A 115,343-nucleotide genomic window follows, 5' to 3' on the forward strand; every position below is an offset into this window, starting at 1 on the left:
ATATAAAACGGCTTTGCCACTTGAATGAGGCTGTAACGATTATGGATAGTCTGCGGAAATGGTTTGCCGCGTTAAGTTTGCTCTACCCCGTTCGTGTTGTTGAAGTGAGCTGATAAGGTTTCTCTTCGGCAGAGTTCTGAAAAATTTTAATTATCTGCTTGCAAAATGTATAATTTATAAATTATACAAAGTAGAGTCATGTAGATCTGAATGTGGACGCAGACGAACATATTATGCCAGCATAGCTGAAGAAAAAGGAAAAGATTCATATATGGAATTCAAGAGCTTGAACGATGCGGCCTATTCGGAAATCCGAGCAAAAATATTGCAGGGGGAATATGAACTCGGCAGCCGGATACGCGAAGATGTCCTGGCCGAACAGATCTCGATAAGTCGCACTCCGGTCAGGGAAGCAATAAACCGCCTTGTTGCAGACGGGATAATCATCAAAAAGCCACAGCGAGGTCTGTATCTTATCGATCCGGACCCTGAGCAGATTGAAGAACATATTGAGATCAGACTGTCTCTGGAGAAACTCGCTGTTAAAAAATGTATCGAACTGCTGACAGATGAGAACCTCGCAGCGATAAATGACTCACTACGAGCGTTTGAAAAAGAGCTTGAGCGAAAAGATTACACTGCGTGTAACGAGCTTGATGGCGAGTTTCATATGCTGATAGCACGATTGTCTGGAAATAGTCGTCTGGTAAACTTACTCGATGAATTTTCGGCCTTCTTCCAGTTGATCAGGAAAGAGGAGAAGAAGCATAATCCGGAAGAGAAGAACAGCATCACCCTCTCTGAACACCGGCAAATTGCTGAGGCTATCAACAACAGAAATGTCACTGCGGCCCAAAAGGCAATCGAAGGCAACATTCAAACGATGCGCCACACTTTGCTTAAAAGCACCTAGTGGTTTGGTGAAAAATTGAGGGGAATTCTTCCAAAAGGGCAATCGTGGATAAGCTCTAGATATTCCCCTGAATAACAATAAATCACTACTGATTGATTGTGCTATGCAACGCGCAGCCACTGATAGTTGTCGATATGAATAATTTATAAATTATAAAATGTTAAAAATGTGACGCCTTTTCAGACCGGAGAAGAGCGCGACAGGAGGTGAGTGAACTTGTTCATGCTGATTGCCACATTCCCTGAATCTGCTGAAAAGTACATAAAGGGATGGGATAAAAGGCCAGATTTTCGTATCTGGTGCTGGTGTAGATCGACAATGTAATTGAATGTGTGAGGAGTGTTATGCCGAGATTTAATGCGAATTTGTCAATGATGTTTCAGGAGGTTGAATTTCCGGATCGTTTCGAAGCAGCCGCCAAAGCTGGCTTCAAAGGTGTGGAATATCTTTTCCCCTACGATTTTGAAGCGGAGCAACTGGTCGAGTTGCTGCAAAAAAATAATCTTGAACAGGTGTTGCACAATCTGCCTGCAGGAGACTGGGCAAAAGGTGAGCGTGGCATAGCCATATTCCCTGATCGAATAGGTGAGTTCCAGGACGGTGTCGGTACAGCCATTGAATATGCCAAAGCTTTGGGAAATAAGAACGTCAACATGCTGGTTGGAATAGCGCCGGATGATGTCAGCAACGATGTTTTGACGAGCACCCTGATCGAAAATGCCACTTTCGCGGCAGGGGAACTGGCAAAAAATAATATCGGCCTCTTTTTAGAGCCGGTCAATACCAGGGATATTCCGGGCTTCTTCCTCTGTAGAACACAGCAGTGTCTTGATGTGATAGCAGCCACCGGATCAAACAACATCAAACTGCAATACGATATCTACCATATGCAGGTCATGGAGGGGAATCTCGCGCCCACTCTGGAGAAGAATCTGGGCAGTATAGGGCATATCCAGCTGGCTGATAATCCCGGCCGTCACGAACCGGGCACAGGTGAGATCAATTATCCATTTCTCTTCGATTTTATCGACCAAATCGGCTACCAGGGCTGGATCGGTTGCGAATACATTCCGGCCACTACCACAGTAGAAGGGTTGGGCTGGCTTGAACCATACCTGTAATGCGGGCTTAGCCCCAGAACTCAGATCCGCAATTTGTAAGAATCAACACTTGTAAGAATTCAATGGAGAAAAAATGCGCAAGATCGGATTTGTCGGATTAGGAATAATGGGCGCCCCAATGGCTGCAAATATTCTGGCTGGTGGTTGCCAATTGTATGGATGCAGCCGAAGTGGTGTTCCACAGGGGTTGATAGATAAGGGAGCAGTTGCCTGCACAACCGCAAAGGAAGTGGCAGAACAGGCAGATGCTGTCATAACAATGGTTCCGGATACTCCCCATGTGGCAGAGGTCTTGTTTGGTGAAAATGGAGTCGCCGAAGGATTGAGCCCAGGCAAAGCAGTTATTGATATGAGTTCGATATCACCGATCGAAACCAAAATATTCGCCAAACAGCTCAATGCGCTTGGCTGCGAATATCTCGATGCACCAGTATCAGGCGGAGAGGTCGGTGCCAAAGCAGCGACATTGACAATCATGGTCGGCGGGTCTGAGGGCGCCTTTGAAGCAGCAAAGCCGATCTTTGAACTTATGGGTAAAAACATTACCCACGTTGGCGCAAATGGTGATGGTCAAACCTGCAAAGTCGCCAACCAGATCATTGTTGCCCTGAACATCGAGGCGGTGGCAGAGGCCCTGCTGTTCGCTTCCAAAGCTGGGGCTGACCCTGCTCGTGTGCGCGAAGCGTTGATGGGTGGTTTTGCATCTTCAAAAATTCTGGAGGTGCATGGCGAACGCATGATCAACCGCACCTTTGAGCCGGGTTTTCGTATTGAGCTGCATCAGAAAGATCTGAACCTGGCGCTTTCCAATGCCCGGGCCATGAAGCTGAGCCTGCCGAACACTGCAACGGCGCAGGAACTGTTCAACGCATGTACAGCAAACGGAGGAGAGGGTTGGGATCACTCCGCTATGGTACGTGCTCTTGAACTTATGGCATCCCATGAGGTTGCCTGACAAATAGCCCTGCCTGTTATCCTGAAGAAGGAGAATGTTGCGACCCCCCATTACCCTCTTTGGGGATGGGGAGGTTGTTCGCATCATGCGGTATCATTAAAATAAAGAAAGAGGCCCGCTGAGACGTTAACAGAATACGAAAATATTCAGTTTGGCCGAGCCGGTAACGTGTCATATCAATCCTGAATCTTTACTGTTCCCGCAATTTCAAATATGTTTATAGTAATATCGATTGTGAGCTGATCGCAGGATTACATATGAGGATTTCATTGAGTCTCCTGGAAAACTGTATTTTCCAGGTTAATGTTGAATCTTAACGAGTTTCAGCGCCATGCCTGACAGAGCTCTCCGAAAGCTGGTTAACAGCATCTCTTTCCGTATCGCTTTACCATCGTTCTTCACCATTCTGCTCTTCATCATAGCCATATTCTTTATTATTCTTCCCGAGCTGGAAAAAAGTTTCATTAGCAGGAAGCAAGAGACAATCAGGGAACTGACGGAAACGGTCTGGAGTCTGCTGGAGTCATATTCTGAACGTGAACAGTCGGGCGAGCTGACGAGGGAAGATGCGCAGAACAGAGCCATTTCACGTATCAGAAAATTACGATATGGCATTGATAAGAAGGACTACTTCTGGATTAATGACACGTATCCCAGGATGGTTATGCATCCGTACAGGCCGGATTTGGAGGGAAAAGACATTTCCGATTTCGAAGACCCGAACGGCGTATTCCCTTTCAGAAAATTTGTCGATCTTGTTAATAAAAAAGGCTCGGGATACATAGACTATCTGTGGCAGTGGAAAGATGATCCGCTCAAGATATCCCCTAAGTCATCCTATGTCATGGGGTTCAAGCCGTGGGGATGGATTATCGGCACCGGCATGTATTTAGATGATGTCCACGCGGAAATGGCCGCCATACGCATCAAACTCAAGGTCATATCTGCAGGCATCCTGTTCATTGTCTCATTATTGGCCGCCTATTCGATTCGTCAGTCAATTTTGGCAGACCGGGAGAGGGAAAATATTGCAATAGAGCGGGAACAGCTGCTCGAATCATTGGCGCAGAGTACTGAAAGATTTCGAAACCTGCTGGAGACGACCAGTGACTGGATCTGGGAAACCGACAGAAGTGGCAGGTATATTTATTCAAGCCCGCGAGTAAAAGATGTGCTCGGTTACGCACCCGAAGAAACTATCAACAAAGACCTGATGGATCTTGCATCCCCCCGTTCATCCGAGGCGTTGTCGCCACAATATGAAGAGTTGTTGAGGGCTAAAAAGCCGTTCAGCGGCTTTGAGTGCACTTGTCTTGGCAAAGACGGGCAGGTAGTGGTGTTGGAAAACAATGCAGTGCCTGTTGTAAACGAAGAGCAGGTTCTGCTAGGTTTTCGGGGGATTGCCAGAGATATAACGGATCGGAAAGTTGCCATGGAAGCATTGAAGAAAAGCCGTGACGACCTGCGTGCCAGCCTTGAGGAAACCGTAGCGTCTCTTGCGTCAACAGCGGAAAAAAGGGATCCTTATACCGCTGGCCACCAGCTGCGGGTAGACCGTTTAGCATGTGCTATTGCAAAACAACTTGATCTTTCTGAAGATGAGATTGAAGGGCTCCACATCGCCGCTTTGCTGCATGATATCGGCAAAATTACCTTGCCTTCCGAATATCTGGCTAAACCAACAGAACTTAGCAAGAAAGAACGGGCGATTATCGAGTGCCACCCAGAGGTGGGGTATGAAATACTGAAACCGATTCATTTTCCATGGCCTATAGCGGATATTGTCTATCAGCATCACGAGCATCTGGACGGAACAGGCTACCCCCAAGGGTTGATGGATAAAGATATTTTGCTTGAAGCAAAAATTCTGGCTGTTGCCGATGTGGTCGAAGCAATGTCTTCCCATCGGCCGTATCGTCCATCACTGGGAATCACTAAGGCGTTAGATGAAATCAGGGATGGACGGGGCATTCGTTATCACGCGCCAAGCGTTGACGCCTGCCTGCACCTGATTCAGGAAAAGAAGATAGAGTTCTGCACAGAAGATTGGTGCCAGATATTTCTCTAGAATCTGTTGGCTTACCCATCAACATGGGTGCCCTTGATTGGCAAAGAGAGAGGGGCAGGGTGGATCGAATTCGGCTGTTTCAATTGCCTGTCAGTTTTATTGATTCGCTCTAAATTTTACAGATTTTATTTAACCAATACAGGTTATTGGAACTTTTTTGATCATCTTATCGGAGGTCGATTCGCTCTTCAATAATCCCCATGTAGCTGCGAATATGTTCTTCGGCAATTCTCCTGCTTGTCTTTTTGTCGCGTTTTTCGAGTGCATCAAGGAGTAGGCGCTGGCTTTTGAATTGATCGAACATCTGTTCCTTGCTGAAAACTAGGTAATGCCAGAATCTGGCACCGACACTCTGGTAGTTGCGCAGTAATTTTTCCAACTGTGGGTTCCCTGTGGAGGAATAAATCACATTGTGAAAATCAGATTCATGCTTCAGTAAGGCTTCACCGTCTACTCCATTTTCGATTTCCAGTGCTGCCACCTTTGCAAGGATCCCGGCAAGCGCATGGAGTTGCTCTTCTGTAATCCTCTCTGCTGCCAGTTCCCCGGCGATTCCTTCGAGACCAATCCGTATTTCAGTTATTTGTTTGAGGAATTTGAAGTCCATCGGGGCAACCCAGGTTCCTGACCGTGGAATGCGCTTTATGAGACCCTCGTTCTGGAGTTCTAAAAAAACCTCGCGCAACGGTGTTCGCCCAATTCCATACCGTTCCATAATATCTTTATCTTTCAACAATTCGCCGGGGGCGAGTTGTTGAGTAATAATTTGATATTTAAGCCCTTCATATGTTTTTTGCTTGGTCGAGGTCATGTGTTCCCTGCTCTGTTGCTATTTCGATCTCAGCAGTCTCATCCGAAAACTGACTTCAGGAAAAGAAGGTAAGGCCATTGTAAATGGATGTGGTCTGGAGAATTCCTCATGGAGTCCTCAATTAATCCGACAAGAATATAATCCAACGAATTAAAAATGAAAACCAACTCATTTTACTCACAGAATTGTGTTCAAATAGAACTCCTGAACCTAACTGTGTATCAATGCGAGGAGATATGTCATTAAGAATTGGCCCATTGATTTTTTATTACAACGGATTTGCGAATTTTCCCTGCAACCACTCCATTTCTTTCCCTTTTATTTCTAAGTGATTGTAACCCATAAGGGACAAAAATGTAATCAGCCAAATTGGCGAATTACAAATATGGAAGGTTTTTGTATCTTGACTGCTGGTATATCAGCTAGTATATCAGTAGTCAGGATACAAAGTCCATTGCCTTAAAACACCCATGAAATCAGCGTGGTTTTGCAGAGAAGAATATGTCTAGCAGAGAGAAGGAATTTCACAAAAACGGCGTAGTCACGATGGTTGGGCTGGATTTCGGCTCAACAACAAGTAGCGCGATGGTGGCTCATGCTCGTGTTGGCCGTAATTCAGTTACTGGCCGAATGGCTTTCGGTCATCCCGATATCATATACCGCTCTGAACCCGTGTTCACACCTTTTGAAAATGACAGGATCGATGAAATAGCACTGCGGGGCTATCTCGACCGCTGGTTGCAAGCAAGTGGTATAAGAATAGAGGAACTGTTCTCAGGCGGGGCAATTATCACCGGTCTGGCCACTGAAAAAGCAAATGCAGGCCGGATCGCTGAACTGGTTAAAGAGCGAGTGGGAGAAGCTATAATCGCAACGGCTTCGGATCCTTGCCTGGAGTCCTGGCTCGCCTTTATGGGCAGCTGTTCAACTCTTTCCCGCTGTCACAGCGAGCGTGCCATAATCAATCTTGATATCGGAGGTGGCACTACCAATCCGGCTCTTGGTGTAAATGGGAATGTGCTGGCTGCTGGCTGCTACTTCATCGGAGCCCGTCACTTTCAGTTTGAGCCTGGAACATATCGCCTTACCTCGATCTCCACTTACGGTTGCGTGCTCCTGGATCACCTTGGAATTTCCAGAAAGGTTGGAGACGATCTGAAGATACCTGAGCGAGACGCGATTCTTGAGTTCTATCGGATGATGCTGGAGGCAATTGTCCGAGGCCCAGATAAATTACTGGAAAGCCATGCCGCCCGATTACACACTCAGATCCCTCTGCCTACGGAAGAGTTGTCGAGACAACCTGTAATTACTTTTTCCGGCGGAGTCGGTGAACTTATTTACAGGCATGCACTTGGCCAGCCTCTTCCCGATACCACCCATTTCGGGGATCTGGGTATAGATCTGGCTCGCTCCATCATGTCCTCGCCGATCCTTTCTGCGGGTGTCTCCAAGCTTGTACCTGAAAACATGGGCAGGGCTACAGTCTATGGACTTGCCATACATAGCACCGAGGTCTCAGGAGCCACCCTGTTCCTTCCACGAAAAGAGATATTGCCCCTGCAGGATGTGCCCATCGTGGGGCGGATGTCAATGGATGCCGGGGATGAAAAAGTTCGTCAGCTTATCAGGATGATAGCTAAAAGCGAGCGTGGGGGGGCGATACAGGTTACCGCTGCTGCTGAAGATGATCAATCTGAAGGAGTTATCAAGGGGCCGTCAGTTGAAAAAATGGAACGGGTAAAGGCCTTGGGTCAGAGTCTGTATTCTGGCGTCGTGGCTGAAGGGATCACGCCCGATACTCCGCTCATCGTGCTTGTCCCTAACAATTGCGGCAAATCGCTGGGGAATTACGCCACTGGCTGGCGACGGCTTTCTGCCAATATCGTGGTGATCGATGAGATCCCTGACAGGAATGCGCACTTCGTCAATATTGGCCGTAACCGTAATAACATTGTGCCGGTGTCGTTTTACGGGGTGCAGTGATGCACTCTAAAAAAAATAAAGTTGATAAACGTTTTATGAAAATTATTAAACCGTTAGAAAATATATTCGTGCCTGCTCCGGGCCCTGATGAGGTGTATGCAACCTCCCTCCTCGATCGGCAGTTCAGCTTCACAGGCTTGAAGAAACTGCTCGGGGCTGCGGACATCAGCAAGGCGGGTGACCGCACCGCAGGGCTTGCAGCCAAAGATGAAATGGAAAGGGAGGCGGCACGCTCAATTCTTTCAGGTCTATCCCTGCAACATATTTACGACACGCCCCTGACCGATGGCAGCGGACGGGTCGATAGTGTCATGCGTGCCGGATACGAGATCGACCTTGAGGTGTTTCGCACGATCGCGACCATGACCTTGGGCCAACTGAAAGATCACCTCCTTGCTTCGGGCGGCGCGGAGGTTGAGCGGCTGGGTAAGGCATTAACGCCTGTTATGGCGTCTGCTTTAGCCAAAATAATGGACGTGCACGAGCTTGTCTTCATCCCCAGGAAAATTGCCAAGCCCACCAGGGCACGAACGCTTATTGGTCTGCCGGGCTGTCTCTCATTCAGGCTTCAGCCGAATCACCCCAAGGATGATCTCGATGCAATTTCTCTCTTGGTCTATACAGATCTCAGTTTAGGCATGGGAGACTGTCTGATCGGGGTGAATCCCTCTGAGGGCTCGGTGGACAACGTGAGCAGAATTCTCCACCACCTGGATAAACTTCGGCGAGAAACCGAAGCGCCGTCTCAGATCTGTGTTCTGGGGCATGTTAAAACTCAGCTGGCGGCTCTCGACCAGGGAGCGCCCGTGGAAATCCTCTTCCAGAGCTTTGCGGGAACGGAGAGAACACTTACCGAGGAGTTTGATGTCACGGTAGAGTTTATGGATCGGGCGTACGCGATTATGGCGGAGCGTGGTCCTCTTGCGGGTAGAGCAGATCAGTTCATGTACTTCGAGACCGGACAGGGGAGTGAGATGACCTACCGGAAGCATGACGGTATCGACATGACGACCTGCGAAGCTCTCTGTTATGGACTCTGCCGTCGCTACGACCCTTTCATGGTCAATAATGCTACAGGCTTTATTGGCCCGGAAACTCATCTGAACGATTTCGAGTTGATGGTATCTACCCTGCAGGATCATTTTATGGGTAAAATCCTTGGACTGCCCATGGGGATAAGCCCAAGCTATACCCTGCACTCCCAGTCACATCTGGAAGGGCAGCAGATGGCCGTTCAGCTGGCGACAGCCGCAGGTGCGAACTTCTTTATGGATGTTTACTTGGGGGCCGACCGCATGCTGGCCCATTTTGTGAACAGTGGCCATGACGACCAGACCATGCGGGAGATTTACAATCGGAATCCTGCCCCAGAATTTCTCCGATGGGCGGTTGGCCGGGGGATCTTCGAGCAGACTCCTGACGGCAGGGTGACGAGGGGGCCGAACTGGGGCAATCCCAGGCTGTTCATTTCCTCAGACGCGGAGTTTCAGCGATTGCGGGAATCCCTTCCCAACGCCCCCGGTTTCGACAACGCAGGTCCTCGTCCCGCCAATGCGGTGCAGCGGGTTCTGCGGGCTAACCAGGCCGTAGGACGAGAGGCTGTGCACAGCGACCTGAGATTTGACGAATTGGCGTCATTCAACTTTCGAACCTTATCCACTGTGGCTGTGGGCAAGGCCGATCATCTGAAAAACCCTGAGCTTGGCTCACGGCTCAGCCCTGAATCTGCTGCAACGCTTACCCCAGAGCACCGGGACGTGCAGATTGTCGTAACAGACGGACTCAGCGCAGAGGCGGTTCACCATAATGTCTCAGATTTGCTGCCTGTGCTCCAGGATGGTCTGGCCAGTCGGGATTTTACCATGGGGCAGCCAATACTCGTTCCGTATGGTCGGGTAAAACTGGTCGAGGCATTGGGGGACGCCCTGAAGCCGCAGTTGCTGATTCTGCTGGTCGGGGAACGCCCAGGTGGGGATGCCCTGTCATCAAGGAGCCTTTCAGCCTATCTGGCTATCAGGCTTGCCGACAGTTCGTCGCTGCCGGAAGCCATACGCTACAGCGGCAACGCCAGTATCGTATACGAGTACACGCTTATCACCAATATCTATGCTGGAGGGCTTCCTGCGGTTGAGGCGGGAAGTGTCGTCGCGGAAAAAGCGATGGAAATACTCGAACATCAAGCCGCAGGGAATAGACTGGAAGATATTCTCGCACGGCTGGAGGGAGTTAACGAACACCTTTGAAAGCATATACAACGCTGCTGCAGCTGACGCCGTAGCAATCAATCAACGCATCAATCCCCCAAAGGAGGAAAGACCATGATGTACCCTGTCAAACATTTCAAGAAGGCCATGTGCACTCTGGTGGCCCTGTCGATGTTCGCGCTGACTGGCCCAGCTGGCGTGGAAGCCGGTTCCGTAAAAATGAAATTTTCTCATCAGAACAACGTCTATGATGCTGATCAGTTACTAGCCGAGACCTTCAAGCAGCTGCTGGAAGAGCGAACCGACGGTGGGATAAAAGTCGCTATTTATCCTGGAACCCTGACCACCAGCGAAGAAGAGGCGATGGAATTCGTCAAATCCGGAACTGTCGATGTTGATACCAACTCAGCCGGACACCTTGCTGGATTTTATAAAGATATTCAATTTCTGCAGCTGCCCTACCTGTTCAAAAGTCCCGCCCATTATAAAGTGGCCAGGCAGTCAGGGGTTATCAAAGAGATACTCGCTGAGCTTGAAAAGGCAACGGGGTTGATTGCTCTCGGGATCTATTCCGACTGTAACGGTTTTGCCATTGCCAGCACCAAGCCGATCAACAGCATCCAGGATGCGAAGGGAACAAAACTGCGTTGTATGCAGAATCCTCTCTTTGTTGATATCTACAGCGAGTTCGGGTTTACCGTTACCCCCACAGACTGGGGTGAACTCTACACTTCCCTGCAGACCGGCCTGGTAGAGGCAGACGACCTCGGCGTGTATTGTAACAACATCTTCAAGATGAGTGAGGTGGTAAGTAATTATGCAATCCTCCGTCAGATGTGGACGCAGAAAGTCGTCTTCATCTCTCCAAAGACCTGGGCCAAGCTCTCTGGAGAACAGCAGGAGCTGGTACGCTCCGTAGCCAATGATGCGATTGAGCTCACCGATGCATGGCAATACGCTCGGGAGCAGGAGGCCATCGAAAAGGTACAAGCTGCAGGCGGTACCGTGACATATCCGGATACTGCCCCGTTTAAAGCGGCTTCTGAGAAAGTTTACGAAAAGTGGTTTGCGAATAATCCGCACTGGAAAGCCTGGTACGATCAGATCCAGTTTCTTGATCCTGATGCGAGAATGCCAAAAGCCTACCAAGTAAAATAGTTGATATCATGTGGCAAGCATACTGGCCCTCTCAGGAATTTTGGCTTGGGCAGGGCCGGTATGAATTGCTCATCGGTGAACCTTTTGGAGTTTGCTGGAAAAAGTTGCAAAGGAAAGAGAGTGAAATGGAAGATATCGAGGTAAAACCTCATACAACTGCAGGGGTAATGGCCCAGACTGTTCGAGTGACGAAGGTCGTTACCTGTACATACATTTCAGTTCTGCTGGTTGGAATGGGGCTGGTGCTAGGGGCAAGTATTATCCTTCGGTTCTTCTTCGACCAACCCGTAGCCTGGTCCAACACCATAACACGGTATGCCTACATCCATATTGTTCTGCTGGGGGCCGCTGTCTCCTACATGGAGGGTAGCCATGCCCAGATTGATGTGATTTACCAGCGGGTACCCCGAAAGATGCAGCTTGGTTTTGACCTTGTCCATAATGGTGTGATGCTGTTTCTCTGCTCTGTCCTGACGGTGATGGGGGCCAAGCACGTTGTAAATATGTGGCAGGTGCACTCGCCTATTATTACTGGTTTTCCAGTGGGTGTTGTGTACCTCGCTGTACCGTTGTGTGCTGTGGTTATGGTGATATTCATATTCCAGCGATTAGTTGACTTGAAAGATAGGAAAGAGGGTTGAGCATGTTGTACATTGCACTGATGGTAATCTGTTTTTTTGTTCTCATGGCAATACGGGTACCGATCCCCTTTGCTTTGCTCGCTTCAACTCTGGTCTACTATTTCGGCGCTGAACTGCCGCTCAATATTGTGGTGGTTCGTCTTCTGCGTTCATTCGATTCGTTTATCCTGCTGGCCATCCCTTTCTTCATCCTCGCAGGTCGAATCATGTCCGAGGCGGGAATCAGCGACCGCTTGATCCGGGTGGCTGACCTTATCGTCGGGAGAGTGAAAGGCAGCCTGGCGTATACAAATATTGTGGTCAGCATGTTCTTTGGCGGTATCACCGGCACAGCCATTTCAGATACCACAGCAATTGGTTCTATCCTTATTCCCTCAATGGTGAAAAAGGGGTACTCGAGAAGCTTCAGTGCCGCAGTTACCGCTGCCTCATCAACCATGGGTCCTATCATTCCCCCGAGCCTCATGTTTATCATATACGGCTCCATTGCCCAGGTCTCCATTCGGGATATGTTTCTTGCCGGCGCTATTCCCGGGTTGCTGGTCGGGATCTCACAGATGGCGGTGGTGAAAATTCATGCCATCAAGAATGACCTCCCCAGAAGGGAGGAAACGATTTCTCCTCGTGAGGCGTGGATAATTGTTCGGGACGCCTCTCTGGCTATCCTGCTGCCGGTGATAATTCTCGGCGGGATCCTTCTCGGAATCGTCAGTCCCACCGAGGCGGCGGTCGTGGCTGCCTTTTATGCCGGTATCATCGCCATGTTTGTGTACCGGACTCTGAGCGTGAGACGGCTGCTGACGGTAATCAAAGAGTCCGCGGTTGAGACTGGCAGCGTTTCGATAATTATCGCTGCTGCTGCTCTTTTTGGCTGGGCGTTGTCCAACGAGCAGGCCCCTCAGATGTTTGCAGAATGGCTGATGGATAGTTCATTATCGAAATGGCAGATCCTGTTGATGATCAACCTGATGCTGTTTGGGCTCGGGATGTTCATGGACAGCATTCCAGCCATCATGATTGTGACGCCTGTCTTGCTGCCTCTCTTTAACATCCTCAACATTGACCCACTGCATGCCGGTTTATTCATGAGCGTTAATCTCATTACCGGTCTTGCCACACCGCCCGTTGGCTGCTGTCTGTTCGCTGCCTCGATAATATCAGAGTCACCAATGGAAAAGATAAGCCGGGCAATCCTGCCTTTTCTCATAGCGAATGTTATTGTGGTGTTGCTGGTAACATATATTCCCAGCATATCTTTATTTATTCCTTCTTTATTGAAGTAATGGTTTTGATCCAACGTGGTTACAGTCAATTGCTTAAGGGTTTACTTTGTACTCTATATTAGGTGCCAATATTGCGGGTGAGGTCTTTGTCTGGAGGAAAGCTTGCTTCTCTGGTGCATCAACCATCTGCCTTGCTCATGTTCGGAAGCTAGATTCAAGTAAAAGTGTTGCACTTATTACTTGAATCTAGCATGCCTCAGCCTATTTTAAAGTTTGCTGAGGATGAGGGGTAATCAGAATAATATTTAACACATAAATAAAAATAGGCATGCCAATAGCCCCAAATAAAATAGCCGCCTTGTATGGTGGTATTTTTATCATTATTTTCAGTCAGCTAACGTTAGAATAACCTGCTACAGACGTTGGCACCGATTACTTGGGGAAAGTAATTATTTTCTTGGTTCAGTTTCACCTCTCAACACCGGCTATTTAATGTAGTCAGCGCGAGCATAGCGAGTGGGTCAAACGACTGGTTATATGTTTTTATTATTTTCACCAAACCATTCTTTAGCGGTTGAAGGATCTCTAAATGCCTCAATAGGGAATGCATATTTCTCAAAGGCTAACATTGAAAGCATTCGGGTCATTCTAAAATTTATATCTGACTTTGCAACCATAGCGGTCTTTAGCCCTTTTCTGTTTTTTGACGCTTCTTTCGTTATATGAATAAAAGAGCGTATTGTGTCAGAATTTATATGATCAAAATTGAAATCATTTAGAATCCAAATCACATATTTGTTTGCCCATGCCTTAGAATTCATAGAAATATACTCTGATATCTCAGGCAAAGTAGTATCGCTAGATACTGTGTTTGTAACTATATGATCTTCAATGGTGGTTTTGATGTTTTTCATTTATTTTTCATATAACGTTTAGTTAAGGGGCGGCAAGCGATTTACCCCGAAACTGATTTAGTATTTATATGTTTTGACTAAACTTTGGGTTTGGCAAACACCACAGCCTCTTGCCGTCCCTCTTGAACGCCTTGTTAAGGCTTTATTTTTTCATACTTCTTTGCAATCAAAGGATTCGCAATTTCTGCTCGTTTTTTTCCGCCTTGTGCTGTGTCAAAAGAATTCAGCTCTAGTACTTTAAGTTTAAAATAGTCATAAGTATAAGATCCCTTCTTACTGTCATTTACAACGCTATACTTTATCAGCCTTTTACGTCCACTTTGAACTGAAAGTAGTTCCAAATGAGAATCGTAATTGTCGAGATTTGGGTGTATGAATTGATAATACTTTGATCTGAATAATCTTTTGGGTATAGGTGAAGTCTTTATCAAGAAGTCTACCTTATTTTTTTTCAAAAGCATGTTGCAACGCTTACATGAGGCACTAAGGTTTTTGATTGTAAACATATGCTTTAGGAACAAGGATTTTGGTAAGATATGCTCGATATCAATGACTAAACTAAATTCACCGTGTAGATTTCTCCCACAATAACAACATCGATCATCATTTTTAGTTAAACAAAAATCCTTAATCTTCTTCTTTACGGATTTCAGCTTAGAATTATTATCCCAAGATTTATGACCCTTTTTTCTTGCTGCCCTCATTTCTGTAATTTCTGCAATGCTAAAGGTTACTTTGTAAGGCATTTCAATATGTCACTTATTTAGATTTAATTTCATCGACTATCTTTAAAACATTTTTTAAAAATTCTTCTTGTGTCTCATCATAAATATTATCTTGATATGAACTTATTTTTGATACTATAGAGTCATATGAAAGATCACCAGAGTCATAACTGTTTAGCAGTTCAATAATATTATCAGACAAGTACCTATTTTCAGGAGTGAGCACCCCAAAATCTTCTAAAAGTAGCTCCTCATTATTGTTGGTTCTACTGCTTCTTTGGTGTAATTGATGTCTTTTTATAATAAACAGATTTGTTAAATCTTTTTTAAGAGGGATTATCAAAGAAGAGTGGGTTGCGATAATTATCTTAGGTCGTTGATAATAGAAAAGATCAAGTATGTTTTTTATATATTCTCTTTGCCACCGTGGGTGTAAGCTATTTTCTGGTTCATCAATTAATATTACAGCTCCGTCTACTATGTTCGAAGCAATGAACATTAAAGTTGATATGATCATCAGTTCTCCAGAACTGGCCTCTTGAATTGGGATTTCTGTATTTTCTTTTGACAAATATAAAGACAAATATTTTAGCACCTTATGCTTACGCATTACGTTTTCATGCTTTAGCATTGAGGATAAAGCAGATCCATAGATACTACCTTGAGTAAATGTTCTTAGTTCCATTGAAACAATGTTACTTTCTATAAAAACATCGTGGTATTTCTCAAGTAACGAAATGACATCATATTTTTCTTTCTCATTGATGGACTCATCCCTTTTTATACATTCAATATTCTCAGGATTATAACCTTGAACCTTTACTCCAACACGAGTGTCGTATTTCACGTATTCAAGGACTCTCATCAGTGATTCTACTCTATCTGTTTTTTCGTTTTCCTTTCGAATCAGTGTCCTTTTTATAATTTTACTAACTCTATTTCTTCCTTGCCTTCCCCCAGAAAAATGAAAATACTTACTTCGGTTATTGAATTTGTCGTGAACGGATGTAGCAATAGCAATGACTCTCTGCCTTTTTTTTGTTGCGGAATGGGATATGTTATTTAGAAGTACACTCTTACCACTAGCATTTTCACCTATTATGATATTAACATCATATTTATCAAGGTTATCTTCTTCTAATTCAGGAGGTATATTGTACATTGATTTGTGTTTAGGCCTTAACGTAGAGTTGAGGGGCGCGCGCATTTTGCGCGTCCCTCTCTAACATTTTGTTATGTATCGGATTTTATTGTTATAAACTCGACAAATTTAGCAGCAAAATCTGTATATGCAAGTTCATTAGCAAACCCACCTATTTTATAATATTTACCGTCAGATTGCTTTTGCCATGCACCTATTTTACTGAACAAACCTTGCCCTTCCATTTCTTTTAAGGAAGAGCTAATAATGTATGGATGAAATTTTTCAGATATCTTCTCGATAATTTGCTCTTCATCAACTAAAGGAAAGGCAACTAATGGATCAGATTCTTTATCTTCTCTTCTAACTGCGTGAATAAAAAGTGGATGTATTTCTGCTAAAATAAGCAATGATGAGTATGATAAATTTTTAAGGATATCTATAAATTTGCTTTTCTCTATATCGAAACTATCACCTTGCTCTTCTGCACAATTGACCAAAGCATTGACGAACAATTTCTGTTTATCTTCAAACTCAATTTGTGTCCCTAAGTAAAAGATTTTTCTTGCTATTTTCTTACCTTCTTCGGTTTTGAAAATCTCGTTATTAAAGAATACTTCTAGATTTTCGACTCTTTCTGCAAGTAAAATGAGGACAATCTCTATATTACGTTCATAGCTTTCTCTTTCGTAATGATCCCACCCGCTCACAAGTGAACCAGCAAAAGGGATTTGAGATATTAAGCCCTTTAAGGTTCCAGTGCTAAAAGATTTAAGTTCTTTCTTCATAGTTATGGAGTAGGGTAATATTTTATGGACATAACGCTAAGCTAAATGGACCGAAAAACTGATAAGCTTTTGTGTCCATTTTGAGCGCCTTGTTATACCTATAGCCTTGTCGATATGAAATTTGCAACGGACTGCTCAAATACTCCGGTTGATACACAAAACCCTGAGAAGGGTAGTTTTTTACCCCAGCCATTATCATGCCCCATCCCCTCGTAACCACCTGCAATATTAACGCTAATTTTAGTCCTGTTATCACCTACAGATCTCACCGTGACATTTACATTTGCTGTCTCTTCATAGTGCTGCAGAGTTGCTAGTGTGGATGCTTTGATTTCACCGCAATCAAGCGCATTGGGGTGGAGACGAATATTATATTTGGCGCTAATAAGACCGGATGTTTTCTCAATTTTATCAATGGTAATATTGTTTTCAGCAAACCAATCAACAGCCAAAAGCCACGCCTGATCGTATGAGGCTTCATAAGAATAGCTATTCTTGACTTGCCTGTATTCTGGTGGGGTAATATTCATTGTTCCAGAACATGCTACAAGATTTGTCAATAAAAGAGCTAACATGGCTCTTAGTAAAGTATTCGTCATTTATATCTCCTATTTATATGAGGGCATAACGTTACGATAATCGGCTCGCGCGCTGTTTGCGAGTCCGTGTTTATTAGTTTGTTAACTTTTTTTATATTGTAGATGACAATGTTCTCCTAAAATGGTTGGCAAACAAAAACCATGAATCAGCCAACCATTTCTAAAGTGACTATAGAATCACGTTTAAATTTTCTTTTTGGTACATAGATATATTTGACCATCTGTTTCACTTTTCAATGCCATTTGTGACTCATTGATTTCAAGAATTTTTGCCGACTCACTAACATTTTGTGGAAACATCTCTTTCAGCGGTAAAATATCATCTATTTCTGGGTTAGTTAAATTGACCAATTTTATCTCTGAAGACGTTGTAATTAAATACCCATCAACAATTTCCCAAGTACCACTTGCTGACAATGAGTATGTAATTTCAGGTACATCTTCCGTTATTTTCAGGCCAAAACTACCAATGCTATAGGTTGTCCCATTTCGAACATAGGTGTCTTCGCTTGCAAATTTCAACTGTGACCCACTGTCTCCAAATTTATATTCACAAATCCACGTTCCAAATAGATTTGATTTTGAATCTGAATCCGTGTTTTCTGTGGCATTTACGTTACAGACAATGATCAAACTTAAAATCATACAAAAAAACAAGTTCTTCATAGAATTCCTTTTTTTAAGTTAACGTTTAGTTAACTGGCGAGCCTCAGCGAGTCCAAGCGAGGCACGAGCGGTGTTTAACGACTGGTTAGGTACTAAGTATGGGTATTTTACACAATAGGCAAGCATCAAATTATAACAGTTTTTTCTGTCAACGATACGACACCTTCAATGTTGTTATAACTCCAAAAAGCTCATATCGATATTATGAAAAGGCTCTTCGTTAAGCGGAATTATGTTACTACCGATTGTTACATGTTTCTTTTTATTGAGTCGTTTTATGGCACTAATGAATTTCTTTTTCCTGCAAGATGAACACAAAACATCATTACCTCCAGAGAACCGTCTAGGTAACAGCTTACTATTACAACCTTTACACACTGGCAAAACAAACTTTTTCATCCGACCCTCCAAATACAGAATTATGCCATCAAGGGTTTTTATAAAAGTAATCTCGCAAAAACTGACCTGCCTCTTTTTCGGTACCAAACTTCTTGTTGCAGATCCGCATTGTATTCCCACCATTTATGGGGTGGTTAAGTATACAAACATTAGATCCTTTAAGAGAAGCCTCATATCTCCTTCCTGCTCTAACTCCAATGTTATTCCATGTCTTTAGCGACTCATTATACACCCAGTTATTAGCAGGTATATTAGAAAGGTCGTGTGTAACTTCGTTCATGTTTTTAAATCGAGCATCAACATCTACATTAATGCATCTTTTTATAAAAACACCCCACCACCTGTTTATGTGTGGTAGAAAAATCAAACGATTTCCAATTCTATCACTACGCACATCCTGGTTATAATTTTTGGCAAATTCACAATATAGATTCTGACCAACTAAGAGCCAATAGACGGTTAAACCAAAAGACCATATGTCAGTCTGAAAACTGCATAGATTATGCTCTAAGGTTTCTTTTGCCATGAAAATCGGTGTTCCTGCTCCTTGAGCAAAGCCATTAGAAGTTTTGTAAGCTAAACCAAGATCCCCAATTTTAGGTTTATTGTCCTTCATAAATATATTCTGAGGTTTTATATCTCTATGAATATAGCATTTCGAATGGATATATTTTAAGCCATGAGCCATTTCCATAAATATAACTTTTGCCATCTGAGTCGACATTAGATTGTTCTTAAAAAATGAATCTAAATCTCCTTGATTGCACATCTCTGTAGCTATGGCCACATAGTTCGGTTCTTTCAGAGATACATGATGGACCTTTACAACATTTTCATGTTCTAATTCGTTTAGACTTATACCTTCTGAAACGGCATGTCGTGCTTCTGCCTCATTTGAATATTGAATATATTTAACAGCTAAATCATTACCAATAATGTCTGCCCCAGGAAAAACCTGACCAAATGTGCCATTTCCGATGGGACTACTAGCTACGTTCATCGGGAGTCGATTATTTTCCCAACTCATGAATTAGCCTTTTTTATTATTAACAACCCAGCCTCTCTTGATTTCTTCAAAATATCACCAAGCCCATTGTCTTCAAAAAGCTTATCATTTTTTAATGAGTCTCTCTTTTTCCCTTTCGCCATTGACTCAGGCTGTATTAATTCTGCAGGAATATCCGAAGCCCCCACGCATATACCTCTTACCTCTGCTGTACCTAAATGCCCTGCCCCCATCCCTCTAGAGACAGAACTTGCTTTTATCAACAGTTCGTCAGCGGAGTGAGTTTTCACTAATTCACGAACTTGACGAGATATACACCTCATTTCATTTGTTCGAGATTCATCTGTGGCAGGCGAAATTTCGCCATGAGATACATATGTTATATTTTTTTCTTTCACATCCGCGACCACGTAAATGGCTGAATGATTTTTGGGCTCAATTGCAATTACTCTCATTTCAGTTCCCTTATTTTAAATTCCAGCATACTTATCTTGATTCTTAATCGATTTTTTTGAGTATTTTTACCTAACGTGTAATATAGGAATACTCCCTTTTTGCGGAGTAAGGCCACATTTTGGCGAAAATGAAGTACCACAACGGGTAGTGTGATGATGTGGTGTATTTCTTTTCGGATTGTGTGAGAAACGGCTTATCTATCTTAAATGTCAGTGCTTTATCGCATAGTAGGCGATTGATTTTCAAGTTGCAAGCGTTAATCAGGCAACTCCTTGGAGTTCCTATAATACGCAAATAACCGTGATATAGGAGTATGGGTATATTACGCAACCCCAATATTCGTTAGTTGTGCCTAACCTTACATGTTGTGTACTACGATATCGTACAACTACATTTAGTTGATTTGTCAGATCGCCTGTGACATCAATTAGTGTTATGTCGAATAGTATGCAAAAAGATAGGTAAACTGGGTTTAATCAGATTTTATAGACCAGGAGTTCCGATATACGTTCAACAATATCAAATGAAGATTAGTTCCTGATAGTGAGACAGTATCGTTGAGCTGGGATTGGATTTTTCTTTTGAGGGCAGGAAGAGTCAGCGCACGACTTGTTGCCGCGCAAGATTGTATTCAACTCAGCACGAGTTCTTTTTCTCTGACTTTTTTGAATTCATCACCATATCTCCTCTAAAATATATTCAGATTACACTTTTGGTGTAGCCTCATAGATCGAAGCGTGGGAGCGAGGAAATCGGGTGGAGGAGTAACAGCCTAATCCTAAAGAAGTGTTCTCTTAAATTCGATATAATGAATCGATTCCAGGAGGGCCATTTGCCACGCCTCACACCCCTCACCACACCTCTTTAAGCTGAAAGTGAGGGGTAATTAGAAAAAATATTGTCAGCGGCATTTAAGTTTGAAGTTCGCTGCTGAGCTGATCTCGATATAGGTTGCTCCCTGGCGGGGACCGAAACTGCCGGCGAGGATGACGATCAGGTCGTCGTCGTGAAATCGGTTTTCCGCTATGAGTCGGCAGATTGACGACTGCAAGACATTGCCGTTGCCAAGATCCATGTGAATATAATCGGCATAGACCCCAAAGGATAAGGAGAGGCGGCGCATGACCCGCTGGTCGTAAACCTGGGCATGGATGACGTTTGGCCCGCGATAGGCGGCAAGGGCACGGATCGAGGTGCCGGTGAGAGAATCTGCCACAATCGCCTTGGTGTTAAGGCGAATAGCCGCCTTAACTGCCGATTTTGCCAGATACGCAGCGACTTTGTTCTGCTGGGTGTAGCCCGCATCGATATAACCCTGTCTCTTGCTCTCAACCTCTACGGCGATCTTGGCCATGGTTCGTACAGCCAACTCGGGATACTTGCCGTTGGCGGTTTCGCCGGAGAGCATCAAGGCATCGGTATGGTCAAGGCAGGCGTTGGCCACATCCGAGACCTCGGCCCTGGTGGGGCGGGGCGAATCAATCATGGAGTGCAGCATCTGTGTGGCGACGATAACCGGTTTGCGGCGTTCTAGGCAGTCCCGGATGATGCCTTTTTGAATGAGCGGAATTTGCTCAGTCGGGATTTCAACGGCCAGGTCACCGCGGGCAATCATGACCCCATAGCAATTGTCGAGAATCTCACAGAGATTGTTGACACCTTCAGCGTTTTCAATTTTGGAAATTATTTTGATAGGAGAGTTGCTCTCATCAAGAATCTCCTGAACGGCCAGCACATCCTCTTTATTACGCACGAAGGAATGGGCGATAAAGTCGAGATCATTCTCTGCCGCAAAACGGATAAAACCCTTATCTTTTTCACTGAGGGCAGGCAGCTTGACATGTACTGCCGGGATATTGATACTTTTGCGCTCGCTGATTGTACCGTCATTCTCCACTGAGCAGTAGAGGTACTGATCATCTTTTTCAAGCACAGCGAGGGCTATGTGGCCGTCGTCGATAAGAATGGAACTACCGATCGGGACATCTTTGACGAAGTTGTCGTAAGAGACGCAGATGGTGTCGCCTGAGGATTTTTTATCCGGGGCGCCTTTGATACGAACAGCATCACCATACCTGACCGTTAATGGCTCCTCTGCAGGGCAGGTTCTGATTTCCGGGCCTTTGGTGTCGAGCAGTATGCCGATTTTATCGGAGACGGCCCTGGTGTTTTCGATGACCTCTAATGCATCCTCGTGGCTCATGTGTGCCGTGTTGAGACGTACGACATTGACGCCGGCCTTGTAGAGGCCTTCGATAAAAGCGACGGAGCAGTTGAGCGAAGAGATGGTGGCTACAATCTTGGTAAGTCTGGGCATGGGTATCTCGCTGAATTAAAAGTGTAAGAGAATGCACCGAGGGCCTGGGGCCAACAGCAGCCTACAGAGTTTGCCCAAAGTATCTTCGATTGCATCAAGGTTCAAGTAAAAGATCAGGGTGGTAAGAAAAATATTCAGATTTCCGATAGTTTAACAGAGGTGTCTCGTTCTGTGGGGATGATGAGGTCACGATGAGCGCAACACTTCAGGGGAGAACTGAAGCATGGAACATTATGATCTTCTTGATAATTAATCCATCCTGTGGATTAGCTGAAGATGTTGTGCACACATAGGCTGAAAGATTTTCTCTTGGATGCTCTGCGTGCCTGGTCACTGAAAATAGTCTGGGAAACTCAACTCTGCTACATTTTGACACATAGTTGCCGGTAACGGAACTGTGTCATGGCACATGCCACTCCTTTGGTCATTTCAATGCAGTAAATGCCACTCATCTGAAGTAACAATCTGAATAGGTATGGGAAATATGTTGAATTACATATTTGTGGAGGGCTGAATCGCCAGTGGCATATTGCTTGCACAGAAAACTCTGGTAACCGAAAACACCAGAATTGAATTTGGTTAAGTAAGGGCGGGGGGAGAGGTTGGGGTTTTGCAGCAAAGTCAAACCCCTTTATTGCAGCAAAATTCCGATTTTTCATCAGTTTAGGCGGTGTCAGGTTCAGGTCTTTGGGTGCTAAATGAATCGTGGGTTATTTGGGTAAGCAAAATACTCAAGAAGGTGACATCGCATGAGCTGTTCCCCGAGAGTATTCGAAGTCAGCGCTTATTTCTTTCAGGGCACATTGGTGGGCAACTTCCCAAATCATTACTCTTCCCATTACTCTCAATGAATTATTAACCGAAACTTCCCTGTGTTTCTGCAAAATGCGGCCGAGAAACGCGGACTGGATGTTGAATATGATAATAGTGTCTGTGTCCTTATTGCAGAATGAGTTGTAACCAGTGAGGGCCCAGCTATGAAAATTGCCCAGGTTGCTCCAATAACAGAAAGTGTGCCGCCCAAGCTCTACGGTGGAACAGAGCGGATAGTTTCATTTCTCACAGAAGAACTGGTACGACGAGGTCACGATGTAACTCTATTTGCCAGTGGCGATTCCCAGACCAAGGCACGCCTTTGCAGTTACCCAGACAAGGCCTGGAGGATTCAGCCCTGTTGCAGTGATGTCCTGGCCGTACAGATACTACAGCTTGAAAGAGTTTTTCGGGAGCTAGACCTGTATGACATTGTACATTTTCATACAGATTATTTGCAGTTTCCGTTTTTGAGGCGGCTCCCCGTAAACCATGTAACCACACTGCATGGGCGGCTGGATCTTCCGGAACATACCATGATTTTTAATGAATACAGGGAGGCACCTGTCGTTTCAATCTCCAATAATCAGCGTAAAGCCCTGCCGATGGCAAACTGGCAGAAAACCGTTTACAACGGCATCGACGATTCCCTGCTGAACTTTAACCCGGAGTCTGGTTGCTATCTTGCCTTTCTGGGCAGAATTACAGCGGACAAGGGTGTTGTCGAAGCTATTGAGATAGCAATGCGCAGCGGTGTGGAGCTAAAAATAGCGGCCAAGGTCGATCCAACGGATCAAGCATATTTCCACGAAAAAGTTCTTCCTCTCTTAGATCACCCTCTAATTAATTTCATAGGTGAAATTAACGAAATCGAAAAGTCAGATTTCCTTGGCAATGCAGCGGCTCTTCTCTTTCCTATAAAGTGGCCGGAGCCTTTTGGACTTGTCATGATAGAGGCACTTGCCTGCGGAACACCTGTGGTGGCCTTTAACCGCGGCTCTGTCCCGGAGATTTTGCAGAATTTTGTTACTGGATTCATCGTCAATTCTATTGAAGAGGCCATTGCCTCTGTTGGCAGGTTGCACCTTATCAGCAGATATCAGTGCCGTGATGTTTTTGAGAGGCGATTTCGTGCTACGGCCATGACAGATGAATATCTTGATGTATATCATCAACTCATTTCATCCCATGATGGTGCCTGTAATGCAGGTACATCTCCAACAAAATACTGATAGCCATGGAAAAAAATATCGGGGAAGTTATTCAAATTAACGACAGCTGGTATGTCAAGGCGGGATCTTCAAGAACGGATCTGCAGACCAGGGTACTTAAGAATGGTGAATCTTTCGCGATTTTTGATCGATTCGGCGACATCCACCGCATAGGAGTAGGAGAGAAGGGTATCTTTCATCAAGGGACCCGGTACCTGTCTGCCCTTGAAATGCTGTTGAACCGACGGCGACCTATGCTTTTGAATTCTTCCGTTTCACATGACAACACACTGCTTTCCATTGACCTTACTACCCCTGATATGTACAGCGATGGCCAACTGTATCTGGGTAAAGGGAAATTGCATGTTTTCCGTTCGAAACTGCTTTGGAACGAGCAGTACTACGAACATATACGTGTCACGAATTATGATGCACAGATCTGTTCTGTTGATCTCAGCTTTTCCGTTGGTGCTGACTATGCCGATATTTTTGAGATAAGGGGAATGAAGAGAGCGGCAAAAGGGGAGATCCAGCGCCCTGTGTGGGATGAGAGTATGATTAAACTCAGCTATATCGGGCTTGACCATGTTTTCTATCAGACACGAATACAGTTTGATCCAAAGCCCCAGGGCATCAGCGCAAGCAACACATTCTATTCCTTTAACCTGCATCCCAGCGAATCAGAAAGTATATATTTGCGGATATCATGCAGCAGAGAAAACAGTACCTTTCCTGGGTTCACTTTTTCACGGGCATATCAAGAGTGCAGGGAGAAAAGTCTGGCATCCCGTGCCGCTTTCGTGAGTGTTTATTCTTCAAATGAGCAGTGTAACGAGTGGGTCGAGAGGTCTTCTGCTGACCTTCGGCTTCTGATAACGGAAACAGGCCAGGGGCTTTACCCTTATGCAGGCGTCCCCTGGTTTTGTACGCCTTTCGGTAGAGACGGCCTGATTACCGCTCTTCAGTGCCTTTGGGTGTATCCGGAGCTGGCCAGGGGCGTATTGCAATACCTCGCTCAAAACCAAGCCACAGACTATTCACCTGAAAACGATGCGGAGCCGGGCAAGATATTGCATGAAAGCCGAAAGGGAGAGATGGCGGCTATGGGAGAAATCCCTTTTGCCCGTTACTATGGGAGTGTTGATTCAACACCTCTGTTTTTACTTCTGGCCGTCTACTATTATGACCGAACCGGTGACAGGGACTTTATGCTGGAGCTTTGGCCTCATCTTCTTGCTGCACTGGACTGGATCAGGGACTCTGGAGATATCGATGGTGACGGGTTTGTAGAATACCAGCGAAAAAGCGAACAGGGAATTCTTCAGCAGGGGTGGAAGGATTCCAATGATTCAATTTTCCACGAGGATGGTACTGATGTAACCGGGCCCATTGCGCTTTGTGAGGTGCAGGGATATGTCTACGAGGCAAAGTTGAAGTTGTCGGGCTTAGCTGCGGTCTTAGGGCAATCAGCGTTAGCTGAAAGCCTGCTCGATGAAGCGGCGCACTTAAAAAAGAAGTTTCATGAGAGTTTTTGGCTGGAAGATCTGAAGACATATGCCATTGCACTGGATGGCGATAAGAGGCCTTGCAGGGTGCGTTCCTCAAATGCCGGTCATGCCCTGTACAATGCGATCGCGGATGAGAAAAGTGCAGGCGCGCTGGTGGAAACCCTCTTGTCCCCGAACTCATTCAGCAACTGGGGGGTGCGAACCCTGGCTATGGGGGAAGCACGTTATAATCCGATGTCCTACCATAATGGATCTGTATGGCCCCATGACAATGCGCTTATCGCCATGGGGATGGCACGGTACGGCTTTAAAACAGAGGCATCGAAAATTTTTACAGCCATGTTCAATACCGCAATGTCCGTCGATCTGTTCCGTTTGCCGGAACTTTTTTGCGGATTTCATAGACGACATGGGCAAAATCCGACCTTATATCCCGTAGCCTGTTCACCACAGGCGTGGGCGAGTGGGGCTGTGTTCATGTTGCTGCAGGCCACCCTCGGACTCACATTTTTTCATGAGAGGCCGCAGATACGATTTACCCGTCCCTTTTTACCTGACTCTCTCGATTCAGTTCACCTGTCGAACCTGAAGGTTTGTAATGGGGAAGTGGACCTTGTGATACGGCGAAACTATAACGAGGCCGGAATTCATGTAATACGGAAGACAGGTGACATTGAGATTGCAGTTATAATGTGAATATTTCAAAGTGCCAAACCCCGCATAGCAGGCTGGTGTCTGCTATTTGCGGCAGGCATCAGCCGGTTATCGGCTGTGTTATGGGATCTGATTACCCTTAATCTTCAGCTTGAAAAAAGGTTAGGTGATAGACCTGAGGTGCCAGACGTGACCGATTGGCAAGCGACCAATCCCTGGAATAATTGTGAAATTGGTTTGTGGAGAAAAGCTTTTTAGCTTTAGGTTGTTACTCCAATCACCTTTCTCCTCACGCTTCTCTCCTTGAAGCTGAGCTGTAGTGGTAATCAGATTACAGAGACATGATTATTTCCCTCTTTTGATGATTTGCCGGATATAACGTTTTATTTCCCGAAGGCTTGAAGGAGTTGGCTCCGTACTATTCTGCAGGCGAAGGTACTCTGCTTCGTCTTGGCGTTGCTTGACTACAACGGCAATGCGATCAGCTACATCAGGGTATTTCTGCACCAGTTCTTTCATTATGTCGAAATTAATACGTATGAGGGTAACATCGGTCTGCGCTGTCCAATGGGTCGGGATAGGTTGGTCGGTGAACATGGATACCAGGCCGTAACTTTCTCCCGGGCCCAATTCCCCTATGATTATTTTTTTGTTGTTTACGAGCCTGGTGGAGACCTCTACCACCCCGCTGATAAGAACATCAAAGGCATCTACTTCGCCCTCGTCATATTGTATGACCGATCCCGTATCGTAATGTTTCTGATGGCTTACCACTGCTATTTTCTCTATTTCGTCATCCTCAAGGTTGGAGAAAATCGGCTGACTTTTAAGAGCCAGTTGAACAGTTGGAGGCTCTGCTACCGGAATTTCAGATTTCCTGATACGCATTTCGCTGGTTATGGTTGAGGGAGATATTCCCGCCTGTTGGAGGACATAATGTATCTCCCTGTACAGTTCCTCGCGCCCCCTGAACATGGAGGGATAGTTGGGGAATGATATCCAGCACATATACGTGTAAGGGACGGATGAGGCGTCTGTGAGTCGGACAACCGGTGCCGGATGCTTCAAGACATGTTTGCAGCGATAAAGTCCCTCAAGTAACAGTTGTTTGGCAAAACGGGGGTCAAGTTCCGCAGGAAGGTTGATAGTATACCATGGCCGGTATCGATGAAATTCATTGCCGCAGTTGGTAAACCCCTGTTTGGCCATCTTTGAATTCGGAATCACATTTGTTGTGTTATCCCAGCCTCTAAGCCAGGTGGCCCGCCAGTTGATATCAACAACCATTCCTTCAGTACCGTCATTGAGCCGAATCCAGTCTCCAATGCGAAAGGCCCCTTCCACCCCCAAGGCAATACCGGAGAATAAATCCCCCAGTGTTTGTTGCAGGGCGAATCCCAGCAGTGCTGTTGCCAAGCCGGTCGAAACCCATACACTGGTAAAGGAATATCCCTGCTGCCAGGAAAAAACTCCCAGGGTTACGAATAGTGAAGAACCGAAAATGACGCCACGCAGCAACCCTGATACCGTACTGGTCGTTTTTCCCTTGCTCATATATTTTTTCACAACGAAGGCATGAACAACAGCAGCAAGCTGCACGCCAACGATAAGAAAAAAGATAATAGTAAAAAATAAAGACGGCCATTTATCCTGAGCTAGCCCTACAAACTTCGTAAACAAATGGTAGAAAAACGTATGGGCAATTAAAAAAGCCAGGGGTATGCAAAAAAAGTTGATAACCGGAACGAGAACAGGAAAAGAATCTTTAACAGGTTGTATGGGTGGAAATTTAATAACTGCTAAATAGCATAGTGTCGATACCGCCAGGATGATTGTCGTAATTGGTGCATATTCATAAAAGTGTATCAGTATGGTAGTGGTGTTTTCCAGCATAGGATTAACCTTCTTTTCCCTGGAGTAAATGTGATAGGCAGAACAAAATGTAGGGTCGGATGGTGGATTTGAATAGAGCTAAAAGTGATGTAAACACCTCAGGGAACCATTTCTTCACCGCGTATTGCCTGAATAACTGTATCGTTCGGCTGCGGTTGGTAAAGCTTTTTTCAAGCAGCGCTGTTTATTGCATTTTGCCACAGACAGAATGAATCTACATTCTTTAAGGTGTGCTCCGCAAGCCTGGGGTTGCCTTTTTCAGCAATCTCACGGATACCGGCAAGCGCATTATCGTCAGCGGGAAAGTACAGAGGAAGAACTCCTGTGTTTTGGGGTCGTGCTTCAAAGAGCTTCCTGGAATAGCGTTCACGCTCACAGTCTTCCAGGAACTTTTCCTTACTGAAAAAGTTCAGGCTGCCTAGAGCACCCATGGCGTGCCGTACGATATGCACCCCATATTTGCGTAACGAATTGCGACTCATTTCAGACTCGAAAATAGCCAGGGAAGACACTTCCGTCAAGCTGGTGCTGCCTCCGGTCTGGGCTGAGGGGTACCCGGTAATCCAGAGGTTGAGCCGTGCCAGAGCCGCATTGATGAGAGGCTGACAGGGAGAGCTGTAAGAAAGATTGCCACCTGTCTCCGTCACACTGGGGAGGCCTCCGTGGATGCACAAGACACCCGGGTTAACAGTCTGGGCGATAATCATCATGAATAGTACCTGGGCATGAATCTGCGTCAGCAACGACTCCGGACTGCAGGCACCGGATACGCCGGCAATAGTCTGGTCTATCAGCAGCAGGTTGTTGCCGGAGCGGGCACTGCGCAAAAATGGGTCCACCATGCTATTCATGGGCGCCAGGGAGGAAAGCAGGCTGGTGCCGTCGATCCAGTGTTCCTTGCCCGATAAAAATCCCACCTCGTCAGCGTTCATCGTATTGGTGGTGATCATTTTCAGCCCTTGATAGTCTCGCTCCATCAACCGGGCTACCTCAAAAAGGGATATACTCTTGTCGCAGGCAACCGGCAGGCTGAAAATGTTCACAATATCCTGCTGTTCAGCCACCAGGCGGGTAATCTGTTCGTACTCTTTGCGAGTGGCCGGGCGGAGTTCTTCGTCGGTGCTCCGTTTGAGAAAGGGTGATGTCGAACCTGTGCCAAAAGAGTTTTGACCAGGGTCTCCGGGCATTTCACGGGGGACCAGCTCCAGGCAACGGTCGATGTAACTCCGTTTTATGGGGATAAACAGCGCTGTTTCATTTTCGAAATCAATGGCATCCGCTTCCAGGAGAATATCCATAAGAGTCTGGTTCCCTGAAATATTCATGCCGATTTCCGTCAAGACCTGTTTGGCGTTTTCGTCGATACGCTGATAGACCCTCTTCTCGGCTATCAGGTCGTCAATATCCTCCAGCCGTAATCGGGCTGATTCGAGAATTGTTTCATCGGTGACATGCTGCAGGATCTCCTGATAGAGGGCTTTGGCTTTGCTGAAATGAGTTTCCTGTTCCAGGACAATCCCTTTCGCCAGGATAGATTCCACGTGTGGGCCCATGGTAATGCTCCTCAAGCCGAGGTGATGGTGCACCGGGTAGAGAGCTGGTCAGCGCTGGTCTGTTGCTGTAGTGCACTGAGAGAAGTTCTCCGCAATTGAAACGTTATTCGACTCATACCAGAATATACCCTCTGATGTCTGAGGGGAAATCAGGCTGGGTAGATAATCTGTGCGCAACTATATCTGTTTTTCATGCTGTAGGGGCAGCAGGCGAAGCAGCAGTGTGCCGAAGCGCATGATTGCCCATAAAAAAATGAGTGGCAGGAGTATGGTGTTCAAGACAAAAACCACGATAAGATCGACAATCTGGTCTATCAATTCCAGCGACATCTTCTTGAGCAGTTCGATCTTGTTTTTGGCTTCCAGCATGCGCTGCCCCTGACTCATGGTCTGGTTGACCAGCTCTTTGGTTTTGCTCCAGATTCCCTTTTCATCCTGCGAGCTTTCCCCTTCAGTCTCTTCTTGCTGCCCGCCCTCAGTGGGACCGAGCAGGTTGTCGAGTTGCTGTGACTCAAGGTCGGCCACGGTACGGCCCAGCACTTCAACCGAGAGATCATGCTTTTCCTGCAAAAAGGTGACATAGACCTGTTCGTTGATATAGGCCATGGCTGGCACAGCGAAACGCAGCACCACTGCGGTGACCACCAGCACCACACCACTTCTGGTAAGCTGTGGCCTGTATTTCAAGGGCAACCAGAGGCCCAGGAGCAGCACGATCAAAGCCATTGCCAGAATGATCTGGACAGAGACAAAAGGTGTAATTTCAATAAGGAACTTCTGGGACCCAAGAGAGGTGAGGCTGACCAGCATCACCCAGGAGAAACGTTCAATGAGGTCGTTGATCGGGTCCAGGGCGGCGCCGAGGGCGAGTGAGACACCAACTCCGCCCGGTTCGAGCTGGAGCGTGCTCTCCTGAAAAACTGAGATCACCCCGTTAAAAGTGCGGGCCATGGCAAAGGAGGCGGCGGCACGCAGCAGGGCCTGGTCCACATAATCGGTGGCAACACTGTCTACAGTCGTGAAGGCTCTGTTTTCAAAGAGGTAGCTGCGGGGCATCTCAAAGCAGGAACCTATCAAAACAAGCACCAGTAAGGCGGTCATCACAACTTTTCGATGCTTCGAAAGCGAGGCCATGGAACACTCCTTGATGGGGTATTGTAGCTGTTTTTATCGCATATGGATAAATCTGCATTAGTATATCGAATTATGAAAGAATGTACAGTGCTTGCACCTTTTGAATCAGTACAGATACAGCCCCGGTTACAGTTCAGGATTGGTACATAGGTCGTCAAAACTCACAATAACAGGAGGTGGATATGGAACTGAGCACAAAGAAGGTGGCGATACTGATTGAGGATATGTTCAATATCTACGAGTTCTGGTACCCGTATTACCGGCTGAAAGAGGCGGGAGTTGAGGTTGTTGTGGTTGGTTCCGGCAGAAAGAAGAGCTTTACCGGTAAGCCTGCCACGGAGATAAAAGCGGATGTGGCGGCGGTCGATGTCTCGGCTGATGAGTTTGACGGAGTGGTCATCCCGGGTGGTTATGCACCGGACATGATGCGGCGTTATCCTGCCATGGTGAAGCTGGTGGCAGATGCGGTTAATGCAGACAAGATGGTGGCCTCTATCTGTCACGCGGGCTGGATGCTCTGTTCGGCGAAGGTACTGCAGGGCAGAAAGGTCACCTCCTATTTCGCCATTAAAGACGATATGATCCACGCCGGCGCCGATTGGGTGGATGAGGCGGTAGTTATTGATGGCAAACTGGTCACCAGCAGAACGCCGGATGACCTGCCGGTTTTTCTGCCGGCCATACTGGAGGTGCTGTCCCGATAACTTCTGGAGTTTTAGATTCTTTCTGTTGGTGTGAGCTGGGAGTGGGCCGACTGTTCTCTTCCGAACACGCCGGCTGTCAGTATTCTGTCAGCCGGCGTGGTGCATGAAAAAACCCGTATCAGAGGCTTTCGTCTCTGTTGCAGTCCTTGGAATAGATGTATTCCATGCGATCAAGGCCGGTGCCGTAGCAGGCCTGTTTGCAAAACGGGGCAAACCAGATGAAGTCTTCTGCCTGGACGGGTATCCAGGTCTCATCGAGGAGGTAGAGGCCCTGGCCGGTGTAGATATAGGCCCCGTGTTCCTGTACGTGGGTTTCCACGAAAGGATGGCATCCGCCGGGCAAAAATGCCAGGGTGTGGAAGTTCATATCGAAGCTTTCATCGGTCGGCAGCAGATCGCGCACCAGGACGTTTTCCATATCGTCATAATTGCTTTCATTGATCCTGTGGATGTTGCCTGTCACCGTCCAGGGGAGTTTCACTTCCGGGTCCGGATGGGGGGTGAAGCGCTGCTTGTAGAGCAGAATACGAACCTCGCCGTCACCTTTTGACTTAAAGTGAATCCCTGCTCCCGGAGGGGAGTAAATGTATCCGCCTGCGGTGAGGGTCTCGGTGGTATCGCCCGATTTGACCTCAAGGCCGCCCATGCCATCGAGTACGAAGAGCAGGGTCTCGACGCCTTCTTCAGCCCCGTAGGCCATGGTCGTCTCGCCTGTGGTGCTGACCGTGCCGATCATCTGTACGAAGCTTGCGCCAAGTTTTGGCGAAGCGAGTATGGTCATCCGGCAGTCCCTGATTCCGGGAATGACGTTGATTACTCGGCCTTCGGGGCTAATGACAGCGTACTTGCCCGGCTCCAGAACCGATCTGTTTTTTAGTAATCCCTTAGGGTATCCCATTTATTTTCTCCAAAAATCACTTACCGAATTTCTCGCGCCATATTTCGCCTGTCTGCTCCATGTCTGATTCTGCACAGGTGCGGCGCATTCTGTGTAGTGTCGGCATGCCGAGGGAGAATTCCTGCAGCCAGTTTCTGGCGAAAATGCCATTTTCGGTTTCCTCGAAGATTTTCTCCATCTCTTCTTCATTAATAACCCGGGGGCCACTGTGACGCACGGCAAATTCACAGGTTCTGCTGGCGCGTGAGGTGAGGTAGGGCTCGATGCCGACTTCGTCGATATCATCGATGATAGAGCGAATGGAGCGGATGGCTTTGGCATAGGCAAAGGAGCGCGGGTAACCATTCTTGACCATGATATTGTACATGGTGCGCATCAGGTGGATGGTGCCACCGTAGAGTACCTGCTCTTCATAGTTGTCGCCTTCAGTTTCATTCTGGAAGGTCATAACCACTACGCCGACCCTGGTGGAGCCAACCGCCTTGGCGATGGCAAGGGCGGTTTCCTGGGCCTGGCCGCTGATGTTCTGGTCGACAGCGACACAGCCCCAGATGCCTGAGCCGTCTTTGTACTTCTGGCGGGTGACCGGGCCAGGGCCATTTGGGACAAAGAGTACTACGTCCACATCCTTGGGTGGCTTGATTGTGCCATAAAGTACCGCAAAACCGTGGGCGAAACTGAGGGTCTGGCCAGGGCGAAGGTGGGCGTGGATCGATTCGTAATAGACTGATGGCTGGGCCGGGTCCTGCAACAGGATGTGTACCACGTCGGCTTTTTGAACTGCCTCTTCGATGGAGTAGACTTCAAAGCCATCGGCTTCAGCTTTGTCCCAGCTTGAATGGCGATGGCGATCTCCAGCCCCGACGATTACCTTGATACCGCTTTCACGCATATTCATGCTCTGGGCGCGCCCCTGACTGCCGTAGCCGATAACGGCCACAACCTTGTCGGTAAGCAGTTCAAGGTTCACATCTTCATCACGATATATTTTTTCAAAATTTGCAGCGTTCATTTCGACCTCATTTTTTATGCTTTTTGTGCTGTTGTGTTGATGGAGTCAACCGGCATCCATGTTGCTCCAGTATGGATGCCGGTGAGTGTAGTCGTGGAACAGGTTCCACAGAGTCTCGTGCTCATTGGTGTTTTAAGCGAGCTCTTCTGTGGAGTTGCCGGTTTGCATAATCGCAGCCAGCAGTACATCGGTGCCTGCAGCGCAATCCTGCCATGAGGTGTTCTCAATCTCGGCATGGCTTCTGCCGTCAATAGAAGGAACAAATATCATGGCACTGGGCGTTTGCTGGTTGATGTAAATCGTGTCGTGGGAGGCGCCGGAAACCATATCGAGGGATTCCAGGCCGAGTTTGGCGGCGCTGTCATGGACGAGTTTGACCAGTTCAGGGTGAAACGGGGCCCGCTCAACTTCCCACAATTTGTTGATGGTAACTGTGCATCCGGCACTTTCGGCAATTTCGGCAAGGGCAGTTTCAACCTCGGTACATACCCGGTCGGTCTCATCTTCTTCCCAGCCCCGGATGTCGATGGTGAAATGTACTTTTCCGGCAATGACGTTTCGGGAGTTGGGGATGGGATGTACTTCGCCAACGGAGGCGACAACTTCATCGGCGTTACGACCGGCTTCGAAAATTCTGGCATTCATCAGGGCGAAACAGTAGAGGGCATCCTGTCGTGAGTCCATCGGGGTTGGGCCGACATGGTTGGTGACACCAGTTACTTCGATATCGTACCAGCGCAGGCAGACGATGCCTTTGGGAACTCCGATGGAGATACCTTTTTGCTCCAGCACCGGGCCCTGTTCGATATGGCATTCAAAATTGGCATGGATCGGACCGGGCTCAAAAGGTTCGGTACCTTTGTAGCCAATGCGCTCCAGTTCGTCACCAAGTCGCTTGCCTTCAAGGTCGGTGAGATCGTGCATTCTGGCAAGTGGCAGTTTGCCTGCGAAATATCCTGAGCCTGTGGTGCCGGGGGTGAATCTGCTGCCTTCCTCGTTGGTCCAGTTCACGACGATCAGGTCACGCTCAAGCTGGATACCGGCGTCTTTTAAGGCGCACATTACCTCGAGGCCGGCAATGATGCCGAGAATGCCGTCGAAGCGTCCGCCCTGGGGCTGGGAGTCGCAATGGGAGCCGGTCATGATCGGCGGCAGTGAGCGCTGCTTGCCCGCCAGAGTGAAGAACATGTTACCCATCGGGTCGATATGTGTGGCAGCACCGGCCGCTTCAAACCACTGTTTGAGCTGGTTTCGGGCATCGCGGTCCTCGTCGGTGAGCGCGAGTCGCGTCACTCCGCCTCTGTCGGTTGCACCGAAGCGGGCGATTTCTGTCATGAATTGTTCTAAACGTGTTGGATTGCAGCGTATCATACTCTTTCGTCTGGTTAATTTTTGCGGGGTTTGAAAATTGTTACGGTGAGTCGGCGTGTATAAAATTCGCCGCTGCTCAGCTCACGGCACCGATAAAGGCGGCCAGCTCCGGGGTGGCCGGGTTGTTGAACAGTTCCTTGGGCGGACCGGCCTCGTGGACCCGTCCTTCATGCATGAAGATGAGCTTGTCGCCAACTTCGCGGGCAAAACGCATTTCATGGGTAACCATGATCAGTGTCATGCCGTCGCTGGCAAGTTTTCGTACGACCTCAAGCACTTCGCCGACCAGTTCAGGGTCGAGTGCTGAAGTGATTTCGTCGCAGAGCAGGACTTTGGGCTGCATGGCCAGCGATCTGGCTATCGCCACGCGCTGCTGCTGACCGCCTGAGAGTTGATCAGGGTAGGAATGGAATTTCTCAGCAAGACCAACCCGGTCCAGCATCTCTTCGGCTAGCGTTACTGCCTGCCTTGGATCAATTTTTTTTACCTGTACCGGTGAGAGCATGATGTTTTCTCCAACGGTGAGGTGGGGGAAGAGGTTGAATTGCTGAAAAACCATGCCCACCTTGAGGCGCAACGGCCGCAGGTCTTTTTCCAGGCCTGTGATGAGTTGGCCATCAACAAAGAGAGCCCCGCCATCGAGTTCTTCAAGGCCGTTCAAAATACGGAGGAAGGTGCTTTTTCCCGACCCGCTTCTACCGATAATAGCGACGACCTCGCCTTCGTTGACGGTAAGATCAACACCTTTGAGTACTTCCAGGTCGCCAAAATTTTTATGTATATCTTTGCTGATGATTAACGACATCCGATGCTCCTTTCGATATGTCTGGAATACACGGAAAGTGGAAAACAGAGCATGAAATAGCCCACGGCCACCAGTGAATAGACCAGTAGGGGCTGGAAGGTGGCGTTGGCGATCATGGAACCTGTTTTGGTGATTTCCATAAAGCCGATGATTGAAGTGACAGCGGTTCCTTTAACCACCTGCACGGAAAAACCGACAGTGGGCGGAATGGAAATGCGTAAGGCCTGGGGCAGAATGACAAACCGCATCTGCTGGTATCTCGACATGGCCAGGCTGTCGGCTGCTTCCCATTGCCCTGTTGTGATTGATTCAACAGAGCCTCTCCATATTTCGGCAAGATAGGCACTGGTAAAAAGGGTCAGCCCGATGGTTGCCGCCAGCAGGGGGGAGATGTCTGAGCCGAGCAGGCCAATACCGAAAAAGATGAGAAAGAGCTGCATGAGCAGCGGTGTTCCCTGGAAAAACTCAATATAGGCCTTGGACAAAATACGGAGAAATTTGTTGTCTGAGATTCGTGCAAGCAGGGTGAGGAGTCCGACTATTCCACCAAGAACAAAGGCGATGAGGGAGAGCCCTGCCGTCCAGCCGAGACCGAGCAGCAGATGTTTGACAATGAGTGTTATGGGGAAATCAATCACGCTGGCCTCCGGTCAATGAAGGTGTTACCGATGAAATGTAAGAATTTTCGGATCAATATGGCCAGAATCAGGTACATGATGGTGCTGCAGAGGTAAATCTCAAAGGCCCGGAAGGTCATGGACTGAAGGAGGTTGGCGGAATAGGTGAGTTCCATTGCAGCAACCTGCGAACAGACCGATGAACCAAGCATGACGATGATGATCTGACTGCACAGTGCCGGCCAGACCGTTTTGAGCGCCGGTTTGAGCACGATAAAGCGAAAGGTCTGGTATTTACTGAGGGCAAGCGCTTTGGCGGCCTCTATCTGGCCGCTTGGGATAGCAAGGATTCCGGAACGTATGATTTCTGTTGAGTAGGCTCCGAGGTTAAGAGCCATGGCTATAAATGACGCTTCCCAGCCGCTGAGTTTAATGCCGAGTGCTGGCAGTCCGAAAAAGATGAAGTAGAGCTGAACGAGAAACGGGGTGTTACGGATGGATTCTACATAGATGGAGAAAATATGCTGAAGCAGGGGGAGTTTCCAGCCCCTTGAAACTGCCCCGAGAATACCGGTAGCCACGCCGACCAGTGATCCGAGAAAAGTGAGGAGCAAGGTCATTCCGGCTCCCTGGAGCAGCGGAAGCCAATTGGTGAAAACGGGCTCGAATGAAAATTGATAGGTCATGGTCGTCGTCCTGAATGGGGGAAGAGACCGGCCGGGCTACAGCCGGTCTCAATTCGTTTTACAGATCCGTAGGGAGTTCGTTATGGAGCCATTTCTCGGAGATAACATTCAGGGAACCGTCAGTTTTGGCAGCAGCAATGATGCCGTTAACTGCGGCCATGAGGCTTGGCTGCTCTTTGCCAATGCCCACATAGCATGGAGAATTTTTCATGACGAATTTGGTTACCAGCATTTTGGCAGGGTTCTTCTCGTTAAGAGAAGCGGCGACAACATTGCCGGTAGCTGTCAGATCTACCTGACCCATCTTGTAAGCTGCAATAGTAGAGGCATTGTCTTCAAAGCGTTTTATCTCAAGTGAAGCTGGTGCGACTTTGGTCAGTTCGAGATCTTCGATGGATCCGCGGGTTACAGCGATTACTTTTCCGGCTAAGTCTTCAGGGCCGCTGACATCCAGAGATTTGAGACCGAACACACCGTTAAAAAATGGGGCGTAAGCGTCTGAGAAATCGATAACCTTCGCACGATCCGGATTTTTGCCAAGAGAAGAGATAATAATGTCGACCTTGCCGGTTGTGAGATATGGGATGCGGTTGGTGCTGGTTACCGGTACGAGTTTAATATCTACACCAAGTTTTTCGGCGATGAGTCTGGCGGTGTCTATATCATAGCCCGCCGGTTTCATGTCTGAACCAACCGAACCAAATGGCGGAAAATCCTGTGGTACAGCTACTTTAAGTACTCCGGCAGCCTTGATCGCAGTGAATTTGTCGTCGCTTGCCAGGGCAGGGCTGGTGATGAGAACGGCTGTGATAAATAGGGTGAGCAGGGTGAGAACGCCAGGCTTAATGCAGGTTTTCATGGAAGACTCCGATTGTGTGAGGTTTTGTGGTTGATGGCTGTGTTTTGTGTGGTGTGAATCTGGTCGGTCCGGACTGGTAGGGCCGGTTGGTCTGTTATGCACAAAATGGTGTAAAAAAAAGAAACTGTCAAGGAGATAATTTCCAATTATGTTGTAAAAATAGATTGTTACAAAAACGTAAGCATGTGGACTTGTGCTTTAAGTTGCTGATTGTGTGGGGCTTGAGGTGTGTGGAGAGGAGAACGATTGAGTAAGGCCAGAAAATACTATTACAAAAATGGAAAAAATAAAAGTGGACAGGATGTTGTGACTGTGTTTTTATGGGTCAATGTGGTCGGACCGGTTTGTGTTTTGTGTGTATTTTTGTTAGATATATTTCTTTAGTTGTGGTGAATGGTTTTTGTGAGTTGGTCGGGATACGTTGTCTGGATGTTGAGTCTGTTGATCGGTCTGGGCTAGTGGGTCTGTGTGGTGAGATGCAGTGGGTGAACGGAAGCACAATGAAGAGAAATACCAATCAGCGTGATGAAATGCAAAAATCAAAAAGCCATAAAGCAGTTGAAGCAATCCGTGAAATGATAGCCAGCCATGGTTGGTCGGAGGGGACAAAATTGCCGTCCCAGCGCGATCTTTCATTGGCGCTGGGATTCAGTCGTTCGACGATCCGTGAAGCGATAGCCACCATGGAGGCTGGCGGGCAACTGATTATAGAGCCGTCCAGAGGGGTGTTTCTGAGCAGGCATGATCAGATAAAAATGGTTCACTCTCCTAAAGCGGAGTCGCTGCCGAAAGCGCAGTGGCTCGGGTTGGCAGGTCGGGAAACGCAGATGTACCAGTTCCGGCTCATGGTGGAACCTTCAGTGGCTGGATTGGTAGCGCAAAATGCCACCGATGTACAGTTGCGTGATTTACAGATCATGGTTGAGTCGATGGCCCAGGCTATGCAAGAGGGAAAGCTGGAGCAGTTCTCAGGGCTGGACTTCAATTTCCATGGGCAGATGCTCGAGGCGGCAAATAACTGTTTTTTTAATCTTTCGATCTCGCCGTTTCTCGATCTTTTCCATGAAAGCCAGAAGCTTCCTTTTCGTGCCAGTGAAGATCTTGGCGAAACCCTTGTGGAGCATGAGCGGATCATGGATGCGCTCTGGCGGCGGAGCCCGGAGGATGCATCTATCGCTATGCGGCAGCACGTAGAAGGGGTTGCGGCCAGAGCTGGTGTTGTGATACCGGGTAATAGTCGTTAAACGGTAGGATTCAGCTCAAGGTTTATGAGGGGTTGAGGAGAAAGGAGGGAGGGGTGAAACTACATCATGGCCGGTTTTCCCATTGCAGATTGATCTCAATGCTTATCCGTACAGCCCTGGTTTCCGAAAGGAGCGGCGGCAGTCACAAGTGGTGCTGGCTTTTCCTAATTTTTAACGGTTTCCTCCATTGCTGAAGCTGACAGTTCTGTTATAGAACGGGGCAATTCCTTTTTGACCTTCACACCCATTTCGGTCAGTTGCTGTGCCTGACTGACCAGGTTGCCGCGGCCCTGACAGAGCTTGTTCATGGCGCTGTCATGGGTATGGCGGCAGCTGTCCAGTTGTTTGCCGATTTTCTCCATGTCTTCCACAAAGCCCCGGAACTTATCGTAGAGGCTGCCGGCTTTTCTGGCGATCTCCTGCGAGTTGCGGCTCTGGTGTTCATAGCGCCAGATGTTTTCTATGGTACGCAGGGTGGCCAGGAGAGTAGTGGGAGTGACAATGATGATCTTCTGCTTAAACGCCTCGGTGTAGAGGTTGTCATCGTGCTGGAAGGCGGCCACATAGGCGGCCTCCACCGGCATGAACATCAGTACGAAATCGAGGGAGCGCACTCCTTTAAGCTCTTCATACTTTTTACTGCCAAGCGTCTGGATATGGTTGCGAATGGCAACCGCCAGCTCTGCCATGGCGGTGGTCTGCTCGCTGCTGTCTTCCGAGGCGCAGTAGCGCTCCCAGGCCGAGAGGGAAACCTTGGAGTCGACGATGATATCCTTCTCATCCGGCAGATGGATGATCACATCCGGCTTGAACAGTTTGTTGCCCTCGTCCCGATAGCCGCGCTGGGTCTCGTACTCCACACCACGCCTGAGGCCGGACTGTTCCAGCACCCGCTCCAGAATCAGCTCTCCCCAGTTGCCCTGCAGCTTTTTATCACCTTTCAGGGCGCGGGTGAGATTGGTGGTCTCCTCGCTCATCTGTCTGTTCAGCTCCTGCAGTTGCTGCAGTTCTGTTTTGAGCGTAGCCCGCTCACGGGTATCGTTTAAATAGGTCTTCTGAATTTCACTTTTGAGTGAATCGAGCTGCAGATGGAAGGGCTTGAGCATCGACTCCAGCCGCTCTTTCGACTGGCTGGTAAAGGTGGAGTTTTTCTCTTCGAAAATCTCCTGGGCCAGCGAGGCAAACTGCAGCCGTAACTCTTTGCGGGCATCTTCGAGCAGTGTCAGTTTTTCTGAAGAATTCCTTCGTTCGTTCCGAATGAGCGCGATCATCCGCGCTTCACGGATTTTTTGTCTGGTGGTGAGCTTTTCTAATTCCTCAACATGGGTGTTTGTTTGGTGGAGTTCTTTCTGGGTGCTGAAATATTTATCACGCAGATACCTGGTATTGTTTCGTGAGAGGATAAGCACCACCAAAAGTACCAGGGCCGGAAAGAGAATAAGCAGAATCAGGATGAGAACCAACAGTGGAGCACTGGCAAGTAGCTGAGAAAGTTCTTGAAGTTGGGACGAAAGGGATTGAGTCATTGAGCTTGTGAGTATGGTTGGTTAATGCGAGTCGACAGGAGAAGGTATACAATTACCGGAAAACGAATGGAGATGTAACCTGTCATTTTTGATAAGCTTTTGCATAACAGGAACATAAAGGTTCAGGGATGGCAAGCAGGAAGTGGTTGCAGAAACGTGTTCTAATGAAGAAACGCATGGGACGGGCAAGAGAGTTGATAGATGCTTGATTGTTTGAAATGACGACTGTTTTTCGTTATATCTCTATGCTCTTATTGAATATATCAGCGCTCTATTCAGCATAGGCGCAAGCGGCGAAATCCAATGAAAGGTTCAGGGAATTTCCATGAAGAAAGGCATACTGGCAATCGTTCTGGTAATGGCCGGTTGGCTCGGCTACACCTTTATCGGCGGAGATGATGACTATAAAATTATAAATATACCCGTTTCCGTATCCCGCATTGTCTGCTTTGGCGATAGTTTGACCGCCGGAGTCGGTGCTTCAAAAGGTCGTGATTATCCTGCCCGCCTGGCAGAGATGACCGGGATTGAAGTGATTAATTCCGGAGTGCCGGGGGATACAACTGCGGATGGCCTTGCTCGCCTGCAGCACGATGTGCTGGATTTAGAACCCGGTGTGGTGTTGATCACCCTGGGTGGCAATGATCTGAGAAAGCGGGTCGATATTGTCACCGTAGAAGCACATCTGACCTCTATTGTTGTGGAGATTCAAGGCACTGGGGCAATGGTGGTTCTTGGTGGGTTGCAGATACCACTTTACGGCAGGGAGTTTTCGACGATGTACGAATCCGTCGCCAGAAAGACCGGCGCGGTGCTCATCCCCAATATCTTCAAAGGAATTTTCAGTGATAGAAATCTGATGAGCGACTCGATTCATCCTAATGATGGCGGTTACGAGATTATGACCGGCTATTTTTATGAGGCGTTGCAGCCGTATCTTGACTTCGGCGGGGAATTTTGAATTGACCTGAATTGAGACAGGGGAGGGGGCGTACCTGATTTGAGGCTTCGGAAATAGAGCATGCCTGACGATAGTTCTACCGCATGAAATGCTGATGAGGATGAAAGCGCTGGAGATGCTTGATGCCATTATTGGGTCGATCGGCAAAGGCGAACTGGTATGCAGAAAGAAGCAAGCTGTCCGTAAACCGCGTTGGAAAGCGTACAGCAAAGGTCTTGAAAGACAGGTTGAAATACAACAAAACAGATGAGTTATTCCGTGATGAAGAAAATTATATTTTTCGTCTTACTGGCGGTTTCTCCGGTATATGCCGACGGATATGAGGTGCTACCGGAATCTGAGGCACACATGATACTCAATCAATGCTCCAGGGAAGTGCCGGTGATTGAAGGAACCTGGATGCCGCCATTGTCGGTAATAGAGGAGCTTGAGGCAAACCTCTACAAACTACAGGAATTGGAAGCTGTTGCTTGTTGCGGATATGGCAGGCTGGAGAAGAATCTGAACGAGTATTTTCGTCAATATACGGGAATAATCACGGGCGGTGAACGGTTGGTCTATATAAATGGCATGCCAGCCGACAGACAAAAGTCACAACCGGTTACCGTAACAGTCTGTGACGGCGGGAAAAATTATTGGGGCGCGGTGTATGACCCGAAGATGAAAGAGTTTGACAAGCTTGCCTTCAATGGAGAAATCTAAGATTTTGTTGGCGCAGTGCATTTTTTGTCACAAAATAAGGTATTGAGAGAAAATTAAGCGGAGCCATATGGTTACTATCGAAGTCTCACAAGGTTCGCTTATCTGCATGCATTAATTTTCTCATGAGCGTCGAGCTTGGGGAAAAAGGCATAGTCCAGCCAGAACAGCCTCTGCAGATGCAATGCCTTGATAGTCATGGCGTGTTGAATCGACTGTATAGATTGCCTATGTGACACGGTATGAATGGTGATAATGCGAGGGATTATTTTTCCGGGTTGTTGCTGCCGTACTTTGGTTCAACTGGGGGATGTTGAGGTGGCTCTCTTGCCAATAATTTCCGGTGCTAAAGGGATTGAAACGGCACCAGCCGCATCAGGCCGGCGAAAATGAACAGGGCTGAGGCGAGAACGAGTATTATACCGGCCAGGCATGGTCGTCGTTTGCGTACAAGGGTATTATCGGTTTCAGGAGTTGCAGCATGATTTTCCTGCTGAACCAAAGGGTGGTTGATGTATTCACCGAAGCCGTACGAAAATATACCGGTGGCGATAAGGAGTGCGGCGCTGCGTATCTCTGCTGTCAACACCAGAACGAATGACTCAATGACGATCATAATGGCGATGGTCATTGCCACGACGGCAAGGTAGTAAAGTGGTGGATTCCGTTTCATGTTGTCCCCCAGCTTTTGTTGTCTTTCCTTAACAGGAACAAAAAGTACGGGTTATGGCAAGCAGTAAGTTCTTCGTATAGCAGAATGAAATAGAGGTGCTGAGCGCTTTTGTTTGGAGGCATTCTTTGTTGTCCGACCTCGTTCATACGGCATGTCACCAGGCCGATCCGGTTGATTCATCAAGTTTTGCAATAATTACTGTCATATCAACGATGAAATTCATTGTGTTTGTGAAGTGTGAGTGAGATTCAAAACCAGCATTCAGGATTTCCTGGGAAGAGCAGGCGGCTTTTCACGCGTAATGGCTTTGACGCGACTGCTCCGGAACAATTCTCCTTCAATACTATGCCGGCAAATTCCATTGCCCGACCTCTCAATTCGTAGATATCGAAACCAAATTGCTCGATTCCTGATGATACAGAGTCAATGCTGATTTTTTCCGAGCTGTCATATCAAGAGCAAGGAAAACCAGCCTATTACTGTTTGTTGCTTTAGAACTTTCAATGTTGTCGATCATACCTTCCGCTAGATGTAAAACTGCGATTACTGCAAGAAGAGTACTGTGCGTGGTGGGAGAGAAGCATCTTGTGCGGCTCCAGAGATGCTTCTCCCATACCTGTGGTTTGTAAAAAAAGGCGATTATAAAACGTGACTTTCCAGCAGGGGTAGAGTCGTTACCTGAGCCAATCCAGCGTGGCTTCCCGGTAACGACAATTTTTTGCCGACTGGAGTGAAGAACTAAAGTTTATAGTCTTGTAGTTTTCATTTGTTGCTGAATGTATTGAGCTGATTACATATGCTTCAGGATACTATTGTCTTTTGTTCAGTACGCAGCTGTTGGGTTCACTGAGCCAGCACCTGTTGCAGGAGACACATTTCGGTTTGTGCTCTCGATTATCCTGCCATTGGTTGATCAGGTCCGGTTCTGAGAGCAGAGGCCGTGCAATGGAGAAATATTGAATTTTCGTAGAGTTCAGTAACCCTTCCATCAACTCGACACTACGATTACCACCCATAAGAACTACCGGGGCTGTTACCGATTCGGCAATTTTCGCCGTTGCATCGCGAAAATATGATTCCTTGTCTCTGGTTGTCAGTTTGGTCCAGGCCGGAGTCAGGCCCTTGCCGGAAGATTCGTTGGTCGCGCTCACTTCGAACAGGTCCATACCGAGTTCATCAAGCCGTTTGAATACTTCACCGGCGTCTTCAGGGGTAAGCCCTTCCCCTTCGTCCATGAAGTCATTGAAATTGAGCTTGATCATGACCGGAAAGTCTTTGCCGACACGGCCGCGGATTTCTTGGTAGACTTCATAGATGATTCGGGCCCGATTGTGGATATCGCCGTTATATTCATCAGTGCGTCTGTTGTAGTACGGGGTCAGGAACATGGAGAGGAAATATCCATGGGCCGCATGGATCTGTACTCCGTCAAACCCTGCCTTTTTTACCCGTTCTGCGGCATCACCGAACAATTTGACAATGCGTTTGATATCCTCTTTGGTCGCCGCTTTGGGGCTAAGTCCCGTCACTCTGTTGTGTACCGCGGATGGCGCCAGTATATTCATCGAGGCGGCATCGGGATGGTGGGACTGGGAACCCCCAAAAACGATCTGCATGGCGATCTTACTGTCGTGTGCATGAACTTTGGTAGTTAAATGCCTGTACGCTTCAATAAAAGAGTCATCGTAGATCCCCTTCATTCTCGGGTTTGGTTGCTCCTCTTTTGAGATATGGGCATATCCGGTCAGGATTAGACCGACACCTCCCCTGGCCAGTGTCTCATAGGTGTCGACAATGAAATCGTTTATATGCCCATCCTGTTCAGCTCCTTTCAGCCATAATGCGGAACGGATAAAACGGTTTTTTACAGTCAGGGTGCCGATTTGTGCTTTTTCAAAAAGTTCCATGAAAATACTCCATCACAGTTTCAAGTTATTCCTGTTTATTAATCACTCAGAAGATCAGATAGGTAGCAGCAGATTTCCTTCACGCCCCTTTTCCAGGTCGCGTGAATTGAGAAGTTGTTGATCAATTGTTGCCAGGCCTTTTTTCAGGCGCGTCAGCATCGTCTGTCTGGCGCCGGGCAGCACTCCTTTGACGGGTACGACGTTTGATGTGTGCAACCCGTAGAACGTGCAGTTGTCTATGTTGAGGTGTTCGAGAAATTCGATCTCTTCCTCGAGGTTTTGCCTGATGGTGTTTTCGATGAACCCGCCACGCATTTTCTCCTCGTACAGTTCGCTGCCGGGATCAACATGGAGGTTGGCGATAAAGACCAGATTCGGCTTTGTCTCGTTAACCAGGGCGGCGTTGGCGCGGCCGTTTTCAATGTGAAGTTCGGTTCCGGCACCGCCAATGATGAAATTCAGGCTGAAATCAAATCCTGCCTGTTTAAGCCGGGCAAGCTGGTCCTTGGCGGTGGCGAGATCATATCCTTTGTTGAATCGCTCCATCATGCCGGGGAGACCTGATTCCACACCGATATTGAGATCGTTGAATTTCAGATCACGCAACTCTCTTAATTCCTCATCCGTTTTATTGATCACGTTGAGGATGGAGGCGTACATGGCGATCGTCTTTACTTCAGGTAGAATCTCGTTGATCTTCCCACCGATTGTTTTCAACCGTGGTGCGCTGAGGGCAAATGGGTCGGCGTTGACGAGAAAAATTCGTTCCACGTTAGGGATGGCTTCCCGTGCTTCACGCAGGTCCTTTTCGATCTGCTCAAGGCTTTCCATGTGAAAACTAACCTGGCGATACATAGTACAGAAACCGCATTTGTTGTGGCTGCATCCCACCGTGACCTGCAGCAGTAGTGAGTCTGCCTCGAAAGGCGGACGGAAAACGGGTTGGCTATATTTCATTCTGGTCTCCCTGTTGGTTCATGCAGGTCTTGTAATGTCATTTGAGGTGGAGTGACGGCATTGCCATTCACAGTGGCCGACGTGCTTCCAGTTGACATAATGCAGCAGGGTGAGCAATTATTCAAATAGGACAAATAATAGATATAGATCATTTCAATAATAGGTAGAGTGATGCTCAATCTCGAATGGCTCAGAACTTTCAAGACAATCTATGAAAAAGGCAGCCTCACCGCTGCGGCGGAAACGCTCTTCATCTCGCAGCCTGGGGCGAGCTTGCATCTGAGTTCACTGGAGAGTTATGTCGGCTACAAATTGTTTGAAAGGAGGCCGCGAAAGCTCATCCCGACTGAACGGGGGAAAATCCTTTATAACGCCATTGCCGACCCGATGATGCAGTTGCAGGAGGTGGAGACGAATTTTCAGAAAACCACCCGCGAAGATATCCCGACTGTAACTGTCGGTATGTGTTTTGAAACGTTTCAGAATAGTCTTGAGAAATATCTGCCTGAACTCGACTTTAACCTCATCGCAGAATTCGGTGATTACAGGGAGTTGCTAAGGAAATTGGCGCAAGGTGTGGTCGATTTTGTGGTAACGCCGCAAAAACAGGATGAGAGGGGAGTGGTTTACCATCCGTTTTCACAGGAGAATATAGTGCTTGCCGCAGGCAGGGGGACAGACACAAGTGGTTTCTATGCGGCCATGGAAAGTGCCGACAACCAGGTGCTGATCAGCTGGCTGAAAACTCAGACATGGTATGGTATCGCCGGAGACAACGAGCATCTCCTCAACTTCTGGAAGCTCAACTTTGGCAGCCACCCGGACTTTCGGCCCAATTATATCGTCCCCAATTTTCATTCAATAATCAGAAACCTCAGGGTCTCCCCAGGCCTGGCAGTCATCCCTGATTTCCTTTGCAAAAAGGAACTGGACGATAACACCATCGCCTTGCTTTGGCGAGGCTTCTCACCACTGAGGAACACCTTCTACTTTGCCAGCCGAAAGGAGACACTTCATCTGGAGCGGATCAGGCAGATCGAGGCGTATCTTGAGCAGGAAATGCCCGCTCTGGAACCATAACGTCTTTCCCGGGCAGTTTCAGTTGCCATTATTGAAATGATCCAATATGTGTTTTCTATTATCTGGATAGTGTAATTTTGCCCATGACATACCTGCCTGCTTTCCGCTTGTCATGCGCAGGGTATGCCCATCGATTTGCAGTTGTAGGCTGGTATTTCGTGGCTGCTGTTATGGTAGATAGGTACTCCAGAGCCAGGAAAGGGGCATAGCCAGAATCAGGGCCGGGAGCATGTTGACCACCGGGAACTGCTTGATGCCGGAGATACGAAGGCCGGTAGCCAGCATAATCATGCCACCGCAGGCGGAAAAGTCTGCCAGCATCTCCGGTGTGATCAATGGCATAACCAGCGAAGCGCTGAAAAAGAGTACTGACTGCACCACAAATTGCGGAAGTACGAGCACGCCCACCGTCAACCCCAGTGACGATGCGAAGATGATCGCGGTGAAAAAATCCAGGATGGATTTGACAATAAGCAGGGTCGGATCTCCGGACATGCCTTCACTCATGGCACCGTAGATGCCGGTACCGCTGACGCAAAAGAGTACGGCCAGTGCGACGAATTTATCCAGAAATTCATCCTGACTTATCCCTTCGGCAGGTGTGGTGAATTTTTCTATCACTTTTTTCGATCGGCTGGCCAGTTTCTGTATAGCCCTTTCCAACTCTACCAATTCACCGAAGACCGAGCCAAGCACCAGTGCCAGAACCACTGGGGCGAGCAATTGGACTTTTACGATCATGGCAACACCAAGCCCAAGGGCGGCGCAGCCGAAGGTCATTGGCATGTGGGCTTTGAAATTGTGACTGAGCCTGGGGCCGAGAATCGCGCCTATGACACTTCCTGTTAATAATGCTGCACCGTTGATATAAGGACCTATCATTACTTTTCCTAAAGTGAGACCATGCGTGCACTGACACACGGAGAAGAGAATGTGTCATGACTGACCGGAGCAGACCATGACAGCTTGAGCAATTAAGAGGAACAGCAATGTGGGAACAACCTGTGATGAATCAGATATCTAAGGTGTTGCCAAACTCTGCAGGGGTTTTTCGATAAAAAATGGAGAGCTGTTTTTTTCTTATAGCTGCGAACAGAAGTTCGCTTTCTTCGGGTGTGAGCACCAGATCGACCTGTATGGGGCGATCCTCCAGATCGAAAAAATTTTCGGAGTGATAGCGGCCGTCACGTCCGAAACCTTCATGTCCTGATGAGAGGGTGGCACCGCGGATGCCGAGCTCTTTAGCTTTATCGATAATCCAGTGAGCCACCGATACCCCATCAAGCCCGCGGCTCTGTTGGGTAAAAAATGTAACTATATATCCTTCCATAAAAACCATCCTGTGTGTGTAGAAGTGAATGAGATGTGGAGATGTTGAGAAAACAGCACGATTGCCTCAGAGCTAAAATCATTTCCCAGAGGTGACGGCTGTTCATTAACCTGACCCGGTATCGTCAGAACTCTGCAAGGATCAGGTGTGAGGGGAACGTATTTTTTGCAGGATGACGGTGTTGAGCTGCTGCATGACTGAGAACCATTGCTCGAAGGTTTCTTCGCCCAGGTCTTCGATCAAAGATGCAAACCAGTTGGCCAGTTCCGCACGTACGAAAACAACGTGTTCTTCGAAGTCAGGGCTGACCGACAGGAGGATTTCCCTCCGATTGTGGGGGTTGGGCTGGCGCACCACCAGGCTGTTTTCAACCATTCGCTCCACCAGCGCTGAGGCTGCGGACTTCGACAGGCGCATGAGTGCGGCAAAATCCTTCAATGCACAGGGGGCTATTGCCTTGAGCAACAGTGCAGCATGGATATGATTGCTGTTGAGACTGGTAAATCTGTTGTCGCTGATGCGGGACTTGATGTCTTTGATGACCACCGAGGTGATGTAATCTCTCAGTAAACCGTCTGTTTCAACAATAACGGACACTTTGTCCATGAATTCTTCATTATGCATTTGTGCTGTCCTGATTGTTATCACCTTGAATGAAAACAGTTGCACCCATCATAAAGTTCTATTCATGGATAGTCAAACATTAAAACAGTCAAACATGTTAACTTTGTGTGGTGGCTATGCCGGTGGACATGTTGAGACGCCACAGGTTCACTCCGCCGTTAATACCAACCACGAGTTTTGGATTCGTCGCGAAGATGGAACTTAGAAGAGTATCCAGCTTTCCAGACTGGGATATTCCTTCGCGTGCGGGGCATAAGATAACTGTAGTGTCGGCAGGAATCGTTGGGAAAAATGTTGGGTATTGAACACAAAGGATCAATCACGATGTCGGGGAGTATCGATTTCATCGAAAAAGCAGATTCTTTGAACCGGGTTCTCAAGGTAGACCAGTTCACCGGCAAATCAATGTGATTGGCAAGTCGTTTTTGAGGTAACTCTTGAGGTAACTACTGGAAAGATAGCAGCAGGTGGTGCAGCATCAAAAAAATGTGCTGCCCACCTGTGTATTTTAGATTAATCCCAAAATTGTGGGAATAAACAGCGAAAGCTGTGGGAACATAATAACCACCATCAGTGCGATGAGCATGGCAACAACCATCGGCCATACCGCCTTAAATGTCTCCTCAAGCCGGATATTGGCAAGTTGGGTGGTGACATACAGGTTTACGGCAACCGGTGGAGTGAACTGGCCGATAGCAAGGTTTAAGGTCATCACTACGCCGAACCAGACCGGGTCCCAGCCGAAGTGGGACATGATCGGCAGGAAGATCGGCAGGAAGATATAGAAGATCGAGATCGCATCGATCAGCATGCCACCGATGAAGATCAGCAATTGAATTGCGATCAACACCACCCACTCATTGTCGCTGACACCCATCAGCATGTTGGCCAAGCTATCGAGAATACCGATGGTGGAACCGGCCCAGGAGAAGAGTCCGGCAAAGGCGACGATCAGCATGACGATGGCGGAAGCCTGGCTGGCATCCACCAGAATCTGGTAGGCCGACTTTAAACTCAGGCTGCGATAGATGACAAAACCGAGCAGCAGACTATAAAACACCGCCACAACTGCAGCCTCGGTGGGGGTGAAGATACCGCCGTAGAGTCCGCCCAGAATAATCACCGGGGCGAGCAGACCCCAGAATGATTCCTTGAATGCCTGCCAGATTGATTCGTCCGTATCATCTCCCTCCTGTTCAGAGCCATACCCTTTTTTCCTGGCTATCCAGATGGCGGGGATCAGGAGAGACAGACCTGCGATGAATCCGGGAATCGCCCCGGCTGCAAAGAGAGCAGGTACTGAGGTGTTGGTGATGGCACCATAGATAATGAGCGCGATACTCGGTGGTACGATGATAGCTGTCGAGCCAGCCGAGGCAATGAGGGCCGCACTATAACCTTTACTATATCCTTGCGCGTACATTGCCGGAATAAGGATGGCACCGATTGCTGCGGCATCGGCCGGGCCGGAGCCTGAAACACCGCCGAAGAAGACGCAGACACCGATCGCCACTATTGCCAGTCCACCTCTGCGCCTGCCGACCAGCAGATTGGCAAAGCGGATGATGCGCAGGGAGATGCCGCAACGTTCTAATATGAAACCTGCGAGGATAAAGAGCGGAATTGCCAGGAGCGGAAATTTGGCGATACCGGCAAAGAAGTTGGGAGCAATGACCGGGGTGCCCAGCTCTGCGGCCCAGATCACCAGAAAGGTCGGTACACCAATGGCAATTGCGATTGGCGCACCGAGCAGCAATAAGGCGAAAAAGCCTAGGAAAAGTAGTACGCCCATTACGCTGCCCTCCCACCTGTTTTGATTGTGGCCTCAATGATTCGCACCACGATCAGCACGCAACCTATCGGAATGCAGACAGTGTACATCCACTGGGGCAGACCGAGGGATTCCGAGGTGATCTCCAGCAGCCTCTCATCCAGCAGCTGCATATAGCCGAGATAGCCAAGGCTGGTGAATAACCCGATACCCAATGCAGCCATGAGCAGGTTGAGAGCTTTCTGCACAATCGGCGGAAATTTATCGAGGAAAAAGAGCATCCGCAGATGACTGCCTCGTCTGAACGCGGCGGAAGTGCCGAACAGGGTAAGCCACACCAGTGCGTTTACCTCAATCTCTTCGGTGAAAGCAAGGGGATAGTGGAAGACATAGCGGGTGACCACATTGGCGAAGGCCAAGCAGGCCATACAACAGAGAAGGGATGCGCCGAGCACCTCCTCGAGGTGCGCGGCGATCCAGCGAAACTTCAGCACAGCAAATTCTCCTTAATGGGTTGTCTATTCTGCAGCTTTGATAGCAGCTTCAGCTTTGACAACGAGATCTTCACCGATAACTTCGGTCCACTTCTCGTAGACTGCTGCTGTTTTGGCTCTGAACTGGTTGCGGGTGGCCGCGTCAAGTTCGGTGACTTCCATGCCGTTGGAACGAAGAGTCTCGAGTGCGCTCAGGTCCGGTGCGATCAGTCCTTTACGTACAATTCCACGCTGCGTGTCAGCCGCCTCGATTGCTGCCTGGCGGATGATCTCCTGATCTTCCGGGGTAAAGCTGGCCATAACCTTGTTGTTCACGGTCAGCATGAGAGGGTCGATAACATAGCGCCAGATAGTGGCATACTGGTGAAACTGCCAGATTTTCACAGGGATTTCGATTGCTACAACCGGGTTTTCCTGACCATCGACCACGCCCTGCTGAAAAGCGACCTGGGCATCACCCCAGTTCATGTTGACCGGGTTTGCGCCCAACGCTTTCATGGTATCGATGAAGATGGGGGTGCCCACCACGCGGATTTTCATGCCTTCCATATCTTCCGGCTTGGTGATGGCATGCTTGGAGTTGGTGATTTCCCTGAAGCCGTTTTCACCCCAGGCCAATACACTAACACCTTTTTTGTGCAGCATCCCCTCAAGCTCGGCACCGACTTCACCCTGGGTGATAGCGTCGAGTGCGGCATAGTCAGGGAAAAAGAATGGCAGGTTAAAGAGGTTGAGTGGCTTAATGGTGGTGGACCAGTTGATGGTTGATGCGAAGCAGAAATCGGCCACACCCTGGCGGTGGAGCAGGAACTCGTTGGTCTGCTTGCCCGCCATTAGTGAAGATGAGGTATAGACCTTGATATTGATACGGCCATCGGTACGCTCACGGACGAGGTCGGCAAAGTGTGTCGCGCCCTCACCCCATGGCAGTTTGGGGCCCACGACCACGCTCATCTTGTACTCTTTTTTGTAAGAATCAGTGAACCCGACAGTGGGCAGCAGCAGAGCAAGAATGGCAACGGTCAGAATGACAGGAATGCGCTTAAGCATGTTACCTCCGGTAAATTGTTAAGTATTAATAGTCAAATAGTGAACAAAATATGGTGAAAACGATGACAGATCATCATAGATTAAAACTTGATTATGGTCAATATTTAGAGTGATTACAGCTAATAGTGCCACGATGTGGCGCCTGGAGGCTTTGAATCTACTCTGTTGCTTGACTTTTTTTCCAAGTTGGGACAGTATGTGCTGGCCTGTTTTGAGCCGATGTTTAAGTAATTGCTTGATTACAGGTGGAAAATGGCGTGCATTGCATATGGTAAAAAAGGCAATGTGCAATCTATTCTCAGGGCGGGGTGAAATTCCCCACCGGCGGTAATTCCAGTCAGGAAGAGCCCGCGAGCGCCTGTGCTTCATTCACAGGGTCAGCAGATCTGGTGAGAATCCAGAGCCGACGGTTACAGTCCGGATGGGAGAGGATAGTGCAACAGTAAGTCCCGTGGCCTGGTAAGCAGGGGAGGTGCTGTTGTTTCGGTTATGTGTCCATGTAACCGCTCTGTACTCTTGTGTGCCCAGTTATTGGAAAAAGGAGAGTTATAATGAGTGATTCTTTGTTATCACAGTTCGGAAATTCGCATGAGCGGGTCGAGAAAGCGCTTGCAGCTTTACAGGCAGGTGAGGGTGTTCTGGTTGTCGACGATGAGGATCGGGAAAACGAGGGCGATCTGATCTATTCTGTAGAGAATCTGACCAACGAGCAGATGGCACTGATGATCCGTGAGTGCAGTGGTATTGTCTGTCTTTGTCTAACAGATGAAAAGATTCAGTCCCTGAATTTGTCGCCCATGGTCGTTTCTAACACCAGCGCCAATCAGACAGCGTTTACCGTTTCAATTGAGGCTAAAGAAGGTGTGACCACCGGTGTGTCCGCCGCTGACCGTGTGACCACCATCAAGACCGCCGCCGCAGTCGATGCCAAGCCGGAGGATCTCTGTCATCCCGGTCATGTCTTTCCGCTCAGGGCCCAGCCGGATGGTGTTCTGGCCCGCCGCGGCCATACCGAGGGAACCGTCGATCTGATGAAACTGGCGGGTCTGCAGCCAGCTGGCATTCTCTGCGAAGTGACCAATGTGGACGGCACCATGGCGCGACTGCCGGAGATTGTAGAGTTTGGCAAGAAGCACGATATGGTGGTGCTGACCATTGAAGATATAGTGGCGTTTAGGCAGCAACTGGCAAAAGCAGCCTAGTTCATCAGGTCATACGGCGCCATCCTCCTCAGTATTTTGGTATTGCGCATGGAAAAGCTATCGGAGTCTTCGCTTACCTGCGCAATACCAGAAATTTCGAATATGACGACGTCTGACCAGATGTCGAATCGTTATACTAGGATTTTCTTTAGACTCGGTTTTAGAGCATGAGATAATTTACCGAAAGTCGTGAGCCAGAAAAATTAGCCGCCTTGGCCTGCTCCTGTGGAGCTGGTTCAGGCGGCTCTTTTAATTTTGAGGGTAGTGAATCGATAAAGCGAAATTGATGCCTATCGATTCAAATCTGAATAATTCGTCCAGGATCGGGACGTGGCAAAATTAGAGAATTCATTCAAGGTCGAGGCGCGTAAATAATTTTACCGGAGGCATACGTATTTGTATGTCGAGGATAAAATTAGTTACGCAACGCTGAGATTGAATGAATTATCATTTTTTGCTTATTTGGAGACTAGTGGACCTAACGGGGCACCGCCAAGAATATGCATATGCAGGTGGAAAACCTCCTGACCTGCAGGGGCGCCGTTGTTGATAATGGTGCGGTAACCGTCACCGATGCCGTTATCGGCGGCGATCTTCGCTGCAGTCCGCATCATCTTGCCAATCAGCGCATCCTCGGCCTCGCTCAGATCCGAGAGATTGATGATATGTTTCCTGGGCACGATCAGGATGTGTTGCGGAGCTTGAGGGGCGATATCCCGGAAGGCGACCATGTCATCATCTTCATAGATCTTATCTGCGGGAATATCTCCGGCGATAATTTTGCAAAACAGGCAGTCACTCATTTCTGGTCCTCCTGAGTGGATTGGGTTAGCGGGTTTCTGTTCACGTTAGTTGTACCCCCATTGTGCACCACGATCAAGGTCTTCTGTACCCGCGCAGCGACAGAATCCACCAATGATCCGAGAAACATACGCCGCAGCCCACTCCGTTCTTTGGCACTCATTACTACCAGGTCCGCATCTTCAGCGGCTTTGGCGATGACTTCGATTCGTGAATCGGTGGGAACTGCCTGAACCATGGCATTGATGGGTGGACTCTGCTCATTGAGCCAGCTCAATATACATTCCTCCATTGTCAGAATCTCTTTATCCTCCACGTCGGGAGGGAGCATGTACAACAGGTGCAGCCGGTTCGCTTCAGGCCATCGCTTTTTACCGGTTCCGGCCAGAGATTTAATGAAATGGTGGAGCAGGTCAAGCTCATCGAGGTCAACCAGGGGGATGAGGGTCCTGGTCACTTTCAGTTCGCCGTAAAAGCGGACTACAGCCAGGGGGCAATCGACCTTTGGCACAATGAAGTCGAGCAGTTCGTGGAACTCATCCTGCATTGGCTGTGGAGTGGTGTCGAGAGGGTAGGCGAGCAGTAATGAGTGGGTAGGGTTGTATTGAACTCCGGCAATGATGCCTGCCGCCCGATCGGGACTGGGAACTAACTCAGAGGTTAACGGGTACCCCATGCTTTCCACCTCTTTTTCTTCCGTAATCAGCAACTCGTCATGAATCGGTTCATCTTCCGGGCTGACCCGTATCGACATGGGGAGTGCATCGTGCTGATGGGCAAAAAGGGTGGCAATTCTTGCGAGGGCTCTACCTGTTGCCTGCTCTGTACTGTGAAAGAGTATGAAGCCTTTATGTTTTTCAGGGGGAATCAACTTGAATTCCCCCTGAATTCCCCAGATTGGAATACGTATTGTTTGTCCGAGGGCGCAGATTTTGCCATCTACTTCGCCAATAGCAGCCTTTTCGTGTGCTCCTGGAGAGACCCTGTCGATTCTGGCTTCCCCGGCCCTGGTAAGGGCAAAGCGTGAAGTTACCGGGCCTATCATCTCTGAGATGAATACACCGGTAAGAACTATCGGCGTGATTATTGCTGAATACGGCAGGAGGAGTTGATCGGAACTCAGCAGAAAGATCAGGCCGATCGCGACTCCGGCCTGGGGAAACATGGTAAGACCGAGATAACGGCGAACCGTTTCGGGGGCGTCAGAGATTACACCGCCGATATAGACGCCTGTGATCTTGCCGGTGACTGTGGCGAGAAAGTAGGTGATGCCCAGAATGCCAGCGGTTCGCAGTGAGTCAAAGTCAAGGTGAGTACCTGCCAGGGTGAAAAAGATTACGTATATCGGCGGTTCAAAGCGGTTGAGGGCACGGAAGACGCGGACATCGCGCTCGGCTTTATTGACCAGCAGGCAACCCGCCGACATACCGGCAAGCAGTGGTGAGAGGTGGAGCATCAACGCGATCTCACCGCAGAGCAGGAGCACTGCAAGGCCGGCTGTAACCAGTTCACCGCCATCACGCATACGGTTCAGTATCAGCAGCAGCACAGTGCCGGAGAGGATGCCGAGTACCATGGAACCCAGGATCTCAACCAGGCTGGCAATAAATGAGGCCAGGATGGTTGTGTCAGCCTGACCAAGTACCTGATGGGCGATGGAAACCACCAACCCGAAAATAATAATGGCCAGTCCGTCATCGATGGCGACGATGGCCATAAGTGTCGAAGTGACCGGCCCCCGTGCCTTGATTTCCCGGATAACCATCAGGGTCGCGGCGGGTGCCGTGGCAACACCGATGGAGCCGAGCAGCAATGAAAGAATTATATAGTCGCGGGGAACCCAGCCTGCGATGGTGAAGCCGGTTAGTTGGATAGCTGAGTAGATAAACAGGCTCACCACGGTGAATGCAGCCAATGCTTCACAGATGCTGATCCACTTCAGGGAGCGGGTGAATTGCCTGATCGTTCTGAATTCAATATGCTCGCCGATACCGAAGGCGATCAGCATCAGGGCTATCTGGGTAAAATGCGAGAGGTCGTCACCTGTGGTGTCACTGGTGACCAGGTTGAAACCGGTGGGACCGAGTATGAGTCCGGCGATGATATAGCCGGTTACTGATGGCAGATGAAATCGCTGACACACCTTGCTGGCAGCCAAGCCCGAGGCAAGTAGGACCGCGAAGCAGAAGGTGACGGTGATCATAGGCAATATGCCCTGGCTGATATCCTTTTTCTTCACTCACTTTTAAAGTGGAGAATAGGGATGATTATTTCAGGAGTAGTATCAGTATGGGGAGGATAAGCCATACTGTCAACAGGTCGGTTACAACCGGAAGCTTAAAAAAGAAAACCCGTCGACTTCTGGGAAAAACGGAAGTCGACGGGTTTAAGAGAACATCACGCGGCATTTACTGCGGATGGTTTATCTTGTGTAGTGAAAAGTGAGTTTTTCATCTTTTAAATCGACGCTGGCCTCACCACCTCTGGAGAGCTGACCAAAGAGAATTTCCTCGGTGAGGACATCACCGATCTCTTTCATGATCAGGCGGCGCAACGGTCTGGCACCGAAGTTGGGGTCATATCCCTTCTTGGCCAGCCAGGTGCGGGCGCTGTCGCTTAAACGGATGCTCACTTTCTTTTCAGCAAGCTGCTCGCTGAGTTCTGCCATCAGTTTATCGACAACCTTCTCGACCACTTCGTCGCCAAGCTTGGAGAAGCTGACGATGGAATCAAGCCTGTTTCGGAACTCCGGTGCGAAGAGGCGGTTTATTACTGTCGTGTCTTTGCCTCCTTCGCTGGTGACGAAACCGATGGACTTGGTTGCCATTTCACGGGCACCCGCATTGGTGGTCATAATGATTATCACATTCCTGAAATCCGCCTTTCTGCCGGAGTTGTCGGTGAGTGTGGAGTGATCCATCACCTGCAGCAGAATGGAGTAGATATCGGGGTGGGCTTTTTCGATCTCATCAAGCAGTAGCACAGAGTAGGGGTGCTTGCGAATGGCCTCGGTGAGCAGGCCGCCCTGGTCGAATCCGACATAGCCCGGAGGCGAGCCGATCAATCGTGCTACGGCATGCTTTTCCATATACTCACTCATGTCGAAGCGCTCGAAATGTACGTTCAGCACCTGGGCGAGTTGTCTGGCCACCTCGGTCTTACCAACACCCGTGGGGCCGGCAAAGAGGAAGCTGCCGGTGGGTGAGTCCGGGTTGCCGAGACCGGCCCGGGAGCGTTTCACCGCTGCAACCACAGCCTCGATGGCTTCGTCCTGGCCGAAGATAACCTGACGAAGCTGTGGGGCGAGCTCTTTCAGGGAACTGTAGTCGGAACTGGAGCCGCTCTTGGCCGGGATTCTGGCGATACGCGAGACTACCTTCTCGACATCGCCAACCTTGACCATGGAGTTCAGGCGGCCCTCAAGGCGGAACAGGGAGCCAACCTCATCCATGACGTCAATGGCCTTGTCCGGCAGGAAGCGCTCGTTGATGTAACGTTTGCTCAGCTCGGCCATGGACTTGATGGAGTTCTTCGAATACCTGATCTGGTGGTGCTTCTCATACTTACTCTGCAGACCGCGCAGAATAAGGATGGTGTCTTCAACAGATGGTTCCTCGATATCGATTTTCTGGAAGCGTCTGGAGAGAGCACGATCTTTTTCGATCTGATTCTTGTACTCCTCGTAGGTGGTGGAACCTATGCAACGCAGAATTCCAGCCTGCAGTGCAGGTTTCAGCAGGTTGGAGGCATCCATGGAGCCGCCGGAGGTGGCTCCGGCACCGACGATGGTGTGCATCTCATCGATAAAGAGAATGGCGTTTTGCTTATTCTCAATGGCAGAGACCACGCTTTTCAACCGTTTCTCGAAGTCACCACGATACTTGGTGCCGGCCACCAGGGTACCCATATCGAGCAGGTGAATCTCAACATCCTGCAGCAGGTCGGGAACCGCACCTTCTTTGCCTTCCTGCCTGGCAACCTTATCCTCATAGATGCGCAGTGCCAACCCCTCAGCCATGGCGGTTTTACCAACACCGGGTTCACCGACTAGGAGAGGGTTGTTCTTTTTGCGGCGGCAGAGCACCTGCATGATGCGGCTGACCTCCATGTCGCGGCCGATCAGAGGATCAAGACGCCCCTCTTCTGCATAGCGGGCGAGATTGATGGTATATTCCTTGAGCGCTTTGTCTTCCTTGACGGCTTCCTTGGGCTCGTTACCCTCGGGGACGTGGGGGAGCGGCTCCTGCTGCAGACCGTCCGGAATTTCGTGGGAGATGAAGTTCACTACGGCCATGCGACCGACTCCCACTGAACTCAGGAAGAACACCGCGTGGGATTCTGCTTCAGAGAAGATGGAGACCAGCACATCGCCACTGTCCACCTCTTTTTTGCCGCAACTCTGTACATGGGCCACAGCCCTTTGCAGCACGCGGTTGAAAGCAAGAGTCTGGGTGGGCTCCTGCTGGCTTGACTGGGAAAGCGTTGGCACATCTCCCTGAAAGAATTTCTCAAGTCGTTCTTTCAGGGTGTCGATGGAACCACCGCATTCGTTGATTATATAACTAGCCAAATCATCATAAAGCAGACCGTAGAGCAGATGCTCCACAGTGACATATTCATGATGATGATTCTTTGCTTCACGTATGGAGCGAATCAATGATTTTTCTAATGTCTTACTCAGCATATCGTTCTTCTCTGTCCTGGGGGTTGGAACCCCTTATCCGTTACGCCTTTTCCATGGAGCAACGTAAGGGGAACTCGTTTTTTCGAGCCAGTTCATGGACGATGGCTATCTTGGTTTCACAGATTTCTCGGGTATAGATTCCTGCTATTCCGATGCCTTTCTCATGCACATTCAACATAATACGAGTGGCTTCTTCCTGGGACTTGTGAAAAATATTCTCCAAGATGGAAATCACAAACTCCATGGATGTATAATCATCATTATGCAGTAATGCTTTGTAGAGTGGTGGCTCCGTTATTTCGATTCTGTCCTTGGTAACCACAGAACTCTGGCGGTCATCGTTTCTTTCAGGCATGATTGCGGTTGGTGTTATGTTAGATATTTTATATTGTTACTAGGTAGCTCGTCCCTTCTTCACAATTACAGTAATTCATAACCGGACATTTTCAATGTACAGAGCAGTTGGTTTGTTTCAACCTCTGCCCCGGTAGAGAAATCCCTGTTTCGAGAACATTTTTGTCATGTTTCGCATTGCAAACTAGGCAGCTTGTGCAAAGAAAATCGGCATTTTCCTAATAGGTGATGATGAACATTTTGCTGGTGTTGACCAATTGGGTCGATATTTCTTAATTTTACGTCATTTTTCTAAATGATTACAGTAAAATTAGCTGCCTGTGAAGAGTTCTGTCTGGTTTATTTTGCATCACTTCGTCAAGGAGAACTAAAATGAACATAATATTGGTACAGTATTTGGCTGGTTGATACTGCTTAACCGTTTTGTATCAATATGTTGGAAAATGTGTCTGATGGCGGCTTCTTAAACGCCCAAAGGCCGGGAGAAATGTGTAGCCAGTAAAGACGAGTGAAATTGATATGATACATAATATAACTTCCAAGTTGTATGCCGACGTACCTCAGGAAAGGCTTTACCATTACACCAGTTTCAGCGGTTTACTGGGGATTGTCAAAAGCAGGTCACTTTGGACAAGTGATATCAGGTATATGAATGACTCTGCCGAGCTGAAGCACACGGCGGATCTGCTCAAGACCGAGGTTTCTCGTAGAATCACAGCCGGTCACGCTATGCCTGACCTGTTGAATCAGTTTCTCGACTGGGTCACCCACCGGATAACCAACGGCCATATGCTCTTTGCCGCTTCTTTTCGTTCCAACGGTAATCTACTCAGCCAGTGGCGAGGATACAGCAGGCACGGCAAAGGGGTGAGTCTGGGTTTTAATCCGGAATACATTATGCGGTGTGCAGACCAGCAGGCGTTTCAGATCGGCAAGTGCATTTACAGTTGCGAGCAGCAGGAACTGTTGATCTGCCAGGTTGTTGATGCGGTGGAAGAGCTGGCCGAAGAGCATGATGGCCGGTTGACCGAGCGGGATAGTGGAGGTAACCACGTCTACAATCAAATTTTTGAGATGATCGAAAGTGACTTGTTACGGATTGCGGCAATTCTCAAGCATCCTTCATTTCGTGAAGAGGAAGAGTGGCGGATCGTGTCACCGGTGATAACCAATTATCACCAGGCGGCGGTCCAGTTTCGGGAAGGGGTCTCCATGCTGGTGCCCTACATCGAGTTCAGGCTGAGTTCAATGGGTAATGGTCCCATTGACCTGGAGCATCTCTTTCTCGGGCCAACCCCGAATATCGGCATCTCCATGAACTCCCTCACCATGTTTCTCTCCCAGAACGGTATTCAGCCGCAAAAGGGAATCTCATATTGCCAGATCCCTTTCAGGGGGAAGTAGCCCCAGCGGGGTGTGTAAGTCAATACCACCCACCTTGTCCTGCGCCGACATTTTTCCTGAATAGAGAGCAAACCACATTCTAACACTATCGTAAGCGGTACTGGATATATGTATACAAACGAAAAGAGGTCGGAGTGGTTTGCCCTGCATTAAATTGCTGTCAGTTTGAAGGGGGCGCTCTGTTTTACAAGTGTTAAACTTTTACTTTTTGACCATACATGAAGCACGCACTATTTGCAGTGAGTTCGCTGGGGTTAGGTCACGCGACCCGGACACTGCCGGTTATCTGGGATTACATAAACAGAGGGTATGGAATCACCATTATTTCCAGTGGCAATGCTCTGAAAATACTGGAAAATGAATTAGGTGATGTGGGGCGGGTAGCTTTCAGGGAAATGCCGGATTATCCAGCACTGGAGCGCGGAACAGGCTGGCGGTTGTATTGGTATCTGTTGAAAGATCTGCATGCCACCAGGAAAATGATCAAGGCTGAACACCGCGAGTTGAAAAAGATCGAGCAGCAATACGATTTCATCTTCAGTGATGGCAAATATGGTTTTTACAGTACCAGGCGGCCAAGCTTTATCCTGACGCATCAGATCGCCTTCATGCCACCTGAATTTTTCAGTTGCCTGCAGCAATTGACGGAACGGGTTAATCTGTTTGCTCTGAAAAAGTTCGATTCCATTCTTATTCCTGACTTCCCTGAGGCGGAACATAACCTGAGCGGCCAACTTTCACATTCTCGATATCTTGCTGATTGTAATCATGTTTTTGTAGGGATTCTCTCTTCGTACCACAAGCTATCGCTTACGCGGGATATCGACTACCTTTTTATCATCAGCGGTTATCTCCTGGAGCATAAGGAGGCCTTTATCAGAATGCTGGTGGATCAGGCGAACGCTCTGCCCGGCAAGAAAGTATTCATATTGGGGCAGCAGGACGCAGGGGCAATTCCTGATGACCTTGGCCACGGTGATGACATAGTCCTGTACCCGATGGTGGATGGCCGGGATCGGCAAAAGCTCTTTAACCGAGCGAAACGAGTGATCTCAAGAGCCGGCTACACAACCATCATGGATCTGGTTGAACATGATAAGAGGGGCTTGCTGATTCCCACTCCGAACCAGACAGAGCAGGAATACCTGGCAGAATACCTGGCCGGGGAAAATGTTTTTGGCACTGCCGGCCAGAGTGATGAGCTGGAGCTGGTACCAGCTTTGAAACGATGTGAGGGGGCGAAGCGCTTTACACCTCCCTGGCGAACTGCCGATTCACTGAAAAAGATACACAACAGCATGAAACGATATTTAAAAAAACAGTATATCTCTGTCATCGTTCCGGCTCACAATGAAGAGGCGGAGCTTGCCAATACTTTGAACTGTCTGCTCAAGCAGAATTATCCGGCTGATCGCTATGAAGTTATCGTGGTGGAAAACGGCTCCACAGATACTACCCTGGAGGTTGCCAGGAACATCAGCGAACAGGTTTCAGGTAGCAGAAATGTACGGGTAGTGCAGAGTGCCCGCGGTGTTTCAATTGCCAAAAATGTTGGGCTTTCCGCAACAGATGTACTGTCCGAGTGGGTTGTCTTGTGCGATGCAGACACTCATCTCGGCCCGGATTTCCTCAATCAGCTCAATCTGTATCTTATCCGTCGAGGGGGGGGGCAAACTGTTGGAACCTGTTCCATCGGTCCCAGGCCGGTCAAGAGTAGCTATGCCAGGTTCTGGTTCAAGACCTATGATTATATCCACCGTTGGACCAAAACATCCTATGCTCTGCAGATAGCCAAAACATCCATAGCCAGAAGTGTTGGTTTTCATCCTGCTCTGCATCTGGCTGAGGATTTAACCTTTATCAAGGAGTGCATGGGATATGGCAGTTTCTTCTTTCTGGACACCGATCAGGTTTCAACTTCGACCCGACGCTTTGAAGCCTTTGGCTATCTGCGGCTCAGTTTACGGTGGGCATTTGAAGCTTTGTTGCCAATGCGGGTGAAACGATTGCGGAGTTATCGGGTTGTTCGCTGAGACCAATTTCTGGCAGGAGCTCCTCGCGTATCTCAGTCTGTATAAGGCCTACGCCTATCCGGTACTGTTTCTGGGGGCCTTTTTGGAAACGGTGATTCCGTTTTCTTTTATCGTTTACGGCGAAATATTTTTTTTGGCCGGAGCGGTGCTGGCCGGCACGGGTAGTCTGGATATCAAGCTAGTGGCAGCAGTGCTCTATGTGGGTGGAATACTCGGTGACAGTTGCAGCTATATGCTGGGCAGGCGTTATGGAACCGGTCTATTTGAAAAGCTTTCAACGCAACGGTTTACCGGTCGTTTTTTTAGGGATGAGATACGGAAGAAGGGGATAGTTTTTTTCAACCGCTGGGGAGCGTCAGCTGTTTTTCTGGCGCGGTTATCAGGACCTTTTTCCTGGTTTGTGCCTGCCCTGGCAGGAGCCTTCAAACTCGATTATGGTCGGTTCCTGATATTCAATATGCTGGGGGTGATAATTGGTATCGGTGAGTTTCTGCTACTTGGATACCTGCTCGGTAATCATCTTGATGAGATATGCACCTGGTTGAACAGACTGGGCTCCATCCCGGTGCTCATTCTCGCTTTTGTACTTCTGGTTATAGTCCTGCGATGGATATCGTCCCGGCAGGCCAGGAGGAAAGCTGAGAACGCGAATTGCTGAGTTAACCTCTTCTCTGTAACTTCAGCATAGTCAAAAGCATCTCTTCCAGCACAATATGTTGAGGGATCGGTGAGCCCTTGAGCCGGAACTCCGCCTCAAGCAGCAGGCTCAGCCACTGTTTTAGCTGGCCGCAGGAGAATTCCCCCGCTTTGGTAAAACTCATGAACAGCGCATAGGGGTGGCCGCCAAGCATATCGCTCCATTCACCTTGTTCTTTTAAGGCAGGCAGGTAACTGCCCTGGAACTGTTTAGCGTTCATGCCGGAGTGCCAGGCTGGAGCAGGCTGGAGCTGCAGTGAGCGAAAGATAAGAAGTTTCCGTATATAGTTTCTGAGAGTAGCCAGGATGGCTAAACCGTGGGTACCGTTTTCCTGCAGGCGGTTAAGTATGGTGAGTGCTCGGCCGATCTGGCGCTTGCCAAAGGCGTCTGTGAGTTCGAAAAGAGCATCTTCCCGACTTCTGCCTACCATCTCTTCCAGGTCCTGGGCGACGATCTGCTGTCTGTCACCGACATAATGGGCGAGCTTTTCCATTTCGGTGACAGCGGCGACGGGGTGAAAGCCGACCCGCTCAAAAAAGATTTCCAAAGCCCGTGGCTCGATGGATTTGTTGAAATCGGCCAGGGTCTTGTTCATCATCTCCCGAATTACGTCTTTCTGTGCATCCTGGGCAGCTTTACTGGCCCCTGTGGCCACGGAGCAATCGATTACCAGACCTTCTTTCTTGATGAAAGTGTAGAACCGTTGACGTTTGTCGACTGTTTCAGCGCTGAGGATCAGCACGTTCTGATTAGGGATGCCCTTGGTGAAGGTGTCGATGTATCTCTCAGTTATGTTGCCGCCACCCTTTGGAAGTTTGCCGGTGCCCACAGCCTGCACGAGCAGAGAGTCAGCCCAGCCGAGATCTCCGGGTTTGGAGAAGCCAAACATCTTCTCCCATTGTGAGCCTGAAATTTCGGAAAACGGTTTCTGGCTTTCGAGATCTATGGAACCAAGACGGGCAAAGGCTCCAATATGTCGCATAGCTGGTGCGGTTTTTCCGGCATCACTATTCTGCTGAGCCTTATCCCAGATGGTGGAGGCGACTGTTTTACTGTGGAAAATCCGGGAGTCGGAAACCCGGTAAACCTGACGCCCGGGAAGCAGGCTGAAACTGAGCAATTTGGCAAGTGTCTGTCCCTGATCCTCATGATCCCCATCGATTGGATGCACCGCTCCTCTGCCGTCTGCAGTCAGTGCTTCCTGTAACTGGTCCGCTGCTTCCTTGCAGAGATAGCGCTCGCCAAAGAGCAGGACAACAGAAAGTTCTGCGAGTTTACCCTCATCCTTGAGCAGGGCGGGAATTTCGTTACGTTTGATCAGGGGCATAACAGCATTGGTGAGCAGTGAAAATCGAACTTTTAAATTGTGGTTGTCGCTTAAGGCGAAATTGACCGGTTTGCAGCAAAATACCAGAGATGAAGGATTTGGTCACTCAAAGAGTGTTGAGTGAGAGAGAGGCGACCGATAGTTTGTGTCGGTTGAGCCTGGTGTTGCATGGGCATTGAGTATGGGGAAACAATAAATTGTGGATGTCGATGAAAATATACTATATTAATCGACAGAAAGAGGGTGATATGGCAGTGGCAGTTGTTAAAGTCGCTTGCCTCGCGGCTTGGTAAACTCAGGTCTGCAAGCTCGATGAATGTAGGCATACTGAGATAACGTACTTCCTCTTTTTTTGAGAATAATCTTTGGGGAGAGAGCTATGGCCCGGTTTCTGAAAAGCAGAGACAAAGTGCTGGGGAAATCCCTGGACGATGTGGTGTTTATCGGCTCACAAAAGGTCGACAAACCGTTTATAAGTGTTGTCAGCTACTCCGCGCAGGAATTGACCGAGGCTGAATGCCATTCACCTCTCGATTGCGCAGCATACCTCGATTCAGACCATGTCACATGGATAAGCGTGTATGGCCTGCACGATACCTTCTTTATTCAGCAGTTTGCACGAGGGCTTAAACTCCACCCGCTGGTGCTTGAGGATGTTGTGAATACCGGTCAGCACCCCAAGATGGACGATTATGACGATACGATCTATCTGGTTCTCAAATCCCTCAGATTCAATCCGGAAACAGAGTCTGTATTAAGTGATCAGTACTCGATGATCATCGGTGCCAATGTTCTGGTAACCTTTCACGAACAGCCAATGGAGATGTTTAAGCAGATACGGGAACGGTTGCGAAAAGGCAAGGGGCGGACACGAAAGCGAGGGACTGATTACCTGGCGTATGTGCTGCTGGATACCATTGTCGATAACTATATTGTCACGATCGAAAACCTCGGCAGCCGAATTGAGGAGATCGATGATTCGATTTTCAAGGATTTCGACCAGGAAATAGTAAGCACCATTACCCGTTATAAGCGGGAAGTGAGTTATCTTCGCAAAACTATCAGGCCGGTGAAGGATCTTATTGGTCAGTTGATCAAGGTGGAATCCGATCTGATCGGCGAGGAGACCCTGCCGTTTTTAAAGGATCTGCACGGCCTGACAACCCAGGCCGTTGAAGTTCTGGAAACCTATCGGGAGATGCTCAGCGATAGCCTGAATACCTACAATACCATCGTCAGCAACAGACTTAATGAGATCATGAAGGTTCTGACCATTTTCGCGGCTATCTTTATCCCCTTAACCTTCATAGCGGGGATTTATGGTACAAATTTCGAATACCTGCCTGAACTTCGGTATAAATACAGTTATTTTGTATTCTGGGGAGTTCTGGTGGCAGTTGCTGCATTAATGCTGCGATTCTTCAAGAAGAAAGGGTGGTTGTAAAAGGCGGGAGTATCTCTTTTTACCCGCGGGGGGTCACCACTGGCATAGCCGCCACCATGGGAGGCGGTTCTGTCAGTGTCTTCGCTGTTCCAAATCTGCAAGCAAATCAAAAAACAATCACCGCTTTCAACGGGCATCAGACGAACCGGGGTAATTAGATAGGGGTGGAACCGGTTTTGATATGCACATCCCGTTGTGGGAATGGGATCTCAATACCGTTTTCCTTAAATGATTTATCAATCGCCATATGCAGCTCGCTCCTGACATGTATTTTCATGTCAATATCTTTCAGGTGACAGAGCAGATCGAAATTCAGGGAACTGTCCCCGAATGCCTGGAACCAGGCTTTGGGGACAGGAGTTGAACCATCGGTTATAACCTGTGGATGTTTGTGCGCGATTTGCAGCAATAGTTTTTGCACCAACTCCGTGTCACTGCCATATGCGACGCCGACCGAGACCCTGAGCCTGCCCCGGTGATCATCAAACATCATATTTGTTACCTGGTTGGAGATAAGCTCCGAGTTCGGCACAATGACATCAGATCTGTCAAAAGTCTGGACGATTGTCGAGCGTATACTGATTTTTTTCACATAACCTTCTGTAGAGCCTACCAGTATCCAGTCCCCTTTTTTTATAGGCTTTTCAAACATGAGGATCAGCCCTGAGATAAAATTGTTGACGATGTTTTGTAATCCAAAACCTATTCCAACCGATAGGGCACCCACTACCACGGTAAGACCGGTTAACTTCACACCGGCTACTCCCAGCATGAGCAGGATAAGTGCGCCATAGCAGATGTAGCCTGTGATTGTGAGAATGGTATCCCGTGAGCTTTCAGAAAAATCTCCCGATTTCAAAAGCCTGTTCTCTGTCCTTGCCTTGATGTAGTCAATTGAAGGCCAGAAAAGAAGCAGGATCAGGAGAGCAATTGTCACGCGCAGGGGGGAGATCTGTATACCGGTCAGCTGGAAGCCATGAACAAAAATTTCCCGGAGCCGCTCGCTGTCGACATTGGTGATTCCCCATTGGTGCAGGGTGAGTATGGCGGCTCCAATAATGACATATATTTTCAGACCGATACTCAAAACCGTGCTGGTTTGTGTTTTCGGTGTACTCCCTTTTTCTTCTCTGCCTTGGGAAGTACGAAAAAACACTCTCTGCCTGTTGAGGAACAGTATGAGAATATCGATTGAATCATATAAGATGAGCGAAAAGGCAAAAACGGCAAAAGTGGCACCCAGTATATACGCGATATGGATAACAAGATTCTTGAATCCAAGTACTTCCAGCACAAGGAGAATAAGAATAGCTGAATAGACCAGGTATTTTCCCTGCTGCCATATCCCGGGGAAAAGCTCTTTGCCAACTGCTTTGGTCTGTAATGATAAGGCGATCAACCAGAGGATGAAAATGCAGGATGATATCAGGTTGATGTTCGGAAGCTGCAGTTGACCGGCGGGATAGCTCGAAGAAAAGAGTGTCAGGAGTCCTGTGGCAACACCGAAGAACAATACGATGAGAGAGAACGAGCGATTGTCCGGGCCGCCGGTAACGGGAGTGTCCTGCTGTCGGAAACGGGCGTGTATGGCGTGAAACAGTGAATAGATGACAGAGGAGCAAAACACCAAGGTTATTGGCAGCGTCAGGTATGCATATACCAGAGAAGAAGGCTGAAAGCGGGAAAAGAGTATCACCGAGAGGCAAATGGCCAGATAGAGTACCCGGATAACGACACTATGCCGAACGTGAGCCTGGACGAGCAGACGCACCATGTTGTCCGGTTTACACTGCGTTGTTATAAAACTCCGTGCCTTCGGGATAAGTGCCGAAAGTAAAAAAAACGTTATGATTATGGCAGTATAAGCAAGTGAAAGATCCACCTTTTGTGGAACGATAGACGATCGCATTTCCGACTGAACAGCATCCGGAGTCATGCCGGAGGCCTGCAGCCAAAGAGGGTCATTACGGGTGTAGAGGTTTTGGCTCTGCTGCTCCCCGATATATTTGTCGAGTTGCTCGAGAGTTTTCTGGGTATTGAGCAGGGAAAAACGAAGTTGCGCCAGTTCGAGCTGCTTGTTCTGTTTGAGAGCCTCAACCTCGGGTAGTGAATTGGCTGATGACGTGGAACCGCCGCCATTTTCCCCACCAAGCCCACCCAGAACTGAGTTGAGTTGGTTGATTTCGGATTCGGCATATTCGATCTGGTTTTTCAGGTTCGATACATAACCCCGCAATTGCTGTTTCTTTGCCAAAGTCCATTCAAGTTGCGGACGGTTTGCAAGGATCTGGAGAATGGCCTGGATCTCATGGGTTCTTTCAATTTCCGCTTGCAGCGATGGGGCGATCGCGTTCTCAGCCCGGAGGTCGGATATGGTGAAGACAAGTGTGGATATGCTGCATAGAAAGAACAGAACGCTTAAGAACAGGTAGTTTTTAAAATTCCGGCTTGTTATGGATTTCATATTCCGCAGCTATTAAAGTTTGAACAGGAACTCGGCGATTGGGCCGACCACAGTATGGCAGAGCGAAGCCTGATTGTATATTTTTTTGTTCAGCTCATGATTGCTGCTATGCCGATAAGTTTTAGGTAGCCGATGTGAACAAAAATTCCTACAGATACTTCTCTGTGCGAGTTTTTCATTCTACTGGAATAGTCGATTTTACGAGAAGCGAGAAACGAGAAGCGAAGGGTAAGGCTGCCCGGACGGAATGAGGGTTCCGTCCGGGCGAAAGGAGATAGCGATTCTGCTGAGGTTACGGCTTGATTATTTCGCAATCACAGGCCGGGTCTGTGATGTCGAGCAGCAGAAACTTGACATCATAGCCATGATTTTTCAGCTCCTCGTAGGCAAGGTCGGCTCTGGCGCCGGTGGAGCAATGAATAAATACTCTCTTGTCCTTGGGGATTGAGGCGAGTTTTTTGGGTATTTCATCCAGGGGGATGTTCACGGTGTTTTTGAATATTCCGAACTCGGCTATTTCTTCTTCGGTCCGGGCATCGATCACGAAGGTGTCGGGCAGCTTGCCGTCAACCGCCTGCTTGAATTCGGCAACGGATACTTCACCTTTACCAAGTTTGCGCACCCAGCTGATCTCGTTGGAGAAGATAGGCCCGGATTCGACTTCACCGCCTGCATCCACCCAGCCCTCATAGTTGCCTTTGACCATAGAAACATGCTTGAAGCCCTCATCTTTGAGATCTTCATAGGCATCCATGGCACTCTCTTCGCTGTCGCTGTAAAGAACCACCGGTGCGTTGCGGGGGATATCATCGATGCGTGATTCAAGTTCTTCATACGGAACGGTTACAGCCCTGGGGATTCGTCCATCGGCCGGGCTGCCGTCTTCGCGCAGATCGAGCAGGACGATATTGCCTGTTTTTACGAACTCATTTGATGCATAGAGCGGATACCCTTCCTCAGACCAGGCAGGTTCACCATCAAGGAATACTCGAATATTGTTGTAACCAAGTTTTTTCGCCAGACCGGCGTTTGCTGTGGACATGCCTCAGGTGGGGCCTCCGCAATAGAAAACCAGCAGTTTATCCTTGTCATCAGGGAGCACTTCCGCTTTTTTCTCTTTCAGTTTGGCGACGGGAATTGAAATTGCTCCAGGTATGTGGGCCTGGTGATAACGGGAGAGTGGACGGGCATCAACCAGGGTGAGAGGCGTCGCACTTGCCAGCAGCTCATGGATTTCATCGACCTTTATTTCGGTGACACCCTCAGGGAGTTTGGCAAGTTTGGGCTTGATAAGGGTCGCGAATTTATCTTCTCCCCGCTGTTCCCAGGTGATGATGGCCGCTTCACCCTTTTTCGCGAACTCGATTCCTTTGGTCTGGTCATCGAATCGCACCATCATGGTTTTGGCAGCGTCCCCCTTGCCAACCTGGATGGAAATAGTCTTCGCTTTATTCGATTTACCAACCACCGGTCCCTTATAAACGTTCTGGGCCTGCTGTTGGGCTGCAGCAGGTTGCTTGGCACTGTCCGCAAAACTATTTGTCGGGCTAAGCCCAGACGAAACAAGTGCCAGTACGAATGCAGCTGCAACGAGCTTTGTGCTGATTGAGCTTCTCATTACTGTTCCTCCGAAAGGTTAATGTGCTGTTTATGCTGCCTTGTTTGGTGGAAATCAATAGCTATAAAAGAATATAGTTAATTGATTAAGTAATGCAATGGGATAATGCCATAAAAAATCGGAATTTCGAAGGACTACCACGTTTGGATAAGGGAAATTATGGTCAGGAGAAGAGGAACGTTTCAAAAACACCTTGTTGGTGCAGGATGTTTAAGCCAATTCCCCAAAGTACGGCACCACCAAGGATCTCAGCCAGAACACTTAATTTTTTAAAAGAAGCAACCTTTTTGCCAAGGTGCATGCCGGTTATGGTAAAAGCTGCAGCCACAATGCCGATGATGATTGCAGGGGTAACGATGTCTATCTGCAGCATGGACATGCTGAAGCCGACCGCTAGAGCGTCAATACTTGTTGCCACCGAAAGCATGACCATGGTTAGTCCACGGGTGGAATCTTTTTTTTCTGCTTCGGTGTCTTTTTCGAAGTCGAATGCTTCGCGAAGCATATTGGTGCCCACTGCGGCAAGAAGACCGAAAGCTATCCAATGGGCCCAACTTTCCACAAAGTTGTGGATGGCGCTGCCGAGGGCCCAGCCGATAATCGGCATCATGGCCTGAAAGAGGCCAAAATGCCAGGAGAGTCGAAAAGTCTGTCTGGCGCTGATTGTTTTCAGACTGATACCGACAGCAATAGCCACCGCGAAGGCGTCCATGGCCAGGGCGATGGCTATTCCCAAAATACTTATTAATGACATGATATAAAATCTAAATTTTGCCCGGGCGTTATCTCAGGCTGTTATTAATTTTTTCTAATGCATCATTGCCGGGGCAGAGATCTTCCCTGGTGAGGCTGTTGAGCGGACGCGGGGTTGTCTCGATTATGTCATGGGTGTCCTTGCTCGCCGGATTGACATAAATGACTCCGGTAAGCACCCGACCACGTTCTTTTGCTTCTTCGAGCTTGTCTACAGAGCGGCGCTGGTCAGTAACATCGAACTCCTGTTCGAGCTTTTCAAGAAGCAGGGTAGAGCCGTCATGCATCACCACTGTCTGGGTGGCGCCCTCATCGTAACGGGTCAGGATTTCCCTCTGGAGCGGGATGAAATCAAAAGTACCTGTTGCCTCACTATGCTCACGAACATACTGATAGCTTTTGGTGGAGCGGTCAGTATTGTTGAATGTAACACAAGGGGAGATCACGTCAAGAAATGCCAGGCCATTGTGGCTGATGGCCGCTTTAATCAGCGGTACAAGCTGTTGCTTGTCGCCGGAGAAGCTACGGGCGACAAAACTTGCGCCAAGCTGGATGGCAATTTCACACAGGTCTATTGATTCAAAGGGATTCGGTTTGCCTTTTTTTCCGGCGCTGCCCTTATCTGCGGTGGCTGAATCCTGGCCTTTGGTGAGACCGTAACAACCGTTGTTCATGCAGATATAGTTCATGTTCAGGTTACGCCTGAGGGCGTGGGCGAATTGACCCATGCCGATGGAGGCGGTGTCGCCGTCACCGGAAACACCTATATACAGCAAATCCCGGTTGGCCATATTGGCTCCGGTGGCAATGGAGGGCATGCGGCCGTGGACTGAGTTGAAGCCGTGTGACTTGCCAAGAAAATAGGCCGGAGTCTTTGAAGAACATCCTATACCGGAAAGCTTCGCCACCCTGTGCGGCTCTATGGCCATCTCGAAACAGGCCTGCACAATAGCGCTGGAAATAGAGTCATGACCGCAGCCTGCACAGAGAGTGGAAATCGCACCTTCATAGTCCCGCCGGTGATACCCTTTGCTGTTTTTCTGTTGCTCAGGGTGGCGAAAGGTCGGTCGGGTATAGCTCATACATTACCTCCGGTGGCGAGATGGGGAGAACTGTCTGTGCCGGTTCTGCCAGCCAGTTGTGCTTTCAGGCTTTCGGTTATAAAATCGGCAGTGATCGGCTTGCCGTCAAAGTTGAGAATAGAGACGAGCTTGTCCGGATGAAAGCCATATTCGGCGATGAGTAAAGTTCGCATCTGGGCGTCGCGGTTTTGTTCGATGACGAAAACAATTTCATGCTGGTCAATAAAATCCACAGCAGGCTGAGGGCAGGGGAATGATCGAAGGCGCATGGTGTCGATGATGATCCTCTCTTCTGCCAGCCTGTCTATTGCCTCGTAGGCGGAATGGGTGGTGGTGCCGAAAAAAAGTGCACCGAGAGGGTTCCCCGCCGGGGCAGACGTGCTCCGAAACTTGATATGGGGCTCGGGCATCATGGTTTTTGCTGTCTGCCACTTTTTATCGAGCCTCAACATGGCGCGCTGATAGGCACCACTGTCTTCGGTATATGCCGCATACTCATCGTGGGAGGAGCCCCTGGTGAAGTATGATCCCCTGGTGGGGTGGGCGCCGGGGATGGTCCGATAGCAGATGCCGTCCCCATCAACGTCGAGGTAGCGTCCCCATCTCTCTCTGTTTCGTTCAAACTCATCCAGCTCTTCACCTGTTAAGGTTTTGCCACGGTCATACTCCCGGTTGTCATCCCAGACAAAAGGCCTGCTGATATGGTCGTTCATGCCCAGATCAAGATCACTCATGACAAGTACCGGAGTCTGCAGTCGCTCGGCAAGATCGAAAGCATCGGCGGTAAGTTCAAAACACTCCGCCGGGTCGCAGGGAATGAGCAGCACGTTCTTGGTATCGCCATGAGAGGCGTAGGCGGTGGCGATAAAATCAGACTGCTGGGTTCTGGTCGGCATGCCGGTGCTCGGCCCTGTTCTCTGTACGTTCACTACCACTGCAGGTACCTCGGCAAAATAGGCCAGGCCGAGAAATTCAGCCATGAGTGATATGCCGGGGCCGGATGTGGCGGTGAAGGCCCGTGATCCGTTCCATGAGGCGCCGATAACCATGCCAAGAGCTGAGAGTTCATCTTCGGCCTGGAGAATGGCAACCTTTTTGCTGCCGTCCTCTTCGAGCCGGTGAATGTTGGAGAATCGCTCAAACGCTTCTATCACGGAGGTGGATGGGGTAATGGGATACCAACCGGCAACGGTGGCTCCGCCATAGAGTGCGCCGAGGGCGGCGGCGCTGTTGCCGTCTACCAGAATTGAGTCCTGCAGGATGTTTTCCCTGCGGGAAAGAGATAGTCGGCAGCTCTCGTTAAAATGCTTTTTCGCATAATCCCTGCCGATTTCAAGTGCCTGGATATTGGGCTCAGCCAGTTTCGGTTTCTTCCTGAACTGCTGGCCGATGGCGTCGGTGAGAACGGTGAATTCAATATCGAGCAGGTGGGAGAGGGCACCTACATAGACAATGTTCTTCAGGAGTTGGCGCAGTTTTGGGTTGGTAAAGGCATCGTTAGTAAGCTGCGTGAGCGGAATGCCGATCTCGACGATGTCGTCTCTGTCGCACTCATCGAACAGCGGTCTGGTTGAATCATAGAAAAAGTATCCACCGGGCAGCAACTCGTTATAGTCCTGAACCAGAGTCTGGCCGTTGGTGGCCACCATCATATCGACACCGCCGCGTCTGCCAAGGTTCCCCTTGTCGTTGACCCGCACTTCATACCAGGTAGGTAATCCCTGGATATTAGATGGGAAAATGTTTTTGGGGCTGACCGGAATGCCCATCCTGAAGATTGCCTTGGCAAACAGGTTGTTGGCGCTTGCCGAACCGGAGCCGTTGACATTGGCGAAGCGGATTACGAAGTCATTAGTACTTTGTATTGGTTCCATAGATGTGAGATCTCTTTTATTCCGCCATTGGGGCCTGATAGACAAATTTAATCATCTCCCAGGATGATGTTGGGCAGCGTTCAGCACACAGGCCGCAGTGCAGGCAGACATTTTCGTCCTTGACCATCACCCGCCCGGTGGGCAGCTCAGAAGATACGTAAAGATCAGTTGTGCGGTTATTGGCCGGCACCAGCAGCCGCTGACGAAGATCATCTTCATCACCGTTTTCAATGAAGTTGATGCAGGTGACCGGGCATATATCGACACAGGCGTCGCATTCGATACAGGTCTCGGCTTCAAAGACAGTCTGCACATCACAGTTGAGGCAGCGTTTGGCTTCCCTTTGGCCAAGATCATAGTCATAACCAAGTTCAACTTCGATCAGCCGGTCCTGTATCGATTTGACTTTCTCCACCATCGGAACGACCTGGCGCTGGTCATCGGTGACGTGGCTTTCATAGAGCCAGTCATGGATACCCATCTTCTGGCCGACAAGGTTCACCTTGGGATGGGGACGGTCGAGCAGATTTGCTCCCTGACAGAAGAGATGAATGGATATCGCAGCCTCATGGCCGTGGGCCACAGCGGTGATGACATTTTGTGGGCCGAATGCTGCGTCGCCACCAAAGAACACTTGGGGCAGGGTGGATTGCATAGTGTGTTTATTGAGCACCGGCAATCCCCTTTTGTCGAAGTCGATACCGATATCGCGCTCTATAAATGGAAAGGCGTTCTGCTGACCAACAGCGAGGATCACCTCATCGCACCCGATGAAAACCGGCTCTTTGCCAATGGAGACCAGGCTTCTTTTACCGACTTCATCATATACTGGTTCAACCCGGTCGAAACGCATGCCGATTAATTTGCCATCTTCAACAACAAACTCCAGAGGTGAATGGTTCTCGATGATTTCCACATCTTCATGCTCGGCGTCTTCGACCTCCCATGGAGATGCCTTCATCTCATTCTTGGGGCTGCGGACAATGACTTTTACATCAGTGCCGCCGAGACGTCTGGCGGTACGACAACAGTCCATTGCTGTATTGCCACCGCCCAGTACCAGTACTTTGGGGCCTGCACTGGTAACATGGCGATAGAGCACAGAGGCAAGCCATTCGATGCCGAGGTGAATGGACTGATCTCCCTCGGCGCGGCCGGGCAGGTCGGGCAGGTCACGGCCGCGGGGGGCACCGGTGCCAATAAAGATGGCGTCATAATCTTTATCGAGAATCTCCTGGAGGTTGTCGATATATTGGTTGAAGAAGGTGTTCACTCCATAATCGAGGATGTAGTTGATTTCCTCATCAAGCACCTGCTCCGGCAATCTGAATGATGGCACCTGGGTGCGGATAAATCCCCCGGCTTTTGCCTGATCATCATAGAGATCGATGGTATAGCCCAGCAGGATAAGGTCACGGGCTACGGTGAGCGAGGCGGGGCCTGCACCAATCAAGGCAATTTTTTTGCCGTTTTTTTCTTCAGGGACTTTCGGAAGTCTATCGATAATTGCTCTTTTGTTATCGGCACAGACCCGTTTCAAACGGCAGATAGCCACGGGTTCCCCGTCCAACCTGCCGCGACGGCAGGCCGGTTCGCATGGACGATCGCAGACCCGGCCAAGAATTCCGGGGAATACGTTTGAGACCCAGTTCACCATATAGGCGTCTTCATAACGCTCGAAATCGATCAGCCGGATATATTCGGCACAGGCGGTATGGGCCGGACAGGCGTACTGGCAATCTATGACTTTATGAAAATACTCAGGATCTTGTAGATTTGTAGGCTTCACAATTGTTCCTCTGATATTTTGTGAGCGGTTCGGCATAGTAGGGGTGTGAATAATCCACCCATATCTATCCTATTATATTTGTTCGATGAGATCTAAAGAAAAGATAAGGTGTTGGAAGAGAACGGTTATTTTTATCATTTAGAGGTGGGATGTGGTGAGGGGAGGGGGGACGGCAGGCGCACTCAGGTGGCCTGCCGTTGTGAGTAATAGGAAAAGAGGAGTGTTTATTATTCGCCGGGGAGCTGGCGAACCGCGCCCTTGTCGGCCGAGGATGCGAGCATTGCATAGGCTCTCAAAGCCTTGGAGACAATGCGGTCACGCTTGCCCGGGCTAAACCCTGCGTCACCCTTGGCCTCTTCTTTGGCGCGGCGCTCAGCCAGAACATCGTCGGAGACATCCACATTGATTGTGCGGTTGGGGATGTCGATCTCGATGGTGTCGCCATCTTCAATCAGGGCGATGGTGCCACCTGCAGCGGCTTCCGGGCTGACATGACCGATGGAGAGGCCGGAGGTGCCGCCGGAGAAACGGCCGTCGGTGATCAGGGCACACTCAGCTCCGAGGTGAACCGATTTCAGGTAGGAGGTCGGGTAGAGCATCTCCTGCATGCCCGGCCCGCCCTTGGGGCCTTCATAGCGAATGATGACAGCATCACCAGCCTTGATCCGACCGTCGAGAATTGCCTCGCAGGATTCGTCCTGGGACGCGAAAACCCTTGCAGTGCCTGTGAATTTGAGGATTGACTCATCAACGCCTGCCGTTTTGACGATGCAGCCGTTTTCAGCCATGTTGCCGAACAGCACGGCGAGTCCGCCATCCTTGCTGTGACAATTTTCAAGGTCTCTGATACAGCCGGCTGAACGATCGGTATCCGCTTCCTGGTACATGGTGGATTGGGACCCCATGACCAGATTCAGGCCAATCTGGGCCGGGGCAGCCTTGTACAGCTCTTTGGCTTCGTCGCTTACGGTTTCGCGCATCAGGTCGTGACTGTCGAGAATTGCTGACAGGCTCGGGCTGTCTATCCGGCTGACGCTGGTGTCGATGAGACCTGCCCGGTCGAGTTCACCAAGGATGGACATGATACCGCCCGCTCTGTGCACGTCCTCGATGTGATAGGAAGAAGACGGTGCAACCTTGGAAAGTACTGGTACTTTTCTGGAAAGTTTGTCTATGTCCTGCATGGTGAAGTCGACACCGGCCTCGTTGGCAATGGCCAGGAGGTGCAGGACAGTGTTGGTGGAACCACCCATGGCGATATCAAGGGCCATGGAATTCATAAAGGCGGCCTTGGAGGCGATTGAGCGTGGCAGCACAGATGCATCCTCGCGGTCGTACCAGGCATATGCCATCTCAACAATACGGTGTGCTGCCCTGGTAAAGAGGGTTTTACGTTTGGCGTGGGTGGCAACCACGGTGCCGTTGCCCGGCAGGGCCAGCCCCAGCGCTTCGTTGAGGCAGTTCATGGAGTTGGCGGTAAACATACCGGAGCAGGAACCGCAGGTAGGGCAGGCGCTGCGCTCCACCCGCTCGACATCGGCATCGCTTACGGTCTGGTCGGCAGCCATTACCATGGCATCCACCAGATCGTAGCGTTTGTCGCCGTCCACACCGGCTTCCATTGGTCCGCCGGAAACGAAGATGGCAGGGATGTTCAGACGCATGGCGGCCATCAGCATACCCGGGGTGATCTTGTCGCAGTTGCTGATGCAGACCAGGGCATCCACGGTGTGGGCGTTGCTCATGTACTCGACACTGTCGGCAATAAGATCGCGTGAGGGCAGGGAGTAGAGCATGCCGTCGTGGCCCATGGCAATACCGTCATCAATGGCAATGGTATTGAATTCGGCAGCAAAACAACCCTGATCCGCTATGATTTTTTTCATCTGCTGGCCAATCTCGTGCAGATGCACATGGCCCGGAACGAATTGGGTAAATGAATTGACGATGCCAATGATCGGTTTGCCGAAATGTTCTTCTTTCATGCCGTTGGCACGCCAGAGGCTTCTGGCACCTGCCATTCTACGGCCATGGGTTGTCGTCGCACTACGCAGTGGAATTGCCATTGGTTACACCTTCATTGTCCTGAGAAAGAAGCTGAAGTAGACCGCTTCGTTGGATAGTATTGGAAAAAATTGTTGAAATTCTTGTTACTTTGGACACAATATACTATGAAAATAGGGGCCATTGCACATTTTTTCAGGAGACAGTTATGAAAAAGACAGAAATCGATTATTGGATTACAGCGATGCTGGAATCCCACCCCAATGTCTCCGACTTGAACGTCACAGTCGGAAAAACATTGCAGGTTGAATCTGCCGGTAAACTGGTGCCTGTATCCGTGCAGCCCCCGGTAACAGAGTTAACTCCATTCCAGACGGAAACATTCGCCCTGAACCTGATCGGCAACAACCGTCGTTTGTTGCGGGATTTGCTGGAAAACGGTTCTTGCGATATGTCCTATTCCCTGGGGGATAGGGCTCGCTTCAGGGTGAACATCTTCACACAGAAGGGCTACTATACAACAATTCTTCGTAAATTGGAAACCCGGGTACCATCGATCGAGTCGATGCAGTTTCCGGATGCCTTCGGCAAAATGGCAGCAGAGTTAAACGGGCTGGTGCTCTTTACAGGTGCCACCGGTTCCGGTAAGACAACCTCGCTGGCCGCCCTGCTCGATCGAATCAACAATACCCGGCCTGTACATGTAGTTACTCTCGAAGACCCGATAGAATATGTGCATAGGCAGCGCAACGCCACCTTCAACCAGCGTGAACTCGGAAACGATTTCAGTACCTTCGCGACAGGAATGCGGGCGGCGCTTCGTCAGGCGCCGAAGGTTATCCTGGTTGGTGAGATGCGAGACAGGGACACCATGGAGATCGGCCTCACCGCAGCAGAGACAGGCCATCTGGTGTTCTCCACCCTGCATACCATCGATGCGGGTCAGACAATCAACCGTATCCTTGGTATGTTTGAACAGGAGGAGCAGCCACAGATTCGTCATCGACTGGTTGATACCATCCGCTGGGTTGTTGGTCAGCGTCTTCTTCCCAAGGTTGGTGGTGGCCGGGTTGCGGCCATGGAAATCCTCCGGACCAGCCTCCGTATAAAAGACCTGATTTTAAATGGCGCGTCAGAAGAGAAGACTTTTTACAACATTATCAAAGAAGGTGCCACGCTCGATATGCGTACTTTCGACCAGGATATCCTGCAGTTGTACAGCCGTGGCCTGATTACCGAAGAAACAGCCCTGACCTACTGCTCGCAGCGCAATGAGGTTACCCGCGGTCTCGACCGTCTGAAGGCGGAACGGGGTGAATCCACTTCTACCCTGGGTGGCTTGAAAATGGAAGAAGAGGAAGAAGAGCAAGGATTCTTCCGTTGATACTTTTCGGGACTGCTGTCTGCATTTTAAGATAATGTGAGAACTGAAATTCCTTGTAAAACAGATCGTGAGAGGGTGTCATGAATGTGAGCTGTCCCCATTGTGGAACACAACTGAAATTTAGCGATAAATTCCGGGCCAGCCTGGAAAAGCTGAAGCCGGAGCAGAAAGCACGTATCAAGTGCTCTCAGTGCGAGAAACCTTTCTCCATTGACCGATCCATCCTGGGAGCCCCAGCCGCGTCAAAGCAGGTAAGGCGAGGGCAACCCGCTTCAGGTGGCAATGTAAAACCACCTGTACCGCCGGATGTGTCTTGGCTGCAGGATGGTGTGTTTGAGGAACAGGAGGTGGTTGAGGAGATTCCGCTGGCTCTCATCCTGATTCCCGAAGATGCGGGTCGGGATGTTGTCGTGAAGTCTGTGGAGGGGCTGGGATACCGGGCAGAAATCGTTACATCGGTTGACTTGGCCATGGAAAAGATGCAATTTGTTAACTACTCGAGTGTTCTTTTGCACACCGAGTTTGAGCCGCAGGGCTTACACGGCGGAACTTTCCATAAGTTCATGGCCAGGATGAGCATGCCCAAGAGGCGGTATATCTTTTATGCCCTGATTGGCAAGGATTTGAATACCCTGTACGATCTTGAAGCGCTTGCCTACTCAGCGAATATTGTCGTGAATGAACGGGATATTGAACATTTCGGTGTTATTCTCAGGAAAACCATACCGGAATATGAGATGCTGTTTGGGCCGATCATGGAAGAGACACGACTGGTTGGGCATTAAGGAGAGTTGACCAATCCAGGGGAATGCTGTAAAGACCATGCTGGTTGCAACCTGCCTGAATTATCGTTGTAATCGAAAAAAAATGGCTGCACTGCAGGAGAGCCTGTCACTACGTTGGCAGGAATCTCAGGCAGTAGTGGCGGGCTTAAAGAAACCGCCGGTGTTAAAGCCGCAATACACTAATTGACTCTGTTGCCGACTTTCCAGACGCTTATAAACAGAACTGAAGAGTTCTGATTTGCCCAACATCAGCTGTCTGCTCGAAAATACGCGCCAAGTCCATCACACTCAGATGACCTATTGAGTGGCTGACCCGAATCTCAGCAATTCCTATCGGGCGTGAGACAAATTTTATGCTAAGAGAATTTATGGCCCGTACCGGGCAGCGGTTACAGAAACTCGCCCGTGGCGGCTTTCTGGGCAGAAAAAAACAGAAGAAGGCTGAGGCTGCGACCGGCAAAAAGGAGACTCAGATATCAGTATCGCCGGATGCGGCTGCCACTCCGGTAGTGACAAACAGGGTTGAAAAAAACAATCCAGGCGGGCAGCCTGCTGGTTCCAAAAATGTTTCAGCCGAAGCGCAGAAACGACCGGCCAGAAAGCCAAAGCCGCGCTGGACACTCGATGAATTTGAAGTGCCCCCCGCGGAAGGTCTGTCACGCTTCCATGATTTCAAGCTGCCGTTATCGGTGATGCACGGCATTGCCGACCAGAAGTTCGAGTACTGCACACCTATTCAGGCTAAGGCGCTGCCGAATGTGTTGGAAGGTAAGGACCTGATTGGTAAAGCCAACACCGGCACAGGCAAGAGTGCGGTATTCCTGATTGCGGTGTTCAGCCGCCTGCTGAAAGACAACAATCGTAAAAAGAAAAAAGGCACCCCGAGAGCGCTGGTCATTGCCCCGACCCGTGAGTTGGTGGTGCAGATCACCAAAGACGGCAGGAAACTCGGTCAATATACCGGTCTTCGTATCCATGCGGTTTACGGCGGTACCAATTATGCAGCCCAGATGGACACCCTGCGCGACAAGACGGTCGATGTCGTCGTTGCAACTCCGGGGCGTCTGCTCGATTTTGCCAACAAGAATGTCATCTCTCTTAAAGAGTGCAATATAATGGTGATCGATGAGGCGGACCGTATGCTGGATATGGGATTTATTCCCGATGTGCGCCGCATCATAGGTCGGATCCCCGCCAGGGAGGAGCGACAGACGCTGCTGTTTTCAGCGACTGTTTCCGATGATGTGCGCCGCCTTGCCTACCAGTGGTGCGTCAAGCCCGAGTATGTTGAGGCAGAGCAGGACCAGGTGAGCGTTGACAGCATCAGTCAGCGGGTTTACCTGTCGACCACCGAAGAGAAGTACATCATTCTGTATAATCTCATCAAGCAGAGGCCGGATGATCGTATCATGGTTTTTGCTAATATGAAGAGCCAGGTGCGTAAACTGAGCGAGAGATTGCAGCGTGACGGTGTTGACTGTGTGGTGCTTTCCGGGGATGTTCCGCAGAATAAGCGCGAGAGCAGGTTGGAACGTTTCCGCGCCGGTAAAAGTAAAGTGCTGGTGGCCACAGATGTAGCAGGCAGGGGAATTCATATTGAAGGAATCAGTTACGTCGTGAATTTCACTCTGCCTTACGAACCTGAGGATTACGTACACCGCATTGGACGCACCGGCCGTGCCGGAGCTGAAGGGGTGGCCGTCAGTTTCGCATGTGAGGAGGGCGCATTTGTCCTGCCGGAAATTGAAGAGTATATCGAGCGGAGCCTCGAGTGCCAGGTGCCCCCGGAGGAGCTTCTGGTCCCTGTTCCTGCGAGGTCTGCGAAAAGCAACGAAAGCAAAACTGGTAGCAAAACTGGTGGCAAAACTGGTAGCAGGAATGGTAGTCCTGGCGGACAAAGGCGCAGGCGGCCACAGAAAAAGAGGCCGCAGCATTCCGTTAAGCCGTCAGCACAATAAGTATATTATAGAGAGCAGGTTTGCAGTTTATGTTGGAATTACCAGGAGAAAAGAAAAAATCCCCACTGCCGAAAGTGTTATTTGTCCTCATGGTGGCAATACTGGTGGGGACTGTATGGTACTTTGCCGGTAGCGACGAGGCAACTGAAGAAGCAGTTGAGGAAGGTCAGCAGTTTTTTGTGCCCAGTGAGCCGGAATTTCTCTCTCTATTGCCAGCAGAGGCGTATGAGCTGATCCAGGAACGAAAGGCGGTAATTGTTGATGTCCGTTCCGAGGCTGAGCGAGCAGAGGTGAGTATTCCAGGGTCGATCTCGGTACCGCTTACCAAGTTGGCGGCCGGGGAGTTTGACCTGCCCAAAGAGCAGGCCCTGTTACTGGTGTGTTCTGTAGGGGGCCGCAGTTATGGTGCAGGACTTTATCTGATGCAGCAGGGATACCTGCAAGTGTACAACCTGCGGGGTGGTATCAATGCCTGGTCGAGGGAGGGGCTCCCCCTGGTGACAAACATCGCTGACGGTGAGCCTGAAGTCGCTGAAAAAGAGCAACCTTCAGATAAATAGGTCGATTCGTTCAGGTGTCAGTTTGTGCATTGGGCCCTTGCGAATTCGATACCAGGTATTATCAGTTATGCAATGCCTTGAGAACAAAGATGTGAAATTGCGTGCGTACTGCGAACTCGCTCTAAGAGATCCTGGTTGGGAAAAATAAAAAAAATGTTCCAGATTTTCTTAATCTTCTGAAACGCATAGCACATCTTCGCCGGAAATCGATCTTTTCCACTATTCACAGGCATTGCCGATATTTCGTATACTAAAATATCGCCTATTCGGGACTACCGGAAAAAGCACCGGGCAGGCCATTTTTTTTTCCGCCCTGCAAGGAAGTGCTTGTGGTAAGGTAGATTTGTTGGTATAAAGTAGGGTTCAGGGTTAGAAGAGGTTGCCTTGCCCGAGGCGACTTAACTCATTAACGTGGCGATGAAAACGTCCCACACAACCACCTTAAACGCGTAGCCTTTTTTGGTCTACTGCAACGAGCAAATCCAAATGACAGAAGAATTGAAACAAGCAAACCAGGACAGTGGCGAAGAGTTAAGCTTTGCAGAACTCTTTGAGATGGAAGAAAACAGCACAGTTGTTGCTGTTGGTGATGTTGCCATTGGTACCATCATTGGTACCGAGGATGACTACTTTCTTGTCGACGTGGGTGACAAGGCAGAGAGCTACATCGCTAAGTCTGAGTTCCGCCTGGAAGAAGATCAGGAAGTAACCGTAGGCGACACCTTCGAGGTGTTTGTCGAGCGTCGTAAAGATGAAGGCGGTCTCCTGCTCTCCCGTGAAAAGGCTATTGCTATTAAGGTTTGGGAAGACATCGCCAAGATCCAGGAAGATGACGGAACCATCGAAGGTAAGATCGAGAGCCGTGTTAAGGGCGGTATGTCGGTTGATATCGGCGTTCCAGCCTTCCTGCCATACTCTCAGATTGATCTCCGTCCGGTCAAAGATCTGGATGCACTGATTGGAGAGTCTTACGAGTTTAAGATCCTCAAGTTTAACAAGAAGAGAAACAACGTTGTTATTTCTCGTCGTGCGATCCTTGAAGAAGAGCGTAACAAATTGCGTGAAGAGATGCGTTCCAAGCTCGAGGAAGGCCAGATCATTTCCGGTGCGATCACCAATATCACCGATTACGGTCTGTTCATCGACATGGGCGGTATGGACGGTCTCTGTCACATCACCGACCTTTCCTGGGGCCGCGTTTCCCACCCAGCCAAGATGTACAAGGTTGGTCAGGAAGTTGAGGTTAAAGTACTCAAGTACGATAAAGATAACGATCGTGTATCCCTCGGTATCAAGCAGCTTCGCGAAGATCCGTGGGCTACCGTTGTGGACCGCTATCCGCTTCAGGAGAAAACCACCGGTAAAGTTGTATCCATTACCGATTACGGTGTCTTCGTCGAGCTGGAAGAAGGCGTTGAGGGTCTGATCCACGTTTCCGAGATGACCTGGTCCAAGAAGCCGCGTCACCCATCCAAGATGGTTTCTGTTGGCGACGAGGTAGAGGTAATGGTACTCAACATCGAGCCTGAGACCAAGCGTATCTCCCTCGGCATGAAGCAGCTCCAGCCGAACCCATGGGATCTGGTAACCGAGAACTACCCGGTTGGTTCCATCATCGAAGGCAAGATCAAGAACATCACCGACTTTGGTGTGTTCATCGGCATCGAGGAAGGCATCGACGGTCTTATCCACGTTTCCGACCTTTCCTGGACCGAGCGCATCAAGCATCCTTCCGAGAAGTATGCCAAGGGCGAGACCATTCAGGCAGTTGTTCTGAAGATCGATCGCGAGAACGAGAGATTCTCCCTCGGTGTTAAGCAACTGGTTCCTGATCCGTGGCAGGCAGCCTACAACAACTACCCATCCGGTACTGTTGTAGAAGGTGAGATCACCAACGTGACCGACTTCGGCGTATTCGTAAAACTCGAAGAAGGAATCGAGGGCCTGGTTCACGTATCCGAGCTGAGCAAGGATAAAGTAAAGACTCCGGTAGGTATGTATCAGGTTGGCGACACCCTGAAAGCTATCGTAATCAATGTTTCCTCCAAGGATCGTAAAATCGGTCTGTCCGTTAAGACCCTCGAGGGTGACGGAGAGAAAGCAGCAACTGAGTCTTATAGCAACAAAGCCGAGACTACCGGTGGCGATGCTGCACCGTCAACCTTCGGTGATCTTCTGAAGGCAGCTGCAGAGAGCGGTGGTACTGGAACTGAAGAAGAATAATCGTTCCGGTACGTTATATATCTCTTGTTGTACCAAGGTTGTTTTGCCGGGAACATTCCGGCAAAACAGCCTTTTTTTATACGCAATCAAAACCGGTACCTCCCATGGGGTGGTGACGGCTTACCATTGAAGATGGAAAGATGTTAAAAAAAGATATAGTCAATAAAGTGAGTGATCAGCTCACCATGCAGAAGCAGGACGTGGGCGTAGCTGTTGATATAATTCTCGAAACCATGGCTGAGGCGCTGCAGGACGAGCGTCGTATCGAGCTACGTGGTTATGGCAGCTTCTCTGTACGCCAGCGCAAGCCGCGCTGCACAAAGAACCCGCGCACCGGAAAGATGATGGACATTCCGGAGCGCAATACCCTGCATTTCACGATGAGCAAATCTCTCAAGGAAGCGCTCATCGAAGAAAAGGAGTAACGTCTCCTTTTCCTTCACGGAGGACCTCCGGAACTTCACCGGTCAGATCGATGACTGATGAGGGATCGGTATAGACAAGTCCTCCGTCTATCACCAGGTCGACCCTGTTGCCCAGCAGCAGGTCAATGTCATACGGGTCTGATAGTGGGGATTTTTCCCCGTCCGGCAGACTCGTATTGACGATGGGATTGCCGAGAGCCTGGATAAGCATTTGGCTTATCTGGTTGTCCGGAACACGTATACCTACAGTTTTCTGCTTGGTCACCATTACTTTTGGTACCACTTTCGTCCCGGGCAGAACAAACGTATACGGTCCAGGCAGACGTTTCTTCAGCAGTCTGTAGGCGGTATTCGACACATGGGCATAATTGCTGATATGTGTCAGGTCTGAACACATGAATGAGAATGGTTTTTGTTTCGGACGCTGTTTTATCTGCGCGACGCGTTTAATCGCTTTCTGATTAAAAATGTCGCAACCGATACCGTAGCCGGTGTCGGTGGGATAGCATACCACGGCACCGCTCTTAAGCTGTTCAACGACCCGGTTTATAAGCCTGGGTTGTGGGTTAAACGGGTTGATTTCAAGTAGCATATCAAATGTTCCTTTACTGGGTGCAGGAGTCTATACCCTGGTCACCCCCGGTCGCATGCCGGAGTATCTCCGGTGCAGTACACGAAAATTTACATGTTCTCTGCATAATGACTTATTATTACTCAGCAGAATGTTTTACCATTATATTCTAAAACACTGGGCAAAAAAAAGTCAGAGACGCAGGGAATGACGGGAAATTGTATCTTCCCGCAGAGCCTGAATACGTTTATGTTCTTTTTTTTATGTCACAAATCCTGACAAGGAGGGGCTATGTTACCAGATAATATTGAAACAGCACTCACATTCGATGATTTACTTCTTGTACCGTCTGCATCAGAGGTCCTTCCTAATGAAGTGTCGCTTGCGACACAACTCACAGATTCAATTAAATTGAATACACCGCTGGTCAGTTCCGCTATGGATACTGTAACCGAGCACCGTACTGCCATTGCAATGGCGCGGGAGGGTGGCATTGGTATCATCCATAAAAACATGAGCATCGAACAGCAGGTGCTTGAAGTCGAGCGGGTGAAAAAATCAGAGTCCGGCATGATCATCGATCCGATCACCGTCAATAAGAACCAGTCAGTACAGGAAGTTCAGGAGATCATGTCAATGTACAAGATTTCCGGTCTGCCTGTTCTGCACGAAGGCAAGTTGGTGGGAATCGTCACCAACCGCGACCTCCGCTTCGTCTCCGATGGCGACCTGAGAGTCTCTGATGTTATGACCAGCAAAAACCTGGTTACAGCCAAAGCCGGTATCACTCTTGAACATTCCAAGGCCTTGCTCCATGAGCATCGCATTGAAAAGCTGCTGGTTGTTGACGACGCAGGTGCCTTGAAAGGCCTGATCACCATCAAGGATCTGGAGAAGATCAAGAAATATCCGAACGCAGCCAAAGACAGCTACGGCAGACTTCTTGCCGGCGCGGCGCTTGGTGTGGGCGATAATATCGAGGCCCACGCAGAGGCCTTGATGAAGGTCGGTATCGATGTTGTGGTAATCGATTCAGCCCACGGTCACTCCAAAGGTGTCATTCGCGCTGTTGAGCGGGTACGCGGTACGTTCCCGAATCTCTCTATCATTGCCGGTAACGTTGCTACTGAAGAGGCCACTGCGGATTTGATCAAGGCTGGTGTAAACGCGGTAAAAGTAGGTGTTGGTCCTGGCTCCATCTGTACTACCCGCATCGTGGCCGGTATCGGTGTGCCGCAGATGACGGCTATCAGAAACTGTGTAAAAGCGGGCAGCAAACACGGCATTCCGATTATTGCCGATGGTGGCATCAAGCATTCAGGTGAGTTGGCCAAGGCTATTGGTGCCGGTGCAAGCAGCATTATGATCGGCTCCCTCTTTGCCGGTACCGATGAGACCCCGGGTGAAACCTTCCTCTATCAGGGCAGAACCTACAAAGGATATCGCGGTATGGGCTCTCTGGGCGCAATGAGTCAGGGCTCTTCCGACAGGTACTTCCAGTCTGAAGTAAGTTCCACTTCAAAGCTGGTTCCTGAAGGTATTGAAGGTAAAGTGCCGTATCGTGGCCCGATCATCTCGGTTATTTATCAGCTTCTCGGCGGTCTCCGTTCCGGCATGGGCTATGTCGGTGCAGCGACCATTAATGACCTGCAAACCAAAGCGAAATTTGTTCGTATCTCACCGGCTGGTCTGCGCGAGTCCCATGTTCATGATGTAATTATCACCAAGGAAGCGCCTAACTACCGCACCGCATAATACCGGGGGGACGGCTTTTCCCGTCCTCCGGCAAAATTGTATCTGACTAAAGAGCATATTATGGATATCCACAGCGAAAAAATACTCATTCTGGACTTCGGTTCACAAACCACTCAGCTCATCGCCAGGCGGATCAGGGAGCAGAAGGTATACAGTGAGATTCACCCTTTCAATATCTCCATCGACAAAATACGTGAGCTGAAACCCACCGGTATTGTTCTGTCTGGTGGACCGTGCTCCGTATACGACGAAGACGCTCCGCACTGCGATTCCGAGGTGTTTGAGCTTGGTGTACCGATACTCGGTATCTGCTACGGGGCCCAGCTGATGGTTCAGCAGAATGGCGGTAAGGTCGAAAAGGCTGAAAAACGTGAGTTCGGTAAGGCCGATCTGCACGTAAGCTTTACAGAGGGGCTTTTCGCTGGTCTTGAGACCGGTGATTTCCCACATCAGGTCTGGATGAGCCATGGTGACCGCATCGAAGTGCTGCCTGAGGTTTTCGAAGTAACAGCTACCAGCGAGCATTCGCCCTATGCGGCAATCAGGCACACCCAGAAACCTTTCGTGGCAGTCCAGTTCCACCCTGAGGTGGCGCACACCCTGATCGGTAACGACGTACTGCGGAACTTTATCTTCGGTATCTGTGGTTGCTCCCCAAACTGGACCATGCACTCTTTCATCGAGGCCAATGTGGAGGCCATTCGCGAGAAGGTCGGTGATGGCCATGTCATCTGCGCTCTCTCCGGTGGTGTTGACTCTTCCGTTGTAGCGGCAATTATCCACAAGGCCATCGGTGATCAGCTGACCTGTATTTACGTCAATAACGGTCTGATGCGTACCGGTGAGTCTGAGTCCATCCTCAGATTTTTCAGGGAGAAGACCAAACTCAACGTAATCCAGATTGATGCCACCGAGTTCTTCCTCAGCGAGCTGGATGGGGTACTCGATCCGGAGATCAAGCGTAAGCGCATCGGTCTCGGTTTTATAAAGATTTTCGAAGAAGAGGCCCATAAGATTGGTGAGGTAGAGTATCTCGCCCAGGGGACTCTCTACCCTGATGTAATTGAGTCCGTTTCCTTCCGTGGTGAGGCTCCGATCAAGTCCCATCATAATGTTGGCGGCCTGCCGGATATCATGAAGCTTGACCTGATCGAACCACTCCGCGAACTGTTCAAGGACGAGGTTCGTGAACTCGGGTTAGAGCTTGGTCTGCCGGAAGAGGCGATTTATCGTCAGCCGTTCCCGGGGCCGGGCCTCGGCATCAGGATTATGGGTGAAGTAACCGGTGAGCGCCTGGACATTCTGCGTCAGGCTGATGTAATTGTGCTTGAGGAGATGCGCAAAGCTGGGCTGTACCGCAAGGTATGGCAGTCTTTTGCGGTACTGCTGCCGATTCAGACTGTCGGCGTTATGGGTGACGGTCGCACCTACGAGAACGTTGTTGCAATACGTGCCGTGGATTCCCGCGATGCCATGACCGCGGATTGGTCCAGATTACCGTACGATGTGCTGGGAGTAATTTCAAGCCGCATCATTAACGAGGTGCGCGGTGTGAACAGGGTATGTTACGATATCTCTTCGAAGCCTCCCGCCACTATCGAGTGGGAGTAATCAACACATCATTATCGTTGGGAAATAAAGAATGCTAAAAACAGGTATCTATGTCGATGCCGAGAATATCCGGCTCTGCGGCGGATACGGCATGCGCTACGATGTGCTTGTCGATCTCGCCCAGGCTGGTAATTCCGAATTGCTCAGGGCAAATTCCTACCTGGCTGAAGATGGTGAAAGAACTAAAGACGATCCTGAGTATCGTCAAAAGCTCTATCGCTATCATGATGTCATCAGGCAATGTGGATTCAAGGTCATCAAAAAATTCGTGAAGCACTTTGTGGATGATGAGGGCATTATCACCACCAAGGCCAATGCGGATATGGACCTCGCAATCGATGCTCTGTTGCAGGCAAGAAACCTCGACCGAATTATCCTGCTCACTGGTGATAGTGACTTCATCCGCCTGGTACTGGCCCTGCAGAATATGGGCTGTCGGGTGGAGGTGATAGGTTTCAAGTATGTCAGTCATGAGCTGAAAGAGGCCGCGGATTCATTTCTGTCTGGTTTTCTGGTGCCGGGGTTGCTGCCGATTCTAAACGGTGGGGCGGAAGAACGTCAGCGCGGTTTTCCCATGAACTATAATCCGGATCGTGGTTTTGGTTTCATGCGTTTTTACACCCTCACCGAAGAGGGTCTGATACCTGAGTCTGTATTTTTTCATTGTTCAAAAGCACCTGAGGTCAATGATAATCTCTTTATGGATTCTTCCAATATCTTCGAGTTTACAGTTGTGACCAATACTGATAACGGGGGCAGAACCGAAGCCTGGGATATTCGTCTTGCGGAAAGCTAAACAGCTTTTCTTTCCACAGATGTGGAGCAGTAAGCCAAAAGATAGAGCAAGCTGACAATTCAATTAGTCGTAAAGCAATTCATTGTATCTTGACGTTCCACCCCATTGCCGTGACCGGTTTTGGGGTGGCCCGTAACTAAAGGAGGATAGTATGGCTTTTGACTGGAGTTCGATTGATTTGGTTGCACTTGAGAAGCTCGCATTGAGCTGGGGAGGAAGAATCCTCTCTGCACTGGTGGTGCTGCTCATTGGTATGTGGCTGGCCAGAAAATTTGCCAACACTTTTGCCAGAGTTCTTGAAAGCCGGAAAATAGATATCACCCTCACCAAGTTTCTCAGCACCATCCTTTATTACATCATTCTGGTAGCGGTCATCATCGCTGCAGCTGCTCAAGTCGGTATAAATACCGCATCATTTCTGACCGTTGTCGGTGCCGCCTCCCTGGCAGTCGGTCTCGCCCTGAAAGATTCCCTGGGTAACTTCGCCTCCGGGGTAATGCTTATTCTCTTTCGACCATTCAGGGTGGGAGACTATGTAACAGTTGGCGGCGAGAGTGGAACTGTTGAAGAAATTCATATATTTAACACCATCCTGAATACTCCGGACAACCAGAAAAAGATTATCCCCAATTCTCTGGTGAGCAGTAATACCATCACCAACGTTACCGCCAATTCAACCCGCCGAATAGATCTGCTGGTGGGAATCGGCTATGATGATGATATTAAGAAAGCCAAGGAAACTTTAGAGTCAATCCTGGCAGAAACTTCCGGTGTGTTGCCGGAACCGGAGCCGGTGGTGGCTGTTGCTGATCTTGGTGAATCATCTGTGGACCTCGTGGTGCGGCCATGGGTGAAGACAGATGAGTATTGGCGGGTTCGCTTCGAGATAACCGAAAAAATCAAACAGAGGTTTGATGAGCAGAACATCAGTATTCCCTATCCACAGAGGGATGTGCACATGCACGGGGTTGCGGAGGCCTGAGTAAAAAAATCGGTTGGTGTGCTGTACTGATTGTCGTAAAGGAGTTCGTTGTGACGGAGATGCTATTAGCTGTTGATATTGGTGGTACCAAATGTGAACTGGCTCTTTTCCCTTCAGGAAGCAGCCTCACGCCGGTCGCCCGAAAACGCTTTGCCAGTGCAGACTACCCGGATCTTGAAGAGATAGTCGCAGAGTTCCTGTCTGAAACAGGGGAGAAGCCAACCCATGCCTGTGTTGGTGTGGCCGGAGTGGTCAGTGATGGCTGCGGCAGAGTGACCAACCTCCCCTGGATAGTCCGTGAAGAAACCGTACAGCAGCGTTTTGGTTTTCAAGCTGTTCAACTTATCAATGATCTCACCTCCGTCTGTGCGTCCTTGCCGATACTGGAAGGGGCCGATCTCATGGAGATTCAGGCTGGCCAACCGCAAGCTGGCCAGTTGATAGGAGTGGTTGCCCCGGGGACCGGCCTCGGTGAAGGGCTGCTGGTGCAAAAAGATGGTTTGTTCTTTCCCAGGGGATGTGAAGGTGGTCATGCCGACTTCGCCCCTGTGGATGAATTGCAGACTGAGCTGATGAAGTGGATGCTCGGCAGACGTCAAAGGGTCAGCTATGAGAGCCTCATCGCCGGGCCGGGAATACCAAACCTCTACGATTTTCTGCATGAGCAGCAAGGGATTCCCGAGCTGGCCGAGGTTCGGCAAGAGTTTGACTCCACCACAGATCGTACCCCGGTCATATTTCACCATGCCTTCAGTGAGCATCCCTGTCTGCTCTGCCGACAGACCATAGACCTCTTTTTAGAGATTCTGGGAGCTGAAGCCGGCAACCTGGCCTTGAAGCTCTATGCACGCGGTGGAATCTATATCGGTGGGGGAATTGTGCCGAGGATAGCTGACAAGGTATCTTTTGACGGTTTTCGCCAGGCATTTCAGGCCAAGGGGAAAATGGCCGAACTCATGGAAAAGTTTCCGGTGCAACTGATCCTGCGTAAGGATGCGGCACTGCTTGGGGTCGCTAAATATGGTCGTGAGATTATGATTGGTACACCAGTAAGAACCACCAGGCATTTTCATTGAGTTTTTCTCTAATAGTATGGCCTTAAAGCAAACATTTATCCCTGTTGAAGTATTGAACTCTTATGGTCTGGCCGATCGGGAAACGGTGGTCGTTCCATTGGGTAAGGGGAATATTAATGATACCTACCTCGTCTCTTTTTCAAGCGGAAAAGTTGTATTTCAACGAATTAACGCTGCCGTTTTCCCAGCTCCTGCAGCTATTGCCGCCAATTTCCAGTTTGTCTCAGGTCACATTCAAAAACAGATAAGAACAGCTCCTTTTGAGTATCAATGTGCAGAACTGATTCCCACTCTGGAAGGGGAGGGATGGTACATTGACCAAAAAGGGGAATGCTGGCGAGCACAGAATTATATTGAGCATGCCGTTCCGGAAAGCCGGCACCTGAATTATGGCAGTGCTGTGCAATTGGGCCAGGTACTCGCTCGTTTTCATCTGCTCACAGAAGGACTGGATGTGACGGAACTTCACGAACCGATTCCTGGTTTTCACCGTACTCTTCGTTATCTCGAGAGCTACGATACTGCCCTTGCTGAAGCGCAACCGGCTGATAGCGCCGCGCTTTCTGCATGTAGAGCATATGTAGAGCGATTTCGGAGGAGAGTTACGGTCTTGGAGCAGGAGCGTGCTTCAGGAAGGTTACCGATCAGGGTCATGCACGGTGACCCGAAGCTCGATAACGTCATCTGGAGAGAAGCAGAACAGGCGAAAGGCCTTTTCGATCTGGATACTGTCGGCCCGGGACTGAGATTGTACGATCTCGGGGATTGCCTGAGATCCAGCTGCAACCTTATCGGTGAAGAAGCGTGTCAGCATGAGGTAACATTTTCTGCAGAAATTTTTCAGGCTGTGCTTGAGGGATACTTCAGTGCCGGAGAAAACTTTTTAGGCGCTAACGAAAGAGAACTGATTGTTGATGCTGCACTCACGATCACTGTGGAACTGGGTGTTCGATTCCTGACAGATTATATTGGTGGTAATGTTTATTTCAAAACGACCAGAGATGGGCAAAACCTTGGGCGAGCGTTGGTGCAATTCAAACTGGCCGACTCCATGGAATCGCAGGAGAAGGAGCTTCGACGCATGACAGCCTGAGGATGCGTCCAGCGCAACATCTGCCCATCACAACCACCCCAGACATTAATCCAGATCAGTGTAACTCCATATAAAAACATATTTTGACCAGATAATTAGACTAGCTAGCAAGCCAATTATTTGTTAGGCTATGCCCTGTTATCCGTTTCGCATTCGCGAAACTTGAAGACGTGTTCACGTAATCCAGAAAATCCGTAGACTATCGTTCCGTAGACATTCTTAATCAGCAGGGGTTATTGGCTTTCCAGGTTCTGTGTTCTGTATTGTGCCCTGATTGTAGTAGGTGAATCGTGAGTTGGCTGATGTTCAAGGTATGTCGGTAGTGGAATGGAGCCGACATGAAACTCAACAAAGTTGGCATGGAAAAAGGAGAGAGTTATGCGTAAAAAGATGTATAAAGCTGTCCTGTTCGGAGCATTGATAACCGGTTGTGCTACGGCGCAGACTTCAAGTGCAGCAGTGGGTGTAGATTCGACTGATCTGCGTGAGCTGATAGAATCAACACAAATTATGGCGACCTTGCATGACCTCAGTATAATAGGAGAGAGGTTGCCGGGAACAATAGGAGAGAGGTTGCCGGGAACAGCAGGTTACAAGGCAGCCGCAGATTATATTGAAAATACCTTGTTGAGTTACGGCTATTCAGTGACCCGGCAGCCATTTACCTTTCAGTTCTGGGAAGAGTTGGCAGACCCGGTGTTGGAGAAAACTGCACCAACCGGAGTTAGCTACACCCCGTATGAAACCGATGGATTCGCAACCATGGAATACTCCGGAAGTGGTAATATTGTAGAGCAGACGGTGATAAAAGCTGAGGTCTTTGGTTGTAACCCGGCGGATTTCGATTCAGCAGACTTTTATGGCAGCATCGCTTTGATCGAGCGCGGAGAGTGCACTTTTTTCCAGAAAGCGGCAAATGCTGAAGCGGCTGGGGCGGTAGCTGTGATTGTTTATAACGACGAAGCGCGCCAGGAAGCCTTTCTCGGTACTTTAGGTGGAGAGGGGATAACTGTTCCTGTGGTTGGAGCTGCCTACAGTGCCGGTCTGGAGTTACAGGAAGGAGGGACATTGGCATCGATTTACGTGGATGCAACTGTGACCAGTGTCGAAACATACAACATTATTGCTGAGACCCAGAGCGGACGTGATGATCGGGTGGTCGTGGTCGGCGCCCATCTCGATGGTGTCGCCGGGACTACTGCCATGAACGACAACGGGTCCGGCTCAGCTACAATTCTGGAAATCGCCAAGCAGATGAGTGCGCTCGGGGTCGAGCCGGTGAACAAAGTACGTTTCGCTTTCTGGAGCGCTGAAGAATCAGGCCTTATCGGTTCTACCTATTATGTCGACCACCTGACTGAGCGTGGCATTAAAGATATCGCCCTGAACCTCAACTTCGATATGCTGGCTTCACCGAACTATGTCAGGTTCGTCTATGATGGAGATGGTTCGGCAACTGAATTGGCTGGCCCGAACGGTTCTGCCAATATCGAAGCAGTGTTTGCCGACTATTTTGATGCCCAGCAAATCCCTTTTGAAGAGACTGCGTTTGATGGTCGATCAGATTATGGGCCGTTTATCGAAGCAGGCATTCCGGCGGGTGGTCTCTTCACCGGTGCTGATGAAATCAAAACTGTGGAGCAGGCGGAAATTTATGATGGTGTTGCAGGTGAAATGCTTGATGCCAATTACCATACCCCGGCTGACAATTATGACCAGCTCAATGAGGAAGTGTTAGACGTTATGGCAGATGCGGCGGCTCACACTGTGTTAACCTTCGCAATGACAAAATCCTCGGTAAATGGTACCGCGAAAGGTTCACCAGTAGCCAAGGAGAAGCTTATGTATAAAGGTCCCAAGGCCCAGAGATAATACCGATCCTGACACTCGTCATGTCTGATAAACCAGGCCGGATTACACTGTGTAACCCGGCCTGGTTCATTCCCTGCTCGCATCAATTCCCCAAAAGTTCAGTTTTGCTTTAACTCGACATAGCCTTTAATCGTGATGATTGTGATGTGCATAGAAATTTCACGATGACCATCTCAGCAGATGGAGAGCTGGCAACTATCCCTTTCCAACAGGAAAAAGGTTTACGACTACGATTCACTCCTGTATTATCAGGGGCTGTTTTGCGCCCGTCAGATGATATGAATTTTCATGAAAGTTCTCCCGGTTATCCCGTTTAGCCCGATGAATAATGCTGGCTAGCAGGTAATTTTAGCAATAAAAGCAGATTAGACGATATATAACCATGCAGACCCAGACTCCATTCACCCTGCACAACACCTCCAGTGAATGTGCAGCCCGCCGTGGCCACGTCACTACCAGACAGGGTACTATCCAAACTCCGGTTTTCATGCCGGTAGGCACCCAGGCCACAGTTAAGGCTGTCACCCCGGAAAACCTCTATGAAATGAATGCCGAGATTATCCTGGGCAATACCTATCATCTCTTTATCAGGCCGGGACATGAACTCATCGAACGGTTCGGTGGGTTGCATGGTTTTATGAACTGGAAAGGCTCGATCCTCACCGACAGCGGTGGTTTCCAGATATTCAGCTTGAAAGACCTTGCCACAATAACCGAAGAGGGTGCGGCTTTTCGTTCCCATCTTGACGGTTCAAAGCTGTTTCTCAGCCCGGAGGATGCAGTTCAGGTCCAGCAGAGTCTCGGTTCTGATATCATGATGTGCCTCGATACCTGCATTCCTTATCCGGCGACGAAGCAGGAAGTAATAGATTCCACGGCGCTCACCACCCGTTGGGCCGAACGGTGCCGCAAAGCGCATACCAAGCGTGAGCAGTTGCTGTTTGGCATCATTCAGGGTGGTATGCATGAAGAGTTGCGTAAAATGCACACCGAGCAGTTGATGGAAATAGGTTTCGACGGCTATGCTATCGGCGGCCTGAGTGTTGGTGAGGAACCGCAGGTGATGTACGACATCACTGAGGCCACCACCCCGCACATGCCCGACAATTATGCCCGTTATCTGATGGGGGTAGGTACCCCGAAAGATCTGGTAGAAGGTGTTTGGCGCGGCGTCGATATGTTCGACTGCGTTATGCCAACCAGAAATGCCAGGAATGGATATCTCTTTACCTCGACCGGCAGGGTCGTGATCAAGAATTCGCGATATCGTGATGATATGCGACCATTGGATGAGGCGTGTACGTGTTATACCTGCCGCAATTATTCCCGCGCATATCTCCGTCACCTGTTTGTCAGCCGGGAAATTTTAAGTTATCATTTGAATACCATTCATAATCTCCACTATTACCTCAACCTGATGGCCGGTATCCGAAAGTCGATTGAGGAGGACAACTTTGCCGCATTCCGCAAAGATTTTTATGGCAGGCTTGAGAGTGAATGAGTAGATTATTATAGTTTTTTTTAACAGAAGTATCCGGTATGTCTTGCGGTGTTCCCTTGATGAATACCAGCCGGATAACAATCATATTTCCTAATTCGATTCTCTGGAGGAAAGTATTATGACCAGTGTAGCATATGCGTCGGCTGCCGGCGGTGGAGCGGCTGGAGGTTTTGCCTCATTCATTCCGCTCATCCTTATATTTGTAGTTTTCTACTTTTTGCTTATCAGGCCGCAGCAGAAGCAGGCCAAGCAGCATCAGCAGTTCCTCTCTGATCTGAAAAAGAATAGCCGTGTCATGACCAAGGGTGGCATTCATGGCATTATCACAGATCTGAGCGACAATGTCATTACCCTGGAGATTGCCAGGGATGTGACCATCAAAGTTTCCCGCGATGCAATTGCAGGCGCGATCAACAAGGATGGTACCGCTGTGGCAAAAGATCCTAAAAAGAGCGGCAAAGAAGCTCCCAAATCCGGGGGCTGAGGCATCAGAGGCTGCTAAGGCTCTACAGGCTGTAGAATACGGTAGTAAAAACCGTTTTGTTCTTTATGAACAAAACGGTTTTTTTGTGTGAATATGATAGAATAAGGAACATAGGGGGTGTTTTTAACATTCTATTTTAAGGAGGCTCTATGGCCATTTACCTGGTGCAGCATGGTTTAGCTCTTTCCCAAGAAGAAGACCCGCAACGGGGGCTTGCCCAGGAGGGCATCGAGAAGGTGAGGCTTATAGCCGACGTGGCGGCGAACTACTCGGTGAAAGTCGATACAATATTTCATAGTGGCAAAGCAAGAGCGGAGCAGACTGCCCGGTTGATGGCAGCGGCTCTTGAACCATCAGGGGGCATTGTAGCACGAGCTGGACTTGCCCCAATGGACGACGTGGCGACATTGGCCATGGAACTTGATCCGGCAAGCAATATTATGCTGGTGGGGCATTTGCCCTTTATGGAGCGTTTAACCTCATTGCTGACGACTGGTTCGGCAGCGTTTCGGGTGTTTAAGTTTCAGAATGGAGGCATTGTTTGCCTGGATCGGGACGCTGAGAATGAGAAGTGGTATGTCAAGTGGGCGTTGATGCCCAACGTAGGATAGACTCATCAGCCCAGGCGGGCCATCTTCTTCAGTATTTTGACCGTGGATATAGGTTGACTATTATCCACGGTCAAAAACTTCGAATATGTCGCCGCCTGAACAGATGAGTAATGGCAAACTTCTAACGTGAATTAATTATCGAAAATATATGGCCTTCACAAGGTCTGTTAAAATTATAAATGGCTAAACAGAAATTTTATGCGGTTGCGGTGGGCGGCAAGAAAACTATCTATACCGACTGGGCAACCACCGAAAAGCAGGTGAAAGGTGTTGGTGGGGCGAAGTATAAGAGTTTTCCCACCAGGCAGGAAGCAGAGGCTTGGTTAAAGAACCCGGTCTATGCGTCAAAAGGGAAAAGCGCTGCAAAGAATAATGGTGGCAAGCCAAGCGGAAAAGCGAAAACGTTGGTGCCCAAGAATATTCCTGCAAATGCAATAGTCATTTACACGGATGGTGGTGCGATCAACAATCCCGGCCCAGGCGGCTATGGTATCGTGATAACTGACGGTGACGCACGCAGGGAAATCTCTGGCGGTTATCGTTTGACCACCAACAATCGTATGGAGATGACTGCCTGCATTGTCGCCTTAAAAGAGGTGATCGGTCAGGGGCGGCCGATCGTGCTCTATTCCGACTCCAGCTATCTGGTTAATGGAATCGAAAAAGGCTGGGCCCGTGGTTGGAAACGGCGTGGCTGGAAGAAATCAGATGGCGCACCTGCCTTAAACCCCGATCTCTGGGCGGAGTTGCTCGATCTGCTCGATCAGGGCAAAGTTGAGTTGCGCTGGGTCAAAGGCCATGCGGGGAACGAACTGAACGAGCGTTGCGATCAACTGGCGGTTGCCGCGGCCCGGGGGACTGACCATCGTGTCGATAGAGGCTACGAACAGAGCATATAATGCTATCGGGAAGAGTCTGTAGGAGAGAACACTATGGGGGCCACATTACGGAAAAAAATAATCGAGTTGCTCGAAGAGGAGGAACTCGATGCTCTGGAATTGAGCGGTATACTTTCCATCCGTGAAAAGGAGGTGTATGAGCACCTCCCCCACATTGCTAAATCCCTGGCTGCATCTGGCAGAAAACTAGTAATCAGCCCCTATATATGCCTGGTGTGTAATTACTCCTTTGGTAAGCGGGATCGTTTCGACCGGCCGGGACGCTGCCCCAGATGCAAGGAAGGTCATATCCGGATGGCCACCTATTCTATAAAATGATCCCCGCTTAATGCTGAGCAATCTTCTTCTGTGTCTAATCGTATGCCATGACTCACTATCAGAGCCTGAGCTCTGGGCGTAGTATTTCCCCGTTAAGATCTGGAACCTGATAGCATCTGCACGCTATTTCCGGTAAACTCCCAGGCTTTTCTTGTAGGGAAGCCTGGACATTATTTTTGCGGCGCTACAGATCAATGGCAATACTATACAGACACCGGCTCCACAGAGGGCTACGCTTCATCCCCTGAATTACATATAAACAAAGGATTATGATTGATGAAATTTCTACACACAATGGTTCGGGTAAAAGACCTTGAGCAGTCAATTGACTTTTTTACCAATATACTTGGCTTGGTAGAAACCAAGAGAATGGATTTTGAAGAAGGACGTTTTACTCTTTTATATCTGGCAACCGCACCTGGTGAACCTGAAGTTGAGCTCACCTATAACTGGGATCAGGAAGAAACATACAGTGTGGGCAACAATTTCGGACACATAGCCTTCAGTGTTGAAAATATTTATGAATACTGTCAAATGCTGATGGACAAAGGTGTAACAATCCTCCGTCCACCACGGGATGGTCATATGGCCTTTATTCGTACCCCTGATCAGATTTCAATAGAGTTTCTGCAGGAGGGAGAGAAACTTCCTGTTCAGGAACCATGGGCATCCATGGAGAACCAGGGCAGTTGGTAGTTTCGAATTGAGCGCCTCGTCCATAAAGCATTTCGACACGGTGTTTCCGGTTGCCATGGGTGAATCTGAAACACCCTCTGAAATTCTATTCTTTATTTTCTGCTCAGTCCGAGTCGGGTGAACACCACTTTCCGGTCTGTTATCACGGGCTGTTCCTGGGGAATTCCAGGACGTTCGTCAACTTAAAAAGATCCTTGGCCGACCTCTTTTCAGTGTAAATATTGGCAAAATATTATGTCGTCTTTTCTCGCCATTCCCGTCAGTGTACGGTTCATGCTCTGTTCCGCGCTCTTTTTTGCCCTTATGGGCGGTTGTGTAAAAGGAGCCAGTTTGAAAGGCATCCCGGTTCTGGAGATACTCGCCGCCCGGGCACTGATCTCTTCAGCCTTGAGCTATATCGATATTCGTCGAAAAAGGATCAGCCCCTGGGGAATCAACAAGCCCTTGCTCATCGCCAGAGGTGTGGTTGGAACCATGGCCCTGGTCTGTGTGTTTTATGCGGTAACAACCCTTCCCCTGGCTGAGGCTACACTGCTGCAATACCTTTATCCGGTATTTACCTCACTGCTTGCCTTTTTCTTTTTGAAAGAAAAAATTCTGAGATCCACCATAGTGTGTATCCTTCTCAGCCTCACCGGGCTGTTGGTGATGGTTCAGCCGGGGTTTTCGTTGTTTGCGTCTTCAGTTGCTTCTGTAGCACTAAACCCCGCTGGAGTAGCTGCAGCCATTCTTGGCTCTCTTGGTACGGGAATAGCCTACGTGCTGGTGCGAAAGCTCAGCAGCACAGAAGATCCTTCGGTTATCATTTTCTACTTTCCGTTTATCGCCCTGCCCGTTTCTTTTTTGCTGCTCGGCAATAACTTTGTCATGCCGCCTGATGCTGCAACATGGGCTCTCCTGCTACTGGTGGGAGTCTTTACCCAGATCGCACAGTACTGTCTGACCATGGCCATAAAAGGTGAGAAAGCTGCCAAAGCTACGGCATACTCCTATGCCCAGGTAATTTTCTCAGCACTGATCGGTTGGGCTTTTTTTATGGAGGTTCCGACCATCACCACTTTGCTTGGTGCTCTGTTTATTATTGGCGGTGCTCTGGTGAACCTTTGGGCGCCCTTGGACCGGGCGCCAAAGCTCTGATTGGGAGATACAAAAAACTGGGGAAGTGTGTTTGAAATGGTCAGAGAAAAATTGAAAGTGCGACTATTTTACTCCTGCCCCCTCACTGGCAGTTACGTTCCGAAATAGCGACTCACAGCCACAATCGTCACCCCCATCACCATCGAGGCAAAGATATTGCCTGTGCGTAGGCTGCAAAGAGCGGTGCAGGCGGTAGCTATCCAACCCCAGAAGCCTGCGGCGAATGCTGCGGGAACAATAAGGGAGAGCAGGATTGTGCCAGGCAGGGCGTCCATAAATCTTCTGAATTTTCCGGTCTTCGGTAAGCGTCCGGCCAGGAGCAAACCGCCCAGACGAAGACTGTAGGTCGCCACTGCTGCGGCCGCTATTACCGCATAGATCATAGCTGAATCAACCATTGTTCTTTTCTCCCTGGCTTTTCTGCTGGTGGCTGACAGGCATAAACGCGGTAAGCAAGGCTCCACCAATTCCACCAACCAGAATGTACCATTTACCGGGGATCAGCTTTTCGGCAATAAAGGCCAGCAACGCTGTTACAATCCAAGGCCAAAGATCCTGACGTCCGCGCCAAAAGCTGAAAACCAACGCGGTGAAAACTGCGACAAAGGCAAAGTCCAGGCCGAACTGTTCCGGGTTACTGATGACAGTTCCGAGCCTATGCCCGGCCATGGTTCCAGCGCACCATGCTCCCTGAACACAGATTCCACCACCCAGCAGGAACCAGACGGTTGTTAGTTCCTTTCTGCGGAATCTGGCCATGGTCATGGCCCAGTTTTCATCGGCGACCAGATGGATGAACACCATCTTCTCTTTGAGTGGTTTTTCTGCAAAGAGCGGTTCCAACGAGGCGCCAACTAGCAGGTAGCGCATGTTAATTACCAGCACCGCCAGGGTGATCTCTGCGATAGGTAATGGCGGCAGCCACATATCGACCATCACGAACTGGGCCGATCCGGCGAATACCGAGAGGTTCATAACCAGAAGCTCAACCCAGCTTAATCCCTTTTTAGCTGCGATCAGGCCAAGCACACTTCCGTAGGCAGCAACGCTGGCCGCAACCACAAGGTTGGCGATAAATCCGGCCTTGAGCTGGGACAGGCTATCAGCCGCCTCTACCTGTTCTGTAATTGAAATATCAGTTGTTGTTTTCATGACGGTAACCATAGCAAAGTAACTGCTTCGCAGTCTTGCACGATATTGCTCTTTTTACCCTCGATGGCTATCGTACGTAAAACCAACTCATTGCAGGCAATTGAAAATTATCGGAAACGAGAAATAGAATTATGATTAACTGGAAGGGCATTGCTGTTGTTGCTGCAACGCTGGTTCTGCTTTCCGCCTGCCTGCTTGACCCCAGGCCATTTGACGAAGGTGCCTGGCGACAAAGCGTTGCCGGGATGCAGGTTGAGGATCTTTACAGCGAACACCAGCGTGATGGTGTGTTCTTTAACCCCTGGCTGGGAAGTACCCGGGGATTTGGTGGATTAATCCGTTGGCAGCTCTCAACGAAAGGAGAATATACCGATGAGGCGGAAGAGTACCTGCCAGAGTTGATACCGGAACTGCTTGACCGCATTGAACAACTTAAAGCTGATAAGGATTTTTTAGTCTGGATAGGACACGGCACGTTTCTCATCCGAATCGACTCCATCTACTTTCTCACCGATCCCATTCTCTCCGACAGGGCCTTGCTCCCTAAACGTAAAACCCGGCCTGCCATGAATATGGAAGAACTTGCCGGTCTGGACCTTCCCCTGCAGGTTATTATTTCCCATAATCACTACGACCATCTGGATGTCGGGACCATAAAGGCATTACCTGAACAGTCCCGTATTCACGTTCCCCTCGGCCTGCGGAGTTATGTGCAGAAATATCACAAGGGCGAAGTGGTTGAATATGACTGGTGGGATGAAAAGGAGTTCGACGGCTGGAAACTCACCAGTCTGCCGGCCCAGCACTGGTCAAGGCGAATAGGCCAGGGGCGTGATACGACTCTCTGGGCCAGTTTTATGATCGAGGCTGGCGGAAAGGTGATCTATTTGGGGGGTGATAGCGGCTATTTTATCGGTTTCCAGGAGTTCGGCAGGCTGTATCCAAAGATCGATTACGCCCTGATGCCGACCACCGCCTACCATCCCCGTTGGTTTATGCATTATCCCCATATGAATGTCGAAGAGGCGGTGGACGCGTTTGAGGATCTTGGTGCAGACTATTTCATTCCGACCCAGTGGGGCACCTTCAGACTGGGGGATGAGCCACCGGGGCTGGCCATACAGGATCTACAGGACTTGATTGAAGAACGTAAGCTTGATGAAGCGCAATATCTTGTACCGAAGCTGGGGGAGATTGTGGAGCTGGAGTAACCGGGATTTTTCAGTTGCAAGAGGGACATTATGAAAAGTGATGTCTCAGGACCTACTCCGGTAAGCCGTAGACTTTAGTGAGCGGCTCGAGTTTCCAGCTCAGCATGTATTTCGTGGAGTTATCTTCTTAGGTAGTCATGATGCAGGATTATTATCTCGCATTGAGGGACACCATCTCTTCTGATTGAAGAAGGGGGGCAAACAATTCAATAGTCCGCTAATGGCTCTTCATCAGGGATGGATTTTTCTCCCCAAAAGAAAGGTAGTGTTCGGAGCACGCCAAGGCAATATTCCCTTGCTATATTGTCTCAGACACACTACAGGTCTGCTTTGCTATCAAGCTGATTCATCCTTTATCTCAAGTGGTACCCATAAATGACTGACAGACAAACGAAAGATCTCCTGCACGGAGTCACCCTGGAGCAGATTCTCAATGCCCTGGTGGCTGATTACGGTTGGGAAAAATTAGGAAAGTATATAAAGATCAAGTGCTTTACCACCAATCCTACGGTGAAATCAAGCCTCAAACTCCTGAGAAGAACTCCCTGGGCCCGGACCAAAGTTGAAAATCTTTACATATCCATGAAGAAGCGTGAAATACGTAAGAGTGGTGATGTGTGGAAAAGCGCGAAACACAACTGATCTGCCGGTTTTCACAGATCAGTTGTGATCAGATAGCTACATCTTTTTTGAGTTGAGTGCTATCGTTTCCCAGACATTGACTGGATTTACCTGTGTCGATTCTCCAAATACCCAGACGGGGAATGTCCGCCCTTTGATCCTGCCATGTTTGAGCAGTTTATGCGCTTTATCGATCACGCTGCTGTCAATTGCCACGTAACTCTGGCGGTCGTAGACATCTATTTTCCCCACATATTTTCCTGCTATTCCCTTTTGGCCGGTGAGTGCACCGAGGATATCGCCGGGCCGCATTTTGTGTTTTTTCCCCGCCTCTATGACAAGGGTGGAATTGGGTGGGGTGAGAGTGAAATTCTCGACTTCGGCCAATGAATCCACAGCCTCAAATCGGCGCACTTCGTGGCGGTACTCCTCTTCCACTTCACGCGCTTCACTATCTGTGAACAGGGTAACAGCAATACCTTCCTTGCCTGCACGACCTGTTCGGCCGATGCGATGGGTGTAGACCGCTCTGGTGAGGGGGACATCGTAATTGATCACCATCTCCAGCTCCTTGATATCAATACCTCGCGCCGCCACATCGGTGGCCACAAGAACTGAACAACTGTTATTGGCAAACTGGACCAGTACATCAGTTCGCTCAATCTGCTCCAGATCTCCGTGTAATGGCTGGGCATCAATGCCAGCATCATGGAGTTCTTCAGCGACATTCTGCGCTTCGATTTTGGTATTACAAAAGACCAGAGTATTGCCAGGATTGTGGTGAGCGATTGTCTTTATCAGTACAGAAAGTTTTTCGTTTTTGGGTATCTGGTAAAAGTATTCTGTAATCTTGTTCGCAGGTTCTGCTGAAACGGTTTGAATGCTGATCGCCTCATTCTGGATTGTGGCGCTCAGGTTCAATATCTTCTTCGGATAGGTTGCTGAAAAGAGCAGTGTTTGTCTCTCTTCCGGCATTTTGGAGATAATCTCATCTATGTCGTCGATAAAACCCATGTCAAGCATACGGTCTGCTTCATCGAGTACCAGCGTATCCAGATCCTTGAGGGAAAGATTCTTTTTGCCGAGATGTTTCAATATCCGCCCCGGAGTTCCGACAATTATATGGGCCCCGTGCAGCAGTGAACCATACTGGGGACCAAAAGGGACCCCTCCACATAAAGTGAGAATTTTCACATTATGGGTTGCACGTGCCAGCCGACGCAACTCTTTGGCAACCTGATCTGCAAGTTCCCGGGTTGGGCATAACACCAGAGACTGAACTCTAAACTTTGTAACGTCCAGCTTACTTATCAAGCCGATACCGAACGCAGCGGTTTTGCCACTTCCGGTCTTTGCCTGGGCAATTACATCGAGGTTATCGAGGATATGCGGGAGGCTTTCTGCCTGGACAGGTGTCATGGAATTAAAGCCAAGTTCCTGAAGGTTGTGGAGCATTGCAGCTGAAAGCGGCAAATGCGAAAAATCTGAGTCACTCATAGCAGTATTTTTTCCTAATACCTTAAAACGTTATGGTTGCGTTTCTGGCGAACTCTTACGAAACCCGTCGGAGAAAGCCACTGTGGCAAATCGTGCTGTATTGAGAACTAATGGTCTCGGACACGTAAACGAAAGGTAGTGCTGGTGTCATTTTGTATCTGCATCTCACCTACTCTAAATGATCAGAACCAGTATATAGTCCTGATGTTCCGGCACACTTTGAAGAGGCGCAACAGGTACGAGTGGTGAAGGCAGGCAGGATAGATATAGTATTCGGCCAATTACAGGGGCAAGCGTCGTAGCGCATGCGGCAGGATACCACTTAAACAGTCCCCTTAGTATAGTGATGTCTGAGAGATTTGTCCTGATCAAATTAGCATCAGGCCGTTATAAAACGTATGAATGGCATTTGGGAGCAGACGGGAATGTGTATAGAGGCCTGAAGTTCTGGTTTATAAAGTAGACCGGGAATGTGAAGCTGAAGGAGGGCATTGCATCAGTAAATCCTGCTTTTAGCAAAAAAAAGGTAATAAGAATTGGTTCTATGTAACTGTTTTCTTTAGTTAAACAAAAAAGCTGCAATTGTGGGTGAGAAGAATGTTTGATTTTTGTCAGGCTATATAGTTGATTACATTTAATCATTATCTCATAAGGATGCGGAAAATTGAAGCGAAGGGGTGCTCAGGGTATGCGGCAAGCCAGTACACCGGAACCGGTTTGCTTGATTGTATCAGCTGGGTTGTGGTCCATTGCCGGACGATGGACCATTCTCGTTTTGGTGTTGTGTATTCTGGCGGGCGGTTGTCGGGATGAGACACCAATAAAGGTGGGTTTTATCGCAGGGACCTCCGGGAAAGTTGCGGATCTTGGCATTTCAGGTCGTGACGCAGTTCAGATGCTGGTTGAAGAGTACAACCGTAACGGTGGTATAAACGGCCAGCGGCTGGATCTTGTCATCAAAGATGATCAGCAGGAACCTGAAATTGCAAGGAAATCGGTGCAGGAGTTGATCGATGAAGGAGTTGTGGCAATAATCGGGCCCATGACCAGCGATATGGCCATGGCGATTACCCCGGTACTGGATAAGCATCAAATCCCCGCAGTCAGCCCGACTGCTACCACCCAACACCTTTCAGGCCAGATCGACTACTTTTACAGAGTGAGCTCAACCACCCGGGAGTATGCAACCAAGAGTGCCGCCTATCACATACGTGCGACAGAGATACGGAAAATTGCCGTTGTTTTCGACAAGGATAATAGCTCGTTCACTGAAAACTGGTTGAATATTTTCAAACAGTACTTTGTTTCAAACGGTGGTGAAATAGTAGCTGAAATAGGTTTTGAAAAGCAACAGAAGAGATCGTTTATAGAAATTGCGCTTGAACTGCTGAGCCATGAAGCAGATGGAATTCTCATTATAGCCAATTCCATGGATTCTGCCTTGTTTTGCCAGCATATCAGGAAAGTAGATACTGATATTCCGATATCGCTCTCTGATTGGGGAGCGACTGAACGACTACTCGAGCTGGGTGGTCGTGCCATCGAGGGGACACTGGTTGTTCAGACGTTCGATAGAATGTATTCGGGAGAGAAGTATCAGGCTTTCAGAAAAGAGTATTTCAACACCTTCAAAAGGGAGCCCGGCTTCCCCGGAGTATATGCGTATGACGCAGCCCAGGTGGTGTTTACTGCTCTCGAAAAACAGAAGAAGAACCATAGTCTGAAAGAGACTCTTGATTCTATTGGGCAGTTTCCCGGGTTGCAAGGCGATATTCGTTTTGATGAGTTTGGAGACGTACAAAGATCAAAAGCTAACATCAGTGTAGTTCGGAACCGAAAATTTATCGTCTTGGATTGATTGCTTGAAAACTGTCACACCTCTCCACAAACATCTTTCGTTGAAGTTTGCAGTAGTTGCAATTCTACCTATTCTCATTACCAGCTGGCTTGTCCTGAACTTCCTCGTTCCAGAGATGAAGAGACAGATTGCTGGTCAGCATGAAAGCATGGCCCGTTCGGTAGCCAGTCAAATATCTGCCCATCTGCAGGGAGGTGAAAGGCAACTTCTTGCTCTCGCCGATTTCTTTGAAGAAAAAGATGAGTGGCACTCTCCGGATGTAACGCTTTTACTCGATTCCCAGTGCGGAAGCGGTGATCTTTTCGAAACCACGTATATTACATCAAACCCGGAGCAGACTATCTGCTACGTAGGGTTGGCTGACAAATCACCGGATATACGCCGATTAAAGAGAGATGATCTGCTGGGGATTGACCTTTCAGGGAGACAATTTGTTTTTAAAGAGGATGCGGCGAATAATCTGTTCTGGTCGGAAACATTCCTGTCGACGGTGAGTAACAGCCTGGCGGTGGCCCTGAAAGTCCCTTTCTCAGGACATTCCATCACAGGTGAAATCAGCTTGCTCAGATTTTCAGAATTGATCAGTAATCTGTCGGGGACCGGGGATACCGTAACCATTGTGCTTGATGGGAACGGTCGAATTGTTGCAGATTCAAACAAGGAGTCCTGGGGGCAACAGTTTGATCTCAGCAAGTTGCCTCAAGCCGGATCAGCTGGCAGTTCAAAATCTTCCATGTCATTTGAACTGCATGGTACACAGATGCTCGGAACCATGGTCAAGGTTCACCATTTAGAATGGAACGTTTTAGTATATCAGCCTCTGGCGAGTGCCCACAGTCCATTGATAACAGCGTATTTCGCGGTGGCCCTGGCTCTGGGATTTGCCCTGGCATTGGCGCTGGCCGTGGCCTATTTTCAGGCCATGGCGTTATCAAATACCTTTACGCAGTACGCTGAAGAAAAACAGAAAATTTTAGATGATCTGTTGCAGGCAAAGCAGGAGGCAGAGGCAGCCAGTGTTGCCAAATCTGAGTTTCTCGCAAATATGAGTCACGATCTGCGGACTCCGCTCAACGGTATTATGGGTATGCTTCAACTGATTGACCAGACCAATTTAACCCGTGAGCAGCATGAGTATATTCAGATTGCTTTAAAATCATCCAATCGTTTGACGGGGTTGCTGTCCGATATCCTGGATTTATCGCGGGTGGAAGCGGGTAAAATGCCTCTGAACCAGAAACCATTCGATCTGGCGCAGAGTGTCGGGCAGGTATGTGATCTTTTTCAGATCACCTTCAAGCAGATGGAGGTCGAACTTGCCAATTCGTTCCATCCGTCGATACCCCAGATGGTTCTTGGTGATGGTTCACGCCTCCAGCAAGTTCTCAATAATCTGTTGAGTAATGCCGCAAAATTCACGACAAGAGGCAGTGTGAAGCTGGAGGTCTATCCGTTGCCGTCTCATCAGCCAGGGCAGAGCCGGGTGCTGTTTACGGTTATTGATACCGGCATTGGTGTTGCCTCGGAAGAGATAGACCTCCTCTTCGAACCATTTCATCAGGGCGATGTTGACCGTATACGAAAATTTGGGGCAGGGCTGGGACTTGCCATCTGTAAACGGCTGGTAAAGTTGATGGGGGGAGACATCTATTTCGAAAGTGAGCCAGGGGTAGGAACCACTGTCAGCTTCTGTGTAACATTTGGGGAATGTTTGTACCGGCAAAAGCCGTTGGCTGAACCGGAGGTCGATGTTCAGCACAGCCCTGTCTGTCTGGATATTCTTGTAGCGGAAGATGACCCCATCAACGCTACAACCGTGAAGTGGCTGCTGGAGAGGGACGGTTGCAAGGTTACCAGTGTGGAAAACGGCGTTGAGGCACTACAGGCTTTGGCTCACAACAGATTTGATGGTGTACTGCTGGACATCCAGATGCCGGTTATGGATGGACTCGAAACCGTTCAGGCTATCCGCCAGGGTAAAGCAGGACATGAGAATAGAGGTATACCGGTAATTGCTCTCACCGCGTATGCCATGAAGGGAAATCAGGAGACTTTTCTCGATAAAGGGATGGACAGATACCTATCCAAGCCTGTTGATATTAAAAAATTACAGTCTGTCCTGCAGTGGGTGGCACATCGCAACCGGAACTGATCTACACTATTTGAGGCACTTCAGGCCGTTAAGATTGGTCAGCTTTTCTCGAAAATAGTCCTGGAAACACCGCTCGGTCAAGCTCAATTCCTTATTCTTCAGTCCGACGCAGGCTATGGTGTTGGTGAGTTTTTTTTTGGTGGGCCTTATCTGGACTATCGAACCCGTCTCCAACTGTTCGCTGACCAAATGACTGACGATGATACCCGCGCCCATACCTTCTTCTATGGCAGAAATGATGGTTCGGGCGCTGTCGGCGACAAGTATCAGTTTCAGTGCAGCTGGTTCACTTCCGTAGTGCAGATTGAACCAGCTGCGAAACAAGGCCAGGTCGGTTCTGTAACTGATAAAGCTCAGTTGGGTCAATTTTTCATATTTGCCATCGGCTACATTCTCTTCATAATATTCCTTTGAGCAGGCCAGGATGAACTCTTCATCGAGCAGAGGTTCTATTCTGTAGGTCTTCATTCTATCTGCGGTATCGAGAAAGATGGGCAGGATGTCTATATAGGCAAAACCCAGGTCACCGGTCGAGACCATCTTAAACAATGTTTGCGGGTCTGCCAGTTCCAGCTGAAAAGAAACCTCTTCATATTCCCTGCTAAAGGCAGCCAGGATTGTTGGGAAATAGGTCGTACCAAATTCCGATGGGGCACCGATTCGCAGCAAGCCGGAGGGGGTATCTTTTGATTTATCGAAATGCTTCACACCATTTTCAAGGGAAACCATGAAGCTCTTCACTATCTCATACAATTCACAGCCAGCAGTGGTCGGCACCAGTCGACGGTTTACCCGGGTAAAGAGTCTGGTCTGCAGTTCATCCTCGAGCTTTTTCAGGTGCTGGCTCACTCCCGACTGGGTGATGTTCAGGATTTTTGCCGCAGCTGTACTGCTCTGTTCGTTAAAGATGTGATAGAAAACTTTGAGTCTATTCAAGTCTGGCAGCATATGTGGTTTTCGGTAAGTTTGAGTGATCGAAACGGTAACAAAGATTAATTTTACTTACCACTCGTGGTTGGATTATGCTAGCACCGTTCTTTTTATCGTTGAGTAAAGTTATTAAAAAACAAGGTTGCAGATGAAAATAGGAATCGTGGCGGCAATGGAAGAGGAAGTAGCCTTATTGTCTGAAAAACTCAAAAAATCCTCTGAAATCAATATAGGGCGATTCAATTTCTGGAAGGGAGAGCTACAAGGAGTTGAAGTTGGAGTGACCCTTTGTGGAATCGGCAAGGTGAACGCGGCGGTGGGCACCACAATGCTGCTTGAAAAATTTATGCCTGATTATTTAATTAACATTGGAGTAGCCGGCGGATTCGCCAGCGAGCTTGAAATTGGTGATATTGTCATCTCCACAGAAGTTCGTCACTACGATGCGGATGCCACAGCCTTTGCATATGAAATGGGGCAGATTCCGAGAATGCCTTCGGCGTACAAGGCTGACAACAGGTTGATCGATCTGGCCAGCCAGGCCTGCAATACACTAGCTGATGTGGCTGTACATCACGGTTCGATTCTCTCTGGAGATAGCTTTATACATACTTCTGAGCAGATTGCGGAGATATCGACAAAGTTTCCTGGTGCAATGGCTGTGGAGATGGAAGGTGCAGCGGTGGCGCAAACGGGATTTCTGTTTGGTATCCCCTTTGTTCTTATCCGTTCTATTTCAGATAAGGTTCACGCCGACAACAACCCCTGCGCCTATTCGCAATCCATGCAGAGTGTTGCCGGCAACTCCGTTAACACCGTGCTCCATATGATCGAAAATATTCACTGATACGAGCAATGAAAAAGATAGAAAGTTTTAAGATAGATCACACCCGGCTGAAAAGAGGAATTTACGTCTCCCGAAGGGACCATGTGGGAAGTGAGGTGATTGCTACCTTTGACCTGCGCCTGAAAGAGCCGAATAACGAACCGGCACTTGAAGCGGCTGCCGCACACACCATAGAACATATCGGTGCCACGTTTTTACGAAACCATCCGGAATTTGCGGCCAGGATAATCTATTTCGGACCTATGGGATGTCTGACAGGGTTTTACCTGTTGCTCAGAGGGAACTACGCGTCACCGGATATCGTGCCGCTTATGACAGAACTCTTCAAAGCGATTGCAGAATTCGATGATGCCATTCCCGGGGCTACCCCGATAGAGTGTGGAAATTATCGACTGATGGATCTGGAGGGAGCCAGACGGGAAGGAAAGAAGTATCTCGAAGAGGTGCTTGAGCGGATCGGTGAGGAGAATCTGGTGTACCCGGCCTGACCTGCATGAGCAGATTTGAGATGCAGGGGAGCTGATCTCTGGCCCGGATTTCTTATGAGAAATCCGGGATAGTTTTAGAATTATGCTTCGGTCGCTTCACTTGGTCTTGTTCGCAGGCCAAACCAGAAAATAGAAAACAGTGCCAGCCCCAGGAATAGAAGGGCTACCGGATGTTCCAGCAGTACCCGGTAATTGCCGTCTATGATATTCAGTGATTGTGAGAGAGAAAGTTCGAATCGTTCACCAAGAAAAAAGGCGATTACGAAGACAATCACGGAAAAGCCCAGACTACCCATCAGAAAGCCGAGAACTGCAAAAATAAACATGACGGCAACACCAAACAATCCGCCGGTTGCCAGATAAACCCCGACCGTACAGAGCAGCAAGGCTGCAGGAAATATGATCGATTCCGGGGCCTTGATAACTCGTACCCAGAGCCTTAAACCGAATAGCCCGGAAATGAGATTGAGCACATTGGCCATAAGCAGAATACCGAACAGCCCATAGATGAGTTGGCCCTGCTCTTCGAAGAGCAAAGGACCAGGTTGTACACCATGTATCATCAACGCGCTGATGATGAGGGCTGCGGCGATATTGCCTGGTATTCCCAGGGTGAGCAGGGGGATCAGGTTGGCACCGGCCACTGCGCTGTTCGCGGATTCGGTTGCGGCTATGCCGTGAATGTTGCCTTTGCCAAAGCTCTCCGGTTCTTTCGAGGTTTGCTTTGCCGTGGCATAACTCATAAATGATGCTGCGGATGAATCCAGCCCGGGAATTGCCCCCAGCACGGTACCAATTATCGACCCCCGAAAAATTGTATAACGGCAGGCCCAGAATTCGCGCCAACTGACTCTCTTGTCTTCAGCTTTTTGCGATTTGGGGATGGTTATGGCGGAGCCGATCTTGCCCTGTATCATGGCAAGCCTGCGGAAAATTTCTGCCACAGCCAGCATACCGAGGGCGACAGATACCAGAGGCAGGCCGTCATATAACTCGAAATGGCCGAAGATAAATCGGGGAGTACTGTTCTCCGGGTCCAACCCGACTGTGGCGCAGAACAGCCCCAGAGCTGCGGCGGCGATGCCCTTGGCCATGGAATCGCCTACCAGCCCGGCGATAATCGAAAAGGCGAAAATCATCAGGGCGCACACTTCAATCGGGCCCATTTTCAAGGCGAGTGTGGCAATGATCGGTGCTACGGTAATGAGGACTATATCGCTGAAGGCATCGCCGGTCACAGAAGAGTAGAGCGCCATCTTTGTTGCCTTTTCCGGCTTTCCCTGCTGGGTCATGGGGTAGCCGTCCAGGGTGGTGGCCGCTGCATCGGCGGTGCCCGGGGTGTTAATCAATATGGCAGGAATGGCTCCGCCAACCAGACCACCCTTGCTGATGCCCATCAGGATTCCGATTGCGGCCAGGGGGTCGAGCACAAAGGTGAAGGGAATCGCAATCGCCATGGCCATAACAGGCCCGACACCGGGAATAGCGCCAACCAGTTGGCCGATTATGATTCCCAGCCAGACAAAACAGAAATTCTGCAGGGTGAGTGCATCGGCAAACCCTGCGAGTATAGTGCTAATATCAATCATTGATGGCCCGTATTTTTCATAGCATGTGATGGATAATGGTGGTTGTTACGGGAGCGGTCTCTTCAGTAAAAAATCTACGCAAAACCAAGTTAAAGAGGGAAGCACAATGATACCGATTGCAAGCCAGTGGTATCGGCGTTCCCCGGTAACGAGCATCAGCACAAGCATCAAAACAGGCGCACCAATAATAAATCCCAGCCGCGACATCAGCCAGAGCCCCAGAACGCCTATTCCGAGAAAGAGAAGTACCCGGGTCGTAATGCGCCAATCAATTTCAGCTTTTCCTTTGGGGAAGATGAGATGAATACAACCAGATACGACAATAATGATTGCAGCAATATTGGGCAGAGTTGCTGGCCGCAGCCAACCATAATCCGTGGTTTCGGTATGGTTGGGGATGACCCAGAAGAGCAGAGCAAGGCCGAGCAGGGCGGTCAAAATCCCGGATAATCGATTGAGCGTCATGGTGTTTCACTGTGTTGTGTCGGTGGAAAAATCAGTGAAGCGCGCTACTGGCAATATGCCGGAACTCTACACTGATTTTTCACCTGGAGTGGGCTGATGAGAAATGCAGGCTATTTCTTTTCTTTGTCTTTATTCACCAGGGCGAGAATATCGACTTCACCCTGCTGCAGCATTTCCAGGGTTCCTTCAGGGCCGAGATTCCGGGCGGTGGCAGTCAAGGTGTTGAACAGGGCCTCCTTGACGCTGTCTGAGTTGACTGCGTCATCCAGCGCCTTGGCCAAAGCGTCTTTTATTTCAGTGGGCAATCCCTTGGGAGCTGCGATATAAAAATATGGCTCCAGGCTAAAGTTGTAGCCGCTTTCAATAAGGGTCTTTGCATCTGGCGCATATGAGTGCCGATCTTTACTGAGAGAAGCGATCATTTTCAAATCACCGCTCTTCACATATTTGATGTGGCCACCAGCGGGCAGGGCGATGGTGGTGTGTCCGCCCAGAACTGACTGGATCTGCTCGGCGCCGCTCTTATGGGTAACAAACTTGAATTTTACTCCAGCCTGTTCCGCTACGGGTTCCATTACCATCTGTTGCGGCTTGGCATCAAAAGCGACAGTGATGCCATCTTTTGACTCGGCTGCAAAGCTCAGCAACTCTTCAAGGGTATTAAACGGGGCATCGCTTCGAGCCACCATGGCGATTTCACCCCTCAGGATGGTGCCGATATAATCAAAGCTATCGATTTTGAATGGCAATTTGTCACCGCGATGAGCAAGGTTCAGCAAGACTGGCATGTTAACGCCCAGGCCAATGGTCTGTCCGTCAGGTTTTTGCCGCATCAAAGTGGAAAGCATGGCGATTCCGCCACCACCGGGCTTATTTTCAACAACAACGTTCCAGCCGGTATTTTCCTCAATTTTGGCGGCAATCAGGCGCCCCATGATATCGGTTGAACCACCTGCGCCAAAACCAATTTGCAGTTTTACCGGATGCTTGGGGGACCACTCTTGGGCCTGTGCTATCAGGGGCATGAGCATCAAACAGGCGAGGGTGAAAAATGTCAGTGCTTTTTTCATGGTGTTCTCCTTAATTTGAGTAGGGGGAAGTTGTATATTTGGTTTTGCTCAATTCGAAAGAAATTGTAGAACCCGGGTCTACTCTGGGTCAGAGTCAGAGAGGACACAGAGCGCTGGTGAAGTCTGGTAGGGAACAACTCCGTCAACGCTGGTCTCAGATTTCGCTCCTCTCGGGCTCGCCCCTTTCAACCTGAAATCTTTCACATCCACAGGGACTATCTCCACCTGTTCAGGTACCTCGACCTGGGGAATGTAGTCGTAGGGGTAACGATAGGCCCTGTAGACCATGTTCATGTTGAAGCTTTTGCCCCAGTAGGGCGAAATATATTCCCAGACCAGTTCATGATCGGCGGTGATTTCGATCAACCGGCCGCCGCTCCCTTCGGTAATAAGGGTGTTGCCATTGGGAAGGCGCTGGGCTGAGCTGATAAAGGGGCTGTACAGGCGATTACTGTCGGTGGGATGAACCAGACCTGCTTCCTGGGGTGTATACTGCCAGACGATCTTCAAAGTGATCGGGTCAAATTCGATAACCCGTGAGTAATCTCTCAGAACATTTTTGGTCCCGGTCGGGCTTGCCGGATGGCAGCTGCCATATCCGGCCCAGCCGCCATTATCATAGACGAGGATATTGCCTTCGCCCGGCAACCCTTTGGGGATCATGTGGGCGTGGTGCTGGCCGATAATCCATTCCAGGTCTTTCTCCGGGGTATGGTCATAGTAGGGGCCTACCTTCCAGACCACTTTGCCAGTCTCTTTACTGATGATGAAAATCAGGTTGGTTTCACGCCCATCGACAATGATATTGTCCGGGTGAAAACGTGTATCACCTGCTTCATACCATTTATTCGGTCCGAGCTGTGACATGGAGTTGAGATGCATCCAGTCGCCCATGCCACCACCGCAGGGCCGCATGTTCGGATCGCGGGCCAGGGCATTTTTCGCATCTTCCCGAAAGCCGAATTCCTCGAAATGTTCGCTGCAGACCCACTCCCAGAGAATTTCTCCATCCCAGGAGATTTCATAGATGGTGTCATCAAGCAGGTTTTTGTCGCTTATGTTTTTGCAGAC

Annotated in this window: 101 protein-coding genes and 1 riboswitch (2 of these 102 cut by a window edge); of the genes, 49 read left to right on the forward strand and 52 right to left on the reverse strand. The window is 49.1% G+C overall.

Going from position 1 to position 115,343, the window contains the following annotated elements; genetic code table 11:
* The 5 genes from ACN5NT_RS14100 to ACN5NT_RS14120 all read left to right on the forward strand — a co-directional run.
* Positions 1 to 28, forward strand: the end of a protein-coding gene (locus tag ACN5NT_RS14100; protein ID WP_136798997.1) for an Lrp/AsnC family transcriptional regulator. It extends 428 nt beyond the left edge of the window; 28 of the gene's 456 nt are visible here — the last part of the coding sequence; its start codon lies off the left edge, out of view; it ends in the stop codon at positions 26 to 28.
* Positions 29 to 271: 243 nt separating this feature from the next.
* The gene (locus tag ACN5NT_RS14105; RefSeq protein WP_136798998.1) at positions 272 to 913 is read left to right on the forward strand and encodes a GntR family transcriptional regulator; all 642 of its coding nucleotides are present in this window, start codon (positions 272 to 274) and stop codon (positions 911 to 913) included.
* 344 nt (positions 914 to 1,257) lie between these two features.
* Positions 1,258 to 2,034 (forward strand): hydroxypyruvate isomerase, encoded by a 777-nt coding sequence (gene hyi, locus ACN5NT_RS14110; protein WP_419175829.1) that lies wholly within the window; start codon positions 1,258 to 1,260, stop codon positions 2,032 to 2,034.
* Positions 2,035 to 2,107: 73 nt separating this feature from the next.
* Entirely contained in the window at positions 2,108 to 2,989 is an 882-nt protein-coding gene (gene glxR / locus ACN5NT_RS14115; RefSeq protein ID WP_419175830.1) for a 2-hydroxy-3-oxopropionate reductase, read from the forward strand.
* A 331-nt stretch (positions 2,990 to 3,320) separates the two neighbouring features.
* Positions 3,321 to 5,057: a cache domain-containing protein gene (locus ACN5NT_RS14120; protein ID WP_419175831.1), complete on the forward strand. Its 1,737-nt coding sequence runs from the start codon at positions 3,321 to 3,323 to the stop codon at positions 5,055 to 5,057.
* Positions 5,058 to 5,223: 166 nt separating this feature from the next.
* On the opposite strand, the gene ACN5NT_RS14125 is transcribed toward ACN5NT_RS14120, so the two are convergent.
* A complete protein-coding gene (locus tag ACN5NT_RS14125; protein ID WP_419175832.1) occupies positions 5,224 to 5,868 on the reverse strand; it encodes a GntR family transcriptional regulator in 645 nt (214 codons plus the stop codon).
* A gap of 501 nt (positions 5,869 to 6,369) precedes the next feature.
* On the opposite strand from ACN5NT_RS14125, the gene ACN5NT_RS14130 reads away from it, so the two are divergent.
* From ACN5NT_RS14130 to ACN5NT_RS14150, 5 genes are all read left to right on the forward strand, one after another.
* Positions 6,370 to 7,854: an ethanolamine ammonia-lyase reactivating factor EutA gene (locus ACN5NT_RS14130; RefSeq protein ID WP_419175833.1), complete on the forward strand. Its 1,485-nt coding sequence runs from the start codon at positions 6,370 to 6,372 to the stop codon at positions 7,852 to 7,854.
* Positions 7,854 to 10,097, forward strand: a complete 2,244-nt coding sequence (eutB, locus tag ACN5NT_RS14135; RefSeq protein WP_419175834.1) for an ethanolamine ammonia-lyase subunit EutB — start codon at positions 7,854 to 7,856, stop codon at positions 10,095 to 10,097. Before ACN5NT_RS14130 ends, eutB begins: the two co-directional genes overlap by 1 nt.
* Positions 10,098 to 10,172: 75 nt before the next feature.
* A complete protein-coding gene (locus ACN5NT_RS14140; protein WP_419175835.1) occupies positions 10,173 to 11,216 on the forward strand; it encodes a TRAP transporter substrate-binding protein in 1,044 nt (347 codons plus the stop codon).
* 125 nt (positions 11,217 to 11,341) lie between these two features.
* Positions 11,342 to 11,857 (forward strand): TRAP transporter small permease, encoded by a 516-nt coding sequence (locus tag ACN5NT_RS14145; protein WP_419175836.1) that lies wholly within the window; start codon positions 11,342 to 11,344, stop codon positions 11,855 to 11,857.
* 2 nt (positions 11,858 to 11,859) lie between these two features.
* Complete coding sequence (locus ACN5NT_RS14150) at positions 11,860 to 13,140, forward strand: TRAP transporter large permease (RefSeq protein WP_419175837.1); 1,281 nt, start codon at positions 11,860 to 11,862, stop codon at positions 13,138 to 13,140.
* 473 nt (positions 13,141 to 13,613) lie between these two features.
* On the opposite strand, the gene ACN5NT_RS14155 is transcribed toward ACN5NT_RS14150, so the two are convergent.
* From ACN5NT_RS14155 to pyk, 9 genes are all read right to left on the reverse strand, one after another.
* Entirely contained in the window at positions 13,614 to 13,994 is a 381-nt protein-coding gene (locus ACN5NT_RS14155) for a hypothetical protein (protein ID WP_419175838.1), read from the reverse strand.
* 134 nt (positions 13,995 to 14,128) lie between these two features.
* Entirely contained in the window at positions 14,129 to 14,740 is a 612-nt protein-coding gene (locus ACN5NT_RS14160) for an HNH endonuclease (protein WP_419175839.1), read from the reverse strand.
* Positions 14,741 to 14,753: 13 nt separating this feature from the next.
* On the reverse strand, positions 14,754 to 15,881 hold the full coding sequence (locus ACN5NT_RS14165) for an AAA family ATPase (protein ID WP_419175840.1): 1,128 nt from the start codon (positions 15,879 to 15,881) through the stop codon (positions 14,754 to 14,756).
* A 71-nt stretch (positions 15,882 to 15,952) separates the two neighbouring features.
* Positions 15,953 to 16,648 carry a hypothetical protein gene (locus tag ACN5NT_RS14170; RefSeq protein WP_419175841.1) on the reverse strand — a complete coding sequence of 232 codons (696 nt, stop codon included), beginning with the start codon at positions 16,646 to 16,648 and terminating at the stop codon, positions 15,953 to 15,955.
* 98 nt (positions 16,649 to 16,746) lie between these two features.
* Complete coding sequence (locus tag ACN5NT_RS14175; RefSeq protein WP_419175842.1) at positions 16,747 to 17,247, reverse strand: hypothetical protein; 501 nt, start codon at positions 17,245 to 17,247, stop codon at positions 16,747 to 16,749.
* A 183-nt stretch (positions 17,248 to 17,430) separates the two neighbouring features.
* Positions 17,431 to 17,913, reverse strand: coding sequence for a hypothetical protein (locus ACN5NT_RS14180; RefSeq protein WP_419175843.1), 483 nt, complete (start codon positions 17,911 to 17,913; stop codon positions 17,431 to 17,433).
* 427 nt (positions 17,914 to 18,340) lie between these two features.
* A complete protein-coding gene (locus tag ACN5NT_RS14185) occupies positions 18,341 to 19,339 on the reverse strand; it encodes a protein kinase domain-containing protein (RefSeq protein ID WP_419175844.1) in 999 nt (332 codons plus the stop codon).
* A complete protein-coding gene (locus ACN5NT_RS14190) occupies positions 19,336 to 19,773 on the reverse strand; it encodes a hypothetical protein (RefSeq protein WP_419175845.1) in 438 nt (145 codons plus the stop codon). Before ACN5NT_RS14190 ends, ACN5NT_RS14185 begins: the two co-directional genes overlap by 4 nt.
* Before the next feature lie 902 nt (positions 19,774 to 20,675).
* The gene (pyk, locus tag ACN5NT_RS14195; protein WP_419175846.1) at positions 20,676 to 22,091 is read right to left on the reverse strand and encodes a pyruvate kinase; all 1,416 of its coding nucleotides are present in this window, start codon (positions 22,089 to 22,091) and stop codon (positions 20,676 to 20,678) included.
* 977 nt (positions 22,092 to 23,068) lie between these two features.
* On the opposite strand from pyk, the gene ACN5NT_RS14200 reads away from it, so the two are divergent.
* Both ACN5NT_RS14200 and ACN5NT_RS14205 read left to right on the forward strand, forming a co-directional pair.
* On the forward strand, positions 23,069 to 24,136 hold the full coding sequence (locus ACN5NT_RS14200; RefSeq protein ID WP_419175847.1) for a glycosyltransferase family 4 protein: 1,068 nt from the start codon (positions 23,069 to 23,071) through the stop codon (positions 24,134 to 24,136).
* A gap of 5 nt (positions 24,137 to 24,141) precedes the next feature.
* Entirely contained in the window at positions 24,142 to 26,319 is a 2,178-nt protein-coding gene (locus ACN5NT_RS14205; RefSeq protein ID WP_419175848.1) for a glycogen debranching N-terminal domain-containing protein, read from the forward strand.
* Between the two features lie 303 nt (positions 26,320 to 26,622).
* On the opposite strand, the gene ACN5NT_RS14210 is transcribed toward ACN5NT_RS14205, so the two are convergent.
* The 3 genes from ACN5NT_RS14210 to ACN5NT_RS14220 form a co-directional block, all read right to left on the reverse strand.
* Positions 26,623 to 27,831, reverse strand: a complete 1,209-nt coding sequence (locus ACN5NT_RS14210) for a mechanosensitive ion channel domain-containing protein (protein WP_419175849.1) — start codon at positions 27,829 to 27,831, stop codon at positions 26,623 to 26,625.
* Positions 27,832 to 28,340: 509 nt separating this feature from the next.
* Entirely contained in the window at positions 28,341 to 29,723 is a 1,383-nt protein-coding gene (locus ACN5NT_RS14215) for a trimethylamine methyltransferase family protein (protein WP_419175850.1), read from the reverse strand.
* A 177-nt stretch (positions 29,724 to 29,900) separates the two neighbouring features.
* Entirely contained in the window at positions 29,901 to 30,857 is a 957-nt protein-coding gene (locus ACN5NT_RS14220; protein ID WP_419175851.1) for a hypothetical protein, read from the reverse strand.
* Between the two features lie 182 nt (positions 30,858 to 31,039).
* On the opposite strand from ACN5NT_RS14220, the gene ACN5NT_RS14225 reads away from it, so the two are divergent.
* Positions 31,040 to 31,561, forward strand: a complete 522-nt coding sequence (locus ACN5NT_RS14225; RefSeq protein WP_419175852.1) for a type 1 glutamine amidotransferase domain-containing protein — start codon at positions 31,040 to 31,042, stop codon at positions 31,559 to 31,561.
* Positions 31,562 to 31,679: 118 nt separating this feature from the next.
* Here ACN5NT_RS14225 and allE read toward each other — a convergent pair whose 3' ends face one another.
* The 7 genes from allE to ACN5NT_RS14260 form a co-directional block, all read right to left on the reverse strand.
* On the reverse strand, positions 31,680 to 32,459 hold the full coding sequence (gene allE / locus ACN5NT_RS14230; RefSeq protein WP_419175853.1) for a (S)-ureidoglycine aminohydrolase: 780 nt from the start codon (positions 32,457 to 32,459) through the stop codon (positions 31,680 to 31,682).
* A gap of 16 nt (positions 32,460 to 32,475) precedes the next feature.
* Positions 32,476 to 33,471, reverse strand: a complete 996-nt coding sequence (gene ilvC, locus ACN5NT_RS14235) for a ketol-acid reductoisomerase (protein ID WP_419175854.1) — start codon at positions 33,469 to 33,471, stop codon at positions 32,476 to 32,478.
* Positions 33,472 to 33,603: 132 nt separating this feature from the next.
* Positions 33,604 to 34,842, reverse strand: coding sequence for a Zn-dependent hydrolase (locus tag ACN5NT_RS14240; protein ID WP_419175855.1), 1,239 nt, complete (start codon positions 34,840 to 34,842; stop codon positions 33,604 to 33,606).
* A gap of 76 nt (positions 34,843 to 34,918) precedes the next feature.
* A complete protein-coding gene (locus ACN5NT_RS14245; RefSeq protein ID WP_419175856.1) occupies positions 34,919 to 35,647 on the reverse strand; it encodes an amino acid ABC transporter ATP-binding protein in 729 nt (242 codons plus the stop codon).
* Complete coding sequence (locus ACN5NT_RS14250; RefSeq protein ID WP_136799619.1) at positions 35,638 to 36,282, reverse strand: amino acid ABC transporter permease; 645 nt, start codon at positions 36,280 to 36,282, stop codon at positions 35,638 to 35,640. The genes ACN5NT_RS14245 and ACN5NT_RS14250 overlap by 10 nt, the downstream gene beginning before the upstream one ends.
* Positions 36,282 to 36,950, reverse strand: a complete 669-nt coding sequence (locus ACN5NT_RS14255; protein ID WP_136799605.1) for an amino acid ABC transporter permease — start codon at positions 36,948 to 36,950, stop codon at positions 36,282 to 36,284. Before ACN5NT_RS14255 ends, ACN5NT_RS14250 begins: the two co-directional genes overlap by 1 nt.
* Positions 36,951 to 37,008: 58 nt before the next feature.
* On the reverse strand, positions 37,009 to 37,809 hold the full coding sequence (locus ACN5NT_RS14260) for a transporter substrate-binding domain-containing protein (RefSeq protein ID WP_419175857.1): 801 nt from the start codon (positions 37,807 to 37,809) through the stop codon (positions 37,009 to 37,011).
* A 500-nt stretch (positions 37,810 to 38,309) separates the two neighbouring features.
* On the opposite strand from ACN5NT_RS14260, the gene ACN5NT_RS14265 reads away from it, so the two are divergent.
* A complete protein-coding gene (locus tag ACN5NT_RS14265) occupies positions 38,310 to 39,053 on the forward strand; it encodes a FadR/GntR family transcriptional regulator (RefSeq protein ID WP_419175858.1) in 744 nt (247 codons plus the stop codon).
* A 164-nt stretch (positions 39,054 to 39,217) separates the two neighbouring features.
* On the opposite strand, the gene ACN5NT_RS14270 is transcribed toward ACN5NT_RS14265, so the two are convergent.
* A complete protein-coding gene (locus tag ACN5NT_RS14270; protein WP_419175859.1) occupies positions 39,218 to 40,579 on the reverse strand; it encodes a DNA recombination protein RmuC in 1,362 nt (453 codons plus the stop codon).
* A 325-nt stretch (positions 40,580 to 40,904) separates the two neighbouring features.
* On the opposite strand from ACN5NT_RS14270, the gene ACN5NT_RS14275 reads away from it, so the two are divergent.
* The 3 genes from ACN5NT_RS14275 (at position 40,905) to ACN5NT_RS14285 (ending at position 42,242) form a co-directional block, all read left to right on the forward strand.
* Positions 40,905 to 41,540 (forward strand): GDSL-type esterase/lipase family protein, encoded by a 636-nt coding sequence (locus ACN5NT_RS14275; protein WP_419175860.1) that lies wholly within the window; start codon positions 40,905 to 40,907, stop codon positions 41,538 to 41,540.
* A gap of 94 nt (positions 41,541 to 41,634) precedes the next feature.
* Positions 41,635 to 41,790, forward strand: a complete 156-nt coding sequence (locus ACN5NT_RS14280) for a hypothetical protein (protein WP_419175861.1) — start codon at positions 41,635 to 41,637, stop codon at positions 41,788 to 41,790.
* A gap of 11 nt (positions 41,791 to 41,801) precedes the next feature.
* Positions 41,802 to 42,242: a hypothetical protein gene (locus ACN5NT_RS14285; RefSeq protein ID WP_419175862.1), complete on the forward strand. Its 441-nt coding sequence runs from the start codon at positions 41,802 to 41,804 to the stop codon at positions 42,240 to 42,242.
* A gap of 343 nt (positions 42,243 to 42,585) precedes the next feature.
* On the opposite strand, the gene ACN5NT_RS14290 is transcribed toward ACN5NT_RS14285, so the two are convergent.
* The 3 genes from ACN5NT_RS14290 to ACN5NT_RS14300 all read right to left on the reverse strand — a co-directional run bounded on the left by ACN5NT_RS14290 (position 42,586) and on the right by ACN5NT_RS14300 (position 45,776).
* Complete coding sequence (locus ACN5NT_RS14290) at positions 42,586 to 42,912, reverse strand: hypothetical protein (protein WP_419175863.1); 327 nt, start codon at positions 42,910 to 42,912, stop codon at positions 42,586 to 42,588.
* A gap of 809 nt (positions 42,913 to 43,721) precedes the next feature.
* Entirely contained in the window at positions 43,722 to 44,819 is a 1,098-nt protein-coding gene (locus ACN5NT_RS14295) for an NADH:flavin oxidoreductase (protein WP_419175864.1), read from the reverse strand.
* A gap of 54 nt (positions 44,820 to 44,873) precedes the next feature.
* Positions 44,874 to 45,776: a radical SAM protein gene (locus tag ACN5NT_RS14300; RefSeq protein ID WP_419175865.1), complete on the reverse strand. Its 903-nt coding sequence runs from the start codon at positions 45,774 to 45,776 to the stop codon at positions 44,874 to 44,876.
* A 171-nt stretch (positions 45,777 to 45,947) separates the two neighbouring features.
* On the opposite strand from ACN5NT_RS14300, the gene ACN5NT_RS14305 reads away from it, so the two are divergent.
* Positions 45,948 to 46,856, forward strand: coding sequence for a LysR family transcriptional regulator (locus ACN5NT_RS14305; protein WP_419175866.1), 909 nt, complete (start codon positions 45,948 to 45,950; stop codon positions 46,854 to 46,856).
* Between the two features lie 168 nt (positions 46,857 to 47,024).
* On the opposite strand, the gene ACN5NT_RS14310 is transcribed toward ACN5NT_RS14305, so the two are convergent.
* The 6 genes from ACN5NT_RS14310 to ACN5NT_RS14335 form a co-directional block, all read right to left on the reverse strand.
* Complete coding sequence (locus ACN5NT_RS14310) at positions 47,025 to 47,738, reverse strand: DUF554 domain-containing protein (RefSeq protein ID WP_419175867.1); 714 nt, start codon at positions 47,736 to 47,738, stop codon at positions 47,025 to 47,027.
* A gap of 130 nt (positions 47,739 to 47,868) precedes the next feature.
* A complete protein-coding gene (locus tag ACN5NT_RS14315; protein WP_419175868.1) occupies positions 47,869 to 48,186 on the reverse strand; it encodes a DUF190 domain-containing protein in 318 nt (105 codons plus the stop codon).
* 141 nt (positions 48,187 to 48,327) lie between these two features.
* Positions 48,328 to 48,810, reverse strand: coding sequence for a MarR family winged helix-turn-helix transcriptional regulator (locus ACN5NT_RS14320; protein WP_419175869.1), 483 nt, complete (start codon positions 48,808 to 48,810; stop codon positions 48,328 to 48,330).
* Between the two features lie 508 nt (positions 48,811 to 49,318).
* Complete coding sequence (locus tag ACN5NT_RS14325; RefSeq protein WP_419175870.1) at positions 49,319 to 50,602, reverse strand: TRAP transporter large permease; 1,284 nt, start codon at positions 50,600 to 50,602, stop codon at positions 49,319 to 49,321.
* Positions 50,602 to 51,075, reverse strand: coding sequence for a TRAP transporter small permease (locus ACN5NT_RS14330; RefSeq protein WP_136799594.1), 474 nt, complete (start codon positions 51,073 to 51,075; stop codon positions 50,602 to 50,604). The genes ACN5NT_RS14325 and ACN5NT_RS14330 overlap by 1 nt, the downstream gene beginning before the upstream one ends.
* Positions 51,076 to 51,099: 24 nt before the next feature.
* Positions 51,100 to 52,125, reverse strand: coding sequence for a DctP family TRAP transporter solute-binding subunit (locus tag ACN5NT_RS14335; protein WP_419175871.1), 1,026 nt, complete (start codon positions 52,123 to 52,125; stop codon positions 51,100 to 51,102).
* Positions 52,126 to 52,415: 290 nt separating this feature from the next.
* A riboswitch (FMN riboswitch) is annotated at positions 52,416 to 52,562 on the forward strand.
* A 114-nt stretch (positions 52,563 to 52,676) separates the two neighbouring features.
* Here ACN5NT_RS14335 and ribB point away from each other — a divergent pair.
* On the forward strand, positions 52,677 to 53,327 hold the full coding sequence (gene ribB / locus ACN5NT_RS14340) for a 3,4-dihydroxy-2-butanone-4-phosphate synthase (protein ID WP_419175872.1): 651 nt from the start codon (positions 52,677 to 52,679) through the stop codon (positions 53,325 to 53,327).
* A gap of 458 nt (positions 53,328 to 53,785) precedes the next feature.
* Here ribB and ACN5NT_RS14345 read toward each other — a convergent pair whose 3' ends face one another.
* The 4 genes from ACN5NT_RS14345 to clpS all read right to left on the reverse strand — a co-directional run bounded on the left by ACN5NT_RS14345 (position 53,786) and on the right by clpS (position 59,167).
* Positions 53,786 to 54,130: a histidine triad nucleotide-binding protein gene (locus ACN5NT_RS14345; RefSeq protein ID WP_419175873.1), complete on the reverse strand. Its 345-nt coding sequence runs from the start codon at positions 54,128 to 54,130 to the stop codon at positions 53,786 to 53,788.
* The gene (locus ACN5NT_RS14350) at positions 54,127 to 56,367 is read right to left on the reverse strand and encodes a cation:proton antiporter (RefSeq protein WP_419175874.1); all 2,241 of its coding nucleotides are present in this window, start codon (positions 56,365 to 56,367) and stop codon (positions 54,127 to 54,129) included. Before ACN5NT_RS14350 ends, ACN5NT_RS14345 begins: the two co-directional genes overlap by 4 nt.
* Positions 56,368 to 56,550: 183 nt before the next feature.
* Positions 56,551 to 58,812, reverse strand: coding sequence for an ATP-dependent Clp protease ATP-binding subunit ClpA (gene clpA, locus ACN5NT_RS14355; protein ID WP_419175875.1), 2,262 nt, complete (start codon positions 58,810 to 58,812; stop codon positions 56,551 to 56,553).
* Between the two features lie 40 nt (positions 58,813 to 58,852).
* Positions 58,853 to 59,167, reverse strand: coding sequence for an ATP-dependent Clp protease adapter ClpS (gene clpS / locus ACN5NT_RS14360; RefSeq protein WP_136799589.1), 315 nt, complete (start codon positions 59,165 to 59,167; stop codon positions 58,853 to 58,855).
* Positions 59,168 to 59,685: 518 nt separating this feature from the next.
* Between clpS and ACN5NT_RS14365 the strand changes: the two genes are divergently transcribed.
* From ACN5NT_RS14365 to ACN5NT_RS14375, 3 genes are all read left to right on the forward strand, one after another.
* Complete coding sequence (locus ACN5NT_RS14365; RefSeq protein WP_419175876.1) at positions 59,686 to 60,570, forward strand: DUF2971 domain-containing protein; 885 nt, start codon at positions 59,686 to 59,688, stop codon at positions 60,568 to 60,570.
* 218 nt (positions 60,571 to 60,788) lie between these two features.
* A complete protein-coding gene (locus ACN5NT_RS14370) occupies positions 60,789 to 62,603 on the forward strand; it encodes a glycosyltransferase (RefSeq protein ID WP_419175877.1) in 1,815 nt (604 codons plus the stop codon).
* Positions 62,593 to 63,261 carry a DedA family protein gene (locus ACN5NT_RS14375; RefSeq protein WP_419175878.1) on the forward strand — a complete coding sequence of 223 codons (669 nt, stop codon included), beginning with the start codon at positions 62,593 to 62,595 and terminating at the stop codon, positions 63,259 to 63,261. The genes ACN5NT_RS14370 and ACN5NT_RS14375 overlap by 11 nt, the downstream gene beginning before the upstream one ends.
* Position 63,262: 1 nt before the next feature.
* Here the strand turns inward: ACN5NT_RS14375 and holA are convergent, their stop codons facing one another.
* Positions 63,263 to 64,627: a DNA polymerase III subunit delta gene (holA, locus tag ACN5NT_RS14380; protein ID WP_419175879.1), complete on the reverse strand. Its 1,365-nt coding sequence runs from the start codon at positions 64,625 to 64,627 to the stop codon at positions 63,263 to 63,265.
* Positions 64,628 to 65,006: 379 nt separating this feature from the next.
* Between holA and corA the strand changes: the two genes are divergently transcribed.
* Positions 65,007 to 66,071, forward strand: a complete 1,065-nt coding sequence (corA, locus tag ACN5NT_RS14385; RefSeq protein WP_419175880.1) for a magnesium/cobalt transporter CorA — start codon at positions 65,007 to 65,009, stop codon at positions 66,069 to 66,071.
* Positions 66,072 to 66,225: 154 nt separating this feature from the next.
* Here the strand turns inward: corA and ACN5NT_RS14390 are convergent, their stop codons facing one another.
* The 8 genes from ACN5NT_RS14390 to ilvD form a co-directional block, all read right to left on the reverse strand.
* Positions 66,226 to 68,535: a mechanosensitive ion channel family protein gene (locus ACN5NT_RS14390; RefSeq protein ID WP_419175881.1), complete on the reverse strand. Its 2,310-nt coding sequence runs from the start codon at positions 68,533 to 68,535 to the stop codon at positions 66,226 to 66,228.
* A gap of 292 nt (positions 68,536 to 68,827) precedes the next feature.
* Positions 68,828 to 69,577, reverse strand: coding sequence for a rhodanese-like domain-containing protein (locus ACN5NT_RS14395; RefSeq protein ID WP_136797439.1), 750 nt, complete (start codon positions 69,575 to 69,577; stop codon positions 68,828 to 68,830).
* A gap of 3 nt (positions 69,578 to 69,580) precedes the next feature.
* Positions 69,581 to 70,153 carry a rhodanese-like domain-containing protein gene (locus tag ACN5NT_RS14400; protein WP_136797438.1) on the reverse strand — a complete coding sequence of 191 codons (573 nt, stop codon included), beginning with the start codon at positions 70,151 to 70,153 and terminating at the stop codon, positions 69,581 to 69,583.
* Between the two features lie 163 nt (positions 70,154 to 70,316).
* Positions 70,317 to 70,907, reverse strand: a complete 591-nt coding sequence (locus ACN5NT_RS14405; protein ID WP_419175882.1) for a manganese efflux pump MntP family protein — start codon at positions 70,905 to 70,907, stop codon at positions 70,317 to 70,319.
* A 28-nt stretch (positions 70,908 to 70,935) separates the two neighbouring features.
* Entirely contained in the window at positions 70,936 to 71,988 is a 1,053-nt protein-coding gene (locus ACN5NT_RS14410; RefSeq protein ID WP_136797435.1) for a 2-oxoacid:ferredoxin oxidoreductase subunit beta, read from the reverse strand.
* Positions 71,985 to 73,862 carry a 2-oxoacid:acceptor oxidoreductase subunit alpha gene (locus ACN5NT_RS14415; protein WP_419175883.1) on the reverse strand — a complete coding sequence of 626 codons (1,878 nt, stop codon included), beginning with the start codon at positions 73,860 to 73,862 and terminating at the stop codon, positions 71,985 to 71,987. The genes ACN5NT_RS14410 and ACN5NT_RS14415 overlap by 4 nt, the downstream gene beginning before the upstream one ends.
* 16 nt (positions 73,863 to 73,878) lie before the next feature.
* Positions 73,879 to 75,651 (reverse strand): FAD-dependent oxidoreductase, encoded by a 1,773-nt coding sequence (locus ACN5NT_RS14420; RefSeq protein ID WP_419175884.1) that lies wholly within the window; start codon positions 75,649 to 75,651, stop codon positions 73,879 to 73,881.
* Between the two features lie 227 nt (positions 75,652 to 75,878).
* Positions 75,879 to 77,717: a dihydroxy-acid dehydratase gene (gene ilvD / locus ACN5NT_RS14425; protein WP_419175885.1), complete on the reverse strand. Its 1,839-nt coding sequence runs from the start codon at positions 77,715 to 77,717 to the stop codon at positions 75,879 to 75,881.
* Between the two features lie 146 nt (positions 77,718 to 77,863).
* On the opposite strand from ilvD, the gene ACN5NT_RS14430 reads away from it, so the two are divergent.
* The 6 genes from ACN5NT_RS14430 to ACN5NT_RS14455 all read left to right on the forward strand — a co-directional run bounded on the left by ACN5NT_RS14430 (position 77,864) and on the right by ACN5NT_RS14455 (position 84,990).
* Positions 77,864 to 79,039, forward strand: coding sequence for a type IV pilus twitching motility protein PilT (locus ACN5NT_RS14430; protein ID WP_419175886.1), 1,176 nt, complete (start codon positions 77,864 to 77,866; stop codon positions 79,037 to 79,039).
* An 80-nt stretch (positions 79,040 to 79,119) separates the two neighbouring features.
* Positions 79,120 to 79,824 carry a hypothetical protein gene (locus tag ACN5NT_RS14435; RefSeq protein ID WP_419175887.1) on the forward strand — a complete coding sequence of 235 codons (705 nt, stop codon included), beginning with the start codon at positions 79,120 to 79,122 and terminating at the stop codon, positions 79,822 to 79,824.
* 353 nt (positions 79,825 to 80,177) lie between these two features.
* Complete coding sequence (locus ACN5NT_RS14440) at positions 80,178 to 81,782, forward strand: DEAD/DEAH box helicase (protein WP_419175888.1); 1,605 nt, start codon at positions 80,178 to 80,180, stop codon at positions 81,780 to 81,782.
* A 29-nt stretch (positions 81,783 to 81,811) separates the two neighbouring features.
* Positions 81,812 to 82,342, forward strand: coding sequence for a rhodanese-like domain-containing protein (locus ACN5NT_RS14445; RefSeq protein WP_419175889.1), 531 nt, complete (start codon positions 81,812 to 81,814; stop codon positions 82,340 to 82,342).
* Positions 82,343 to 82,828: 486 nt separating this feature from the next.
* Complete coding sequence (locus tag ACN5NT_RS14450; RefSeq protein WP_136797423.1) at positions 82,829 to 84,565, forward strand: 30S ribosomal protein S1; 1,737 nt, start codon at positions 82,829 to 82,831, stop codon at positions 84,563 to 84,565.
* Between the two features lie 140 nt (positions 84,566 to 84,705).
* On the forward strand, positions 84,706 to 84,990 hold the full coding sequence (locus ACN5NT_RS14455; protein ID WP_136797421.1) for an HU family DNA-binding protein: 285 nt from the start codon (positions 84,706 to 84,708) through the stop codon (positions 84,988 to 84,990).
* Here ACN5NT_RS14455 and ACN5NT_RS14460 read toward each other — a convergent pair.
* Positions 84,971 to 85,582 (reverse strand): L-threonylcarbamoyladenylate synthase, encoded by a 612-nt coding sequence (locus ACN5NT_RS14460; protein WP_136797419.1) that lies wholly within the window; start codon positions 85,580 to 85,582, stop codon positions 84,971 to 84,973. The two genes, ACN5NT_RS14455 and ACN5NT_RS14460, sit on opposite strands and share 20 nt — an antisense overlap.
* 270 nt (positions 85,583 to 85,852) lie before the next feature.
* Here ACN5NT_RS14460 and guaB point away from each other — a divergent pair, with 270 nt between their 5' ends.
* The 14 genes from guaB to ACN5NT_RS14530 all read left to right on the forward strand — a co-directional run bounded on the left by guaB (position 85,853) and on the right by ACN5NT_RS14530 (position 100,392).
* Positions 85,853 to 87,316 (forward strand): IMP dehydrogenase, encoded by a 1,464-nt coding sequence (guaB, locus tag ACN5NT_RS14465; protein WP_136797418.1) that lies wholly within the window; start codon positions 85,853 to 85,855, stop codon positions 87,314 to 87,316.
* A 60-nt stretch (positions 87,317 to 87,376) separates the two neighbouring features.
* Positions 87,377 to 88,927, forward strand: a complete 1,551-nt coding sequence (guaA, locus tag ACN5NT_RS14470) for a glutamine-hydrolyzing GMP synthase (RefSeq protein WP_419175890.1) — start codon at positions 87,377 to 87,379, stop codon at positions 88,925 to 88,927.
* A gap of 31 nt (positions 88,928 to 88,958) precedes the next feature.
* Positions 88,959 to 89,723: an NYN domain-containing protein gene (locus ACN5NT_RS14475; RefSeq protein WP_136797414.1), complete on the forward strand. Its 765-nt coding sequence runs from the start codon at positions 88,959 to 88,961 to the stop codon at positions 89,721 to 89,723.
* A 151-nt stretch (positions 89,724 to 89,874) separates the two neighbouring features.
* Complete coding sequence (locus tag ACN5NT_RS14480) at positions 89,875 to 90,705, forward strand: mechanosensitive ion channel family protein (RefSeq protein WP_136797412.1); 831 nt, start codon at positions 89,875 to 89,877, stop codon at positions 90,703 to 90,705.
* Positions 90,706 to 90,764: 59 nt separating this feature from the next.
* Positions 90,765 to 91,781 carry a glucokinase gene (glk, locus tag ACN5NT_RS14485; RefSeq protein ID WP_419175970.1) on the forward strand — a complete coding sequence of 339 codons (1,017 nt, stop codon included), beginning with the start codon at positions 90,765 to 90,767 and terminating at the stop codon, positions 91,779 to 91,781.
* A gap of 16 nt (positions 91,782 to 91,797) precedes the next feature.
* Positions 91,798 to 92,874, forward strand: a complete 1,077-nt coding sequence (locus tag ACN5NT_RS14490; protein WP_419175891.1) for a phosphotransferase enzyme family protein — start codon at positions 91,798 to 91,800, stop codon at positions 92,872 to 92,874.
* Between the two features lie 378 nt (positions 92,875 to 93,252).
* On the forward strand, positions 93,253 to 94,746 hold the full coding sequence (locus ACN5NT_RS14495; RefSeq protein ID WP_419175892.1) for a M28 family peptidase: 1,494 nt from the start codon (positions 93,253 to 93,255) through the stop codon (positions 94,744 to 94,746).
* A gap of 382 nt (positions 94,747 to 95,128) precedes the next feature.
* Entirely contained in the window at positions 95,129 to 96,247 is a 1,119-nt protein-coding gene (gene tgt, locus ACN5NT_RS14500) for a tRNA guanosine(34) transglycosylase Tgt (RefSeq protein ID WP_419175893.1), read from the forward strand.
* Positions 96,248 to 96,365: 118 nt separating this feature from the next.
* Positions 96,366 to 96,731 carry a preprotein translocase subunit YajC gene (yajC, locus tag ACN5NT_RS14505; protein ID WP_136797404.1) on the forward strand — a complete coding sequence of 122 codons (366 nt, stop codon included), beginning with the start codon at positions 96,366 to 96,368 and terminating at the stop codon, positions 96,729 to 96,731.
* A gap of 149 nt (positions 96,732 to 96,880) precedes the next feature.
* On the forward strand, positions 96,881 to 97,342 hold the full coding sequence (gene sixA / locus ACN5NT_RS14510; RefSeq protein ID WP_136797402.1) for a phosphohistidine phosphatase SixA: 462 nt from the start codon (positions 96,881 to 96,883) through the stop codon (positions 97,340 to 97,342).
* A gap of 179 nt (positions 97,343 to 97,521) precedes the next feature.
* Positions 97,522 to 98,241, forward strand: coding sequence for a ribonuclease HI (gene rnhA / locus ACN5NT_RS14515; protein ID WP_419175894.1), 720 nt, complete (start codon positions 97,522 to 97,524; stop codon positions 98,239 to 98,241).
* 33 nt (positions 98,242 to 98,274) lie between these two features.
* Positions 98,275 to 98,559, forward strand: coding sequence for a transcriptional regulator (locus ACN5NT_RS14520; RefSeq protein ID WP_136797399.1), 285 nt, complete (start codon positions 98,275 to 98,277; stop codon positions 98,557 to 98,559).
* 276 nt (positions 98,560 to 98,835) lie between these two features.
* Entirely contained in the window at positions 98,836 to 99,255 is a 420-nt protein-coding gene (locus ACN5NT_RS14525) for a VOC family protein (protein ID WP_136797397.1), read from the forward strand.
* Between the two features lie 234 nt (positions 99,256 to 99,489).
* A complete protein-coding gene (locus ACN5NT_RS14530) occupies positions 99,490 to 100,392 on the forward strand; it encodes a DMT family transporter (protein WP_419175895.1) in 903 nt (300 codons plus the stop codon).
* 92 nt (positions 100,393 to 100,484) lie between these two features.
* Here the strand turns inward: ACN5NT_RS14530 and ACN5NT_RS14535 are convergent, their stop codons facing one another.
* Together ACN5NT_RS14535 and ACN5NT_RS14540 are read right to left on the reverse strand one after the other, a co-directional pair.
* Complete coding sequence (locus ACN5NT_RS14535; protein ID WP_419175896.1) at positions 100,485 to 100,790, reverse strand: AzlD family protein; 306 nt, start codon at positions 100,788 to 100,790, stop codon at positions 100,485 to 100,487.
* Positions 100,783 to 101,544: an AzlC family ABC transporter permease gene (locus ACN5NT_RS14540; protein WP_419175897.1), complete on the reverse strand. Its 762-nt coding sequence runs from the start codon at positions 101,542 to 101,544 to the stop codon at positions 100,783 to 100,785. The genes ACN5NT_RS14535 and ACN5NT_RS14540 overlap by 8 nt, the downstream gene beginning before the upstream one ends.
* A gap of 131 nt (positions 101,545 to 101,675) precedes the next feature.
* Between ACN5NT_RS14540 and ACN5NT_RS14545 the strand changes: the two genes are divergently transcribed.
* Positions 101,676 to 102,755 carry an MBL fold metallo-hydrolase gene (locus ACN5NT_RS14545; RefSeq protein ID WP_419175898.1) on the forward strand — a complete coding sequence of 360 codons (1,080 nt, stop codon included), beginning with the start codon at positions 101,676 to 101,678 and terminating at the stop codon, positions 102,753 to 102,755.
* Positions 102,756 to 103,130: 375 nt separating this feature from the next.
* Positions 103,131 to 103,397: a VF530 family DNA-binding protein gene (locus tag ACN5NT_RS14550; protein ID WP_136797389.1), complete on the forward strand. Its 267-nt coding sequence runs from the start codon at positions 103,131 to 103,133 to the stop codon at positions 103,395 to 103,397.
* Positions 103,398 to 103,433: 36 nt separating this feature from the next.
* On the opposite strand, the gene dbpA is transcribed toward ACN5NT_RS14550, so the two are convergent.
* Positions 103,434 to 104,873: an ATP-dependent RNA helicase DbpA gene (gene dbpA, locus ACN5NT_RS14555; protein ID WP_419175899.1), complete on the reverse strand. Its 1,440-nt coding sequence runs from the start codon at positions 104,871 to 104,873 to the stop codon at positions 103,434 to 103,436.
* 688 nt (positions 104,874 to 105,561) lie between these two features.
* On the opposite strand from dbpA, the gene ACN5NT_RS14560 reads away from it, so the two are divergent.
* Positions 105,562 to 106,731 (forward strand): ABC transporter substrate-binding protein, encoded by a 1,170-nt coding sequence (locus ACN5NT_RS14560; protein WP_419175900.1) that lies wholly within the window; start codon positions 105,562 to 105,564, stop codon positions 106,729 to 106,731.
* Between the two features lie 4 nt (positions 106,732 to 106,735).
* Positions 106,736 to 108,883 carry an ATP-binding protein gene (locus ACN5NT_RS14565; protein ID WP_419175901.1) on the forward strand — a complete coding sequence of 716 codons (2,148 nt, stop codon included), beginning with the start codon at positions 106,736 to 106,738 and terminating at the stop codon, positions 108,881 to 108,883.
* Between the two features lie 6 nt (positions 108,884 to 108,889).
* Here the strand turns inward: ACN5NT_RS14565 and ACN5NT_RS14570 are convergent, their stop codons facing one another.
* Entirely contained in the window at positions 108,890 to 109,819 is a 930-nt protein-coding gene (locus ACN5NT_RS14570; protein WP_419175902.1) for a LysR family transcriptional regulator, read from the reverse strand.
* A 142-nt stretch (positions 109,820 to 109,961) separates the two neighbouring features.
* Here ACN5NT_RS14570 and ACN5NT_RS14575 point away from each other — a divergent pair, with 142 nt between their 5' ends.
* Together ACN5NT_RS14575 and ACN5NT_RS14580 are read left to right on the forward strand one after the other, a co-directional pair.
* On the forward strand, positions 109,962 to 110,660 hold the full coding sequence (locus ACN5NT_RS14575; RefSeq protein ID WP_136797379.1) for a 5'-methylthioadenosine/adenosylhomocysteine nucleosidase: 699 nt from the start codon (positions 109,962 to 109,964) through the stop codon (positions 110,658 to 110,660).
* Positions 110,661 to 110,668: 8 nt separating this feature from the next.
* Positions 110,669 to 111,148, forward strand: coding sequence for an S-ribosylhomocysteine lyase (locus tag ACN5NT_RS14580; protein ID WP_136797378.1), 480 nt, complete (start codon positions 110,669 to 110,671; stop codon positions 111,146 to 111,148).
* An 80-nt stretch (positions 111,149 to 111,228) separates the two neighbouring features.
* Here the strand turns inward: ACN5NT_RS14580 and ACN5NT_RS14585 are convergent, their stop codons facing one another.
* From ACN5NT_RS14585 to ACN5NT_RS14600, 4 genes are all read right to left on the reverse strand, one after another.
* Positions 111,229 to 112,737 carry a tripartite tricarboxylate transporter permease gene (locus ACN5NT_RS14585; protein ID WP_136797376.1) on the reverse strand — a complete coding sequence of 503 codons (1,509 nt, stop codon included), beginning with the start codon at positions 112,735 to 112,737 and terminating at the stop codon, positions 111,229 to 111,231.
* 45 nt (positions 112,738 to 112,782) lie between these two features.
* Positions 112,783 to 113,202, reverse strand: a complete 420-nt coding sequence (locus ACN5NT_RS14590) for a tripartite tricarboxylate transporter TctB family protein (protein WP_419175903.1) — start codon at positions 113,200 to 113,202, stop codon at positions 112,783 to 112,785.
* A gap of 110 nt (positions 113,203 to 113,312) precedes the next feature.
* Positions 113,313 to 114,272: a tripartite tricarboxylate transporter substrate binding protein gene (locus ACN5NT_RS14595; protein WP_419175904.1), complete on the reverse strand. Its 960-nt coding sequence runs from the start codon at positions 114,270 to 114,272 to the stop codon at positions 113,313 to 113,315.
* A 78-nt stretch (positions 114,273 to 114,350) separates the two neighbouring features.
* Positions 114,351 to 115,343, reverse strand: partial view of an aryl-sulfate sulfotransferase gene (locus ACN5NT_RS14600; protein WP_419175905.1) — the 3' portion only. 444 nt of this gene lie beyond the right edge of the window; only the last 993 of its 1,437 coding nucleotides appear in the window; its start codon lies beyond the right edge, outside the window; it ends in the stop codon at positions 114,351 to 114,353.

The sequence above is a fragment of the Desulfosediminicola sp. genome, from assembly GCF_048381775.1.
GTDB lineage: Bacteria > Desulfobacterota > Desulfobulbia > Desulfobulbales > Desulfocapsaceae > Desulfopila > Desulfopila ganghwensis.

Bases quoted from the DNA above. Each gene is read 5' to 3' on its own strand.
- ACN5NT_RS14580 (WP_136797378.1), top strand. From the start codon at position 110,669: ATGAAAAAGATAGAAAGTTTTAAGATAGATCACACCCGGCTGAAAAGA.
- glxR (WP_419175830.1), top strand. From the start codon at position 2,108: ATGCGCAAGATCGGATTTGTCGGATTAGGAATAATGGGCGCCCCAATG.
- clpA (WP_419175875.1), bottom strand. From the start codon at position 58,812: ATGCTGAGTAAGACATTAGAAAAATCATTGATTCGCTCCATACGTGAA.
- clpS (WP_136799589.1), bottom strand. From the start codon at position 59,167: ATGCCTGAAAGAAACGATGACCGCCAGAGTTCTGTGGTTACCAAGGAC.
- tgt (WP_419175893.1), top strand. From the start codon at position 95,129: ATGCAGACCCAGACTCCATTCACCCTGCACAACACCTCCAGTGAATGT.
- ACN5NT_RS14260 (WP_419175857.1), bottom strand. From the start codon at position 37,809: ATGAAAACCTGCATTAAGCCTGGCGTTCTCACCCTGCTCACCCTATTT.
- ACN5NT_RS14290 (WP_419175863.1), bottom strand. From the start codon at position 42,912: ATGAAACGGAATCCACCACTTTACTACCTTGCCGTCGTGGCAATGACC.
- ACN5NT_RS14205 (WP_419175848.1), top strand. From the start codon at position 24,142: ATGGAAAAAAATATCGGGGAAGTTATTCAAATTAACGACAGCTGGTAT.
- ACN5NT_RS14540 (WP_419175897.1), bottom strand. From the start codon at position 101,544: ATGAAAACAACAACTGATATTTCAATTACAGAACAGGTAGAGGCGGCT.
- ACN5NT_RS14575 (WP_136797379.1), top strand. From the start codon at position 109,962: ATGAAAATAGGAATCGTGGCGGCAATGGAAGAGGAAGTAGCCTTATTG.
- ACN5NT_RS14130 (WP_419175833.1), top strand. From the start codon at position 6,370: ATGTCTAGCAGAGAGAAGGAATTTCACAAAAACGGCGTAGTCACGATG.
- ACN5NT_RS14320 (WP_419175869.1), bottom strand. From the start codon at position 48,810: ATGCATAATGAAGAATTCATGGACAAAGTGTCCGTTATTGTTGAAACA.
- ACN5NT_RS14550 (WP_136797389.1), top strand. From the start codon at position 103,131: ATGACTGACAGACAAACGAAAGATCTCCTGCACGGAGTCACCCTGGAG.
- ACN5NT_RS14415 (WP_419175883.1), bottom strand. From the start codon at position 73,862: ATGGAACCAATACAAAGTACTAATGACTTCGTAATCCGCTTCGCCAAT.
- ACN5NT_RS14305 (WP_419175866.1), top strand. From the start codon at position 45,948: ATGCTCAATCTCGAATGGCTCAGAACTTTCAAGACAATCTATGAAAAA.
- ACN5NT_RS14220 (WP_419175851.1), bottom strand. From the start codon at position 30,857: ATGGCCTCGCTTTCGAAGCATCGAAAAGTTGTGATGACCGCCTTACTG.
- ACN5NT_RS14200 (WP_419175847.1), top strand. From the start codon at position 23,069: ATGAAAATTGCCCAGGTTGCTCCAATAACAGAAAGTGTGCCGCCCAAG.
- ACN5NT_RS14150 (WP_419175837.1), top strand. From the start codon at position 11,860: ATGTTGTACATTGCACTGATGGTAATCTGTTTTTTTGTTCTCATGGCA.
- ACN5NT_RS14595 (WP_419175904.1), bottom strand. From the start codon at position 114,272: ATGAAAAAAGCACTGACATTTTTCACCCTCGCCTGTTTGATGCTCATG.
- ACN5NT_RS14310 (WP_419175867.1), bottom strand. From the start codon at position 47,738: ATGATAGGTCCTTATATCAACGGTGCAGCATTATTAACAGGAAGTGTC.
- ACN5NT_RS14215 (WP_419175850.1), bottom strand. From the start codon at position 29,723: ATGGGCCCACACGTGGAATCTATCCTGGCGAAAGGGATTGTCCTGGAA.
- ACN5NT_RS14455 (WP_136797421.1), top strand. From the start codon at position 84,706: ATGTTAAAAAAAGATATAGTCAATAAAGTGAGTGATCAGCTCACCATG.
- ACN5NT_RS14560 (WP_419175900.1), top strand. From the start codon at position 105,562: ATGCGGCAAGCCAGTACACCGGAACCGGTTTGCTTGATTGTATCAGCT.
- ACN5NT_RS14275 (WP_419175860.1), top strand. From the start codon at position 40,905: ATGAAGAAAGGCATACTGGCAATCGTTCTGGTAATGGCCGGTTGGCTC.
- ribB (WP_419175872.1), top strand. From the start codon at position 52,677: ATGAGTGATTCTTTGTTATCACAGTTCGGAAATTCGCATGAGCGGGTC.
- ACN5NT_RS14155 (WP_419175838.1), bottom strand. From the start codon at position 13,994: ATGAAAAACATCAAAACCACCATTGAAGATCATATAGTTACAAACACA.
- holA (WP_419175879.1), bottom strand. From the start codon at position 64,627: ATGCCCCTGATCAAACGTAACGAAATTCCCGCCCTGCTCAAGGATGAG.
- ACN5NT_RS14430 (WP_419175886.1), top strand. From the start codon at position 77,864: ATGAAAAAGACAGAAATCGATTATTGGATTACAGCGATGCTGGAATCC.
- ACN5NT_RS14125 (WP_419175832.1), bottom strand. From the start codon at position 5,868: ATGACCTCGACCAAGCAAAAAACATATGAAGGGCTTAAATATCAAATT.
- ACN5NT_RS14345 (WP_419175873.1), bottom strand. From the start codon at position 54,130: ATGAGTGACTGCCTGTTTTGCAAAATTATCGCCGGAGATATTCCCGCA.
- ACN5NT_RS14210 (WP_419175849.1), bottom strand. From the start codon at position 27,831: ATGAGCAAGGGAAAAACGACCAGTACGGTATCAGGGTTGCTGCGTGGC.
- ACN5NT_RS14475 (WP_136797414.1), top strand. From the start codon at position 88,959: ATGCTAAAAACAGGTATCTATGTCGATGCCGAGAATATCCGGCTCTGC.
- ACN5NT_RS14440 (WP_419175888.1), top strand. From the start codon at position 80,178: ATGCTAAGAGAATTTATGGCCCGTACCGGGCAGCGGTTACAGAAACTC.
- ACN5NT_RS14280 (WP_419175861.1), top strand. From the start codon at position 41,635: ATGAGGATGAAAGCGCTGGAGATGCTTGATGCCATTATTGGGTCGATC.
- ACN5NT_RS14225 (WP_419175852.1), top strand. From the start codon at position 31,040: ATGGAACTGAGCACAAAGAAGGTGGCGATACTGATTGAGGATATGTTC.
- ACN5NT_RS14145 (WP_419175836.1), top strand. From the start codon at position 11,342: ATGGAAGATATCGAGGTAAAACCTCATACAACTGCAGGGGTAATGGCC.
- ACN5NT_RS14120 (WP_419175831.1), top strand. From the start codon at position 3,321: ATGCCTGACAGAGCTCTCCGAAAGCTGGTTAACAGCATCTCTTTCCGT.
- guaB (WP_136797418.1), top strand. From the start codon at position 85,853: ATGTTACCAGATAATATTGAAACAGCACTCACATTCGATGATTTACTT.
- ACN5NT_RS14240 (WP_419175855.1), bottom strand. From the start codon at position 34,842: ATGATACGCTGCAATCCAACACGTTTAGAACAATTCATGACAGAAATC.
- ACN5NT_RS14445 (WP_419175889.1), top strand. From the start codon at position 81,812: ATGTTGGAATTACCAGGAGAAAAGAAAAAATCCCCACTGCCGAAAGTG.
- ACN5NT_RS14160 (WP_419175839.1), bottom strand. From the start codon at position 14,740: ATGCCTTACAAAGTAACCTTTAGCATTGCAGAAATTACAGAAATGAGG.
- eutB (WP_419175834.1), top strand. From the start codon at position 7,854: ATGCACTCTAAAAAAAATAAAGTTGATAAACGTTTTATGAAAATTATT.
- ACN5NT_RS14530 (WP_419175895.1), top strand. From the start codon at position 99,490: ATGTCGTCTTTTCTCGCCATTCCCGTCAGTGTACGGTTCATGCTCTGT.
- dbpA (WP_419175899.1), bottom strand. From the start codon at position 104,873: ATGAGTGACTCAGATTTTTCGCATTTGCCGCTTTCAGCTGCAATGCTC.
- ilvD (WP_419175885.1), bottom strand. From the start codon at position 77,717: ATGGCAATTCCACTGCGTAGTGCGACGACAACCCATGGCCGTAGAATG.
- corA (WP_419175880.1), top strand. From the start codon at position 65,007: ATGGCCCGGTTTCTGAAAAGCAGAGACAAAGTGCTGGGGAAATCCCTG.
- ACN5NT_RS14255 (WP_136799605.1), bottom strand. From the start codon at position 36,950: ATGACCTATCAATTTTCATTCGAGCCCGTTTTCACCAATTGGCTTCCG.
- ACN5NT_RS14335 (WP_419175871.1), bottom strand. From the start codon at position 52,125: ATGCTTAAGCGCATTCCTGTCATTCTGACCGTTGCCATTCTTGCTCTG.
- sixA (WP_136797402.1), top strand. From the start codon at position 96,881: ATGGCCATTTACCTGGTGCAGCATGGTTTAGCTCTTTCCCAAGAAGAA.
- ACN5NT_RS14400 (WP_136797438.1), bottom strand. From the start codon at position 70,153: ATGAGAAGCTCAATCAGCACAAAGCTCGTTGCAGCTGCATTCGTACTG.
- ACN5NT_RS14105 (WP_136798998.1), top strand. From the start codon at position 272: ATGGAATTCAAGAGCTTGAACGATGCGGCCTATTCGGAAATCCGAGCA.
- rnhA (WP_419175894.1), top strand. From the start codon at position 97,522: ATGGCTAAACAGAAATTTTATGCGGTTGCGGTGGGCGGCAAGAAAACT.
- pyk (WP_419175846.1), bottom strand. From the start codon at position 22,091: ATGCCCAGACTTACCAAGATTGTAGCCACCATCTCTTCGCTCAACTGC.
- guaA (WP_419175890.1), top strand. From the start codon at position 87,377: ATGGATATCCACAGCGAAAAAATACTCATTCTGGACTTCGGTTCACAA.
- ACN5NT_RS14325 (WP_419175870.1), bottom strand. From the start codon at position 50,602: ATGGGCGTACTACTTTTCCTAGGCTTTTTCGCCTTATTGCTGCTCGGT.
- ACN5NT_RS14590 (WP_419175903.1), bottom strand. From the start codon at position 113,202: ATGACGCTCAATCGATTATCCGGGATTTTGACCGCCCTGCTCGGCCTT.
- ACN5NT_RS14390 (WP_419175881.1), bottom strand. From the start codon at position 68,535: ATGAAATCCATAACAAGCCGGAATTTTAAAAACTACCTGTTCTTAAGC.
- ACN5NT_RS14180 (WP_419175843.1), bottom strand. From the start codon at position 17,913: ATGAAGAACTTGTTTTTTTGTATGATTTTAAGTTTGATCATTGTCTGT.
- ACN5NT_RS14245 (WP_419175856.1), bottom strand. From the start codon at position 35,647: ATGTCGTTAATCATCAGCAAAGATATACATAAAAATTTTGGCGACCTG.
- ACN5NT_RS14585 (WP_136797376.1), bottom strand. From the start codon at position 112,737: ATGATTGATATTAGCACTATACTCGCAGGGTTTGCCGATGCACTCACC.
- ACN5NT_RS14170 (WP_419175841.1), bottom strand. From the start codon at position 16,648: ATGAAGAAAGAACTTAAATCTTTTAGCACTGGAACCTTAAAGGGCTTA.
- ACN5NT_RS14395 (WP_136797439.1), bottom strand. From the start codon at position 69,577: ATGTCCACAGCAAACGCCGGTCTGGCGAAAAAACTTGGTTACAACAAT.
- allE (WP_419175853.1), bottom strand. From the start codon at position 32,459: ATGGGATACCCTAAGGGATTACTAAAAAACAGATCGGTTCTGGAGCCG.
- ilvC (WP_419175854.1), bottom strand. From the start codon at position 33,471: ATGAACGCTGCAAATTTTGAAAAAATATATCGTGATGAAGATGTGAAC.
- ACN5NT_RS14410 (WP_136797435.1), bottom strand. From the start codon at position 71,988: ATGAGCTATACCCGACCGACCTTTCGCCACCCTGAGCAACAGAAAAAC.
- ACN5NT_RS14165 (WP_419175840.1), bottom strand. From the start codon at position 15,881: ATGTACAATATACCTCCTGAATTAGAAGAAGATAACCTTGATAAATAT.
- ACN5NT_RS14295 (WP_419175864.1), bottom strand. From the start codon at position 44,819: ATGGAACTTTTTGAAAAAGCACAAATCGGCACCCTGACTGTAAAAAAC.
- ACN5NT_RS14490 (WP_419175891.1), top strand. From the start codon at position 91,798: ATGGCCTTAAAGCAAACATTTATCCCTGTTGAAGTATTGAACTCTTAT.
- ACN5NT_RS14270 (WP_419175859.1), bottom strand. From the start codon at position 40,579: ATGACTCAATCCCTTTCGTCCCAACTTCAAGAACTTTCTCAGCTACTT.
- yajC (WP_136797404.1), top strand. From the start codon at position 96,366: ATGACCAGTGTAGCATATGCGTCGGCTGCCGGCGGTGGAGCGGCTGGA.
- ACN5NT_RS14185 (WP_419175844.1), bottom strand. From the start codon at position 19,339: ATGAGTTGGGAAAATAATCGACTCCCGATGAACGTAGCTAGTAGTCCC.
- ACN5NT_RS14520 (WP_136797399.1), top strand. From the start codon at position 98,275: ATGGGGGCCACATTACGGAAAAAAATAATCGAGTTGCTCGAAGAGGAG.
- ACN5NT_RS14315 (WP_419175868.1), bottom strand. From the start codon at position 48,186: ATGGAAGGATATATAGTTACATTTTTTACCCAACAGAGCCGCGGGCTT.
- ACN5NT_RS14480 (WP_136797412.1), top strand. From the start codon at position 89,875: ATGGCTTTTGACTGGAGTTCGATTGATTTGGTTGCACTTGAGAAGCTC.
- ACN5NT_RS14300 (WP_419175865.1), bottom strand. From the start codon at position 45,776: ATGAAATATAGCCAACCCGTTTTCCGTCCGCCTTTCGAGGCAGACTCA.
- ACN5NT_RS14545 (WP_419175898.1), top strand. From the start codon at position 101,676: ATGATTAACTGGAAGGGCATTGCTGTTGTTGCTGCAACGCTGGTTCTG.
- ACN5NT_RS14140 (WP_419175835.1), top strand. From the start codon at position 10,173: ATGATGTACCCTGTCAAACATTTCAAGAAGGCCATGTGCACTCTGGTG.
- ACN5NT_RS14495 (WP_419175892.1), top strand. From the start codon at position 93,253: ATGCGTAAAAAGATGTATAAAGCTGTCCTGTTCGGAGCATTGATAACC.
- glk (WP_419175970.1), top strand. From the start codon at position 90,765: ATGCTATTAGCTGTTGATATTGGTGGTACCAAATGTGAACTGGCTCTT.
- ACN5NT_RS14190 (WP_419175845.1), bottom strand. From the start codon at position 19,773: ATGAGAGTAATTGCAATTGAGCCCAAAAATCATTCAGCCATTTACGTG.
- ACN5NT_RS14370 (WP_419175877.1), top strand. From the start codon at position 60,789: ATGAAGCACGCACTATTTGCAGTGAGTTCGCTGGGGTTAGGTCACGCG.
- ACN5NT_RS14525 (WP_136797397.1), top strand. From the start codon at position 98,836: ATGAAATTTCTACACACAATGGTTCGGGTAAAAGACCTTGAGCAGTCA.
- ACN5NT_RS14285 (WP_419175862.1), top strand. From the start codon at position 41,802: ATGAAGAAAATTATATTTTTCGTCTTACTGGCGGTTTCTCCGGTATAT.
- ACN5NT_RS14365 (WP_419175876.1), top strand. From the start codon at position 59,686: ATGATACATAATATAACTTCCAAGTTGTATGCCGACGTACCTCAGGAA.
- ACN5NT_RS14175 (WP_419175842.1), bottom strand. From the start codon at position 17,247: ATGACGAATACTTTACTAAGAGCCATGTTAGCTCTTTTATTGACAAAT.
- hyi (WP_419175829.1), top strand. From the start codon at position 1,258: ATGCCGAGATTTAATGCGAATTTGTCAATGATGTTTCAGGAGGTTGAA.
- ACN5NT_RS14405 (WP_419175882.1), bottom strand. From the start codon at position 70,907: ATGTCATTAATAAGTATTTTGGGAATAGCCATCGCCCTGGCCATGGAC.
- ACN5NT_RS14265 (WP_419175858.1), top strand. From the start codon at position 38,310: ATGAAGAGAAATACCAATCAGCGTGATGAAATGCAAAAATCAAAAAGC.
- ACN5NT_RS14460 (WP_136797419.1), bottom strand. From the start codon at position 85,582: ATGCTACTTGAAATCAACCCGTTTAACCCACAACCCAGGCTTATAAAC.
- ACN5NT_RS14535 (WP_419175896.1), bottom strand. From the start codon at position 100,790: ATGGTTGATTCAGCTATGATCTATGCGGTAATAGCGGCCGCAGCAGTG.
- ACN5NT_RS14435 (WP_419175887.1), top strand. From the start codon at position 79,120: ATGAATGTGAGCTGTCCCCATTGTGGAACACAACTGAAATTTAGCGAT.
- ACN5NT_RS14450 (WP_136797423.1), top strand. From the start codon at position 82,829: ATGACAGAAGAATTGAAACAAGCAAACCAGGACAGTGGCGAAGAGTTA.